The 115,343-nt window shown below is 68.9% G+C and carries 91 protein-coding genes (2 of these 91 cut by a window edge); 53 read left to right on the top strand and 38 right to left on the bottom strand.

From position 1 onward, the window contains the following. From panD to AW272_RS17845, 5 genes are all read left to right on the top strand, one after another. Positions 1-194 carry the final stretch of an aspartate 1-decarboxylase gene (gene panD / locus AW272_RS17865; RefSeq protein WP_066366284.1) on the top strand. The gene continues 226 nt to the left of window position 1, outside the view, so the window shows 194 of its 420 coding nt (coding positions 227-420); the start codon falls outside the window, past its left edge; its stop codon occupies positions 192-194. A gap of 48 nt (positions 195-242) precedes the next feature. Beyond that, positions 243-2,744, top strand: a complete 2,502-nt coding sequence (locus AW272_RS17860) for an L-aspartate oxidase (protein ID WP_066366283.1) — start codon at positions 243-245, stop codon at positions 2,742-2,744. A 7-nt stretch (positions 2,745-2,751) separates the two neighbouring features. Then, on the top strand, positions 2,752-3,534 hold the full coding sequence (locus tag AW272_RS17855) for a type III pantothenate kinase (protein WP_066366281.1): 783 nt from the start codon (positions 2,752-2,754) through the stop codon (positions 3,532-3,534). Between the two features lie 54 nt (positions 3,535-3,588). After that, entirely contained in the window at positions 3,589-5,046 is a 1,458-nt protein-coding gene (gene lysX / locus AW272_RS17850) for a bifunctional lysylphosphatidylglycerol synthetase/lysine--tRNA ligase LysX (protein ID WP_066366836.1), read from the top strand. 168 nt (positions 5,047-5,214) lie between these two features. Then, positions 5,215-5,430 carry a LuxR C-terminal-related transcriptional regulator gene (locus AW272_RS17845; RefSeq protein ID WP_030452964.1) on the top strand — a complete coding sequence of 72 codons (216 nt, stop codon included), beginning with the start codon at positions 5,215-5,217 and terminating at the stop codon, positions 5,428-5,430. Here the strand turns inward: AW272_RS17845 and AW272_RS17840 are convergent. Next, positions 5,427-6,398, bottom strand: a complete 972-nt coding sequence (locus AW272_RS17840) for a C40 family peptidase (RefSeq protein ID WP_245657609.1) — start codon at positions 6,396-6,398, stop codon at positions 5,427-5,429. The two genes, AW272_RS17845 and AW272_RS17840, sit on opposite strands and share 4 nt — an antisense overlap. Before the next feature lie 285 nt (positions 6,399-6,683). Here AW272_RS17840 and AW272_RS17835 point away from each other — a divergent pair, with 285 nt between their 5' ends. The 6 genes from AW272_RS17835 (at position 6,684) to AW272_RS17810 (ending at position 14,356) form a co-directional block, all read left to right on the top strand. After that, positions 6,684-7,193: an amino-acid N-acetyltransferase gene (locus AW272_RS17835; protein ID WP_066366279.1), complete on the top strand. Its 510-nt coding sequence runs from the start codon at positions 6,684-6,686 to the stop codon at positions 7,191-7,193. Positions 7,194-7,308: 115 nt separating this feature from the next. Continuing rightward, on the top strand, positions 7,309-8,556 hold the full coding sequence (locus tag AW272_RS17830; RefSeq protein WP_066366277.1) for an RDD family protein: 1,248 nt from the start codon (positions 7,309-7,311) through the stop codon (positions 8,554-8,556). A gap of 187 nt (positions 8,557-8,743) precedes the next feature. Continuing rightward, complete coding sequence (locus AW272_RS45610) at positions 8,744-9,475, top strand: RDD family protein (protein WP_083958418.1); 732 nt, start codon at positions 8,744-8,746, stop codon at positions 9,473-9,475. Positions 9,476-9,948: 473 nt separating this feature from the next. Beyond that, positions 9,949-10,290 (top strand): histone-like nucleoid-structuring protein Lsr2, encoded by a 342-nt coding sequence (locus tag AW272_RS17820; RefSeq protein WP_066366275.1) that lies wholly within the window; start codon positions 9,949-9,951, stop codon positions 10,288-10,290. Between the two features lie 349 nt (positions 10,291-10,639). Next, positions 10,640-13,147, top strand: coding sequence for an ATP-dependent Clp protease ATP-binding subunit (locus AW272_RS17815; RefSeq protein ID WP_066366272.1), 2,508 nt, complete (start codon positions 10,640-10,642; stop codon positions 13,145-13,147). Between the two features lie 291 nt (positions 13,148-13,438). After that, a complete protein-coding gene (locus AW272_RS17810; protein ID WP_066366270.1) occupies positions 13,439-14,356 on the top strand; it encodes a TIM barrel protein in 918 nt (305 codons plus the stop codon). 18 nt (positions 14,357-14,374) lie between these two features. Here AW272_RS17810 and AW272_RS17805 read toward each other — a convergent pair whose 3' ends face one another. Continuing rightward, positions 14,375-15,271, bottom strand: coding sequence for a HEAT repeat domain-containing protein (locus tag AW272_RS17805; protein WP_066366267.1), 897 nt, complete (start codon positions 15,269-15,271; stop codon positions 14,375-14,377). A 181-nt stretch (positions 15,272-15,452) separates the two neighbouring features. After that, positions 15,453-16,319, bottom strand: a complete 867-nt coding sequence (locus AW272_RS17800) for an iron-sulfur binding domain-containing protein (protein WP_066366257.1) — start codon at positions 16,317-16,319, stop codon at positions 15,453-15,455. Between the two features lie 77 nt (positions 16,320-16,396). Between AW272_RS17800 and AW272_RS17795 the strand changes: the two genes are divergently transcribed. Beyond that, a complete protein-coding gene (locus AW272_RS17795) occupies positions 16,397-17,071 on the top strand; it encodes a hypothetical protein (protein WP_066366256.1) in 675 nt (224 codons plus the stop codon). A 55-nt stretch (positions 17,072-17,126) separates the two neighbouring features. Here AW272_RS17795 and disA read toward each other — a convergent pair whose 3' ends face one another. Genes disA through AW272_RS17780 form a run of 3 tightly spaced genes read right to left on the bottom strand, consistent with a single transcriptional unit; the run spans position 17,127 to position 20,439 of the window. Beyond that, positions 17,127-18,212 (bottom strand): DNA integrity scanning diadenylate cyclase DisA, encoded by a 1,086-nt coding sequence (gene disA / locus AW272_RS17790; RefSeq protein WP_066366254.1) that lies wholly within the window; start codon positions 18,210-18,212, stop codon positions 17,127-17,129. Positions 18,213-18,271: 59 nt separating this feature from the next. Beyond that, positions 18,272-19,705 (bottom strand): DNA repair protein RadA, encoded by a 1,434-nt coding sequence (gene radA, locus AW272_RS17785; protein WP_066366835.1) that lies wholly within the window; start codon positions 19,703-19,705, stop codon positions 18,272-18,274. Between the two features lie 32 nt (positions 19,706-19,737). Continuing rightward, the gene (locus AW272_RS17780; RefSeq protein WP_066366252.1) at positions 19,738-20,439 is read right to left on the bottom strand and encodes a class I SAM-dependent methyltransferase; all 702 of its coding nucleotides are present in this window, start codon (positions 20,437-20,439) and stop codon (positions 19,738-19,740) included. Positions 20,440-20,492: 53 nt separating this feature from the next. Here AW272_RS17780 and AW272_RS17775 point away from each other — a divergent pair, with 53 nt between their 5' ends. The 6 genes from AW272_RS17775 (at position 20,493) to AW272_RS17750 (ending at position 26,853) form a co-directional block, all read left to right on the top strand. Next, positions 20,493-21,347 (top strand): sugar phosphate isomerase/epimerase family protein, encoded by an 855-nt coding sequence (locus AW272_RS17775; protein WP_245657607.1) that lies wholly within the window; start codon positions 20,493-20,495, stop codon positions 21,345-21,347. Between the two features lie 13 nt (positions 21,348-21,360). Then, positions 21,361-22,101, top strand: coding sequence for a class I SAM-dependent methyltransferase (locus AW272_RS17770; RefSeq protein WP_066366250.1), 741 nt, complete (start codon positions 21,361-21,363; stop codon positions 22,099-22,101). Continuing rightward, positions 22,098-22,682: a TetR/AcrR family transcriptional regulator gene (locus AW272_RS17765; RefSeq protein ID WP_066366248.1), complete on the top strand. Its 585-nt coding sequence runs from the start codon at positions 22,098-22,100 to the stop codon at positions 22,680-22,682. Before AW272_RS17770 ends, AW272_RS17765 begins: the two co-directional genes overlap by 4 nt. A 99-nt stretch (positions 22,683-22,781) precedes the next feature. Further along, on the top strand, positions 22,782-24,866 hold the full coding sequence (locus AW272_RS17760) for a (Fe-S)-binding protein (protein WP_083958448.1): 2,085 nt from the start codon (positions 22,782-22,784) through the stop codon (positions 24,864-24,866). Positions 24,867-24,991: 125 nt separating this feature from the next. Beyond that, on the top strand, positions 24,992-25,783 hold the full coding sequence (locus tag AW272_RS17755; protein ID WP_066366243.1) for a hypothetical protein: 792 nt from the start codon (positions 24,992-24,994) through the stop codon (positions 25,781-25,783). Then, entirely contained in the window at positions 25,780-26,853 is a 1,074-nt protein-coding gene (locus AW272_RS17750; RefSeq protein ID WP_066366240.1) for a glycosyltransferase, read from the top strand. The genes AW272_RS17755 and AW272_RS17750 overlap by 4 nt, the downstream gene beginning before the upstream one ends. A 446-nt stretch (positions 26,854-27,299) precedes the next feature. Here AW272_RS17750 and AW272_RS17740 read toward each other — a convergent pair whose 3' ends face one another. After that, positions 27,300-28,661, bottom strand: coding sequence for a hypothetical protein (locus tag AW272_RS17740; RefSeq protein WP_066366233.1), 1,362 nt, complete (start codon positions 28,659-28,661; stop codon positions 27,300-27,302). Positions 28,662-28,773: 112 nt separating this feature from the next. Here AW272_RS17740 and AW272_RS17735 point away from each other — a divergent pair, with 112 nt between their 5' ends. Together AW272_RS17735 and AW272_RS17730 are read left to right on the top strand one after the other, a co-directional pair. Next, a complete protein-coding gene (locus AW272_RS17735; RefSeq protein WP_169807562.1) occupies positions 28,774-29,934 on the top strand; it encodes a mannosyltransferase family protein in 1,161 nt (386 codons plus the stop codon). Continuing rightward, positions 29,897-30,448: a gamma carbonic anhydrase family protein gene (locus AW272_RS17730; RefSeq protein WP_066366226.1), complete on the top strand. Its 552-nt coding sequence runs from the start codon at positions 29,897-29,899 to the stop codon at positions 30,446-30,448. Before AW272_RS17735 ends, AW272_RS17730 begins: the two co-directional genes overlap by 38 nt. Before the next feature lie 15 nt (positions 30,449-30,463). Here AW272_RS17730 and AW272_RS17725 read toward each other — a convergent pair whose 3' ends face one another. Beyond that, positions 30,464-31,252 (bottom strand): alpha/beta fold hydrolase, encoded by a 789-nt coding sequence (locus AW272_RS17725; protein WP_066366224.1) that lies wholly within the window; start codon positions 31,250-31,252, stop codon positions 30,464-30,466. A gap of 65 nt (positions 31,253-31,317) precedes the next feature. Between AW272_RS17725 and AW272_RS17720 the strand changes: the two genes are divergently transcribed. From AW272_RS17720 to AW272_RS17710, 3 genes are all read left to right on the top strand, one after another. Continuing rightward, a complete protein-coding gene (locus AW272_RS17720) occupies positions 31,318-34,134 on the top strand; it encodes a helix-turn-helix transcriptional regulator (RefSeq protein ID WP_369408737.1) in 2,817 nt (938 codons plus the stop codon). 44 nt (positions 34,135-34,178) lie between these two features. Continuing rightward, positions 34,179-34,955 carry an oxidoreductase gene (locus tag AW272_RS17715; protein WP_066366219.1) on the top strand — a complete coding sequence of 259 codons (777 nt, stop codon included), beginning with the start codon at positions 34,179-34,181 and terminating at the stop codon, positions 34,953-34,955. A 266-nt stretch (positions 34,956-35,221) separates the two neighbouring features. Beyond that, entirely contained in the window at positions 35,222-36,277 is a 1,056-nt protein-coding gene (locus AW272_RS17710) for a coiled-coil domain-containing protein (RefSeq protein ID WP_066366217.1), read from the top strand. Positions 36,278-36,521: 244 nt separating this feature from the next. Here the strand turns inward: AW272_RS17710 and AW272_RS40675 are convergent, their stop codons facing one another. The 3 genes from AW272_RS40675 to AW272_RS17700 form a co-directional block, all read right to left on the bottom strand. Next, a complete protein-coding gene (locus AW272_RS40675; RefSeq protein ID WP_083958415.1) occupies positions 36,522-36,740 on the bottom strand; it encodes a hypothetical protein in 219 nt (72 codons plus the stop codon). Positions 36,741-36,881: 141 nt separating this feature from the next. Continuing rightward, entirely contained in the window at positions 36,882-37,634 is a 753-nt protein-coding gene (locus tag AW272_RS17705) for a GntR family transcriptional regulator (protein WP_066366216.1), read from the bottom strand. Positions 37,635-37,812: 178 nt separating this feature from the next. Further along, positions 37,813-38,337 (bottom strand): VanZ family protein, encoded by a 525-nt coding sequence (locus tag AW272_RS17700; protein ID WP_066366832.1) that lies wholly within the window; start codon positions 38,335-38,337, stop codon positions 37,813-37,815. A gap of 185 nt (positions 38,338-38,522) precedes the next feature. Between AW272_RS17700 and kynU the strand changes: the two genes are divergently transcribed. Then, a complete protein-coding gene (gene kynU, locus AW272_RS17695) occupies positions 38,523-39,740 on the top strand; it encodes a kynureninase (protein WP_066366215.1) in 1,218 nt (405 codons plus the stop codon). A gap of 8 nt (positions 39,741-39,748) precedes the next feature. Here kynU and AW272_RS43190 read toward each other — a convergent pair whose 3' ends face one another. Continuing rightward, the gene (locus AW272_RS43190; RefSeq protein WP_066366214.1) at positions 39,749-40,150 is read right to left on the bottom strand and encodes a ClpX C4-type zinc finger protein; all 402 of its coding nucleotides are present in this window, start codon (positions 40,148-40,150) and stop codon (positions 39,749-39,751) included. A 157-nt stretch (positions 40,151-40,307) separates the two neighbouring features. Here AW272_RS43190 and AW272_RS17685 point away from each other — a divergent pair, with 157 nt between their 5' ends. Next, complete coding sequence (locus tag AW272_RS17685) at positions 40,308-40,589, top strand: YiaA/YiaB family inner membrane protein (protein WP_066366211.1); 282 nt, start codon at positions 40,308-40,310, stop codon at positions 40,587-40,589. Here the strand turns inward: AW272_RS17685 and AW272_RS40670 are convergent. The 3 genes from AW272_RS40670 to AW272_RS17670 all read right to left on the bottom strand — a co-directional run bounded on the left by AW272_RS40670 (position 40,586) and on the right by AW272_RS17670 (position 44,150). Beyond that, on the bottom strand, positions 40,586-41,782 hold the full coding sequence (locus AW272_RS40670; protein ID WP_083958414.1) for a L,D-transpeptidase family protein: 1,197 nt from the start codon (positions 41,780-41,782) through the stop codon (positions 40,586-40,588). The genes AW272_RS17685 and AW272_RS40670 overlap by 4 nt on opposite strands. Before the next feature lie 69 nt (positions 41,783-41,851). Beyond that, entirely contained in the window at positions 41,852-42,871 is a 1,020-nt protein-coding gene (locus AW272_RS17675; RefSeq protein WP_066366209.1) for a polysaccharide deacetylase family protein, read from the bottom strand. 295 nt (positions 42,872-43,166) lie between these two features. Then, entirely contained in the window at positions 43,167-44,150 is a 984-nt protein-coding gene (locus AW272_RS17670; protein ID WP_066366207.1) for a 2-dehydropantoate 2-reductase, read from the bottom strand. A 158-nt stretch (positions 44,151-44,308) separates the two neighbouring features. On the opposite strand from AW272_RS17670, the gene AW272_RS45605 reads away from it, so the two are divergent. The 7 genes from AW272_RS45605 to AW272_RS17635 all read left to right on the top strand — a co-directional run bounded on the left by AW272_RS45605 (position 44,309) and on the right by AW272_RS17635 (position 53,012). Then, the gene (locus AW272_RS45605; RefSeq protein ID WP_066366204.1) at positions 44,309-44,608 is read left to right on the top strand and encodes a hypothetical protein; all 300 of its coding nucleotides are present in this window, start codon (positions 44,309-44,311) and stop codon (positions 44,606-44,608) included. A 145-nt stretch (positions 44,609-44,753) separates the two neighbouring features. After that, the gene (locus AW272_RS17660) at positions 44,754-46,436 is read left to right on the top strand and encodes a thiamine pyrophosphate-binding protein (protein WP_066366201.1); all 1,683 of its coding nucleotides are present in this window, start codon (positions 44,754-44,756) and stop codon (positions 46,434-46,436) included. An 8-nt stretch (positions 46,437-46,444) separates the two neighbouring features. Continuing rightward, a complete protein-coding gene (gene frc / locus AW272_RS17655; protein WP_066366198.1) occupies positions 46,445-47,671 on the top strand; it encodes a formyl-CoA transferase in 1,227 nt (408 codons plus the stop codon). Position 47,672: 1 nt separating this feature from the next. Next, entirely contained in the window at positions 47,673-49,799 is a 2,127-nt protein-coding gene (locus AW272_RS17650) for an acetate--CoA ligase family protein (protein ID WP_066366196.1), read from the top strand. Between the two features lie 237 nt (positions 49,800-50,036). Further along, positions 50,037-51,443 (top strand): Nramp family divalent metal transporter, encoded by a 1,407-nt coding sequence (locus AW272_RS17645; RefSeq protein WP_157518612.1) that lies wholly within the window; start codon positions 50,037-50,039, stop codon positions 51,441-51,443. A gap of 1 nt (position 51,444) precedes the next feature. Continuing rightward, positions 51,445-51,993: a hypothetical protein gene (locus AW272_RS17640; RefSeq protein ID WP_066366194.1), complete on the top strand. Its 549-nt coding sequence runs from the start codon at positions 51,445-51,447 to the stop codon at positions 51,991-51,993. Next, entirely contained in the window at positions 51,990-53,012 is a 1,023-nt protein-coding gene (locus AW272_RS17635; protein ID WP_066366193.1) for a TerC family protein, read from the top strand. Before AW272_RS17640 ends, AW272_RS17635 begins: the two co-directional genes overlap by 4 nt. Before the next feature lie 591 nt (positions 53,013-53,603). On the opposite strand, the gene AW272_RS42100 is transcribed toward AW272_RS17635, so the two are convergent. From AW272_RS42100 to AW272_RS17625, 3 genes are all read right to left on the bottom strand, one after another. Beyond that, a complete protein-coding gene (locus AW272_RS42100; RefSeq protein ID WP_157518611.1) occupies positions 53,604-53,780 on the bottom strand; it encodes a hypothetical protein in 177 nt (58 codons plus the stop codon). An 822-nt stretch (positions 53,781-54,602) separates the two neighbouring features. Continuing rightward, on the bottom strand, positions 54,603-55,331 hold the full coding sequence (locus AW272_RS17630; protein WP_066366192.1) for a GntR family transcriptional regulator: 729 nt from the start codon (positions 55,329-55,331) through the stop codon (positions 54,603-54,605). Between the two features lie 95 nt (positions 55,332-55,426). Further along, entirely contained in the window at positions 55,427-56,740 is a 1,314-nt protein-coding gene (locus AW272_RS17625) for an MFS transporter (RefSeq protein ID WP_157518610.1), read from the bottom strand. Positions 56,741-56,840: 100 nt separating this feature from the next. Here AW272_RS17625 and sucC point away from each other — a divergent pair, with 100 nt between their 5' ends. The 7 genes from sucC (at position 56,841) to AW272_RS17595 (ending at position 64,075) form a co-directional block, all read left to right on the top strand. Beyond that, positions 56,841-57,992, top strand: a complete 1,152-nt coding sequence (gene sucC, locus AW272_RS17620; protein ID WP_066366181.1) for an ADP-forming succinate--CoA ligase subunit beta — start codon at positions 56,841-56,843, stop codon at positions 57,990-57,992. 13 nt (positions 57,993-58,005) lie between these two features. Next, positions 58,006-58,875 (top strand): succinate--CoA ligase subunit alpha, encoded by an 870-nt coding sequence (gene sucD / locus AW272_RS17615; protein ID WP_066366179.1) that lies wholly within the window; start codon positions 58,006-58,008, stop codon positions 58,873-58,875. Further along, positions 58,872-59,666, top strand: a complete 795-nt coding sequence (locus AW272_RS17610; RefSeq protein WP_066366177.1) for a hydroxypyruvate isomerase family protein — start codon at positions 58,872-58,874, stop codon at positions 59,664-59,666. Before sucD ends, AW272_RS17610 begins: the two co-directional genes overlap by 4 nt. Beyond that, the gene (locus tag AW272_RS17605; protein WP_066366166.1) at positions 59,663-60,532 is read left to right on the top strand and encodes a 2-hydroxy-3-oxopropionate reductase; all 870 of its coding nucleotides are present in this window, start codon (positions 59,663-59,665) and stop codon (positions 60,530-60,532) included. The genes AW272_RS17610 and AW272_RS17605 overlap by 4 nt, the downstream gene beginning before the upstream one ends. Before the next feature lie 14 nt (positions 60,533-60,546). Continuing rightward, complete coding sequence (gene gcl, locus AW272_RS17600; RefSeq protein ID WP_066366828.1) at positions 60,547-62,253, top strand: glyoxylate carboligase; 1,707 nt, start codon at positions 60,547-60,549, stop codon at positions 62,251-62,253. A gap of 135 nt (positions 62,254-62,388) precedes the next feature. Further along, positions 62,389-62,523 carry a hypothetical protein gene (locus AW272_RS45600; RefSeq protein ID WP_275527301.1) on the top strand — a complete coding sequence of 45 codons (135 nt, stop codon included), beginning with the start codon at positions 62,389-62,391 and terminating at the stop codon, positions 62,521-62,523. 13 nt (positions 62,524-62,536) lie between these two features. Then, positions 62,537-64,075 carry an aldehyde dehydrogenase family protein gene (locus tag AW272_RS17595; protein ID WP_066366164.1) on the top strand — a complete coding sequence of 513 codons (1,539 nt, stop codon included), beginning with the start codon at positions 62,537-62,539 and terminating at the stop codon, positions 64,073-64,075. Between the two features lie 1,131 nt (positions 64,076-65,206). Here AW272_RS17595 and AW272_RS17590 read toward each other — a convergent pair. Continuing rightward, entirely contained in the window at positions 65,207-65,776 is a 570-nt protein-coding gene (locus AW272_RS17590) for a dihydrofolate reductase family protein (RefSeq protein ID WP_066366826.1), read from the bottom strand. 959 nt (positions 65,777-66,735) lie between these two features. On the opposite strand from AW272_RS17590, the gene AW272_RS17585 reads away from it, so the two are divergent. The 5 genes from AW272_RS17585 to AW272_RS17565 all read left to right on the top strand — a co-directional run bounded on the left by AW272_RS17585 (position 66,736) and on the right by AW272_RS17565 (position 71,662). Then, complete coding sequence (locus tag AW272_RS17585; protein WP_066366163.1) at positions 66,736-68,127, top strand: recombinase zinc ribbon domain-containing protein; 1,392 nt, start codon at positions 66,736-66,738, stop codon at positions 68,125-68,127. 86 nt (positions 68,128-68,213) lie between these two features. Beyond that, positions 68,214-68,468 carry a hypothetical protein gene (locus AW272_RS17580; protein WP_157518609.1) on the top strand — a complete coding sequence of 85 codons (255 nt, stop codon included), beginning with the start codon at positions 68,214-68,216 and terminating at the stop codon, positions 68,466-68,468. A 59-nt stretch (positions 68,469-68,527) separates the two neighbouring features. Continuing rightward, complete coding sequence (locus AW272_RS17575; RefSeq protein WP_066366159.1) at positions 68,528-69,595, top strand: glycosyltransferase; 1,068 nt, start codon at positions 68,528-68,530, stop codon at positions 69,593-69,595. After that, complete coding sequence (locus tag AW272_RS17570) at positions 69,592-70,731, top strand: glycosyltransferase family 4 protein (RefSeq protein WP_066366157.1); 1,140 nt, start codon at positions 69,592-69,594, stop codon at positions 70,729-70,731. The genes AW272_RS17575 and AW272_RS17570 overlap by 4 nt, the downstream gene beginning before the upstream one ends. Further along, positions 70,718-71,662, top strand: a complete 945-nt coding sequence (locus AW272_RS17565) for a DNA polymerase domain-containing protein (protein ID WP_066366154.1) — start codon at positions 70,718-70,720, stop codon at positions 71,660-71,662. Before AW272_RS17570 ends, AW272_RS17565 begins: the two co-directional genes overlap by 14 nt. Positions 71,663-71,824: 162 nt before the next feature. On the opposite strand, the gene AW272_RS17560 is transcribed toward AW272_RS17565, so the two are convergent. Next, complete coding sequence (locus AW272_RS17560; RefSeq protein ID WP_066366152.1) at positions 71,825-73,111, bottom strand: carotenoid oxygenase family protein; 1,287 nt, start codon at positions 73,109-73,111, stop codon at positions 71,825-71,827. Positions 73,112-73,200: 89 nt separating this feature from the next. On the opposite strand from AW272_RS17560, the gene AW272_RS17555 reads away from it, so the two are divergent. Further along, the gene (locus tag AW272_RS17555) at positions 73,201-73,755 is read left to right on the top strand and encodes a PadR family transcriptional regulator (protein WP_066366149.1); all 555 of its coding nucleotides are present in this window, start codon (positions 73,201-73,203) and stop codon (positions 73,753-73,755) included. A gap of 36 nt (positions 73,756-73,791) precedes the next feature. Here AW272_RS17555 and AW272_RS17550 read toward each other — a convergent pair whose 3' ends face one another. Together AW272_RS17550 and AW272_RS17545 are read right to left on the bottom strand one after the other, a co-directional pair. Beyond that, complete coding sequence (locus AW272_RS17550) at positions 73,792-74,925, bottom strand: hypothetical protein (RefSeq protein ID WP_066366148.1); 1,134 nt, start codon at positions 74,923-74,925, stop codon at positions 73,792-73,794. Between the two features lies 1 nt (position 74,926). Beyond that, the gene (locus AW272_RS17545; RefSeq protein ID WP_157518608.1) at positions 74,927-75,415 is read right to left on the bottom strand and encodes an NUDIX domain-containing protein; all 489 of its coding nucleotides are present in this window, start codon (positions 75,413-75,415) and stop codon (positions 74,927-74,929) included. Between the two features lie 37 nt (positions 75,416-75,452). Between AW272_RS17545 and AW272_RS17540 the strand changes: the two genes are divergently transcribed. After that, a complete protein-coding gene (locus AW272_RS17540) occupies positions 75,453-75,998 on the top strand; it encodes a cadmium resistance transporter (protein ID WP_066366146.1) in 546 nt (181 codons plus the stop codon). On the opposite strand, the gene AW272_RS17535 is transcribed toward AW272_RS17540, so the two are convergent. The 11 genes from AW272_RS17535 to AW272_RS17485 all read right to left on the bottom strand — a co-directional run bounded on the left by AW272_RS17535 (position 75,976) and on the right by AW272_RS17485 (position 88,415). Continuing rightward, positions 75,976-76,308, bottom strand: a complete 333-nt coding sequence (locus tag AW272_RS17535; RefSeq protein WP_066366144.1) for a YnfA family protein — start codon at positions 76,306-76,308, stop codon at positions 75,976-75,978. The two genes, AW272_RS17540 and AW272_RS17535, sit on opposite strands and share 23 nt — an antisense overlap. A gap of 62 nt (positions 76,309-76,370) precedes the next feature. Next, positions 76,371-77,531 carry an NAD-dependent formate dehydrogenase gene (locus AW272_RS17530; RefSeq protein ID WP_066366142.1) on the bottom strand — a complete coding sequence of 387 codons (1,161 nt, stop codon included), beginning with the start codon at positions 77,529-77,531 and terminating at the stop codon, positions 76,371-76,373. A gap of 100 nt (positions 77,532-77,631) precedes the next feature. Then, on the bottom strand, positions 77,632-78,552 hold the full coding sequence (locus AW272_RS17525) for a LysR family transcriptional regulator (protein ID WP_066366140.1): 921 nt from the start codon (positions 78,550-78,552) through the stop codon (positions 77,632-77,634). 225 nt (positions 78,553-78,777) lie between these two features. Further along, positions 78,778-80,253: an L-arabinose isomerase gene (araA, locus tag AW272_RS17520; protein ID WP_066366138.1), complete on the bottom strand. Its 1,476-nt coding sequence runs from the start codon at positions 80,251-80,253 to the stop codon at positions 78,778-78,780. Then, the gene (locus tag AW272_RS17515) at positions 80,250-80,897 is read right to left on the bottom strand and encodes an L-ribulose-5-phosphate 4-epimerase (protein WP_066366133.1); all 648 of its coding nucleotides are present in this window, start codon (positions 80,895-80,897) and stop codon (positions 80,250-80,252) included. Before AW272_RS17515 ends, araA begins: the two co-directional genes overlap by 4 nt. Beyond that, the gene (gene araB / locus AW272_RS17510; RefSeq protein WP_066366822.1) at positions 80,894-82,495 is read right to left on the bottom strand and encodes a ribulokinase; all 1,602 of its coding nucleotides are present in this window, start codon (positions 82,493-82,495) and stop codon (positions 80,894-80,896) included. Before araB ends, AW272_RS17515 begins: the two co-directional genes overlap by 4 nt. Before the next feature lie 7 nt (positions 82,496-82,502). Beyond that, positions 82,503-83,498 (bottom strand): galactofuranose ABC transporter, permease protein YjfF, encoded by a 996-nt coding sequence (gene yjfF / locus AW272_RS17505; RefSeq protein WP_083958413.1) that lies wholly within the window; start codon positions 83,496-83,498, stop codon positions 82,503-82,505. Beyond that, positions 83,495-84,526, bottom strand: coding sequence for an ABC transporter permease (locus AW272_RS17500; protein WP_066366131.1), 1,032 nt, complete (start codon positions 84,524-84,526; stop codon positions 83,495-83,497). The genes yjfF and AW272_RS17500 overlap by 4 nt, the downstream gene beginning before the upstream one ends. Then, on the bottom strand, positions 84,523-86,022 hold the full coding sequence (locus AW272_RS17495) for a sugar ABC transporter ATP-binding protein (protein WP_066366128.1): 1,500 nt from the start codon (positions 86,020-86,022) through the stop codon (positions 84,523-84,525). Before AW272_RS17495 ends, AW272_RS17500 begins: the two co-directional genes overlap by 4 nt. A gap of 75 nt (positions 86,023-86,097) precedes the next feature. After that, on the bottom strand, positions 86,098-87,093 hold the full coding sequence (locus tag AW272_RS17490) for an ABC transporter substrate-binding protein (protein ID WP_066366125.1): 996 nt from the start codon (positions 87,091-87,093) through the stop codon (positions 86,098-86,100). 128 nt (positions 87,094-87,221) lie between these two features. Continuing rightward, positions 87,222-88,415, bottom strand: a complete 1,194-nt coding sequence (locus AW272_RS17485) for an MFS transporter (RefSeq protein WP_066366123.1) — start codon at positions 88,413-88,415, stop codon at positions 87,222-87,224. 135 nt (positions 88,416-88,550) lie between these two features. Between AW272_RS17485 and AW272_RS17480 the strand changes: the two genes are divergently transcribed. Further along, complete coding sequence (locus tag AW272_RS17480) at positions 88,551-88,754, top strand: hypothetical protein (protein ID WP_157518607.1); 204 nt, start codon at positions 88,551-88,553, stop codon at positions 88,752-88,754. Positions 88,755-88,856: 102 nt separating this feature from the next. Here AW272_RS17480 and AW272_RS45595 read toward each other — a convergent pair whose 3' ends face one another. Continuing rightward, positions 88,857-90,983 carry a hypothetical protein gene (locus tag AW272_RS45595; protein WP_218010935.1) on the bottom strand — a complete coding sequence of 709 codons (2,127 nt, stop codon included), beginning with the start codon at positions 90,981-90,983 and terminating at the stop codon, positions 88,857-88,859. Between the two features lie 127 nt (positions 90,984-91,110). After that, positions 91,111-91,479, bottom strand: coding sequence for a hypothetical protein (locus AW272_RS17470; RefSeq protein WP_157518606.1), 369 nt, complete (start codon positions 91,477-91,479; stop codon positions 91,111-91,113). Positions 91,480-91,706: 227 nt separating this feature from the next. Here AW272_RS17470 and AW272_RS17465 point away from each other — a divergent pair, with 227 nt between their 5' ends. Next, entirely contained in the window at positions 91,707-92,693 is a 987-nt protein-coding gene (locus AW272_RS17465; RefSeq protein ID WP_066366118.1) for an aldo/keto reductase, read from the top strand. 13 nt (positions 92,694-92,706) lie between these two features. Continuing rightward, positions 92,707-93,276, top strand: a complete 570-nt coding sequence (locus AW272_RS17460; protein ID WP_066366116.1) for a dihydrofolate reductase family protein — start codon at positions 92,707-92,709, stop codon at positions 93,274-93,276. Here AW272_RS17460 and AW272_RS17455 read toward each other — a convergent pair. Both AW272_RS17455 and AW272_RS17450 read right to left on the bottom strand, forming a co-directional pair. Next, the gene (locus AW272_RS17455; RefSeq protein WP_066366114.1) at positions 93,249-94,640 is read right to left on the bottom strand and encodes an MFS transporter; all 1,392 of its coding nucleotides are present in this window, start codon (positions 94,638-94,640) and stop codon (positions 93,249-93,251) included. The genes AW272_RS17460 and AW272_RS17455 overlap by 28 nt on opposite strands. A gap of 28 nt (positions 94,641-94,668) precedes the next feature. Beyond that, positions 94,669-97,350 (bottom strand): aminotransferase, encoded by a 2,682-nt coding sequence (locus tag AW272_RS17450; RefSeq protein ID WP_066366109.1) that lies wholly within the window; start codon positions 97,348-97,350, stop codon positions 94,669-94,671. A gap of 154 nt (positions 97,351-97,504) precedes the next feature. Between AW272_RS17450 and AW272_RS17445 the strand changes: the two genes are divergently transcribed. Genes AW272_RS17445 through AW272_RS17430 form a run of 4 tightly spaced genes read left to right on the top strand, consistent with a single transcriptional unit; the run spans position 97,505 to position 114,536 of the window. After that, on the top strand, positions 97,505-110,296 hold the full coding sequence (locus tag AW272_RS17445) for a Tc toxin subunit A-related protein (protein ID WP_066366107.1): 12,792 nt from the start codon (positions 97,505-97,507) through the stop codon (positions 110,294-110,296). Between the two features lie 12 nt (positions 110,297-110,308). Further along, positions 110,309-112,006: a hypothetical protein gene (locus tag AW272_RS17440; RefSeq protein WP_066366105.1), complete on the top strand. Its 1,698-nt coding sequence runs from the start codon at positions 110,309-110,311 to the stop codon at positions 112,004-112,006. Continuing rightward, positions 112,003-113,226: a hypothetical protein gene (locus AW272_RS17435; RefSeq protein ID WP_066366102.1), complete on the top strand. Its 1,224-nt coding sequence runs from the start codon at positions 112,003-112,005 to the stop codon at positions 113,224-113,226. The genes AW272_RS17440 and AW272_RS17435 overlap by 4 nt, the downstream gene beginning before the upstream one ends. Before the next feature lie 17 nt (positions 113,227-113,243). Next, positions 113,244-114,536, top strand: coding sequence for a hypothetical protein (locus tag AW272_RS17430; protein WP_066366100.1), 1,293 nt, complete (start codon positions 113,244-113,246; stop codon positions 114,534-114,536). Here AW272_RS17430 and AW272_RS17425 read toward each other — a convergent pair. Next, positions 114,533-115,343, bottom strand: the 3' portion of a protein-coding gene (locus AW272_RS17425) for a hypothetical protein (protein ID WP_066366097.1). The gene runs 161 nt beyond the window's last position; 811 of the gene's 972 nt are visible here — the last part of the coding sequence; its start codon lies off the right edge, out of view — the gene reads right to left on this strand; it ends in the stop codon at positions 114,533-114,535. The two genes, AW272_RS17430 and AW272_RS17425, sit on opposite strands and share 4 nt — an antisense overlap.

Raw genomic sequence — 115,343 nt, 5'->3', positions numbered from 1 at the left:
CCCGCCTGGTCTCGCCGGGGGATCTGGTGATCGTCATCGCGTACGGCCAGCTCACCGACGCCGAGGCGCGCACCTTCCGGCCGAAGGTCGTCCACGTCGACCGCGACAACCGGATCGTCGATCTCGGGTCGGATCCGGCCGCGGCCCTGCTTTCGGACCTCGAAAGGGGCGACGAAGTAGCCACCCGGGGATGAGCCCCGTCGTCGCGGGCGTTATCGTCATATTGACGAAAGGGGCTCGCGATGACCGACACCACCCTCCCCCGCAGACTGACCGCGCCACCTCCCGGCTGGACGACGTCCGCCGACGTGGTCGTGGTCGGCTCCGGGATCGCGGGTCTGACCCTGGCGTTGCGCTACACCGAGCTCACCACCGCCGGCCGTGTGCTGGTCGTCACCAAAGACGTGCTGTCGGCCGGGTCGACCCAGTGGGCCCAGGGCGGCATCGCCGCCGTGCTGGCCCCTGGCGACACCCCTGACGAGCACCTGAGCGACACCCTGCTGGCCGGCGCCGGGCTCTGCGACGAGGAGGCCGTGCGGGTCCTGGTCACCGAGGGCCCCGACGCGCTCAAGCGCCTGATGGAGCACGGCGCCCGCTTCGACCGCGACGCGCGCGGCGAACTGCAGCTGACCCGCGAGGGCGGCCACCGGCGTAACCGGATCGTGCACGCGGGCGGCGACGCCACCGGGGCCGAGGTCCAGCGGGCCCTGATCGAGGCGGCCACCCACGAGCCGCGCATCGAGATCATCGAGCACGCCCTCGTCCTCGACCTGCTCACCGACGCCCAGGGCCGGGCCTGCGGTATCACCCTCCACGTGATGGGCGAGGGCGCCCGTGACGGCGTGGGAGCGGTTCGCGCCGCGGCGGTGGTCCTGGCCAGCGGCGGCATGGGCCAGGTGTACGCCTCCACGACCAACCCCCTGGTCTCCACCGGCGACGGGGTGGCGCTGGCGCTGCGCGCCGGTGCGGTGGTCCGCGACCTGGAGTTCGTGCAGTTCCACCCGACGGTCCTGTGGCTCGGAGAGGGCTCGACCGGGCAGCAGCCCCTGGTCTCCGAGGCGGTCAGGGGCGAGGGCGCCTTCCTGATCGACGCCAAGGGTGAACGGTTCATGGCCGGCGTCCACGAACTCAAGGACCTGGCCCCCCGCGACGTCGTGGCCAAGGCGATCATGCGGCGGATGGCCGAGACCGGCGACGACCACGTCTACCTCGACGCGCGGGCCTTCGGCGAGGAGAAGTGGCAGGCCCGGTTCCCCACGATCCTCGCGGTCTGCCGGGAGCACGGCATCGACCCGGTGACCGAGCCGATCCCGGTCGCCCCGGCCGCCCACTACGCCAGCGGCGGAGTGCGGACCGACCTGTTCGGGCGGACCAGCGTGCCGGGCCTCTACGCCTGCGGCGAGACCGCCTGCACCGGCGTGCACGGGGCCAACCGCCTGGCGTCCAACTCCCTGCTCGAAGGTCTCGTGTACGCCGAACGCATCGCCTCCGACCTGATCACCCCTCGCGCGGTTCCGGGGGAGGCCGTCCCCGCGGAACCGAGCGAACTCGTCGACCCCCGCACCCGTCCCCGCGTCCAGGCGTTCATGAGCCGGGGCGCCGGGGTACTGCGCAGCAGGGAGAGCCTGGCCGGGGTCGCCAAGGCGCTGAACGACGCCACATGGACCCCTGTCACGGTCGAGCCCTGCCTGGAGGCGTGGGAGGCGACCAACCTGCACACCGTCGCCTCGGCCCTGACACGGGCCGCGGCGGTCCGGCAGGAGACCCGGGGCTCCCACTGGCGGGAGGACTTCCCCGACCGCCGCGACGACACGTGGCTCGGCCACCTCGACATCACGCTCACCGAGAAGGGCGAACTCGTCATGGAGCACGCACCGCACGTCAGCGCCGACGCCGACCTGCTGGCCGCCGGGCTCGACCCGGCGGAGATCCACACACTGATCGAGACCGCGTTCCGCGAAGACCTGTCGACCGGGGAAGACGTCACTTCGGCCGCCACGATCCCGGCCGGCCAGAAGGCCGTCGGCGACATCGTGGCCCGCCGCTCCGGCGTGGTCGCCGGGTTGGCCGTGGCCGCCGCCGCGTTCCGCTACGCCGGTCTGGAGGTCGAACACCGCGCCAAGGACGGCGACCGGGTCTCCTACGGCGACGTCCTGATGACCATCAAGGGCGAGACCAGGGAACTCCTCACCGTGGAGCGCACCGCGCTCAACCTGCTCACCCACCTGTCGGGTATCGCCACCGCGACCGCCCAGTGGGTCAAGGCCATCGAGGGCACCGGCGCCCGCGTCCGGGACACCAGGAAGACCCACCCGGGCCTGCGCGCGCTGGAGAAGTACGCCGTCCGCTGCGGCGGCGGCGTCAACCACCGCATCGGCCTCTACGACGCCGCCCTGATCAAGGACAACCACGTCGTGGCCGCCGGCGGGGTCACGGAGGCGTTCCGGGCGGTCCGCAAGGCCTACCCGGAGATCCTGATCGAGGTCGAGGTCGACCGCATCGACCAGATCGAGCCGGTGCTGGCCGAGGGAGCCGAGGAGATCCTGCTCGACAACTTCACGGTGCCGCAGCTCAAGGAGGCCGTGGAGCTGGTCGCCGGGCGCGCTCGCCTCGAGTCGAGCGGCGGGCTCACCCTCGCCGGCGCACGGGCCGTGGCCGAGACCGGAGTCGACTACCTGGCCGTCGGGGCACTGACCCATTCGTCCCCCGCGCTCGATATTGCCCTAGATCTTCGTGGTGCATAATCGGGGCATGCTCCTCACCATCGATGTCAGCAACACCCACACGGTGCTTGGTTTGTTCGAGGGTGAAGAGGTCATTGAGCACTGGCGCATCGCCACCGACGCCCGCCGGACCGCCGACGAACTCGCGGTGGTCCTGCAGGGCCTGCTGGCCCAGTCGGCCATCCTGAAGAACACCGACATCTCGGGCATCTCCATCTGCTCGACGGTGCCCTCCGTGCTGAACGAGATGCGGGAGATGTCGCGCCGCTACTACGGCGACGTGACCTCGGTGGTGGTCGAGCCGGGTGTCCGCACCGGCGTCCCGGTCAGGATGGACAACCCCAAAGAGGTCGGCAGCGACCGCATCGTCAACGCGCTGGCCGCGATCAGCCTGTTCGGCGGTCCCTGCGTGGTCGTCGACTTCGGCACCGCGACCTCCTTCGACGCCGTCTCCGCGCGGGGTGAGTACATCGGCGCCGTCACCGCTCCGGGCCTGGAGATCTCCGTCGACGCGCTGGCCGAGGCGGGCGCCCAGCTCCACAAGGTCGAGCTGATCCGGCCTCGGTCGGTGATCGCCAAGAACACCGTCGAGGCCCTGCAGTCGGGCATCATCTACGGCTTCGCCGGCCTGGTCGACGGCATCGTCGACCGGATGACCGCCGAGCTGGCCGCCGACCCCGACGAGGTGACCGTCGTGGCGACCGGACCCGGGGCGCCGCTGGTGGTCAGCGAGGCGCGGACGATCGACGTACACGAACCCTGGCTGACTCTTATCGGGCTCCGGCTGGTCTACGCCCGAAACACCGCTTAAACGCCGCTAATCTGTAGTGCCGTGAGCGAAGAGCTGAGCGAGCTTCCGGAGCAGATGCGCGTCCGCCGTGAAAAGCTGGACCGTCTGATCTCCGAAGGCGTCGACCCCTATCCGGTGAACTACCCGCGGACCGCGACCAACGCGGAAGTCCGTGAGAAATACACCGACCTCGAGGCGGGCGCCGCGACCGGCGACACCGTCGGCGTGACCGGCCGCGTCATGCTCTCCCGAATCGGCGGCAAACTCTGCTTCGCGACCATCCGCGACGGCTCCGGCGACCTCCAGATCATGCTGTCGCTCGACCGGCTCGGCGAAGACGCGCTGGCGGCCTGGAAGCGCGACGTCGACCTCGGCGACCACGTCGGCATCACCGGCGAGGTCATCACCTCCCGGCGCGGCGAGCTGTCGATCATGGCCGACTCGTGGGCGATCACCGCGAAGTGCCTGCGCCCGCTGCCCGAGAAGCACGCCGGGCTCAGCGACCCCGAGGCCCGCGTGCGGCTGCGCTACGTCGACCTGATCGTCAACGACGAGGCCCGCAAGATGGCCCACATCCGCAGCGCCACCGTGCGGGCGGTCCGTGACTTCTGGCACGAAGAGGGCTACCTCGAGGTCGAGACCCCGATGCTGCAGCCGATCCACGGCGGCGCGGCGGCCCGGCCGTTCAAGACCCACATCAACGCCTACGACATGGAGCTCTACCTTCGCATCGCGATCGAGCTCTACCTCAAGCGGCTGGTCGTCGGCGGCATCGAGAAGGTCTTCGAGATCAACCGCAACTTCCGCAACGAGGGCGCCGACTCCACCCACAACCCCGAGTTCACCATGCTCGAGGCCTACGGCACCTACCTCGACTACCACGACATGGCCGACCTGACCCAGCGCATGTACCAGAAGGCCGTCGTGGCCGCGCTCGACACCACGGTCGTCCGCCACGGCGACCAGGAGATCGACCTGGGCCTGGCCGAGTGGCCGAGGATCACCCTGTACGGCTCGGTCTCGCAGGCCCTCGGTGAGGAGATCACCACCGAGACCCCGCTGGAGGCGCTGCGCAAGCTGGCCGACCAGCGCGAGATCCACTGGGACCCGAAATGGGGCCAGGGCAAGCTCGTGCAGGAGGTCTTCGAGGCGCTCGTCGAGCACACGCTCATCCAGCCCACGTTCGTCATGGACTACCCGCTGGAGACCTCGCCGCTGACCCGTCAGCACCGCGACAATCCGCTGCTGACCGAGAAGTGGGACCTGATCGGCTTCGGCACCGAGCTCGGCACCGCCTATTCGGAGCTGGTCGACCCGATCGAGCAGCGCCGCCGCCTCACCGAGCAGTCGATCCTGGCCGCCGGCGGCGACGCCGAGGCGATGCAGCTCGACGAGGACTTCCTGCAGGCGCTGGAATACGCGATGCCCCCCACCGGGGGCATGGGTGCGGGCATCGATCGCATGATCATGGCCTTCACAGGAAAAAACATTCGCGAAACAATTCTGTTTCCGCTGGTCCGGCCGACCCAATGATTTTCGCTTAGCAGCAGGTGAGGCCCCCACAGAACGTGGGGGCCTTACGTTACGGCGCGTTCACATAGGGTCAGACACGTCAATACCCCTGCTTGACGACCTTTCTCCCCGCCGTTTACCTTCCCTGAGGGGTGGCGAGAATCATTCGTCGTGGGAGAGGGGCTCACGATGTCAGTTTCCGAGACCGAGCGCGTCGGCCTGACCGACGATGAGTTGCTGCTGCTGGCCGAACTGGCCAAGGGCGTGACCGTCGACCGCGTCGGGCGGAGCCTTGATGTCAGCGGCCGGACGGTTCGCCGTCGGCTGCGTGGCATCTGCGACCGCATCGGCGTCGCCACCGCCATCGAGGCCGTCGCATGGGCGGCCCGACGGCGTTTGATTTAGTCGGCGATCCGAACGGCTCCGGCGAACGGCCTGTTGCCGATCGCCGCGACCCGCACGACGTCACCCGTGCGGGGAGCGTGCACCATGTAGCCCCCTCCGATGTAGAGGCCCACGTGGTGCAGGTCGCTGTAGAAGAACACCAGGTCGCCCGGTCGCATGTCCTCGCGTGACACGTGCGTGCCCGACGTCCACTGGCTGCCGGTGTAGTGGGGGATGCTGATGCCGACCGTGGCGTAGGCCGCCATGATCAGGCCGGAGCAGTCGAAGGAGTTGGGTCCTTCGGCGCCCCACACATAGGGCTTGAGCTGCTGGGAGAGCGCCCATCTGACCGCCTCGGCCGCCTTGCCGTCGCCGACGACCGGCATGCTGAGCCGCTTCGCCACCGAGACCTGGCCGGCGACCTTCGCGTAGAGCTGGCTCTCGGTCTTCTTGATCAGGCCGCGGATCTCGCCCTCGCGCTTGTCGAGACTCTTGATGAGCTTGCTCACCTCGTCCTGGCGGGCCTTGGCGCTGGCCCGCGCCCGCTCGGCGGCCTCGCGGGCCTTGGTGAGCTGGACGACCTCCTCGCCGCTCTGCAACTGCAGCGCGTACGTGGTCGAGGCGATGTCCATGTAGGCGTCGGGGTCGGCCGCGTTCATCAACGCGATCCCGCTGGCGCCACCCGTCATGTAGGCGTTCGTGGCGAACACCATCGCGCGCTTGCGGCGGGTCTCGAGGTCGGACTCGCTCGTGTCGAGCGTCTTCTTGGCCGTGGCGGCCGAGCGCTTGGACTCCTCGAGCCGGATCTTCTCACCGTTGTACTGCTCGGTGAGCGACTCGATCTCCTCGTGCAGCTTCTCGACCTCGGAGGTGAGCTCTTTTAACGTGGGCTCGGGGTCGGCGGTGGCGGAGATCACCGGGGCGCCGATGCTGATGAGAGCCAGCGCCGAGCCCACGAACACGACCCTGCGGACGGTTCGACGAATCAACCATGCTCCTTCCAGAGGGCCTGCCGGGTCAGCTGACGGGCTCGGTCTTGCGCGGATTCACCCCATCGGCTCCCCGCCTCAGGCGGAGGACTCGGCCGCCTGGACAGTAGTGCACGTCATGTTCGTGCTCAACCGGAACTGCGATTTCTGTCTAAGTTCGACAACCGAACAATAACGGACAGATCACGCATGAGCCCACTGTAACCCAGGTGACCACTGAGGTTTCGGTCGTCACGTGTGATCTGGTGCTTCGTCGATTTGTGCGGGGCCGTTAAGGTGCTCGCCATGGTCAAGGTCCGCCGGGCTCGTACCCCCGACGTCCGGGCGATCCGCCGGTTCGTCGACTCCTACTCCGGGTCGGGTCCCCGGTTGCTGAAGAAGAGCACCGTCACCCTCTATGAAGACGTCCAGGAGTTCTGGGTGGCCGAGGTCGAGGGCGCGGTCGTGGGGTGCGGGGCGCTGCACGTGCTGTGGGAGGACCTGGCCGAGATCCGGACCGTCGCGGTCGACCCGGCCGCCCGGGGGATGGGCGTCGGCCACGAGATCGTCGCGGCCCTCATCGCCACCGCGCGCGAACTCGGCGTGCGCCGCGTTTTCTGCCTCACCTTCGAGGTCGCGTTCTTCGAACGCCACGGTTTCCGCGAGATCAACGGCACCCCCGTCTCTCCCGAGGTGTACGCCGAACTGCTCGCCTCCTATGACGAAGGTGTCGCGGAATTCCTCGATCTTGAGCATGTGAAGCCCAACACTTTGGGCAATACACGCATGATCCTGCACTTGGAACCGCGCGCTTGACTGCGGTCGTAACGAGCCGGGGAGGTGACTGTAGATCCGGCTATCGATACTTTTGGCTAAGTCAAGCGTGCGTGTCTCACGTGTACCGCATGCGTACTCGAAGTGAGGTGACACGGTGAGCGCCCAGCCGCCATACCGTCCGGACGACCGTGACGGGCCCCAAGGCCAGGACAAACCCGCGCAGGACTACGACCCCGACATGACGATCGTGAGCCGCAACCCCGCCGCGGGCACCGGCCAGCAGCCCGTCTACGGCCAGCAGCAGGGCTACGACCCTTACGCGGCCCAGCAGCCCCAGCAGGGTTACGGCCAGCAGCCCCAGCAGCCGCAGCAGGGCCACCCCCAGCAGCCGTACGGCCAGCAGCAAGGCCAGCAGGGCTACGGCCAGCAGCCCGGTTACGGCCAGCAGCCCCAGCAGTCGCAGCCGCAGCCGGGCTACGGTCAGCAGCAGCCCGGCTACGGCCAGCAGCAGACGGGCCCGCAGGGGGGCTACGGCCAGCAGCCTCAGCAGGGCTACGGGCAGCAGCAGGGCTACGGTCAGCAACCCCAGCAGGGCTACGGTCAGCAGCAGCCCGGCTACCCCGGCCAGCAGCAGACGGGCCCGCAGGGCTACGGTCAGCAGCCGCAGCAGGGGTACGGGCAGCAGCAGGGCTACGGTCAGCAGCCCGGTTACGGGCAGCAGCAGCCCCAGCAGGGCTACGGCCAGCAGCAGCCCCCCGGCTACCAGCAGCAGCCCGGCTACCCCGGCCAGCCCCAGGGCACCTACGGCCAGCAGCAGTACGCCGCCCCCGCCTACAACCCCGGCTACCCGGCCCACGCCCTTCCCCCGGGCGTGCCGGCTCCGCTCGCGGAGTGGTGGCAGCGGCTCGTGGCCCGAATCGTCGACTCGCTCATCATCGGCGTCGTGTTCTTCATCCTGTCGTTCGCCATCACCGCGCTGGTGGTCACCCAGCCGTCGATCGACTTCGACAATCTGACCGCCACCGAGGGCAGCGGGTTCGTCCTCGCCACCATCCTCATCACGCTGGTGAGCGCCACGGCCTGGTTCGCGTACGAGTTCTTCATGCTGAAGTCGCGCGGGCAGACCCTCGGAAAGATCGTCATGGGAATCCGCGTCATTCCGGTGGGCGGCAACCTCGCGACCCCCGGACTTTCCGTCGAGACCGCAGGAAAGCGCGCGGGAGTCCTGTATGGCCCGCAGTTCATCCGCGCGTTGGCACTTGTTCCCGTGGTGGGCACGATCGTCAGCCTCGTCGCGGGTGTGTTCATGCTCATCAACGTTCTGTGGCTGCTGTGGGACAAGCCTCTTCAGCAGGCGCTGCACGACAAGGTGGCCAATACGATCGTCGTCAAGGTCAAGTAGTGACATAGAGCATCCGGAAAACAGCTCCCGGGGCCGATGGATCGCACCATCGGCCCCGTTTCATGTACACAGCGTGTTCGGGTCGTTCTATCCGAAATAACTCCCTAAAGCGGTAAGCGCTAGGTGCTAGCGTGCCTTGGGACCATGAACACACATGTCCCCACTTAGAAGTGACGAGAGGTAACCAATGCACCCGGAACCGCCCCCCGGCCAGAACCCATATGGTTCCGTCCCGCCGCCGCAGCAAGGTGGTTACCCGCCGCCTCAGGGTTACCCGCCGCAGGGCGGTTACCCGCCCCCGCAGCAGCCCCCGCAGGGTGGTTACCCGCCCCAGGGCGGTTATGGAGCTCCTCAGGGTTATGGTGCCGCTCCTGCTTATGGCACGCCGCAGGGTGCACCTCTTCCCCCTGGTGTTCCGGCTCCTCTTGCCGAGTGGTGGCAGCGTTTGGTCGCCCGTATCATCGACGGGCTAATCCTCGGCCTCGTGGTCACCCTGCTTATCGGCAGCCTGATCTCCAACGCGTTCTCGACGACCGTGACCCAGACCGCCTTCGGTGTCGAGGTCCAGGTCCCGTCGGTTTCGTTCCTCGGCCTTCTGATCCAGGCCGTGATCAGCTTCGTGCTCTACGCCGCGTACGAGTTCTTCCAGATCTCGCGCGACGGCCAGACAATCGGCAAGAAGGTTATGAAGATCCGGGTCGTTAAGCTGGGCCACCCGGCTCAGGGCGGCATCGACCCGGAGACGGCGATCAAGCGCATTGGCGTCATGTTCGGCCCCCAGCTCCTTTCGTTCATCCCGGTGCTCGGCTGGGTCGCCAACGTCTTCCTGCTGGTCGACGGCCTGTGGCCCCTGTGGGACAAGCCGCTGCAGCAGGCGATTCACGACAAGGTCGCCGGAACTGTGGTGGTCAAGGTCTGAGGCCTCCAGAAGCGTTCCAAACAGAGGGGCGGTCGCTCGGCGACCGCCCCTCTCCCTTTTCCTCGGTACGATTGATATGCATCGGGTAAGGCGTCTGACCACCTGACCACCCCGCGCGACCCACCGGTCCCGGGCTCCGCTATCGTCAGGTACGCCTCCGTGGACCATCTGACACGAAAGCCCCTATTTCGCAGGGGTTCCCGCTGTTTTCCCAGGGAAGGAGTGAGGTCGAATGTCAGAGGTATTGTCGGCTCTCATACCACCTCTCGTAGTCGGCGCCGCCGTCGTCTACGGCGTCGTAAAGTTGCTCCGTTCTGACGCCGCCGGGCTCCGGGGAAGGCACGAACCGGACGAGAAGTCTTCCGACAACACCGGAAGCTGAACGCCACCTGGGAATCGTGAATTGTCAGCGACGGAAACCGGGTATATGTTTGGCTGACGAATCAAACTATGCTCTGCGAAAGGATTGCCGGATGGCCAAGCACACGCAGGTGATTCTCATCGACGATCTCGATGGCGGCGAGGCCAATGAGACTGTCACCTTCGCGCTTGACGGCACGTCATATGAGATTGACCTCAGCGACTCGAACGCCAAGAAGCTCCGCGAAGCGGTCCTGCCTTTCAGCAACGTCGCGCGTCGTGCGGAATCAGCTCCCTCACGTGGACGTCGTCGTGGCAGCGGTGGCTCGCCTCGTGCGATGACCCGCGAGAAGAGCGCGGAGATCCGCGCCTGGGCGAAGGCGAACAGTCACCCCGTGAGCGAGCGCGGTCGCATTGCCGCCTCGATCGTGGAGGCCTACGAAGCGGCTCACTAAGTGCCGCGAAGCGAGACGCGGACGGCCGAAGGCCGACCGTGGCTCGCGCTGGGAATCTACCCAAAGAAGCGATCGTGCGGTTATACCGGTCGCCGGATGTCCCGAACTCGTGGGGATGTCACGGCCATCGGCATGATCGCACGATCGTGTTTTGTGCCCACATAAACGTCGTTCGCTTGCGGCGTATCGGGAACACCGCGCCCTCCAGCAGTAGTTGGATGGAGGGTGAACGCCCTGCGCCCGGGGAACGTCTGCTCCAATTGACATGACTGTTCTCCGTCCCGGGGCTGGCATGCGGAACGACGGAGCCGGACTCCCGGTCCGCCCGACCGCTCGTGAGGAGTGACGAATGTTCGAGAGGTTCACCGACCGTGCGCGGCGGGTGGTCGTCCTGGCCCAAGAAGAGGCCCGGATGCTCAACCACAACTACATCGGTACGGAGCACATTCTTCTTGGTCTGATCCATGAGGGTGAAGGTGTGGCGGCCAAGGCTCTCGAGAGCCTGGGGATCAGCCTTGAGGGGGTGCGCCAGCAGGTCGAGGAGATCATCGGCCAGGGTCAGTCGGCGCCTTCCGGGCACATTCCGTTCACGCCCCGTGCCAAGAAGGTCCTTGAGCTGTCGTTGCGTGAGGCGTTGCAGCTCGGTCACAACTACATCGGGACTGAGCACATCCTGCTGGGCCTGATCCGTGAGGGCGAGGGTGTCGCCGCTCAGGTTCTGGTGAAGCTGGGCGCCGACCTGAACCGGGTCCGCCAGCAGGTGATCCAGTTGCTGCACGGCTACCAGGGCAAGGAGCCGGCGGCGGCGGGCGGTCCCCAGGAGGCGGCGCCGTCCACTTCTCTTGTGCTCGACCAGTTCGGCCGCAACCTCACGCAGGCCGCTCGCGAGGGCAAGCTCGACCCGGTGATCGGGCGGGAGAAGGAGATCGAGCGGGTCATGCAGGTGCTGTCCCGCCGCACCAAGAACAACCCCGTCCTGGTGGGTGAGCCCGGCGTCGGCAAGACGGCCGTGGTCGAGGGCCTGTCCCAGAAGATCGTCAAGGGCGAGGTGCCCGAGACCCTGAAGGACAAGCAGCTCTACACCCTTGACCTGGGCGCGCTGGTCGCGGGTTCGCGTTACCGCGGTGATTTCGAGGAGCGCCTGAAGAAGGTCCTCAAGGAGATCCGCACCCGCGGCGACATCATCCTGTTCATCGACGAGCTCCACACCCTGGTGGGTGCGGGCGCGGCCGAGGGCGCCATCGACGCCGCCAGCATCCTGAAGCCGATGCTGGCCCGAGGCGAGCTGCAGACCATCGGCGCGACCACTCTCGACGAATACCGCAAGCACCTGGAGAAGGACGCCGCTCTGGAGCGTCGTTTCCAGCCGATCCAGGTCGCCGAGCCGTCGCTCAGCCACACGATCGAGATCCTCAAGGGTCTGCGCGACCGCTACGAGGCCCACCACCGCGTCTCCATCACCGACGGCGCCCTGGTGGCCGCCGCGACGCTGGCCGACCGCTACATCTCCGACCGCTTCCTGCCCGACAAGGCGATCGACCTGATCGACGAGGCCGGCTCGCGGATGCGCATCCGCCGCATGACCGCGCCCCCGGACCTCCGGGAGTACGACGAGAAGATCGCCGTCGTCCGTCGCGACAAGGAATCGGCGATCGACGCGCAGGACTTCGAGAAGGCCGCCGCCCTCCGCGACTCCGAGAAGCAGCTCATGCTCAAGCGTGAGCGGCGCGAGAAGGAGTGGAAGGCCGGCGACATGGATGTCGTGGCCGAGGTCACCGAGGAGCTCATCGCCGAGGTGCTCGCGACCGCCACCGGCATCCCGGTCTTCAAGCTGACCGAGGAGGAGTCCCAGCGACTGCTCCGCATGGAAGACGAGCTGCACAAGCGGATCATCGGTCAGGACGACGCCATCAAGGGCCTGTCCCGGGCGATCCGCCGCACGCGCGCCGGTCTGAAGGACCCGCGCCGTCCCGGTGGTTCGTTCATCTTCGCCGGCCCCTCGGGTGTCGGTAAGACCGAGCTGTCCAAGGCTCTCGCCGAGTTCCTGTTCGGGGACGAAGACGCGCTGATCATGCTGGACATGTCGGAGTTCATGGAGAAGCACACCGTCTCCCGGCTCTTCGGCTCGCCCCCCGGCTACGTCGGTTACGAAGAGGGCGGCCAGCTGACCGAGAAGGTGCGGCGCAAGCCGTTCTCGGTGGTGCTGTTCGACGAGATCGAGAAGGCCCACCCCGACATCTTCAACAGCCTCCTGCAGATCCTGGAGGACGGCCGGCTGACCGACGCCCAGGGCCGGGTGGTCGACTTCAAGAACACGGTCATCATCATGACCACCAACCTCGGCACCCGAGACATCAGCAAGGGCATCGGGGTCGGGTTCGCGAAGAACAACGACGTCGAGGGCAACTACGACCGGATGAAGTCCAAGGTCCAGGAAGAGCTCAAGCAGCACTTCCGGCCCGAGTTCCTCAACCGTGTCGATGACACCGTCGTCTTCCACCAGCTGACGATGAACGAGATCATCCGCATCGTCGACCTCATGCTGGCCCAGGTCGACTCGCGGCTGAAGGACCGGGACATGGGCCTCGACCTCACCCCGGCCGCCAAGCAGGTCCTCGCCGACCGCGGTTACGACCCGGTCCTCGGCGCCCGGCCGCTGCGCCGGACGATCCAGCGTGAGCTGGAGGACTCGCTGTCGGAGAAGATCCTCTACGGCGAACTGCGCCCCGGCCAGATCGTCAAGATCGACGTCGAGGGTGAGGGCGAAGCCGCCAAGTTCACCTTCGTCGGCGAGAACAAGGCCGAGGTCGTTCCCGACAGCGCCGCCGCGATCGTCGACGCGATCACGAAGAGCTAGCCGTACCGTTTGACAGCGGGTCGTCCCTTCGGGGGCGGCCCGCTGTTTTACGTTCACGTCACAACTGGGTGAAGTAACGTCGCCGCACCACCAGAGGTAGTACTACACTCCGTAGAGCGAAACAGGCGCCGAGACGTCCCCCTGCAGGCGTACCTCCGAATCAACTGCGGGGTGGACGCACCGGAGTGCCGTACGACGGCATGCTCTGGAATCCCGGCGTCCCGGGACTCGAGCCCCATGCGATCAGGACAGATGGCGTGGGTGGATTTGGGTCGGACCTTTGGAGGCATCATGCGGCTGCGCCACGACGACGGAACCGTCGTCCACTTGGCCTACAACGCGGGCGTTCACCCAGCGGAAGATCTGGAGAACCTGATCGCCCACCTGACCCGCTACGCCGTGCCGGTCCGGCGCAAGCTCAACGTCGACCGCCTGGGCATCGGCCTCTGGCTGTCCCCCTCGGTGGCCGACAACCTCATCTCCGACCGCATCGAACTGGTCCGCCTCCGGCGTTCGCTGGAGGAGCGGGGCCTGGAGGTCGTGAGCCTCAACGGCACCGGCGGCCGCCACCAGGAGACGCCCGGCCCCGACTGGGCCAAGCCGGAGCGCTACCGCTACACGATGTCGCTGGCCAAGATCCTGGCGTTCCTGCTGCCCGAGGACGTCCAGTTCGGCTCGATCTCGACCATCCCGATCGGCTGGCGCCGCGACTGGCCCGCCGACCTGCACTCCATCGCCTCGCGACGGCTCGAGCGCCTCTCGCGTGAACTGCGCGGGATCTACAGCGTCACCGGGAAGCACATCCGGGTCGGCTTCGAGCCGTGGCCGGGCTGCGTCCTCGAAACCACCGAGCAGGCCCTCGAGCGGGTGTGCGGCATCGACTCCGACCATCTGGGAGTGTGCCTGGACGCCTGCCATTTGACCTGTGGCGGGGTGGAGGAAGCCGGCAAGGCTCTCCGTGGCCTGGCCAAGGCGGGAGCGCCTGTCGTCAAACTGGGGCACGTCCACAACAACATGGACGAAATCCCCAACACGCTGAACGCCCTGCTGTCGGGCGCGGTGCACGGCAGCGCCCACATCGAGGTCGAGGCCCACGAGTGGTTCGCCCCGAAGACCAAGGGCCCGGCCGCCCTGGTGGCCCGCCTCGCCGACGACCTCGACTACACCCGCCGCAGCCTGACGGCCCTGGGCCTCAAGCTCGCGGCCTGACGGTCATTCGGTTGTTGCCTAGCGGTGTTTGGGTGGATTGATGCGGCAGCGCCTCGGGGAATGGGATCGGGGCCGCTTCTCCCCTCTCGTGTAGATGACGCCCGGGGGTGGCGGTGCGGGCGGGGCGCAGGCTTCGATGGCCGCCGCGAGGTCCTCGTGGCTCCAGCCCTCGCTGGAAAGCCGCCGGAGCAGTGGCAGCAGGCGTGGGTCGCCCATCTCCTCCGCGGCGTCGACATAGAGGCTGCCGACGTCCGGGTCGGCGAGTTCCCGCATCAGGACGGGCATGACCCGGACATCCCGCCGCTTGGCCAGGCCGAAGGCGGCCTCGGCCGCGGTGTCGCCTTCGGGGTCGTCAAGGCGCTCCAGGAAGGCGTCGCGGATCTCCGGTGAGTCGGTCCCGCCGCTGTAGGCGAGCGAGAAGGTGGCCCAGTCGCGGACGCCTCCGTCGGGGTCGCGCATGAGTCTCAGCAGTACCTGCACGGCGTTCTCGGGATACACGTCGAAGTAGGGCACTCCGCGTGCCACCTGCCAGCGGATGTCCCGGTGGAAGTCGTCGGCGAAGCGCAGGAGCGGGTCGAGCGCCTGCGGGCTGGCGTTGAGCGCGCTGAGCGCGTGGGCGGCGCACCAGCGCAGTTCGTAGGGGTCGGTGACCAGGCCGACGGCGTCGGCCGCCTCGATGAGGGCGGGGACGAGATGGTCGCCGTCCTGATCATGGATGGCCAGCAGGTCGAAGCCGAGCGTCTGAACCCGCCAGTCCGGATCGGCCCACCAGAATCGGGCCTGCGCCAGGACCTCCTCCGGGGTCGAGAGCGCCGCGGTGAGTTGTCGGAGCTTGTCGAAGTGCGCGTCGAAGGTGTGCTCGTCCCAGTCGGTCAGGTCGGCGAGCTGACCGGGAGAGAGCTGAATGATCGACATGCCTTCGAGTATGCGTAGACGATTCCGGCGAAGTCGATCCCATTTCCCGTCAAGACCATCAGCTTTCTCGCACAGAGGAAAGGCCGCGCCCGGCCCGCCCAAGGGTGGTGAGGCAGTGGCCTGCGGGGATCGACTCTGGCGGGGTGACCCGTCACCGTCGGTGGCCATGTGGGCTGCCCAGTCAGCTGGGCAGGGCGTAGAGGTCGTCGTCTACCAGTTCGGCGAGGCCGTCGGTCAGCAGGCCGTCGAGGGCGCGTTCCCGCTGGACGGCGTCCGCCCAGACCGCGTCCAGCAGGGCCTTCTCCACCGGGCCCGGGGCGTCGCGGAGGACCGCCAGGAGGCGGCCTCGGCACTGGCGGTCGGTTCCCGCGTAGGTCTGGCCTTTGCGTTCCGGGCCGTCGTGGGCGGGCTTGCCGGCCAGGAGCCAGGCGCAGCGGGCCGAGACCGGGCAGTCGGCGCAGCGCGGGGAGCGGGCCGTGCAGACCAGGGCGCCCAGTTCCATGACGGCCACCGCCCATCGAGGGGCGCCGATCGGCGGGATCAGCGACTCGGCCAGGCGCTTCTCCGGGGTGGTCGTGGCTTTGGGGGGATATTCCTCGCCCTGGATCGTCCGGGCCAGGACGCGGCGGACGTTGGTGTCCAGGACCGCGTGGCTCTTTCCGTAGGCGAAGCTGGCGACCGCCGCGGCCGTGTAGTCGCCGATGCCGGGGAGGGTGCGGAGCTCGTCGTAGGTCGCGGGGACCGTACCGGAGAAATCGGTGGTGATCGCTTTGGCGCAGGCGTGCAGTCTCAGCGCCCGACGGGGGTAGCCCAGGCGGCCCCAGTGGCGGACGGCTTCACCGGGAGCCTCTTTGGCCAGGGCCTCGGGGGTGGGCCAGCGGGTCATCCACTCGTCCCAGATCGGGAGGACGCGCACCACCGGGGTCTGCTGGAGCATGATCTCGCTGACCAGGATGCCCCACGGCGTCGCGTCGGGGCGGCGCCAGGGGAGGTCGCGGTTGTGCTCGGCGTACCAGTCGAGAATGGGAGTGTGAAGCGGATGTGCCACGTTTCCGCACTGTAGTTGACCTGGCTCCCCGGCGAGGCGCGTCCGCCGAGACCATCGGGTCTATTAATACTGGGAGTATGGATCCGGACACCTTCCGTGGTGAGGTCGTCGAGGGCCCGGACGTCTACTGGCGGCGCCGAGTGCTGGTGCTGACCGGCATGCTCGTCGTGGGGGCCGTGGTCGCCTGGGCGTGCACGAGCGGGCCCGACACGCCGCTGACCGGCGCGGCGCCCGCCAAGGGCGCGTCCGACGCGCTGATCGTCTCGCTGCCCTCGCCACCCGCCCCAAGCCCTTCTGCTTCCGGTACGCCCACGCCTTCGGCCTCCCCGTCGCCCTCCCCCAAACCGGGGGAGAAACGCGAGGGTGACACGTGCAGCCCGAAGAACCTGGTCGTCAGCCTGACCGCCGGCCGCGAGATCTACACGGGCGCCGACCGGCCCGGCTTCATGCTGACCGTGGTGAACACGGCGAAGAGCCCGTGCAAGGTCGACGTGGGCCCCCGGGCGCTGGAGATGCGCATCACCTCGGGCCCGGCCCGCATCTGGTCGACCGCCGACTGCGTGGCCGGCTCGGGCATCGACCGGCAGACCCTGAAGCGCGGCATCCCTTACGTCCGCCCGATCGAATGGGACCGCAACCGCTCGGGCGACTCCTGCGCCGCCAAGACGAGCGTGGCGGGCAAGGGCACCTACGTGGCCATCGCCCGCGCGGGCAACCTCCGCAGCCAGAAGAACGTCTTCCACTTGAGATAACTGCCCCGCCTCCGGCGGGGCGGCTCGGGTGCCTTCAGTCCGCACCCTCGCGTTTCTACACGTAACGTTCGAGAATCGACGATTCGGCCAGGCGGGACAGGCCCTCGCGGACGCTGCGAGCCCTCGTCTCGCCTACGCCGCCGACCATCTGCAGGTCGACGATGCTGGCCGCGAGGAGTTTCTGCAGACCGCCGAAGTGATCGACCAGGCGGTCGATGATCGACGCCGGGAGGCGGGGCACCCGGGCCAGCAGGCGGAAGCCGCGTGGGCTCACGGGGGATTCGAGCGCCTCGGGGCCGGTGCTCCCGAGGATGCCCGCGACCCGGGACAGGTCGAGCAGGTCGGTCGAGTTGAGGTCGTCGAGTTCGCGCAGCGCGTCGCTGAAGCCCCGCTGCTTGGGACCCAGGGAGTCGGGCAGGTAGTCGCGGACGATGAACGAGCGGTCTTCCTCGACCCCGGCCAGCAGTTCGTCGAGTTGCAGGGAGACCAGGCGGCCGTCGGTGCCGAGTTCGACGACGTAGCCCTCGATCTCGCGGGCGATGCGGCGGACCATCTCCATGCGCTGCACGGCGGCGGCCATGTCACGCACGGTCACCAGGTCTTCGATCTCCAGGGCCGAGAGGGTGCCGGCGACCTCGTCGAGGCGCATCTTGTAGCGCTCGAGGGTGGCCAGGGCCTGGTTGGCCTTGGACAGGATCGCGGCCGACTCTTCGACCACGTGTCTGACACCGTCGAGGTAGACGGCGATGATGCGCATGGATTTGCTGATCGCGATGACCGGGAAGCCGGTCTGGCGGGCGACCCGCTGGGCGGTGCGGTGGCGGGTGCCCGACTCGTCGGTGGGGACCCCGGGGTCGGGGACCAGATGGACGGCCGCCCGCACGATCCGGTGATCACCCTCGTCGAGCACGATCGCGCCGTCCATTTTGGCGAGTTCCCGCAGGCCGGTGGCGGTGAACTCGACGTTGAGCTGGAACCCTCCGGTGCACAGCTCCTCGACGGTCGGGTCGTATCCCAGCACGATCAGACCGCCGGTGTGGCCCCGGAGGATGCGCTCGAGCCCGTCGCGCAACCCCGTTCCCGGAGCGAGTATGGCCAGGACGGCGCGCCTTCGCTCGTCGGCCTGTTTGTCGTTTTGCACGTAAGTGACCCCCGCTGGTTCACACGGCTACTACGCAGTTTACCGACGTGACGGCATCCTCACCGGATGTGTGTCAGAGCGTCCCAGACGTTCTCGGCTTCGGTCACGACGAATCCGGGGGCGAAGTCGGTGGTCTTCAGCGATTCGCGGACGGGTACGACCTCGCCCCGCCGGTTTCGCGACGGCGGGTCGAGGCGGGGTGGCGTGGCCGCCTCCATCGATCCGGCTGGGACAAGCGCGCGGGTGAAGCCCAGGCGGGCGGCCTCGGCGAGGCGGCGGCGGACGTCGCGGACGGGCCGGAGCTCGCCGGCCAGGCCGACCTCGCCCAGGGCGATCAGACCCTGGGGGAGCGGGTTGTCTCCGGCGGCGCTGACGACCGAGAGCATCAGGGCCAGGTCGACGGCCGGGTCGGTGAGGCGGATGCCGCCGACGGTGGCGGTGAAGACGTCGCAGCGGCCGATCTTGGCGTTGAGGCGGCGTTCCATGACGGCCAGGACCATCGCGACGCGGTAGGAGTCGAGGCCGCTTGAGGTGCGGCGGGGCTGGGGGGCCTCGGTGGGGCCGACGAGGGCCTGGAGTTCGGCGGGGATCGGGCGGGTGCCCTCGATCGTGACGGTGACGCAGGTGCCGGGGACCGGCTCGGGGTGGCGGGAGATGAACAGGCCGCTGGGGTCGGTGATGCCGGTGATGCCCTTGTCGTGGAGGTCGAAGCAGCCGACCTCTTCGATCGGGCCGAACCTGTTCTTGATCGCGCGGACCATGCGCAGCCGCGAGTTGCGGTCGCCCTCGAAGTGGAGGACGACGTCGACGAGGTGTTCGAGGGTCCGGGGGCCCGCGATCGAGCCGTCTTTGGTCACGTGGCCGACCAGCACGGTCGCCATGCCGCGCTCCTTGGCCAGCCGCACCAGGTTCCCGGCGACCTCGCGGACCTGGGTCACGCCGCCGGGGACGCCGGTGGCGTCGGCCGAGCCGATGGTCTGCACCGAGTCGACGATCAGCAACTGGGGGTTGACCTTCTCGACGTGGGTGACCAGGGCACCGAGATCGGTCTCGGCAGCCAGGTAGAGGTTGTCGACGACGGCGCCGATGCGGTCGGCCCGCATGCGCACCTGGGCGGCCGACTCCTCGCCGGTGACGTAGAGCACGGTCTCGCGGCGGCCCACGTGGCCGGCGGCCTCCAGCAGCAGGGTGGACTTGCCGATGCCCGGCTCGCCCGCCAGCAGCACCACCGCTCCCGGCACCAGGCCCCCGCCCAGCACCCGGTCGAGCTCGCCCACCCCCGTGGGCCTGGCGTGCGCGACCTCGCCCTTGACCTGGCCGATCGGCACCGCGGGCGCGCTGACCGCGCCGCCCTTGACCTCGGTGACCCCGGCCCTGATGCCGCCTTCTTCGACGGTGCCCCACGCCTGGCACTCACCGCATCGGCCGACCCACTTGAGGGTCACCCAGCCGCATTCGCCGCACCGATAGGACACCTTGGTCGCTTTAGCCACGAGCCGCAGGCTACCCGCGTAGTGCGACAGATTCAGAAAAGCCGCCACCGCAGGATGTTCGGGTAGGGGATCTCCAGCCCTTTCGTCTCCGCGATGGCCGCCCGCGCCACTGTGGGGGCGAACTCGATCTTCAGGACCGCCTCCAGGTCGGCTCGGCGTTCGAAGACCATGCGCAGGTCGAGCTCCTGGCGCGACCACCCCTGCCGGGCCCAGAACGCCTCGACCGCCTCCGGTGAATACGTCGGCGGCACGGTCGCGGAGAACCATCGTCCGAACGAACCCCGGGTCGCGTCGAGGTCGACGACGAAGGCCGCGCCGCCCTTCCCCAGCACCCGGGACAGTTCGGCCAGGCCGGGTTCGCAGCCGGGGCCGAAGAAATAGGCCCAGCGGGCCATCGCCACGTCGACCGAATGATCGGGCAGGGGGATCGCCTGCGCGGTGGCTGTGTGAACGGTCACATTGGCCGAACCGGAGCATCGCCGCCGGGCCACGTCGGCCAGGTCGCCGTGGGGTTCGACGCCGATCACGTTCGCGGCCTCCGCGGCCAGCGCGGGCAGGTGGTAGCCGGTGCCGCAGCCGATGTCGAGGACGGTTCGCCCAGCCCAGGGGCGCAGTGCCCGCATGGCCGATTCGACGCGCCGGTCGGGGTCGACCGCGTGGTTCTCCAGCTCGTAGACCTGCGGGGTGTTCCAGATGTTGGGGCTGGGCACGGCGCCCTTCACGATGCTGGCCATGACGCAACCCTAGGTTCGCCTCGACCGGACACACGCCCGCTTAGGCTGGCAGGGTGAGCAAGAGTCGTGGCGAGCGTACATATATCGGAAGGAGCGAGGTCGTCCGGGTGCCGAATGCGAAGATCGCATTGTCGACCGCATCGGTCTATCCCGAGCGAACCCCCGACGCCTTCGAGCTCGCGGCACGCCTGGGATACGACGGCGTCGAGATCATGGTCGGGCAGGATCCGATCAGTCAGGACGTCGAAGTTCTCGAGCGTCTCCGCGACCACTACGAGCTGCCCATCCTCGCGATCCACGCGCCCTGTCTGCTGGTCACCCAGCGCGTGTGGGGCAAGGACCCGTGGCTCAAGCTGCGCAAGGCCCAAGACGCCGCCGAGCGGCTGGGCGCCGAGACCGTCGTGGTCCATCCCCCTTTCCGCTGGCAGCGCGACTACGCCCGCGACTTCGAGATCGGGCTGGCCCGCATGCGCGACGAGACCGACGTGACCTTCGCGGTCGAGAACATGTTCCCCCTCCGGGCCCGGGGCAACGAGGTCGTGCCCTACTCGCCCGACTGGAACCCGATCGACTTCGACTTCCCCCACGTCACCCTCGACCTGTCCCACACGGCGGTGTCCGGGTCCGACGCGATGGAGATGGCCACCAAGCTGGGCGATCGTCTCGCGCACCTCCACCTGGCCGACGGCGTGGGCACCACCAACAAGGACGAGCACCTGGTGCCGGGCCGGGGCAACCAGCCGTGCGCTCCGATGCTGGAGCGGCTGGCGAACGCGGGCTATGGTGGGCTGATCGTGCTGGAGATCAACACGCGGAGGGCGGCGACCCGCAGCGAGCGGATCGACGACCTGGCCGAGGCGCTGGCCTTCGCCCGGCTCAACTTCGCCGCCTCGTCCGCGAGGAAATGAGCGCTACAACCCCATGAGTCACCTGGTCTTCGACGCGCCCAGGGTGGCCGAGGCGTATGACGCGGCCCGTCCGGAATACCCCGCTGCGCTGTATGACGCTTTGTCTGAACTGTCCGGAACAGCGCTCGACGGCGCCCTTGTGGTGGACGTCGGGGCCGGGACCGGCATCTCCTCCCGGGGCCTCATGGAACGGGGCGCCCGGGTGGTGGCCGCCGACCTGGCCGGCCACATGCTGGCCTACTTCTCCGGCGCCTCGGTGCTGGCCGACGGGAACGTGCTGCCCTTCCGGGACGGCTCGGCCGATCTGGTGACCTACGCCCAGGCGTGGCACTGGCTCGATCCGAAGAGCTCCATCGACGAGGCCATGAGAGTCGCCAGACACGCCGTCGCCGGGTGGTGGAACTCAGTCGACACCGCGAAGGCCGACTGGCTGGCGGAGTGTCAGGTGCGGCTGTCGGGGGTGCCGGGCTACACCGGGCCCGAGGGGCGCGACCTGCCGGCCATCGCGCGGGCCATGGCCGAGGCCGGTCTCGACGTCCACGACCGGTGGGTCCACTGGACCCGCCACGTCGCGATCGAGACCTTCCTGACGAACCTGCGCTCCCACTCCTACATGGCCAGACTCGACCCGGCGCGGGCCGACGAGCTGATCGAGCGTGAGCGCACCGAGGTCCTGCGCGTGTTCCCCGGTGGTGATCTTGTCGTGCCGATGCGCGTTTACCTCGCGGTCGGCCGGAAAGGGCCCGCCGAATGACGGAACAGCGGCGCAGACCAGGGAGACGTCCCGGATCGCTCGACACCCGGGGTGAGATTCTCACCGCGGCGCGGGGGATCTTCGCGGCGAAGGGGTTCGACAAGGCGACCGTCCGGGGCATCGCCCGGGAGGCGAACGTCGACCCGGCCCTGGTCCACCACTACTTCGACACGAAGGAAGGCCTGTTCGTCGCGGCTCTGCAGTTGCCGATAGAGCCGAGCGTGGCGGTGCCGATGCTGCTGGCCGGGCCGAGAGAGGAACTGGGGGAGCGGATCGTCAGGTTCATCCTGTCGGTCGCCTCCGACGACGACCGGCGGGCGCCGATCGTCGCGATGATCCGGTCGGCCATGTCGAACGAGCAGGCGGCCACGATGGTCCGCGAGTTCATCGGAGAGGCCCTGCTCAAGCGGCTGGCCCAGGGGCTGGACATCGATCCGATCCGCGTCGACGCCGCCTTCGGGCAACTGATCGGCGTGATGATGATGCGCTACATCTTCCGGATCGAGCCGATCGCGTCGGCGCCGGTCGATGATGTGGTCGCCCTGCTCGCGCCCACGTTGCAACGTTATGTGGACCCCTGACGGAGAGCCTTCTAGAGGTTTGTTCTAGGGTCTCATATGGTGGTCACTACGGCGATTTGGGAGGGCCCTGTGTTGCTGGTCTGCATAATCGGGCTGCTGATGACGGCTCTGACGGTCGCGGTGGTGGCCAGGCGGGTGGGTTTCCTTTATCGGCTCGCCACGGTCGGCCAGCCGGCGCCGGAGCGCATCGAATACGCCCGCGCGAACATCGGGACCGAGATAAAGGTCCAGTTGGTCGAGGTGTTCGGGCAGAAGAAGCTGCTCAAGTGGACGCCGTCTGGTGTCGCCCACTTCTTTGTCATGTGGGCGTTTTTCATTCTTTTGACCGTTTACGTTGAGGCCTACGGCGCGATGATCCAGGGGGCCATCACCGGCCGGCCTGACTTCCACATCCCGCTGATCGGCCGCTGGCCGGTCCTGGGCTTCCTCCAGGACTTCATCGCGCTGGCCGCGCTGCTCGGGCTGGTCGCGTTCGCGGTGATCCGCATCAGGAACGCGCCCTCGCGGCTCGGCCGGGAGTCCCGGTTCTCCGGGTCGCACCTGGGCGGCGCGTGGGTGATCCTGTTCATGATCTTCAACATCATCTGGTCGCTGCTGCTGTTCCGGGGCGCCGCGATCAACACGGGCAACTTCCCCTATGAGTCCGGGGCGTTCCTCTCGGAACTGGTGGCGAAGATCCTGCCCACCTCCTCGCTGCTGGAGGAGATCACGCTGCTGCTGCACATCGGCCTGATGCTGGTGTTCGCGGTGATCGTGGTCAACTCCAAGCACCTGCACATCTTCACCGCCCCGCTGAACGTGCTGTTCTCGCGGCGGCCCGACGGCCTGGGCGCGGCCCAGGAGATGCGCAGCGGCGGCAAGATCCTCGACTTCGAGGAGGCCGACCCCGAGACCGACGTCTTCGGCCGGGGCAAGGTCGAGGAGACCACGTGGAAGGGCTTCCTCGACTTTTACACGTGCACCGAGTGCGGCCGCTGCCAGTCGCAGTGCCCGGCGTGGAACACCGACAAGCCGCTGTCGCCCAAGATGCTCATCCTCGACCAGCGCGACCACGCCTTCGCCATCGCGCCCTACCTGCTGATGAGCGAGGAAGAACGCTCTCACCAGGGACAAGACGTGCTGGCCCTGCTGGACAAGCCGCTGGTCGGCGTCGACGGGGTGATCCACCCCGACGTGCTCTGGTCGTGTACGAACTGCGGCGCGTGCGTGGAGCAGTGCCCGGTCGACATCGAGCACATCGACCACATCCTCGACATGCGCCGTTACCAGGTCATGATCGAGTCGGCCTTCCCGTCCGAGGCCGGCGTGATGCTGAAGAACCTGGAGAACAAGGGCAACCCGTGGGGCATGCCCGAGATGAAGCGCGCCGAGTGGATCGAGGAGCTCGACTTCGAGGTCCAGCTGATCGACGAGAAGATGCCCGAAGATACCGAATACCTCTTCTGGGTCGGCTGCGCGGGCGCTCTGGAGGATCGGGCGAAGAAGACCACCAAGGCGGTCGCCGAACTGCTGCACATCGCGGGGGTGAAGTTCGCGGTGCTCGGCCCGATGGAGGCCTGCACCGGCGACCCGGCCCGCCGCCTGGGCATGGAGTTCCTTTTCAACATGCTGGCCCAGCAGAACATCGAGACGCTGAACGAGGCCGGGGTCAAGAAGATCGTGGCCACCTGCCCCCACTGTTTCAACACCCTGGCCAATGAGTATCCGCAGCTCGGGGGGCATTTCGAGGTCGTACACCACACCCAGCTGCTGAGTCACCTCGTGGACACCGGGAAGCTGACCCCGATCACGCCGATCGAGGAGAAGATCACTTACCACGACCCGTGCTTCCTCGGGCGGCACAACAAGGTCTATTCGCAGCCGCGCGACATCATGGCCAAGGTGCCGGGCGTGGTGACGCAGGAGATGCACCGCCACAAGGACCGCGGCTTCTGCTGCGGCGCCGGCGGCGCGCGCATGTGGATGGAGGAGCGGATCGGCAAGCGCATCAACACCGAACGGGTGGACGAGGCGCTCACGACCGATCCTGACACGGTCTCGACCGCATGCCCCTTCTGCATGGTGATGCTCGGCGACGCGATCAACGCGAAGAAGACCACCGGCGAGGCCAAGGAGACGCTGGAAGTCGTCGACGTGGCCCAATTGTTGATCAAGTCGGTGAAGGGACAGGCCGTTCCGGGCTGACTCGGTCGTTGATCGGTTGTCGAATCCGCTGGTCATGGCCACATGCGCGTCATCCCGTTCTCCACATAACGGGAGAATCACGGTAACCTCAACGTTGGCTCAATCAACGGGGAGGGGGCTGAACGGTGGGTGTGGTCGTCACCGACGCGGAAGTGACTCTTGCCGACGTGCTCTCCCTGCGGATGGCGATCGACCATCCGCTGGGGACGGGCACGGATCTGGTGCTCCGGCACCGCGGCACCGGCTCGGAACGGAAGGTGCGGCTCGGAACTCCGGGCCCCCCGACCACGGACGCCGCCGTCGCCGTCTCGCTGGCGGGGTTGAAGCTGACCCCCGGCCGCTGGGACGCCTATCTTCAGCAGAGCGGCCCCCGCACCCGCATGCAGAGCGTCGACCCGGGCTTCTCGCTCGACCGCCTCGACGCCTACGCGCTCGACCGCCGCACCATGTCCTACCGCGCCTACCGCACCCGCAACGGCTTCCTGGCCATCAAGATCGCCGAAGCCGAGCCGGTCGCCGACGTGCGGGCGGTCTGGTTCCGCGAGGGGCGGTTCGAGGTGACGGGGCTGCTGGCGTACACGGGGCTGGAAGACGACGACCAGCACCACCGCGCCCGGCTCTCTCTCAAGCACAGTGACGCCACCGTCACCGCGACGGCCACCGTTCAGGGTGTACGGTTCCACGCCGCCCTGTCCCTGTGCGACGTCCTGGCGGCCACGCCCGACTCCGAAGGAGTGTGGGAGCCCTCCCTCGAAGTCGACGGGGTCGAGGGGCCGATGGCCCTCGGCGCGCTCCTCGACGACGTGGAGGGCAAGCGCCGCCGCGTCCACTATCCGGCGACGAAGATCGACGGCGTGCCGATCAAGCCGAGCTTCTCGCCCGCCGACCACCTCCGTCTTGAGGTGGGCGCGGCGTGAGGATCACGTTCCTGGTGCCGTCCGCATATGGGATGCGCGGCGACATTCGGGCGACGCTCAACCTGGCCGCCGCGTTGGCGAGCGGTCACCACGTGGAGATCGTCAGCGTCAAGCGCACCAGGGACGTCCCGTTCTTCCCCATCGATCCCGCGATCAGGCTGCGCTGGCTGGTCGACGCCCGTCCGGGCCGTCATCTGCTGCCGCGCGGTCAGGTCAGGACCGAGGTGGCCCTCTGGCGGATGCTGCGCGCGCTCCGCTCCGAGGTGCTGATCACCGCCCGGCCGGCGCTGAGCGTGCAGTCGGCCCGCTATGCCCCCCGCGAGGTCGTCAAGATCGCCCGCGAGTGGACCCGCCCGGCCGTGCCCACCCCCGTCCAGCGCTACTACCCGCGCCTGGACGCCGTGGTGACCAGCACCGAGACCGGCCGCGACGAATGGACCAGGCTGCTCGACGACGACCTCAGCGTGCACACCATCCCCGACCCGCTGCCGAAGGGCCCGTGGCCGAGGTCGCGGATGGACAACCGGATCGTCAGCGCCGGCGGCCGGTGGGTGCCCGACAAGGCGTTCGACCGGTTGGTGCGGGCGTTCGCGATGGTCGCCGACAAGCGTCCCGACTGGCGGCTGCGCCTCTACGGTGGTGGTTCCGAGGAGAAGCGGCTGCGCGCCCTGGTCGCCGAGCTGAGCCTGCACAACCACGTCTACTTCATGGGCACCACCCCCGACCTGCCGGGCGAGTTCGCCAAGGCGTCGATCGTGGCGGTCTCCTCGCGCCGTGAGGTGCTCGGCATGGCCGTGAACGAGGCGCTGAGCTGCGGGGTGCCCATCGTGGGCTACGACGGCGCCAAGGGGGTGGCCCAGTTCGTCCGGCCCGGGATCGACAGCGTGCTGGTCGACGAGGGCGCCGGGGAGATCGAGGCCTACGCGGAGGCGCTGCTCTCGCTGGTCGACGACGAGCGCAAACGGATGACGCTGGCCGCCGGGGCGCTCGAATCGGCCAATCAGCGCACCGCCCCGGCCATCGCCGCGCGATGGCAGGATCTCATGTACGGCTTGCGCTCCCGCCCCTGAACCCCGTGGAATAACAGATCCCGAGCCCCCCGTAATCGGAAGCCCGGGACCGTGATCTTCAATCTTCAGCGACTCGCCGAAGTCCGCAACCCGAGCGCGTTGTCGAGCTCCTCCAAGGTCAGTCGGTCATCCGTGAAGTTGACGGCCTCCAGAACCTCGGCGTAGAGCTCGATTTCGTCCAACGCGACACGGTCATGGACTCGCAAGTCCAAGTAGTCGTGCCCCACCGCGTCGTCCTTCCTTCCGCAGCCCACACCCTCTTCGAGGTTACGTCCGCGTCGGTTTCGGCGACATGGCCCATCGGGACCATTCCCGCCGCCGGACCCCCCTCGACTAACCATTTCCCGCAAAGACCCATCACAATTCGGCCAATTTCGCAGGCTAGGTGGGGTCTGATTGCTAAAGGATGATTTATCGGTCTTTGCGGGGTAACCGGGATGTGGCGGTCAGGAGTGGTACAACCACTCTGAGGTGATCTCCGAGACGGGCCTTCCGGGCATCCGCAACGGCGAAGGAACAGTGTCATCACGTTCGTGAATCAACTTCCCAGAGACGGCCGAAGCCGACGGGAATCCTCTTTCGGGCACCGCCCTGCCGATCATGGCAGACCATGCCAGACCTGTGGCGTAGGCCGCACCCAGCAGGGTTGAGGCGGCCTCCCGCCCCGGCGGTGTCAGCGCGTCGGGAAGGGCGCCGTCGACGGGCCAGAGGGTTCGCAGCCGGTGGGCCGAATCGTCAAGGGCTTGACGTAGGGCCCGGCGCACCTCGTCGTCGAGCAGGGGGAAGACATCTGTCACCTCAACGTCAGCCACCGTTGACAGGTCATAGGCGAGGAGGCTCGCGGCGGCCAGGCGCGGCTCGATCTTTCTGTCGGCCAGATAGCCCAGTGCCTCGGTCAGGTCGTAGAAGGTGTGCTGGAAGTGGTCCTTCGGGGCGGTCTCGTGGATGGTCGTACTGGTCAGATGGGGTGGCAACCGGTGCAGCCAATGTCTGGCCAGGTCGTGCTGGTCATGGTCGAGCCAGGGCTGCCTGAGCAGGGGCTCGATCATCACCGTGAGGGCCTGGGCACGCGGGCGGAAGCGCGGGTCGTCGCTCAGCACGGTCGCGACCTCCGCGGCCAGCCCGGCCAGGCGCAGCGCCGTCTCGTGGGCTCCGGCGGCCAATCTCTCTCTGTACGGCTCCAGCAGCGTCGTAAGGCGCACGCCCGGCAGCCACCTGACCCAGTCGTCGCCCGGCAGCGGCTTGCCCAGGAACTCGCCGAACATGGTCAGCAGGTGCTCGTTGCCGTCGAAGGCCGGCGCGTAGGCGCACCACATGATGACAGCCCACACCATCGCGACCGGCGAGGTGACTTCGGGGGCGAACAGGTCTTTCAGCGGGCCCTCGGTGAGGGGGAAGTCGTCTTGCTTCAGCCCCCGGTGGGCGCCCAGGATCGCCCGGATGCGCTCGGTCACCTCCGGGAGCACGTCGGGCCCCACGAAGCCCTGCGTCGACCCCCGGTCGGCCGCGAAGTCGGGCCCCTGTGGCACCAGCCACCAGGGGATGGCGGGATTCACCCGTACACACGTCTCGCGCATCCCGGGGTCGGCGGGGGGCGGAGACAGCACCCAGTCGCCGTCGGCGTCGCGGCGGTACCAGCGCGCGCCCAGCCCGAAGATCCAGCACGAGCCGTCGTGGGCCGCCAGGCCGCGGCGGGCCAGCGCCTCCGCGCGCGCCTCCATCGGGGCGAGCGACCACTGCGGGTCGGCCACCATGGCCCGGACTTTCTGCTCCACGGCGCTGAAACCGTCAAACTGCACGAGGGCCATGGTAGAACACGTGAAACTTTCACCCCGGTGAGCAGGATAAATGGCGCTGAACTGGGGGACTCGCGGCACAACCTCTTGGCATGTCCGCTGTTGTTCCACTTCGATGGTCTTCGTGACGGAGACCCAGCAGGCCAAAAGCGATGCGGACCAGCCGGACGACGCTCCCCCGACCCGGCGCGGGTGGCTCACGCAACCCGGTGACCGCACGGCCCTGGGCATCTGGTTCTTCTGGCACGTGGCGACCTACATCTACATGGTCCTGGCCGCCCCCGGCCGGACCGAGGCGCCGCTGCTCGACCGGCTGACGCCGTGGGACGCGGAGAACTTCATCACGATCGCCCAATACGGCTACGCGGGCGCCCCCGGGATGACCGACGCGCCCAAGCTGGTGGCGTTCTTCCCCGGGCTGCCGCTGCTGCTGCGCGACCTCAACTGGCTGATCCCGAACTACGACCTGCTGATCGTGCTGGTGTCGGTCGTGGGGAGCGCGGTCGTCGCCGTGTCGCTGTCGCGGCTGAGCAACTCGTACAAGGAGGGAACCGGCACCTGGACGACGCTGGCGTTCTTCCTGTCGCCGTGGGCGGTGTTCATGTGGGCGGGCTACTCGGAGGCGCCGTTCCTGGCGCTGGCGATCCCGGCCTGGCTGCTGGCCCGCAAGGGGCGCTGGGAGTGGGCGGCCGTCTGCGCGGCGTTCGCGTCGTCGATCCGCATCTCCGGGCTGTTCCTCGCGCTGGGCCTCGCGGTGATGTTCCTGGTCGCCGAGAACGGGTGGCGGGCGGACTGGAAGAAAGCCCTGTGGCTGGTGGTGCCTGGGCTGCCGGTGGTGGCCTACATGATCTTCCTGAAGGTCACCGTCGGCGAGTGGATGGCCTGGAACTCCGCCCAGTCCCAGTACTGGGGACGCTATCCCGAGCAGCCCTGGCAGGTGCTGGTCAACACGTGGAACCGCTCCCTGGAGGAGAGCGTGCTCCAGACCTCCTACCGTGAGGAGATCATCGCCGCGTTCGTCCTGGTGGCCGTCATCCTCTGGCAGCTGTTCCGCCGGCAGTGGGCCGACTTCGCCTATCTGTTGCCGCAAGCTGTCGCGTTGCTGGCCATGTCGTCGTTCTACATGTCGGTCGGTCGGGCATCGTTGCTGTGGTGGCCGCTCTACATCGGCATCGGCATCGCCGCCGCCCGCAACAGGTGGGCGTTCATGGCGTATGTCGCGGTGGCGGCGCCGGTCATGGCGATCAATGTCGGAAACTTCACCACGGGGGCCTGGGTTGGCTGAGGTGTTCGCTCTGGACGACGACCTGCCGTCGATCGATCCGACGGCCTGGATCGCGCCGGGCGCGGTCGTGGCCGGCCGGGTCCGCGTCGGCACGCAGGCCAATGTCTGGTACGGGAGCGTGCTGCGCGGAGACGACGAGTCGATCGAGGTCGGCGCGCAGTGCAACGTACAGGACCTGTGCTGTCTGCACGCCGACCCGGGCTTCCCCACGGTCCTGGAGCCCCGCGTGAGCGTCGGGCACCGGGCGGTGGTGCACGGCGCCTACGTCGAGACGGGCGCGCTGGTGGGCATCGGCGCGATCCTGATGAACGGCGCGCACATCGGCGCGGGCGCGCTGGTCGCCGCTGGTTCCCTGGTCACGCCGGGGAAGCGCTTCCCCGGCGGCGTGCTGCTCGCGGGCGCGCCCGCGAAGATCGTCCGGGATCTCGACGAAGACGACATCGCCGTGTTCGCCGAGACCCCCGACCGCTACATGGACAAGGCCCGCCGCCACGCCCGCGCGAGGCGCTGGTGACGGCGGGCCCCTGCGTCAGCGGGTGGCGCGGGCGGCCGCGGAGATGACGTCGGCGGCGTCCTCCGCGTGCGAGACCAGGGCCAGGTGCGAGGCGCCCTTGACCTCGGTGGTGTGCGCTCCGGCGCGCTTGGCCATGAACTTCTGGGCCGCGGTCGGGATGGCCTGGTCGGCCCCCGACACGAGGTACCAGGAGGGGATCTTCTTCCACGCCGCCACCGTGGCCTTGGCGTCGAGCGCGGCGTAGGAGACCGGACGCTGGGTCGCGGCGATCACGGCGACGTCGCGGGCGGGCAGGTCGGCGGCCACGGCGGCCCGGAACTTGGCGGGGTTGACGTAGACGTCGGTGCCGCCCGGGTAGTCGCGGGTGAGGAGGCTGGTGGGCAGCTGGCTGCCCGGGAACTTGCCGGTGAGGTCGAGGGCCGACTCGCCCACCTCGGGGACGTACCCGGCGACGTACACCAGCGCCTTGACGTTGGTGTGGCCGCTGGCGGCGGCGCTGATGACCGAGCCGCCGTAGGAGTGGCCGACCAGGATGACCGGCCCCGGGACGGTGGAGATGACGCTCGACACGTAGTCGGAGTCACCCTTGAGGTCGCGGAGGGGGTTGGCGGGCGCGATCACCGGATAGCCGGCCCCCTGAAGCTTCGCGACGACCTTGGTCCAGCTCGACGCGTCGGCGAACGCGCCGTGGACCAGGATGACGGTGGGCTTGGCCTGAGTGTGGCCGGTCGTGGCGAACGCGGGCGTGGACATGGCGGGGACCAGCGCGGTGAGCACGACGGCCAGCAGAAGCCTTTTGGGCATGGCGTTCTCCAAGAGGAAGAAGACGGGTTCAGCGGCCTAAGCTAGGAGCGGCCGGTCGGGGGCGCATGCGTCACCTGACTGCGGCGCGACTCAGTCACCGACTGAGGTTGGACAGGACCCCCCATCCGAGGCGAAAATACTCATATATGCCACCAGAACTGACGCAAGAGGCACTTTTCGGGCGTGAGTTTGAGCTGGGACGTCTCGCTGATCTTGTGGAAGGTGTCCGCGAAGGCGGCGCGGCGATCCTGATTCGAGGCGACGCCGGGATCGGGAAGTCGGCCCTCCTGCTGAACACGGCCGGGACGGCCGCCGCGCGGGGCATGCGGATCCTGCGGACGGCCGGGGCGCAGGCGGAGACGAACATGCCCTACGCCGGTCTGCACCAGCTGCTGCGGCCGCTCCGGACCGAGATCGGGGAACTGCCCGCTCCGCAGCGCGACGCCCTGGGAGCGGCGTTCGGGCTGATCGACGCCCCGGCGCCCGACCTCTTCCTCGTCGCCCTGGGAACGCTGAACCTCCTGAGTGAGGCGGCCGTGCGGACGCCCGTGCTCCTGCTGGCCGAGGACGTGCACTGGCTGGACCGGTCGAGCGCCGAGGTGCTCACGTTCGTCGCGCGGCGGCTGGAATCCGAGCCGATCCTGCTGGTGGCCGCGCTCCGCGACGGGTCGAAGAGCCCTCTGGAGGTCGCGGGGCTGCCGGAGCTGGTCCTCGACCGGCTCGACGACGCCGCCGCCACCGCCCTGCTCGACGCCCGCAGCCCCACCCTGACGCCGGAGTCGCGGGCGCGGGTGCTCCGGGAGGCGGCGGGCAACCCGCTGGCCCTCGTCGAACTGCCGATCGCCGTGGAGACGCTGCGGCCGCAGCCTGGGCGCCTTCCGCTGACGACCCGGCTGGAACAGACCTTCACCGCCCGCATGTCGGGGCTGCCGCCCGCCACCCGGACCCTGCTGCTGGTGGTCGCGATCAACGACGGGACCGCGCTGTGCGAGGCGCTGGACGCCACCGCGCTGATCCTCGGCACCGATGTGACGGCCGACGACCTCGCGCCGGCGGTGGCCGTCCGGCTGGTCGACCTCCACGAGACCGTGGTCTGGTTCCGCCACCCGCTCATGCGCTCGGCGATCCAGCAGGAGGTGAGCCGGTCCCGGCGGCACGCGGCGCACGCCGCCCTGGCCGACGTCCTGGCCAACCAGCCCGACCGCAGCCGCTGGCACCGGGCGGCCTCGACCAACCGTCCCGACGAGGAGATGGCGGCCGAACTGGAGACGGCGGCCCGCCGGGCCAGGCGGCGGGGAGACCTGCTGTCGGGCGTCGAGGGCCTCGAACGCGCCGCCCGGCTCAGCGAGGACCCCGGCCGGCGGCGGGAACGCCTGGTCCGTGCGGCCGAATGGGGGGCGGAGGCGGGCCGCCGCGACCTCACCGACCGGCTGGTGACCGAGGCCGAGCCCCTGACACTGTCGCCCCGGCAGCACGCCCGCGTCGTGTGGATACGCGAAAGCTTCGAAGAGGACATCCGCGACGACAGCGCGGCGGTGCGCTCCCTGGTCGACCTCGCCGAGACCGTGGCGAAGGAGGGCGAACTCGACCTGGCGTTGAAGCTGCTGTCGAGCGCGTCCCTGCGGTGCTTCTGGGCCCACACCGACGAGGAGTCACGAGATCTCGTCGTCGCCGCGGCCGAGAGCCTGCCCGTCGACGAGCACGACGGGTGGCTGCTGTCGATCCTGGCGTACGCGGCCCCGATCGAGCGCGGCCGGGTGGTGATCGAGCGGCTCCGCCGGTTGGCCGCCGACCGTCCCGGCGGCTGGGGGGCGGCCCGGCTGCTCGGCAGTTCGGCGCTGATGGTGGGGGCCTTCGACCTGTCGGAGGAGTTCTGCGCCCTGTCGCTGCCGCGGCTCCGCGTGCAGGGCCGGCTCAGCCACCTGTGCCGCGACCTCGGGGCGCAGGCCTGGAGCGCCGCCCGGCTGGCCGATCTCGGCGTGGCGATGTCCGCCGCCGAGGAGGCCGCCCGGCTGGCCCAGGAGACGTCCCTGCCGCTGATGCACGCCATGGCCCACGCCTCGGGCGCCGTGGTCGCCTCGTTGCGAGGGAACCAGGACCGGATGGAGGGCCTCGCCTCGGTGGCCGAGCAGGCCGCCCTGCCCATCGGGGCGCGTCCGGTGCTGGCCACCGTGCAGCACGCGCGCGGGCTCGCCGCCCTCGGCGAGGGGCGCTACACCGACGCGTACGACCACCTGCGCCGCATGCACGACCCCGCCGATCCCGCCTTCCACCCGGCCCTGCGCTGCTTCAGCCTGGCCGAGCTCGCGGACGCCGCGACCCACTGCGGCAAGGGCCACGCGATCGCCGGCATCGTGGCGGAGATGGAGGAGGTGGCCCGCCTCACCCCGTCACCCGCCCTGCACGCCGACCTGCGCTACACCAGGGCCGTGCTGGCGGACGAGGCCGCCGCCGAGTCCCTCTACATCGCCGCGCTCGACGCCGACCTGCGCCGGCTGCCCTTCGTCCGGGCGCGGGTGCAGCTGGCCTACGGCGAGTGGCTGCGCCGCCAGCGGCGCACGGCCGAGTCGCGCGCGCCGCTGCGGACGGCCAGGGAGACCTTCGACGCGCTCGGCGTCATCCCGTGGAGCGAGCGGGCCTGGCAGGAACTGCGCGCCTCCGGGGAGAACAGCCGCCGCCGCACCGGCGACGCCCGTGACGTCCTCACCGCCCAGGAGCTCCAGATCGCCCAGATGGCGGCCGACGGCATGACCAACCGGGAGATCGGCGAGAAGCTCTTCATGTCCCACCGGACCGTCGGCTCACATCTCTACCGGATCTTCCCCAAGCTGGAGATCACCTCGCGATCGGCGCTGGCCACGGCCCTGCGCGGGTCAGACTGACCTCGCGGCCCGGCCTGCGGACAAGAGCCTGTAGACAGGACGACATGGACCTGAATCTGAAGGACAAGGTCGCCGTGGTGACCGGCGCGAGCAAGGGCATCGGCCTGGCCATCACCCGGGCACTGGTCGAAGAGGGTGCACGTGTGGTCGCCGGCTCCCGGCGGAGCACCCCCGAGCTGGCGGAACTCGACGGGGTGCGGGTGGTCCAGGTGGACCTGTCCACTGCGGAGGGCCCGGCCGACCTCGTCGCCGCCGCGCTGGAACTCGGCCGCCTCGACATCCTGGTCAACAACGTCGGCGCGGTCTCGCCCAGGCTGGGGGGATTCCTGGAGGTCACCGACGACCAGTGGCTCCAGTCGCTGACACTCAACCTGATGGCGGCGATCCGCACCACCCGCGCCGCCCTGCCCACCATGCTCGCGGCCGGGCACGGCACCATCGTCACCACGAGCTCGGTCAACGCCTTCCTGCCCGACCCATTGGTGATCGACTACAGCGCTGCCAAGGCCGCCCTGACGAACTTCTCCAAAGCCCTGTCGAAAGAGGTCGGGGCGCACGGCATCCGCGTCAACACCGTCAGCCCCGGCCCGGTGACCACCGACCTGTGGCTCGGCGACCAGGGCATGGCCGCGACCGTCGGCGCAGCCAAGGACACCGACCCCGGGGGAGTGGCCGCCCAGGTCGCGTCCCAGGCGGAGACGGGCCGCTTCACCCATCCGGAAGAGGTGGCCGACCTGGTGGTGTTCCTGGCGAGCGACCGGGCCGGAAACGTCACCGGCACCGACTTCGTCATCGACGGGGGCTTGAATCAGTCGTTGTAGGGGTGCCTAACCAGCGGCATTGATCTTGGGTGCCCAACTGTCACACATTTGTCCCTTGATGTTTGCGCGAGCGCGTCCGTGTCTGGACTGAGGAACGCAGGAGAGCGAAGCGAACCGTAGTGACGAGGGAAGACGCGGACTGAAGGCGCTCGCGCCCGCCGAGCCGGAGGCTCGGCCGAATAACGGGGTTCGGGTTGCGGGTTCGCGCTGATAGCAGGAAAGTCGTGTCTTGATACGTCTTCCCGCCATCTCCCCCAAGGCTCTTCATGACGAACCAGACTGACAGTTTCCCCGACCTCATGAGCGACGACTCGTTCGAAGTCGTCATGCGTGGATACAGCCGCCGTCAGGTGCACGACTACATGATCCGTACCCGGAACCAGATTCGTGATCTTGAGGAGCGCCTGGCACGTACCATTGACCAAGCCGAGCAGAGCCGGCTGGAGCTCGCCGAGGCCCGCCGGAAACTGACCGAGTCTCCGCAGAGCCCCGATGAGCTGGGAGAGCGGCTGAGCCAGATCCTCAAGCTCGCCCACGAAGAGGCGCGGGCCAACAAGGAGGCCTCGGAGAGCGCGGCGTCGCAGACGCGTGACCTTGCGGCCAACGAGGCCGACCGCGTGGTGACCACGGCCCGGGAGCAGGCCGACTCGATCAGGGCCGCGGCGCAGGAGGAGGCCGAGCGGCGCATCCACGACGCGACCTCGTCGGCCGAGCGCCTGCTGGCGCAGGCCGGGGCCGAGGCGGAGGAGAAGGTGGCCACCGCCAACGCCGAGGCCGAGGAGACGGTGCGGGACGCGCGGGCCGAGGCCGACCGGCGGATCACCGCCGCGACGCTGGAGTCGGAGAAGCTGGTGACCGACGCGAACTCGGCGTCCGACCAGACCTTGACTTCGGCCAAGCAGCGTGCGGGACTCCTTGACGAGCACACCGGACGGCGTGTGGTCTATTTGACCGACACCCACACCGAGGTGATGCGCCGCCTCAACGAGATCGGCGCCGTGCTGGGCGATCTGCTGCACCGCGAGCAGGCCGCCGGCACGCTGATCGACGAGGCCTCGGTGCTGCCGCCGGCCCCGTCCATCGACGAGGAGATCCCGGCACTTCGGGCCGAGGAGGAAGAGGAAGAGGTTCCGGCGGCGACCGCGCAGCCGGCAGCCACGCCTTCCCCGGACGCCGCCGGTTCCGATGAGCAGGTTGATCAGGCCGCCGAGGAGGATGACTCCGATGACGAGCACGTGATCGTCGACCGTGATCCCGCCGTCGCTGCCGCGCCGGTGGACCTGCGACGCGGGCTGCCTCCGATGGATGCCCGCGGCGCGTAGTTGGAGGAGATGGGCCCGCCAATGGGGTGGCGGCGGGCCCACCGCCGTTCGGTGAGCGGGGACGGCTGCCGGTCGTACCCGCTGCTGCGCTCCGGCCGACGTCGTCGGCGGCCGGTGTGGTGCCCCGTGAGAGCGCCCTTTTTTGGCTGGCACCAGTGGAAAGCGCCCCCACGGGGGTCTGTGTATGTGAAAGCGGAAGCCTCCGCCCCCGATAGGGTCGGAGGCTTCCGCGCTTCGGTGGGCATCAGGGATCCGCCGAATTGGCACGTTCCTCTTGGTCGCGTAACAACTGGCGTAATCCCTCCGGCTCGTCCGCGTCGATGGTCATCGCGCAGCCGGCCTCGCGCTGTGCGGATGTCAGCGGATGGTGCCGGGTAGCCCACCACCGTCCCGCATCACTCCGCCAGATAGTCCATTCCGGATACTCGCGGGCAATCTCGGCAAGATGCCGGTCAAAGGACATCTGCCCACCTTTCCCCTCGCCGAGCCGCCCCGGGTGTACCCCGATCTCCTTGACGTCTCTCTCTCAAGGTGCGGGACATCTCTAGAGAAGACAAGATCCTGGGAGGACAGGTCCACCTATCGTCTGATTTTTCAACTTGAACTACGCATCGAAGTCGTACTGGAGTACATACGAAGCCGCGTCGAGTGTCATCTCGTTCAGCTCAACCGGTATGCCTCCCGAGGTGTACGCCGTGCGCACCACGACGATGATCGGGTTGCCCGGCGGCAGATGGAGGAGCTCGGCCTCCTGGGGCTGTGGCATCCGTGCGCGTAATTCCTCGGTGAAATGGGCCGGAAGGTAGCCGAGGTCGCCCAGGCGGGCGTAGACGCCGCCAGGGCCCGTGTCGGGCAGGGTGATGGCGGTTCCTTCCACCAGGTCGGCGGGGAAGTGGGAGACGGCCAGCTGGACGGGCCTGCCGTCCACGTTGTAGCGCCTTCTTCGGATCCAGACCTCGTCGGCGTCGAGGACGCGCCCGATGTCCTCGCTCGCCGGCAGCCGTTCGATGTGGACCTCGTCGACGGTGTAAGCCCTGCCCCGGGTATCGGAGTCCCAGATCGCACGTCCTTGCCCCCACTGTTCGCGGGACAGTCGTCGTGACCCATGCCGTCTGATGGGTCGAAACAGCCTCACATAGACCCCCGAGCCTCGACGTGGAACTGCCAGGCCCTCATTGATCAAGACAGCCAGCGCCTGCCGTGCGGTGGCACGCGCTATGCCGTACTCGGTCATGAGGGCGTTTTCGCCCGGTAGCCGCTCCCCATCGCGGAGTTCGCCGGACAGGATCTGCGTGCGCAGCCGGTCGGCGATACGCCGGTAGATGGGGGGCTCGTGATGCACCGGGGACTCAGTCACGTTTGATCACCCTCTGTCACCAACGGGGGGTTAGCGTCTCCAGAGAACTTGCCCCGTCTTGTCCACGATCGCACAGCGAGAAAGGTTGGTCCCGAGCCCAATTTGAGCGAATCGGGCCCCTGTGGCGATCTTCAGCGGTTTGTGCAGCCCGTTACCATGGAACGGTGCAAGCCGGTATTCACCCGGGCCACCAACGCTGAGTCATGACCGCAGCCAGGACGGCACCCGTCGTGTTCAGCAGGATGTCATCGACTGACGACACACGGTGGAGCTCCAGGCCGTATTGAAGTAACTCGACGGTAAGAGATCCGGCCGCCGCGACGGCTGCGACGATCTTCAAACGAGCCAACTTTTGAGACCTGAGGGGCAAAAGCGCCCCCAGTGCGGCGAACACCAGAAGGTTGCCTCCGACCTGCACGAACGCCGTCGAGGCCGGGCCCGTCACAACCTGTGCAAGATCGTGAAAGGGAAGCAGACCGACCGCCCGGCCAGGAGTCGAGGGGTCACCGGGAGTGAGAATCATCCAGATCCACGGCGCCGTGCCGATCACGATGAAGACGTCCGCGTACGCCGTCCGCGCAGGTTCGGGATGTTTGGAACGCTCCCGGAGCCGAGTCAGCAGGTGGGCGACACCCCATCCGGCCGGAATGGTCAAGAGGGTGGCGATGACGACATGTCCCCATAGGTCCCATGCCAGCAACATGACTGTGTCCTTTTTGGCATCCATTGGGCCGGTCGTTCCGGACACCCCATGGCACTTGCGGTCAGGGTTTAAAGGGTTGCAGAACTCAGCCGTAAATGGTCACCAGAAGGTGGCCCAATGGGAAGCCAGCCATTGGTGACGCATTGGGCTGCCGAGTCAGGATATTTCTGGAGATGATGTCTCGCATGAGCATCACCCGCGCCGGCTGCGCCGCCCTCGACTCCGCCGATCCCCTTCGTGGTTTCCGTGCGGAGTTCGTCCTGCCGGAGAACGTGGTCTACATGCTCGGCAACTCGCTCGGCGCGCTGCCGCGGCGCACGGCCGAGGCCGTCGCCCACACGGTGACCACCGAGTGGGGGCGTGACCTGGGGCAGAGCTGGAACACCGCCGGATGGTGGAATCTGCCCGAGGTGATCGGCGACCGGCTGGCCCAATTGATCGGCGCGGCCCCCGGCACGGTGCTCTGCGGCGAGTCCACTTCGGTCTCGATCTTCAAAGTGATGTCGGCCGCCGTCCGGCTGCGTCCGGGCCGGCGGACTGTTGTGGTGGAGTCCGAGGGCTTTCCGACCGATCGGTACGCGGTCCAGGGTCTTGCGGCGGGCTTCGACCTGAACGTGCGTGATTTCGGTCCCGACGGTTCGCTTTCCGAGAACCTGGATGAAGACGTCGCGGTGGTCCTGCTGTCGCAGGTCGACTACCGGACCGGCGCGCTGCGGGACATGGCCGCCGACACGGCGCTCGTGCACGCCGCCGGGGCGCTGGCGGTCTGGGACCTGTGCCACAGCGCGGGGGCGCTGCCCGTCGAGGTGGGCGCGATCGACTTCGCGGTCGGATGCACGTACAAATATCTGAACGGCGGGCCCGGAGCGCCGGCCTATCTCTACTGCGCGCCCGGGCACCTGTCGGAGGCCGAGCCGGTGCTGCGGGGCTGGCACGGCCATGTCTCGCCGTTCGCGTTCGAGCCGGACTACCGGCCCGCGAACGGGATCCGCCGGTTCGCCGTCGGCACCCCGCCGATCCTGTCGCTGACCGCGCTGGGCGCCTCGCTGGAACTGTGGCAGAAGGTCGACATCCGCTCGGTGCGGGCCAAGAGCGTCGGGCTGACCGAGATGTTCATCGAGCTGACCGAGCACCTCGGGCTCGAACTCGCCACCCCGCGCGACCCGGCCGGGCGCGGCAGCCAGATCAGCTTCCGCCACGAGAACGGCTATCCGATCATGCGGGCCATGATCGACCACGGGGTGCACGGCGACTTCCGCGCCCCCGACATCATGCGGTTCGGTTTCACCCCGCTCTACCTGCGCTACGTCGATGTGTACGACGCCGCGGACGCCCTCGCCGAGATCATCGGCAAGGGCATCTGGCGGGACGAGCGGTATCAGCGTCAGGTGACGGTGACGTAGTTCTCCGCTTACTTGGTCTTCGCCTTGTCGGCGACGATCTCGGCGGCCAGCGCGACGCACTCGGCGCAGATCCGGCCACCCTCGCCGTAGACCATGTGCAGGTGTGGGTTGGGTGGCTTGCGGCAGAACGAGCAGGCCGCCGCGCGCCGGACCTTGCGGGCCGTGAACGGGTGGGTGAAATTGCGGGTGAAACGCTTGCGTGCGGCCTGCTTCGACACGCCGAGGCGGTCACCGATGGCCGTCCAGGAGGTGCCCGCGGCGCGGGCGTCGCGGACCGCCAGATCGATCAAGGCGTCGGCGTCGCGGGTCAGCTCCTGGCTCAGCTCGTTGGCTGCGGCCAGGGTTTCCAGCGGGTCAGAGGGGTTGGCCGCGCGTTTGCGTGCGCGGGCGAGTAACTCTGATGGCTCCATGTTGACAACTTTAGGTTGTCGTCTGAGTCAGGGCAACTCGCCGGGTCGTTTCCGCGCCGCTCTTCCTCGGGGAGGCCGGCTACTCATGCGCTACTCACCGGTAACTTGGGATGCGGAACTCAGGTCCGCCCTCTGGCCGGACCGCCAGCATTGGCCTATGAGCAAGCCCGTCCGAAATAAGACCACGTCCGCCTATTTCGCCCAGTCCGTCATCTCGTTCGGACTGGCGCTCGGCGCCCTCACGCTCGGGGTCGCCTACCTGCCCGTGGACCCTTGGATCAGGTCGTTCTTCGCCGTCGGCGTCTTCTACCTGGTGACCGCGTCGTTCACGCTGGCCAAGGTGATCCGCGACCGGCAGGAGGAGACGGCCGTGGTGGCCCGGGTCGACCAGGCCAGACTCGACCGGCTCCTCGCGGAGCATGATCCCTATCAGAACTAGACATACTTGCTTTGCGCGCCGTGAACATGGACGGGTTCGCCTGACTTGACCATGGCGTACACGATCTTCGAAGTGTGAATCGGAATCCGGATGCATCCGTGTGAGGCCGGATATTTCGGTACCTGCGATGATCCGTGCATGGCGATGCCGCCGTTGAAGTAGATCGAGTTGAACATCGTGCCGAGCGGGCTCGTCGTCCAGCCCGGTGCGCGCGTCCCCGCTGAGAAGGTGCCGGCGGGGGTGCGCGCGAAGCCGCAGTGGCCGTTGTCGCAGTACGACCGGTTGGCGCCGGTCGAGATGTGCGTCGTGAGGTCGGCCCTGCCGTTGCGCCAGATGGTCAGCAGCTGACGTCGGACGTCGATCTCCACCCGGTTGGTGAGCTTGGGGCGGACCAGCGGTCTGACCCGGCGCGGGTGGCGGAGCGCCCGCATCGTGTCCTGGTCGATGCGGTTGGTCATGCGCAGCCCGTTGACCTTCTGGAAGGCCCAGACGGCGTACCGCGTGGTCTCGCCGTAGCGGCCGTCGTCGACGCCGGAGTCGAAGCCCAGCATCCGCAGGCGCTGCTTCATCGCCCGGATCTGGTGGCTCTTCTCACCGAACTTCATGACTTCGGGACGCCGGTGCTCGCGGCGCCGGGACTCCTCGTGGCGCTGGTGGCTCGCGGGCTGAGCGTTCCCGTGATGGGCGTTCGCGTGGTGGCCGTTCGCGTGGTGCGCGTGCCCGTGATGGGCGTTCGCGTGGTGGGCGTTCGCGTGTTGGCTGTTCGCGTGGTGCGCGTGCCCTTGATGGGCGTTCGCGTGATGGTTGTTGCCGTGCTGAGCGTGCCCGGGATGGGCGTCGTGGTGCCGTGCGGGCGTGTTCGGGTGCGCGTGACGTGGTTCCTCGTGGCGGTGCTGCGCGGTCGGATGATCGTTGCGCGTGTTGGCGAACCGATAGCGCACGTTCGGGCGCCCCTGGCCGGCGCGGTTGTTCGCCGCGACGTGGGTGCGGGTCGCAGCCGGGCGCCGGTCCCGTGTGTTGTGGTCACGGTTCACGGTCGGGCGCCCGTGCTGCCTGTTCTCCTGTACGTGCTTGTGGTGCCGGTCCTTCACGGCGTGGCGGCCGTGCTCTCTATCCGCCGAGTCGGCGAAGGCAGCCGATCCGGTGATCAACGCCAGCCCGAATCCGAGGCTGACGACCATATATGTCCGCATGGGGGCGAAATTCCCAGGATGATCACCGAACAGACCGGACTTAGCCGATCTTGGCGGAAAGATGATCCTTTAGTAGGCGAGTGCCTTTGTCTTCGCGCCCGGCGCCAGCATCGTCTCCTGGAACTTCGGGAACGCGACCGTGCGCGCGTCGCCGTCGCTGGTGTAGCGCTCGCCCGGGTTGTCCTTCAGCCAGTCGAGCCAGCCCGTCGAGCAGAACTTCGCGCAGTCGCCCTTCTTGTCCATCGACCGGATGCGCGGGATGCCCAGCGCGTCGAACGCGCTGCTGAACGGCGACTGGGCCGGCATGTAGCCCGCCAGGAACACGCCGGAGTAGTTGTACTTCACTCCCTTCTCATTGCCCTTGAGCGCCCACTCCTTCGTCTTCGGCTGGTTGCCGTAGGGGAGCGCCAGGGTGACCACCGGGCCGCCGTTGAGGTCGGTGATCAGCTTGTGGCCGTTGGTGACCTCGTCGATCACGACCTGCTTCGGCTTGCCCATCAGGTTGGTGTGGTCTTTCGTGTGGTTGCCGAGCTCGAAGCCGTGCTGCTTGAGCCAGGCGATGATCTGCGCCTGCTCGGACTGGCTGCTCTTGCCGAACATGTCCCGCGTCACATAGAAGGTCGCCACGGGGCGGAAGCCCGGATGCTTCGCCCCCGCCTCCAGCAGGATCGCCACCGCCGTGTCCTTCGCCGGGGTGCCGGTCCCGTCGAGGGTGACCTGCGACGGCGACGAGTCGTCGAAGGTCAGCACGACCGGGTGCTTCCCGGCCGGAATGTCGATCTTCCCGGTCACATATTCGGCCGCCGTGACCGGCACGTAGCCTTCCTTGGCCAGCCGCTCGAGCTCGGTGCGGAACTGCTTGGGTGTGCGGTCGTCCTGGGTGGCCGGGTTCTCGATGATGCGGTGATACATCAGGACCGGGATCTGGCCCAGTTCGTTGGCCTTGACAGCCTTGGCGTTGGCCGCGCTCACGGGCTTGATCGCCGCCGGTTTGACCTGCACCGTCGTCGCGGGCTTCTGGTCCTGGTTGGCGCCACATGCCACACACCCGGCCAGCACGATCAATCCGACAGTCGCCGCGACTCGCATCTGTTAGCCCCTCCGGTTCGTCACGTCATTGACACGGAGAGTGATCCCCTAATCAGTGACCGAAGACGGCTAAGAGATTCTAAAGTTCACGTAAGGGACGAAATACGCATCCGGGATGCCGGTGACGAGGGGGCGAACGTCGCCATCCGGCATCCCGTCGCCATCGTGAAAGGGGTCCGCGAGTCATGCCCCTGACCCAATGGGACCATTCACGACGACGCGTTGGTCCGCTCCCTCGCTGAGGCGGACGTCAAAGGTTCTCCCAAGGTGATCGCCGGAATCGGTTGATCCCGTTTCATGCGGTTCTCATGAGTCGTGTCTGAGTGTCAAGGAGGTCGGTGACGGCATGGATCGCACGCAGGGTCGGCACCGGTGTCTTGGTCAGGTCGGCCAGTTCGACCACGGCGGCGAGTAGCACGTCGAGTTCGAGCGGCTTGCCCTTCTCCAGGTCCTGGAGGGTGGACGTCTTGTGCTCGCCGGCCTTCTCGGCCCCGGCAAGACGCCGGTCGATCGAGATGTGAGGGTCGCAGCCGACCGCCTTGGCCACCGCGACCGTCTCTTCCATCATGGTTCTGACCAGGCCCCGGGCGCCGTCGTGGCGGCAGATGCCCGCCATCGTGGCCCGCGCGAGCGCGCTGATCGGGTTGAACGCGACGTTGCCCATCAGCTTGACCCAGATGTCGTTGCGGAGGTCGGCCTCGACCGGGCACTTGAGGTCGCCGGCGACCATGGCGTTGCTGAACTCGACGCACCTGGCGGTCAGTTCGCCGCTGGGTTCGCCGATGGAGAAGCGGGTTCCCTCAAGGTGGCGGATCACGCCGGGGGCCTCGATCTCGGTGGCGGCGTAGACGACGCACCCGATCGCGCGGTCAAGGGAGAGGGCCTCGGTCACCGAGCCGCCGGGGTCGACGCTCTCGATGCGGTAGCCGTCGTAGGAGCCGCCGAGTCGGTGGAAATACCACCACGGGATGCCGTTCTGGGCGGCGATGACGCTGGTGGAGTCGTGGAGCATCGGCGCGATCATCTGACCGGCCGCAGCGTAGGAGTTGGCTTTCAGGCCGAGGAAGACGTGGTCGACCGGGCCGACCTCGCGGGGATCGTCGGTGACGTGCGGGTGGGCGGTGAAGTCACCGCGTGGGCTGAGCACGCGCACGCCTGACTCACGCATGGCCGCGAGATGTTCCCCGCGGGCGATGAGATGGACCTCGACGCCGGCGCGATGCAGGGCGGCCCCCACATACGCGCCGATGGCGCCGGCGCCAAGAACAGCGACCTTCACACTAGCTCCGTTCTCGCGTCGACAGTGCATTCGGTATACGGTATGGCAGCAGCGTCGTCAAGGAGGCCAACCCATGACCGTGCTCTCGCATCCACCTTCCGCGCAGGTCAGTGACCTGCCGCTCGACCCGGGTGAGGCCGTGGAGACAGCTGTCGGGGTTGGTGATCCCAGGCGGGGTCACCTTCGTGGTGCCGTACACGGCCGAGAAGGCGCTCCTGCTGATCGGCGGATCCGGTGAGCCGGGCGCGCACACCAGGCGGCGGGGGACGACGTGCCTGACCGCGCGTCATTCCCGCGACACTCGGCCGGCGCCGGTCCGGAGATCGGCGCGCGGGGTCATCCCCGTGGGCGCTGACCGGCCCCGATGCCTGCGTGACGTGGCGATGGCCGATGCCCTGGCCGTCGTTCCCCCGGGTTGGGCGGGCGGGCCGGTGGAGTCACTGGCCGTCCCGGCCTAGTAACCAGTTCGAAATCTTGTAACCCGCCGGAAAGGTATGGACATCCTCAGATCTCGGGGGTAACCATAATCCTCATACGGTATGCAGTATGGCGTAGACGCAATTCAGAACGTTCTGACAGAACGTCTTTGAGAGGACGGCCCTGATGACGGAACCAGCCCCGGACCAGATCTCCGGAGGTCACCTGGTCGCGAAGGCGCTCAAGGCGGAGGGGATCGACGTGATCTTCACCCTCTGCGGCGGCCACATCATCGACATCTACGACGGCTGTGTCGACGAGGGCATCGACGTGATCGACGTGCGCCACGAGCAGGTCGCCGCCCACGCGGCCGACGGCTACGCACGCATCACCGGCAAGCCCGGCTGCGCCGTGGTCACCGCGGGCCCCGGCACCACCGACGCGGTGACGGGCGTGGCCAACGCCTTCCGCGCCGAGAGCCCGATGTTGCTGATCGGCGGCCAGGGCGCCCTGAGCCAGCACAAGATGGGCTCGCTGCAGGACCTGCCCCACGTCGACATGATGACGCCGATCACCAAGTTCGCCGCGACCGTCCCGTCGACCGAGCGGGTCGCCGACATCGTGTCGATGGCCTTCCGTGAGTGCTACAACGGCGCGCCCGGCCCGTCGTTCCTGGAGATCCCGCGCGACGTGCTCGACGCCAGCGTGCCGCTGGAGAAGGCCCGCATCCCCCAGGCCGGTCGCTACCGCGCCTCCACCCGCCAGGCCGGCGACCCCGACGCGATCGAGCGCCTGGCCGACCTGCTCGTCCACTCCGAGAAGCCCTGCGTGCTCCTCGGCAGCCAGGTCTGGACGACCCGCGGCACCGACGCCGCGATCGATTTCGTCCGCGCCCTCAACGTCCCCGCCTACATGAACGGCAGCGGCCGGGGCACCCTCCCGCCCGGCGACCCCCACCACTTCCAGCTGTCGCGGCGCTACGCGTTCAACGAGGCCGACCTGATCATCATCGTCGGCACTCCGTTCGACTTCCGCATGGGCTACGGCAAGCGGCTGTCCCCCTCGGCGTCGGTCGTGCAGATCGACCTCGACTACCGCACGGTCGGCAAGAACCGCGACATCGACCTGGGCATCGTCGGCGACGCGGGGCTGATCCTGGCCGCCGCCGCGCAGGCCGCCTCCGGCCGGGTCGACACCGGCGCCGCCAAGCGCAAGGTGTGGCTCGAGGAGCTGCGCACGGTCGAGAACCAGGCCTTCCAGAAGCGCCTGCCGCGCCAGCTGTCGTCCGCCCAGCCCATCGACCCCTACCGGCTGGTCCACGAGATCAACGAGTTCCTGACCGAAGACACCATCTACATCGGCGACGGCGGCGACATCGTCACCTTCTCCGGCCAGGTCGTGCAGCCCAAGTCGCCAGGCCACTGGATGGACCCGGGCCCCCTCGGCACCCTCGGCGTCGGCGTCGCCTTCGCGATGGCCGCCAAATACGCCGAGCCCGACAAGGAGGTGCTGTGCCTGTTCGGCGACGGCGCCTTCTCCCTCACCGGGTGGGACTTCGAGACGATGGTCCGGTTCAACCTGCCGTTCATCGGCGTCATCGGCAACAACTCGTCGATGAACCAGATCCGCTACGGCCAGGCCGCCAAATACGGCGAGAACCGCGGCCGCGTCGGCAACACCCTCGGCGACGTCCGCTACGACGAGTTCGCCCGCATGCTCGGCGGCCACGGCGAAGAGGTCCGCGACCCCGCCGACATCCGCCCCGCGCTCGAGCGCGCCCGCGAGTCGGGCAAGCCCGCGCTGATCAACGTGTGGGTCGACCCGGAGGTCTACGCCCCCGGGACCATGAACCAGACGATGTACAAGTAGGGAGCGGAATGCCCAAGGCCTTGGAGGGCGTCCGCGTCCTCGACATGACCCATGTGCAGTCGGGCCCGTCCGCCACGCAGCTGCTCGCGTGGCTCGGCGCCGACGTCGTCAAGCTGGAGGCTCCCACCGGCGACATCACCCGCAGCCAGCTGCGTGACCTGCCGGGCGTCGACAGCCTCTACTTCACGATGCTCAACTGCAACAAGCGCAGCATCACGCTGAACATGAAGAGCCAGCGCGGCAAGGAGCTGTTCGTCAAGCTCGTCCAGGAGTCCGACATCCTGGTGGAGAACTTCGGCCCCGGCGCGGTCGACCGCATGGGCTTCCCGTGGGAGCGCCTGCGCGAGCTCAACCCCCGCTTGATCTACGCCTCGATCAAGGGCTTCGGCGCCGGCCGCTACGCCGACTTCAAGGCCTACGAGGTGATCGCCCAGGCGATGGGCGGCTCGATGGCCACGACCGGGTTCGAAGAGGGCCCGCCGCTGGCGACGGGCGCGCAGATCGGCGACTCGGGCACCGGCGTCCACGCCGTGGCCGGCATCCTGGCCGCGCTCTACCAGCGCGAGTCCAGCGGCCAGGGGCAGCGGGTGCAGGTCGCCATGCAGCACGCCGTGCTCAACCTGTGCCGGGTCAAGCTGCGCGACCAGCAGCGGCTGGCCCACGGCGCGCTGAAGGAGTATCCGAACCGCACCTTCGGCTCCGAGGTGCCGCGTTCGGGCAACGCCTCCGGCGGCGGCCAGCCCGGCTGGGCGGTCAGGTGCGCGCCCGGCGGCCCCAACGACTACATCTACGTCATCGTCCAGCCCGTCGGCTGGAGGCCCGTCTCCGAGATCATCGGCCGGCCCGAGCTGGCCGACGACCCCGAGTGGGCCACCCCCGAGGCGCGGCTCACCAAGCTCGACAAGATGTTCCAGCTCATCGAAGAGTGGTCGAGCCAGCACGACAAATGGACCGTCCTCGACCGGCTCAACGCGGCCAACGTGCCGTGCGGGCCGATCCTGTCCACCGCCGAACTCATCGACGACGAGTCGCTGCGCGCGGAGGGCGCGGTCGTCACCGTCGCCCACCCCGCACGCGGGGAGTTCACGACGGTCGGCAGCCCCCTCCAGCTCTCCGACTCCCCGGTCGACATCACCACTCCGCCGCTGCTCGGAGAGCACAACCACGAGATTTTCACGCGGCTCGGGGTCACGGCCGATGAGCTGGCCGAGCTGAAGACGAACGGAGTGATCTGACATGTCGGCAGAGGTTCGCGAGATCCTCGACAAGGCGCGCGCCGAAGGGCGCACCGCGCTGACCGCCCCCGAGGGCAAGCGCGTCTGCGACGCCTATGGCATCGCGACCCCAGGTGAGGGTCTGGCCACCTCGGCCGACGATGCCGTCGCGCTGGCCGCCTCGATCGGGTTCCCGGTGGTGCTGAAGATCGTCTCCCCGGACATCCTGCACAAGACCGAGGCCGGCGGCGTCCTGGTGGGCGTGAGTTCGGCCGAGGCCGTCCGCGCCGGCTACGAGCAGATCCTGGCCAACGCCCACGCCTACAACGCCGGAGCCGTCATCGACGGCGTCCAGGTGCAGCAGATGGTCGGCGGCGGGCACGAAGTGATCATCGGTGCGGTGACCGACCCGACGTTCGGCAAGGTGGTCGCCTTCGGCCTGGGCGGAACGTTGGTCGAAGTGTTAAAGGACGTGACCTTCCGGCTCGCCCCCCTAACAGTGCATGATTCCCTGGCGATGCTGGATGACATCAAGGCGGCCGAAGTGCTGCGTGGGGTTCGCGGAGCCGCACCGGCCGACCGGGCGGCCCTGTCGACCATGATCGAACGCGTCGGCGCGCTGGTCGCCGACTTCCCCGAGATCGCCGAGGCCGACCTCAACCCCGTCTTCGCGTCCGCGAACGGCGCAGTGGCCGCTGACGTGCGCATCATCCTGTCGGCCGAGGCTCCCGTGGAGACCCCGCGCATCCCGCGCGAGGAGATCCTGGCCAAGATGAACCGCATCTTCCATCCCCGGGCCGTCGCCGTCATCGGCGCCTCCGGCGAAGACGGCAAGATCGGCAACTCGGTCATGCGCAACCTGATCAACGGTGGCTATCGGGGCAACATCTACCCGATCAACCCGAAGTCCACGGAAATCCTCGGGTTACCCGCCTACCGGAGCATCACCGACGTGCCCGGTGAGATCGACGTCGCGGTCTTCGCCATTCCGGCCGCGTTCGTGCCGGCCGCCCTGGAGGCCGCCGGGGAGAAGGGCGTCGCGGGGGCGATCATGATCCCCTCGGGCTTCGCCGAGACCGGCAACGTCGAGGGCCAGCAGGAGATCGTCGAGATCGCCCGCAAACACGGCGTGCGCATGCTCGGGCCCAACATCTACGGCTACTACTACACGCCCGAGAACCTCTGCGCGACCTTCTGCACCCCCTACGACGTGCGCGGCAGCGTCGCGCTGACCTCGCAGAGCGGCGGCATCGGGATGGCGATCCTGGGCTTCAGCCGCACCACCCGAATGGGGGTCTCCGCCATCGTCGGGGTCGGCAACAAGGCCGACGTCGACGAAGACGACCTCCTCACCTTCTTCGAGCAGGACGACAACACCAAATGTGTCGCCATGCATCTCGAAGACCTCAAAGACGGGCGCGGCTTCGTCGACGCCGTCCGGCGGATCGTCAAGACGAAGCCGGTGATCGTGCTCAAGGCGGGCCGGACCGCCATGGGCGCACGCGCCGCCGGATCCCACACCGGCGCCCTGGCCGGTGACGACAAGGTCTACGACGACATCCTCCGGCAGGCCGGTGTCGTCCGCGCCCCGGGCCTCAACGACATGCTGGAATACGCCCGATCCCTGCCGATCATGCCGACCCCGCAGGGGGAGAACGTCGTGATCATCACCGGAGCGGGCGGCTCCGGCGTGCTCCTCTCCGACGCCTGCGTCGACAACGGCCTGACTCTCATGGAGATCCCGCCCGACCTCGACGAGGCGTTCCGCGCCTACATCCCGCCCTTCGGAGCGGCGGGCAACCCGATCGACATCACGGGCGGCGAACCGCCCCTGACCTACGAGAACACCCTCAGGCTGGGCCTCGCCGACCCCCGGATCCACGCGCTCGTGCTCGGTTACTGGCACACCATCGTCACCCCCCCGATGGTCTTCGCCGAACTGGTCGCCCGAGTCGTGGCCGAGGAAAGGGCGAAGGGCAACCACAAGCCGGTCGTAGCCTCACTGGCCGGTGACACCGAAGTCGAAGAGGCCTGCGATTACCTCTTCGACCACGGCGTGGTCGCCTACCCCTACACCACGGAGAAGCCCGTGGCCGTGCTCGGCGCGAAATACCGCTGGGCCAGGGCGGCCGGACTCATGCCCGGCTGACGCACCACCCGCACCAACACTGCGGCGGCCCGCCGAACCTGAGCACGGCGGGCCGGCGCGCGACGCTCCGGTGACCAGGGCCGGAGACCCAAGAGGGGGGCGAATCGGGGACAGGCGGGACCAATCAACTCCCGAGGAGGTCCATACGTGGACACGTCAAGTACACCGGCGACCGAACCCACGGCTGCCAACGCAGGACAAGAAGAACGAGTGTGGCGGGCGGGCAAGCTTGAGCCGATGCCCATCCGCACCCTGCCCGACGCGCCCCCGTCGGTGCACATCCTCGGGCCCACCGTGTTCCTCGTGGCGCTCGGCGTGGGCATGGGCGAGTCGTACATGTGGCCCCGGCTGGTGCTGCTGTTCGGGCCGGAGATCCGGTGGCTGTTCCTCGTCGGCGTCACCCTGCAGGCCGTCGTCATGCTCGAGATGGCCCGCTACGCCATGGCGACCGGAGAGAGCATCTTCTTCGGCGCGGCCCGTGTCTTCAAGCCGCTGATGTGGTTCTTCTTCGTCGTCGCCATAGCCGTCTACATCTGGCCAGGCCACCTGTCGGCGGGTGCGGCGGCCTTGGAGGAGATCACCGGCATTCCATGGACGGTGACCGCGGTAAGCGGACTGATCCTGGTCGGGGTGGTGTTCAGCCTCGCCAAGGTCATCTACAGCCTGCTGGAGACCTTGCTGTCGATCCTGATCGGCGCCCTGGTCATCGGCACCGCCATCGTCGCCGCGATGGTCGGCACCTGGGACGACGTCGTCAGCACCGTCGCCGGCATGTTCGCCATCGGCTACATCCCCGACGGGGCCATGACGGCCGCGTGGTTCCCGGTGATCGTGGGTTCGATCGCGTTCGCCGGTCCGTCCGGAATGCAGCAGATGTGGTACACCCTGCACCTGCGTGACTCCGGCGCCGGCATGGGCGCGCACATCCCGCAGATCCGTGGCCTGCGTCACGCCGGCGAAGAAGAAGCCATGCCGGCGCGGGGCTTCATGTTCGACACCGACAACCCCGAGGAGATGAAGAAGTGGCGCGGCTGGCGCCGCTGGGTCACCTTCGACGCGCTCCTGCTCTTCTGGGGCATCACCATGCTGGTCACCATCTCGTTCACGGTGATCGCGCAGGCGGCGGCCCGGCAGACACCGGGCGTCAGGGAGATCATCGCGAGTGGTGAGCGCGAGGCCGCCCTGTCGGCCATGGCCGACTCGTTCGCCTCGGCGGGCAGTTCGGTCCTGGGCGTCATCTTCCTCGGCTTCATCTCGCTCATCGGTCTCAACGCGACCCTCGGCCTGTTCGACTCGTTCTCGCGCGGCCAGGCCGACATGACCTACCACTTCGTGAAGGGCGCCAAGAAGTGGCGCATGTCGCATCTCTACGCGGCCTTCCTGTGGGGCGTCATCGCGTTCGGCATCGGCATCCTGCTGTTCGGGCCGGCCGACGGGCCGAGCGGCATCCTCGACACGCTGGCGTTCCTGTCGACATTCGCCATGGGCGCCTACTGCGTGACATTGCTGCTGGTGAACAACCGCATGCTGCCGAAACCGATCCGCCCCAAGTGGTGGACGAACCTGATCATCGGCTTCGGGGCGGTCTTCTACCTCGGCATGCTGCTCTACAGCCTGTTCGCCTACGGCGTCGTGGTCGGCTGACATGGCGCCCGACGGACACTCCATCCGGCAGGCCGGGGAGCTCGCCCTCCCCGGCGTCGCGATCGGGGCCGTCGGCGGCGCCATGGCCGGCGGGCTGACCCTCTTATCGGGTCAGCCCGCTGGCTGGGCAGCCGTCGCGGCGCTCACGCTCGCCCTCCCGCTCGCCCTGCTCGGCGGCCTCTACAGCTCGCTGATGGGCCTGCCCGGACCGTTCCGGCCGGGCCTGTTCGCCCCCGCCGGTCTGTTCTGGCTGATCGGCTTCCCCCTGGCCCGGTTGACCCAGCAGGTGAGCACGGGCCTTATCCTCGACGGCCGGGTGCTACTGGCGGGCGGGGTGGCCGGCTTCCTGGCGTATCAGGCGCTGGTCAGCCTCGGATTCGCGATCGGATTCGTCTGGCTGCACGAACGGCTGATGCCACACTGGCTCGTCCAACTGGCTCCCCGCAACGCGGTGGCGCGCACTGTGCTGCAGCGCTACATCGAGCACGCCGAGGCCCTCAGCCGTGGCCGAAGAGCCCACGGCAAAGGCCAGACGAAAGGAGTCCGATGAACCTTCCCGCCTGGGTCTGGCTGGCCACGGTCGCGGGATTCGCCCTGGTGCTGGCGTTCGACTTCTGGCTGGTCGCACGCAACCCCCATGAACCCTCTTTCCGCGAATGCGTGGGCTGGGTCGTCTTCTACGTGGGCCTGGCCGCCGCGTTCGGAGTCGGCCTCTGGATCCTGTGGGGCGGTGACCACGGCGGAGAGTTCTTCGCCGGATGGATCACCGAATACTCCCTGAGCGTCGACAACCTGTTCGTCTTCTTGATCATCATGAGCCGCTTCCAGGTGCCGCGGCAGTATCGCCAGAAGGTCCTGCTGATCGGCATCGTCATCGCCCTGGTCATGCGCGGCGCCTTCATCGCCGCCGGCGCCGGCGCGATCTCCCGGTTCGACTGGCTCTTCTATATCTTCGGCGCCTTCCTGATCTACACGGCCTGGAAACTCGTCGGCCACGAGGAAGACGAGGCCGAATTCTCCGAGAACATCGCCCTGCGCACGGTCCGCCGCATCCTGCCCTCGACGGACAAATACCAGGGCGCCCAGATGACCGCCCGCATCAACGGCCGCCGCGTGGTGACCCCGATGCTGATCGTCATGGTCGCCATCGGCACCACCGACCTGCTGTTCGCCCTCGACTCGATCCCCGCCATCTTCGGCCTGACCCGTGAGCCCTACATCGTGTTCACCGCCAACGCGTTCGCGCTGATGGGCCTGCGGCAACTGTTCTTCCTGATCGGCGGCCTGCTCGACCGGCTCGTCTACCTGAGCAAGGGCCTGTCGGTCGTGCTCGCCTTCATCGGCGTGAAACTGATCATGGAGGCGCTGCACCACGACGGCGTCTCGTGGGCGCCCGAGATCCCGATCTCGGTCAGCCTCGGCGTGATCCTCGGCACCCTGGTCATCACCACCATCGCGAGCCTGATCAAGACCCGCATGGACGACCGCCGCGCCGCCGCCACGCCTCCTCCCGCCCCCAAAGACGACGCGGGCGAGGAAGACCGCCGGAAGGCCGACATCGACAGCTGACCCCGTTCACCGGCCTCCGTGGGCTCCGCCTCACGGGGGCCGTCGTGGTCCGTTCCCGGGCGCGTGAAGGCCAGCGGCATGTTCCGGCCTGATGGCGTCCGGCTTGGCCGGGAGCCGCTCACCGGCCGGCTCTGCCGGTGCATACGGGAGCAGGCTGGGCCCGACCGATGTCGAGTGCGGTCAGATCGAAACGACGTTTGGTTTCGAGTCCGCCGAACGGGCCTTTCTCGCTGTTGGCACTGCCGATCAACTCGGCTCAGATCGAAGAAGGCGCGACGTGGAAGCGACCCTGACGCGACTGGTGGAGCTTCGCGTTCACCGGGCCTGGCTGGTTGCGGGGAAGGTCTCGACGCGGCCGTCATGGGGCTCTTGCACCGTCGGCTCCGGCCTTCTGGGGCCGGGTTTGTGTTCGCCTGATCGACACGTGTTGGTTGTCGCCGCCACGATGTCGCCAGGCGCCGGCTCCGATTTGCGCCGCCACGATGTCGGCACGTGGTGCCGGCCCCGATTCGTCGCCTCGATGCCGCCACGATGACGTCGGACTCCGTGCTGGAGTGCACGCTGAGTCCGACGCCGGGTGGCATGCGGCGGTCAGCGCTGTTCGGCCTTGACGGGCTCGGTGGCCCACTGGCTGACGTGGCTCTCGACGCCTTCGGCGGAACGCGCCTTCCGGAGTGCGGTGGCGAGGCCCAGCCCGATCGGACGGCCGTCGGCCGAGGCGCCCAGCGGGCCCTCGAAAGCGCGCAACTTCTTGAGGAACGACTTCATTGCGAATACACCTCCTTCGCGAACTACCTCAACTACCCGGGAAGGTCCCGGGAAATCCAGGGCGCCGGCCATGGGGTGGCCGGCGGGTCAGAGACGATCGGCGGGGCCATTCGCGGCGTGGGCCGCCAGTGGTGCTGGAACCGATGATCGACGACGTCGTGCTTGGCGATGTCGTGTGTTCGTGTGGAAATCTGTCGGGGCTTTCCGTTTGGATAAGCCTCTTCCGAGTTTTCCAGTCGGTTATTAGGTCAGGGTTTCGGGCGTGGAAACACCAGGGGGCTCGGTGATATTTCCGCGGCGGCTTCGTTCGAGCTGCTCGTGTTCAGGCATGCAGAAATGACACATCTGAATTAGACGGCTAGATCGATATCACGATGGGGTGACCGGCCGGAGGAGGCCGATATCCATCGCCCCTCGCTGCCAGGCCTCCGGCGTCGATCGCATCGAGCCTTGAGGCCTTCGGCCGAGCGGCACGCCGTTTCGCCAGAAGGGTTCGCTGGGCATTGTTCCGCGGTGCTCATGCCCAGTGGTCCGTATTTCGGTGATGAACGACCCGGAGTGAACGGCTGCGCTAGTGGGCGACCATTCCTTCCTGGCGCTGAGCGTCGGTTCAGCTGGATTCATGCGCGGTGTGCGGCGAGGTGGGTGGGGGCGCTGAGCGTCGGTTCAGCTGATACATGAGCGGCGATGGCGCTGGTGTGATGAGCGTCGGTTCACCTGGACACATGCGCGGCGTGTGGCGATGGGGTCGGCGCGCTGGGCGTCGGTTCAACCGGCCGGCGTGTGGGCGATGGCCCAGGGGCCTGGCTCGCCGACGCCGGTTCAGCTGGATACGGCGCGTGGTCGGCGACGGCGGATGGGGGCCGGGGGCTCCTCCTCCGGGTGCTGGGCGCGGGACTCCAGGTAGGACTGACGCGTGTGTTCGGTGTGGCGGCGCATGATGTCGGCGGCGACGTCTTCTTCGCCCGACTCGATCGCGTCGATCAGGGCCGCGTGCTCCTCCCACGACGCCTTGCCCCGGTGGCGGGCCACGGGGGTGTGGTACCAGCGCACCCGGCGGGCCACCTGGGAGGTCAGATCGGCCAGGACGCGGTTGCCCGACATGTTCACCACCGCGGTGTGCAGCTCGCTGTTGGCGACGACGGCGGCGTCGACGTCGTCGGCCAGGCAGGCGGCCAAGCCGCGCATGCAGATGTCGCGCAGCGCTGAGATGTCCCTCTTATCGGTGTTGCGGGCGGCCAGGCGGGCCGACTCGGCTTCCAAGAGTGTGCGGACGGCGAGGAGTTGATCGGCCTCCTCGACCGTGGGGGCGTGGACATAGGCGCCGTGGCCGGGACGCAGGTCGACCCAGCCTTCGCCGCTCAGCAGCTGGAGGGCCTCCCTGACCGGCTGGCGGGAGACGCCGAGGTTGTCGGCGAGTTCATTCTCGACAAGGTGCTGACCCGGCTTCAGGCTGCCGATGATGATGAGCTCGAGGATCCTCTCCAACACGCTCTCCCGCAGGGTTGTGGGACGAACGATCTTCGCGGTGGAGCCCTGGTTGGCCAGCATCGGGTTTTCTCAACTCCTGGAAACGACCACTAAAATGTTTGTCGTCGACTGCCTACAGCATACATTCCTGACATTATCGCTGGCCGTGACATCGCTCACATCAGCCTGCCCACTTTGACGGCACCCGGCGGCGGCGCGGGAAGAGTGGCGGGAACTCCCGGGCGGCGCAGGGTGGCGCAGAGCAGCGCGGTGGCGGCGGCGAGGATCATGGCCGCCACGAAGACGGGCGCCCCGGTGTTGGTCGCCAGGGCGGGCAAGGCCAGGATCGCCAGGCCTACTCCGGCGGGGCCCGCGACGGCCTTGGCCGTGTAGACCAGGCCGTGGATTCCGTGGACACGATCTTCGCCGAAATACTCCCGCACCAGCGCGGCGATGAGCGGATAGATGGCTCCGCCGCCCAGCCCGGCCGGGATCGCGGCCGCCAGTGCGACCGTGTCGGCCGCGGCCACTGCGGCGGCCCCCGCCAGCATGCCCTGCGCGATCGTCAGCAGGGCCAGGGCCAGGGCGAGGACCTTCACCCGGCCGAAGCGCTCCGCCAGAGGGACGGCCGCCGAGCGGCTCGCGCCGGTGAGGGCCAGGAGGACGGCCAGTGCGGCCCACGGGGGCTCGGGGCCCAGGAAGGCCAGGGCGATGACGTCGAAGATCGCGACGGCGCCGGCGCCGATGAGGATCACGGTCAGGACGACCAGCGTCGGGGTGCGGGCGGCCTCACCCAGGGAGAACTGACGGGCGGCGCGGGGCTGGCGGTGCAGGACCCGCCGGTCGAGGGCCCACTCGCGCGGGTCGATCTCCGGCGGCCACCAGTTCGCCGGCGGTGTGCGCAGGACCGCCGCGGCCCAGGCGATCGCGGCCAGGCCGAAGCCGGCCATGACGGGCCATAAGCGCAGGTCGAGCATCAACGGCAGGGCGCTGCACGAGTATGCGCCGGTCACGAAGGCAACCCGCACACCTGGTCGTTCGGGATACCAGCGGGCGAGGGTCTCGGTGCAGGCGGCGTACACGAGGCCTGCGCCGGTGCCGCCCAGCAGGCCGTAACCCACCAGCAGAGGCACGCCGGGAGCGGCCAGCGAGGGGATGGCGAGGGCGCAGAGCAGGGCGCCGAGCCAGAGGGCGACGCGGACGCCGACGACCCCGCGCGAGAGCAGGCGGGTGGCGGGCAGCGCGACGGCGGCCTGACAGGTCAGCCAGACCGCCAGGGGGAGCAGGACCTCGGCGGCCGAGGTGCCGTGGGCGCGGGCGATGGACGGGGCGAGGGCGGCGTAGCCGTATTGCATCGGGCCGACCGCCGCCATGGCGGCCATGGCGGGCCAGAGCATCGCCGACCTGGGGCGGCCGATGAGTTGTGGGGCCGCCGGGCCCACCTGGTAGAGACGCCCGCGCCAGTCTCTGACTTCCAATGTATCCTGCATACCGTATGGGATATCCCGAAACCCCACCTCCTGTCGAGAGGACTTTACGACGCTCGTTCCATACGGTATACCGTCTACAAGATGCGTTGAAGGAGGCCCTGTGGACCTGTTCGAGCACCAGGCGAAGGAGCTGTTCGCGCGCTACGGCGTCCCCGTCCCCGAGGGGGCGGTGGCGGCGACGCCTGAGGAGGCGCGCGCCATAGCCGCCGAGCTGGCCGGGCCGGTCGTGGTCAAGGCCCAGGTGAAGACGGGCGGTCGCGGCAAAGCCGGCGGCATCAAGCCCGCTCCCGGCCCGGCCGCGGCGGAAGACGCCGCCCGCGCGATCCTCGGGATGGACATCAAGGGTCACGTGACCCGGAGTGTTCTGGTCGAGGTGGCGAACGTACCGGTCGAGGAGTATTACGCGGCCTTCCTGGTCGATCGCGCCGCCGGGGCCTTCCTGGCGATGTGCTCGGCCTCGGGCGGCATGGAGATCGAGGAGCTGGCCGTCACCGACCCGGGTGCGCTGCTCAAGGTGCCGATCGATCCGCTGCGCGGGGTCGACCACGAGACGGCGGCGTTCATCGTCACCGAGGCCGGGCTGCCGTCCGACATCGCCGAAGAGGCCGTCGACATCCTCGTCGGCTTATGGAAGGTCATGGCCGGCGAAGACGCCGTGCTCGTCGAGGTCAACCCGCTCGCCCGCACCGCCGACGGCCGGGTGCTCGCCCTCGACGGGAAGGTGACGCTCGACGAGAACGCCGACTACCGGCATGAACGGCCCGCCGACGTCGCCCAGGGCGGCGACGACCTCGAGAGCCGGGCCAAGGCCAAAGGGCTCAACTACGTCAAGCTCGACGGTTCCGTCGGCGTGATCGGCAACGGCGCGGGGCTCGTCATGAGCACCCTCGACGTCGTCGCGCAGGCCGGCGCCCGGCCCGCCAACTTCCTCGACATCGGCGGCGGCGCCTCCGCCCAGGTCATGGCCGACGGCCTCGGCGTCATCCTGTCCGACCCCGACGTGAAATCGGTGCTGGTCAACGTGTTCGGCGGCATCACCGCCTGCGACGCGGTGGCCGACGGCATCGTGGCCGCCCTCGCCACGCTCGGCGAGCAGGGTGCGACCCACCCGATCGTGGTGCGGCTCGACGGCAACAACGCCGAGGCGGGCCGCCGGATCCTCGATCAGGCAGCGCACCCCGCCGTCCGGCAGGTCCCGACCATGGACGGCGCCGCCGAAGAGGCGGCCAGGCTGGCCAACGCGGCCGCGTGAGGAGACCCCCAGAATGTCGATCTTCCTGAACAAGGACAGCCGCGTCGTCGTGCAGGGCATGACCGGCTCCGAAGGTGGCAGACACACCGCCCGCATGATCGCCGCGGGCACCAACGTCGTGGCCGGGGTGACCCCGGGCAAGGGCGGCCTGGTTCACCAGGGCATCCCCGTGTTCTCGTCGGTCGCCGAGGCGATGGACACCACCCACGCCGACGTCTCCGTGGTGTTCGTGCCGCCCCGGTTCACCAAGGGCGCCGTCCTGGAGGCGGTCGACGCCGGGATCGGGCTGTGCGTGGTGATCACCGAAGGCGTGCCCGTCCACGACAGTCTCGAGTTCCTGTCCCTGGCCAAGGAGAGCGCGACCCGGATCGTCGGGCCCAACTGCCCCGGGCTGATCACACCCGGCGCCTCCAACGCGGGGATCATCCCGGCAGACATCACCGCTCCCGGGCGCATCGGCCTGGTGTCCAAATCGGGCACCCTGACCTATCAGTTGATGTACGAGCTGCGGGACATCGGGTTCTCCACAGCTGTGGGAATCGGCGGCGATCCCGTCATCGGCACCACCCACATCGACTGCCTCCAGGCGTTCCAAGATGACCCCGACACCGACGCGATCGTCATGATCGGCGAGATCGGCGGCGACGCCGAGGAACGGGCCGCCGCCTACATCGAGAAACACGTCACCAAGCCGGTCGTCGCCTACGTCGCCGGGTTCACCGCGCCCGAGGGCAAGACGATGGGCCACGCGGGCGCGATCATCTCCGGCTCGGCCGGCACCGCCCAGGCCAAGAAAGAGGCCCTGGAGAAGGTCGGCGTCAGCGTCGGCCGCACCCCCAGCGAGACGGCCCGGCTCATGCGGGCTCTTCTGGAGGCGGCATGAGCGAGCTTCGGTTCGACGTCAACCTGTCGATTCTGTTCACCGAGCTGCCGCTGCTGGAGCGGTTCGAGGCGGCCGCGAAGGCCGGGTTCGACGCCGTCGAGTTGTGGTGGCCCTTCGACGGTCCGCAGCCGTCCGAGCTGGAGCTCGACCGGCTGCGGACGGCCATCGATGACGCCGGGGTGCGGCTCGTCGGGCTCAACTTCGACGCCGGGAACATGGCCGGGGGCGACCGGGGGCTGGTCTCGTCGCCGAGCGGGTCGGCGCGGTTCCGGGCCAACGTGGGGGTCGCGGCCGGGCTAGCCGAGTCGCTCGGGTGCCGGCGTCTGAACGCGCTCTACGGCAACGCCGAGCCCGAGGTGTCGCCGGAGGCTCACTGGGCGATCGCGGTGGAGAACCTGCTCTACGCCGCCGAGGTCGCCGACCAGGCGGGGGCGGTGGTGCTGGTGGAGGCGCTCAACTCCTATGAGAGCCCGGCCTATCCGATCGTCTCCTCTGAGGAGGCGTTCCGGCTGCTCGACCAGGTCGGCGTGGCCAACATCGGGTTCCTTGCCGACCTCTACCACCTGCACCGCATGGGAGAAGACGTCCTCGAACTGATCGGCCGTCACTGGGAGCGGTTCGGTCACGTGCAGATCGCCGACGATCCGGGGCGGGGCCAGCCGGGCACCGGCGCCATGCCCTACGACCGGATCTTCGAGCGGCTGGCCGCCACCGGCTACGACGGCCACGTGGGCCTGGAATACCGTCCGGTCGGCCCGAGCGCCGACAGCTTCGCCTGGAGGAACGGATGAACATCGGCTTCATCGGGCTCGGCATCATGGGCACGCCCATGGCCGCGAACCTCGTCCGGGCCGGGCACACGGTGGTCGGCTACGACGTCAGCACCACCCGGCTCGACGAACTGGCCGAGCTCGGCGGCAAGGCCGCGGCGAGCCTCGGCGAGGCGGTCGCGCAGGCCCATGTAGTGATCACCATGCTGCCCGACTCACCACAGGTCGAAGAGGTCGTCTTCGGCGAAGGCGGCATCCTCGAATACGCCCCCGCCGGGCTGCTCCTGATCGACATGAGCACCATCAAGCCCGAGACGTCCCGGCGGGTGGCGCAGGCGGCGGCGGTGAAGGGCGTCCACGCCATCGACGCGCCGGTCAGCGGCGGGGAGAAGGGCGCCGTCGACGGCACCCTGTCGATCATGATCGGCGGGCGGGCCGAAGACGTCGAGTCGGCCCGGGAGATCCTCCGGGTGCTCGGCACCACGATCGTCCACGTCGGGCCTCCCGGGGCCGGGCAGACCGTGAAGGCCGCCAACCAGCTCGTCGTCGGCGGCATCTACGCCCTGGTCGCCGAGGCGATCGTGCTGCTGGAGGCGTCCGGCGTCGACCCCAAGGGCGGCCTCGACGTCCTCGCCGGAGGCCTCGCCGGGTCGCGGATCCTGGAGCTCAAGCGCCACTCCATGGTCGAGCGCAGCTTCCAGCCGGGCTTCCGCATCGACCTGCACCACAAAGACATGGGCATCGCCACCGCCGCCGCCCGCGAGGCCGGGATCGCGCTGCCCGTCACCGCACTGGTCGCCCAGCTCATCGCGGCGGCCAAGGCCCAGGGCCACGGCTCGCTCGACCACTCCGCCCTGCTGAAAGTGATCGAAAGGATCAATTCGTGAAGCGGATCCCCTGCATGGAGGCGGCCGTCGCGGTGCTGGAGAGCGAAGGCGTCGACACCGTCTTCGGCATCCCGGGCGCGGCGATCCTGCCGCTCTACGCGGCCCTGCAGCACAGCTCGATCAAGCACATCACCGTCCGCCACGAGGAGGGCGGAACCCACGCCGCCGACGGCTGGGCCCGCGTCACCGGAAACGTCGGCGTCTGCATCGGTACCTCGGGGCCGGCCGGCACCAACATGATCACCGGGCTCTACACGGCGCTGGCCGACTCGATCCCGATGATCTGCATCACCGGTCAGGCGGCGCGGAGCAAGCTCCACCAGGAGTCGTTCCAGGCGGTCGACATCGTCGAGATCGCCAAGCCGGTGACCAAGTGGGCGGTGCAGCTCAAGGAGCCCGCGCAGGCGGCCTGGGTGTTCCGTGAGGCCTTCCGCGTCGCCCGGTCGGGGCGGCCGGGGCCGGTGCTCATCGACCTGCCCATCGACGTCCAGCGCGGGACCTGTCTTTATGACCCAGAGCTCGACGCGCCGCTGCCGGTCGACGTGCCGCAGCCCTTACCGAGAGCCGTCCAGGCGGCGGTCGACATGCTGTCTGCCGCCGAGCGCCCGCTGATCCTCGCGGGCGGCGGCGTCGTCATCGCCGACGCCTCGACCGAACTGCGGGCGCTGGCCGAGCACCTGCAGGTGCCGGTCCAGGTGACGCTGATGGGCAAGGGCGCCTTCCCCGAAGACCATCCGCTGTTCGCCGGCATGGCCGGCATCCAGACCCAGACCCGGTGGGGCAACGCGGCGTTCCTCGAGAGCGACCTAATCCTGGCCGTCGGCGCCCGCTTCGGCGACCGGCACACCGGTGACCTCGACGTCTACCGCAAGGGCCGCCAGTTCATCCACGTCGACATCGAGCCGACGCAGCTCGGCCGGGTCTTCGAGCCCGACCTCGGGGTTGTCGGGCACGCCCGGCCGACGCTGGCGGCGATGGCCGGCGAGGCGCAGAAGCGCGGCAACCCCAGGCGCGAGTCCGCGTGGTCCCACCGGGTCGGCGAGCTGCGGCGCACCCTGCCGCGCCGCGACGACTTCGACGACGTGCCGATCAAGCCGCCGCGCGTCTACCGGGAGCTCAACGACTTCTACGGCCCCGACACGACGTTCGTGACCGCCATCGGGCTCTACCAGATCTGGTCGGGCCAGTTCCAGAAGACCTACCTGCCACGCCGCTACCTCGTCTGCGGCCAGGCCGGGCCGCTGGGCTGGGAGGTCCCGGCGGCGATGGGGGTCAAGGCGGCCTATCCCGACCGCGAGGTCGTGGTGGTCGTCGGTGACTACTCCTTCCAGTTCCTGATGGAGGAGGTCGCGGTCGCGGCCCAGTACCAGATCCCGTTCGTCATCGTCATGGTCAACAACGAATACCTGGGGCTGATCCGGCAGGCCGAGATCCCCTACGACATGAACTTCGCCGTCGACCTCCACTACGGCGAGGGCGGCATCGACCACGTGAAGGCCATGGAGGCCTTCGGCTGCCCGGCCCGCCGGATCGAGGAACCCGGCGACATCCGGGGCGCCCTCGAATGGGCCACCGCCGAAGCCCACGAGAAGCGGGTTCCGGTCCTGGTCGAGATCATGGTCGAACGCGAGGCCAACGCCGCCATGGGCCCGTCACTCGACGCCATCAAGGAGTTCGAGCCCTTGCCCGTGCTGGCCGAAGACATCGACTGGTCCGACTGAGAGGCGCTGAGACATGCCACTCTCGCTCGCATCGCGACCCGCCGGTCGGTCTGAGGCGATGACGGTGCTGCCGTTCAGGCTCGCGCCGCGACTCGCTGGTCTGGCTGGGGGTCGACAGTCATGACGCTTCCCTTCATGCCTGCAGCCATCGGCTCGAACGACGGGACGACCGGCGTTCCCCGCGTCCTCGCGTCGGCACGTGCCGGTTCCACTGACGGGGTCGCGGTCATGGCCCTCATCTGCAAGCCCGGCGCCTGCCGGTCCGACTGAGAGGACGACAGACATGCCGCTCATACTCAAGCCGGGCACGGCCTGGTCCGACGCCTACGGCCGTTGTGTCAACCTCGCTCCCGAGGCCTTCAACGACGACCGGGTGCTCAACCACTGGGGAGGCATCTGGCACCGTGACGGCCGCACCACTCCCGCCGTCACCCCCATTGACGGCACGTCCATCGCCGGGCCGCCCCGCCTCGACCGATCGGCGGCGGCGCGGGCCGTCCACGGGGCGGTCGACGAACACCGTCGCTGGCGGCACACCCCCGTGGCCGAACGTGCCGCACGGGTCAGTGCCGCCCTCGACGCGATGGAGGCCCACCGCGATCTGCTGTCGCTCCTGCTGGTCTGGGAGATCGGTAAGCCGTGGAAACTCGCGACCGCCGACGTGGATCGCTGCATCGAGGGCGTGCGCTGGTACGTCGGCGAAATCGCCCGGATGACCGATGGCCGTGTTCCGCTGGCTGGTCCGGTGTCCAACATCGCCAGCTGGAACTATCCGATGAGCGTGCTCATGCACGCCATGTTGGTACAGGTCCTGGCGGGTAACGGGGCCATCGCCAAGACCCCCACCGACGGCGGTCTGTCCTGCCTGACCCTGGCGACCGCCCTCGCGGTCCGCGAGGGACTGCCGCTGACTCTCGTCTCGGGGAGCGGGTCGGAGCTGTCGCGGGTGCTGGTGCGCGGTCAGGAGATCGGCTGTGTGTCCTTCGTCGGTGGGCGCGACACCGGCGGCCAGGTGGCCACGTCGCTGGCCGATCTCGGGCGGCGGCACATCCTCGAACAGGAGGGCCTCAACGCCTGGGGGGTCTGGGAGTACAGCGACTGGACCACGTTGACCGGTCAGATCCGCAAGACCTACGACTACGGCAAGCAGCGTTGCACGGCCTATCCGCGGTTCGTGGTGCAGCGGTCGGCGTTCAGCGAGTTCCTGGCCGCCTACCTGCCGGCGGTGCAGGGGGTGCGGTTCGGGCATCCGCTCGCCGTGGAGTCGGCCGACGATCCGCTGCCGGAACTCGACTTCGGGCCACTGATCAACAACGCCAAGGTGAAAGACCTGACCGACCAGGTCGACGAGGCCGTCTCGAAGGGCGGAGTACCACTGTTCCGGGGGGCGTTGGATGACGGGCGGTTCCTGCCAGGGCAGGACATCTCGGCCTACTTGGCGCCGGTGGCGATCCTCGCGCCGCCCCGCTCGTCGCCGTTGTTCCACGCGGAGCCGTTCGGGCCCGTCGACACAGTGGTGCTCGTCGACACCGAGGCCGAACTGCTGGCGGCGATGAACGCCAGCAACGGGGCCCTGGTGGCGACCATCTCGTGCGACGACACCCGCACCGCTTCGCGGCTCGCCTCCGAGGTCCGGGCCTTCAAGGTCGGGCACAACGTGCCTCGGTCTCGGGGAGACCGGGAGGAGCTGTTCGGCGGGTTCGGGCAGTCGTGGCGGGGGGCGTTCGTGGGAGGTGAGCTGCTGGTCCGCGCGGTGACGCAGGGGCCGGCCGACGAACGGCTGCCGGGCAACTTCGGCAACCAGACGCTCTTACCGGCGTAGGAGACGTGGCCTGGCAGCGGTGTCCTTGGCTCGGGGCCGGTGCCGCCGCCAGGTCGCTTCCATAGAGGTATTCGGTGAGTTCCGGCCGGAAGGCCACGCCGGGGAGGTCGAGCAGCGGTGGCGCGGCACGCCGGCGTGGGCGGACTCACGTCGCTCTTCAGATCCGCGCCTGACCCATGGCCTCGCAGGCCGCAGTCGGTGAAGTTTGGGCCGGGCTGCGTCCGGGTCGCTTCTGGACTCAGGTTGTGCTTCAGATCCGCTGGGGGCATCGCAAGCGCCCTCGGGTGAGGTACCGCCATGGTCTGGGCAGGAACGTTGAACCTTACGGAATCCCCATTTGAGGAGAAATCGCCAGGCTGGCACGGTCGTTGGTTCTCGGCATCCCTAAACGGCTTGTCGCGAGAGGAAGGGCGCCCGTCGTCTGTGGGCCGACGTTGAGGGTACGCAGGTCCACGCGCACGATCCGGTCGCCGTTGTCCGGCGGGATCTGCTCCGGCGGGGTGGACGTTTGTCAGCGCCGACTCCAGGGTGCCGTGTCTGGCGCGTTCACGCCCTGGGCACGGATGCCGCCATAGGTCGTGAGGATCGTGGCTATCGCTTGCCCATCCTGGTGCACGACGACTGTCGGTCGCCTGCGCGGTCAGGTGTTACCCCTCGGACAGTACCGACGTCAGAGATTCCGGGGTGCCGGGGAAGTGGCCGAGTCTTTCGGTGGCCGCGTTCACAGTGTTCACGGCGGTGCCGAAGCGCAGCGGCAGGCGGTGAGGGAGGTCCAGGTCAGGCCATGTGAGGCCGCACCCCATTCGCGCTTGGCGAGCACCTTGGTGAATTGGTGGGGTGCCCGTCGCGCGGCCAATCGGTCATCACCGCGAACAACCGCTCCGCCGGCACCTCGGCCTCCGCCGACACCGTCAACCGCACCGCCACCTGCTTCTTCGGCTGGTCGTGGGTCCATGGGGGCATGGCATGAAGGCGCGGGTGACTGTTCGACACGCTGATCAGCCGGGGTGTAATCGCCTCGACCTTCGATGCGGAGTCGCGTCTGCGATGGTCGGGCCCGGAGACCGTGGGCTGGTTATCGCATGATGATCCAGCCCAAGTCTCGGCAGGGCCTCGTGACGGCGGACCCTCTCAGAACGTGATCGTGCTCTCCGGGATGTCGGCCTTGGCGTAGATCTGGTGGGTCACGCCGTTCTTGAAGACCTTCAGGTCGACCAGTTCCAGGCCCAGTCGCTCCTCGTCGTCCCACAGGCGCTGCTTTCCCTCGCCGACGATGATCGGGTGGACCAGTAGGCGCAACTCGTCGAGCAGGCCCTGTCGCAGCAGCCACATCACCAGGGTTCCGCTGCCGGTGATCGAGATGTCGTTCCCCTCGGACGACTTCAGGTCGCGGATCTGGGCGGCCACGTCGCCGGAGATGATCGAGGAGTCTGCCCAGGTCGTCTCGGTCAGGGTCGTGGAGACGACGTACTTCTTGACGTTGTTGATGAAGCTGGAGAACGGCACCTCCGGGCCCTGGCTGGGCCAGTAGCTCTGGAAGTCGGTGAACGTCTTGCGCCCGAAGAGCACCGCGTCGGCGTTCGCCACCGTGCTGCCCACGGCCTCGCCCATCTCGTCGTTGAAGTAGGGGAAGTGCCACTGGTCGGGGGCCTCGACGACGCCGTCCAGAGAGATGAAGAGGCCCGAGATGATCTTCCGCATTTTCTGCTCCTTGAAGTCGGTTCTCCCGAAGCCTCTCACCGACAACTTTTCCTGTCAAGGCAAATAATTTGTTCGGCGGTGGAGGTGCTGGCGTTCGCCGTGAACCCCTGTGAGGAGGCGCTGATGATGGCCGTCACCTGGACCGGGCCGGACACCCGGGCCGCCGTCTTCTCGGCCAGACGGATGCGGCGGGTGAACTCGCCGCGGAGCGGTGTTGAATCCAGCTCGCGCAGGTCGCGATGCCGGGGGCGCCGGCGGTGGTCATACCGCAGACAGGTCTGGTGGGGAGGAAGGGTGAGACGGCTCTAGCGCGGCGGCGCGCAACCAAGTAGAAACGAGTCATCACTTTGTCCAAGGCTTGAGATAAGTGCTCGCAAGCAAGGGAGCGCTCTCTTGGTTTTCGGGCATGTCAAGCCTCTAGTCAATCGATAGGCAGGTTGATGAGCGCGACCCGAGGCATGACCGTGAGAGAGAGCTCTCACCCTCATCCCGTCGGTTCGCTCTGGTGGTTTCCGGGCCGGCCGTCCCGATGCCGGGCAACGGTCACAACGACGGCCATCCCGACTTCGGCCCGCATGTGTTCGTGCACGACCAGAACACTCCGCCGCCCGGAACCTGGACGGAAGCGGTGGCAGCGATCGCACCATCAACGACGCCGGAACCCCGGCTGTCGGAAGCTTCGGCACCAGCGCGGTCGTCAACTACCCGTGATGTCAACGGCCTGGACGGGCAGGGCAATGCCCGTCGCGGCCTGACGGGATGCTGGTGCCGGACCCGGGAGGCGCCTTGGGCATGGGGCGCCTTCCGGGGAGGTGCCTCTCGCCGTTGATTCCTGGGGATTCCGGAAATGCGTAACTCTCGCGTCTCGGCCCGCGCTGAAATACCGGCGATTCTCGAATCGTGGCCGTTCTTCCAGAAGTACGTTGGAGGACCGTATCCGTCGAGAGGCATGTCCCCCGATGAGCGAGAGTGCCGTCAGCGTTCTGCTTTCCCCGCTTCTGAACTCTGACGAGCTCGGATCCTTAGCGGAGGTCCTCATCACCTTCGAGGTCAATCGGAGTGGCCGCGCGCATAGTCCGACCTGTCGGCGGCGAGGCAAATCCGCGGGCGGCGGAACGGTCGGTATCGGCGAGTTCCGGCTTCAGGGTCACCACATTCGTGCCTGCCGCATGTGTGGCGGGGGCGATCTGGTCGAGCCGACTCCCGATCAGGCCGCGGTCGCACAACGGCTGGCCACGCTTCTGCCCGGGCGTGAGGAGGAGGCGCGGCGGCAGCGGGAATCCGAGCGTGCGGCCGCCGCCCGAAGGCGTTCCGCCGATGCTGTGGACAAGCGGGCGGGGAATGTCCTCGATGAATGGTCCTGGCGGGTCGACGAAGAACGCCTGCGGCTGAGGGACGAGCCGGCGCGTGAGCTGACCGTCACGACGACGTGCGCCGGGCGCGATGAGTGCGGCGCCGACGCCGATCTCCTCATCGATACCCGGACGCTGAAAATGCGTTTCCGCTGCCATGCGGATTCTGCCCACGGTCGGAGGGAGATCGGCGGTGAGTTGGAGGACATATGGATGTACGGCGAGCCGACTCGATATGACGCGCTCGCTCTGATCGTCACGGTGATCGCCGGGGATGACGATGCGTGGAAAGAGGTGTACGGCACCCGCGCGCAGGACTACCGATCGACCGTCGCCGCGCTTCGGTCATTCGACGAGGCGAATCCACCGCCGCTGGACCTCGGCGTGAACGTTCGGTGCGGAATCTGCGATCGCCGTATGTCATTTCACGAGGCGATACCCGATTCGAAGATCAAGGCGGCCTACTATTGCGATGTCCGGCATTCCGACGGCCGTTATCACCGGGTCTACAAAGAAGAGATCGACGTCGCCGTCGGACGACACCTCCGCCTCGAGTTGAGGGGGCGGAGCCACTGGGTCGTGGCTCCCGAGTTGGCGCCTGAGCCCGAGTCGGTGGCGGCGTACGCCGACCGCCTGGCAGCGAAGATCCAGGTCTTCGACCGTCATATCGGCGCGGCCGGTTCGGACGAATCACTGGGGCGCGAAAGGGCGCTGCTCGTGTCGCGGCTGGCTCAGGCCCGTGACATTCAGGAACGCGGTGTGTTCGCGGCGGCGGGCCTGGATAGCTACTGGCATGGCGACCAGACGACCGAGTTGGGGCGTGCTCTGCTGATCGATCGAGTCGGGTGCGACCGGGCCGGGATCGACGTCGTCAGCCATTTCGAGGAGGGTACCGACCTCTATCGCCGGTTACGGACCGAGGAGCTCACCGGTGAGATCAACGGGCTTCGTGCCCATCTTTCCGCGCTGGAGGAAGAACTCGACGAGCTGAGCGCCTGAAGTACGAACGGGCCACCCACCTCTGAAAAGCGGCTCGCAAGCCTCCCGGCGTTCACCGATCCTTTTCCCCGGGCACAAATCGGATCATGGCCATGGTTGAGCCCCATCACATACGTGCCCTGCTCGAGTCGCAGATCCCCGGCGCCACGCTGGTGCTGGACGAAGGGCGCATTCTCGTCGTCGCCGACGCTCACGTTCATCACGCCACGGTCGTGATCGCCAAGGAGACGCTCACCGACAAGCTGGAGGCGGGCGGCATGTCCCTTGACCAGCTCACCGATGATCACATCAGGCATCTGGCCATGGCGCTGAACAACATGGTGCAGAAACCCAACGTTTAGCCTCGCTGCCGTCATTCGCCCTTTTCGGGTGATTTACTCGCGGTTGCCACACTCCAGCAGTGAAGATCGTGCGGCTCGCCAACTTCGTCACGGCAACCTCTGGTGGGCTGCGTACCGCACTGGCCGAGCTCGGGGCGGGGTACGCCGCCGCGGGTCACGAGCCGTTCCTCATCGTGCCCGGGGCGATCGCTTCCGTCCGGGAGTCGGATTCGGGGCTGGTCATCACCCTTCCCGGGCGGATCGTGCCGGGGACCGGCGGCTATCACGTCATCACCGCGCGCGGGGCCGTCCGGCGTGTGCTCGAACAGATCAAGCCCGATCAGATCGAGGTCTCCGACCGGTCGACGTTGCGCTGGACCGGGCGCTGGGCGCGTGAGCGCGGGGTCGGGTCGGTCATGGTCTCGCACGAGAGTCTGGCCGCGCTGCTGCCGCCGCTCGCCGATCCGCTGAACAGGGCCTCCTCCCGGTCGTACGACACCGTCGTCTGCACGACCAACTGGGCGGCTGCCGAGTTTCGCCGGATCGGGGCGCCGAACGTCACCCATGTCCCCCTTGGGGTGGACCTCGATCGGTTCACCCCCGACAACTTCGACCAGGCCACGCGCGACCGGCTGGCACGCCGCGACGAGGTGCTGCTGGTCATCTGCTCGCGGCTGTCGATCGAGAAGAAGCCCCACCGGGCCGTCGACGCCCTCGCGGAGCTGCGGCGCCGCGGGGTGAACGCGGTGCTCGCGGTGGCGGGCGAGGGACCATTGCGGGTCCGGCTGGAACGCCGGGCGGAAGGTCTGCCGGTCCGGTTCCTCGGCCACCTCACCGATCGGGCCGGTCTTGCCGCTCTGCTGGCGACCGCCGACATCGCCATCGCCCCGGGCCCCGCCGAGACGTTCGGCCTGGCCGCCCTGGAGGCGCTCGCCTCCGGGACCCCGGTGGTGGCGGATCGGCGCAGCGCCCTCGGGGAGGTCATCGGTCCCGCGGGGAGATCTGTCTTCGGTCATCCCGGGGCGTACGCCGACGCGGTGCAGGATCTGCTCCGCCGCGACGGTCGCCGGGAACAGGCGCGCCGACGCGCCGAACGATTCAGCTGGGCCGCTGCGGTGGCCGGATTCCTGAAGGTGCACTCGACATGAGGGTCGCCGTCATCTCCGAATCGTTCCTGCCCCAGGTCAACGGGGTAACGAACTCAGTCTGCCGACTCCTCGACCACCTCGCCGCCAACGGCCACGAGGCGATCGTCATGGCTCCCGACCCTGGGCCGGCCAGCTACGCGGGGTTCCCCGTCGTGGCGACCCCGGCACTCGCCCTGCCCTTCTACCGTGACTTCCGCGCCGGTCTGCCGAGCCGGTTGGTGCTGCGCACGCTGCAGCGGTTCCGGCCGGACATCATCCATCTGGCGTCCCCTGCGGTCCTCGGCGCGTCCGGGATCCGGGCCGCGAGCCGCTTGGGGATCCCCGTCGTCGCGGTGTTCCAGACCGACCTGGTCGGGTTCGCCCGCCAATACGGGCTGCGCGTCGCCGGTCCCTTCATCTGGCGCCGCCTGCGCGCCATCCACGAGAAGGCGGCCCGCACCCTGGCCCCTTCCAGCGCGACGCTGAACGAGCTGCGCGCCAACGGCATCCCACGCCTGGCCCGCTGGGGTCGCGGCGTCGACCTGACCGGCTTCCACCCGGGCCGCCGCTCCGACGCCCTGCGCCGGGAACTGGCGCCGGACGGCGAGGTCATCGTCGGCTACGTCGGCCGGGTCGCCGCCGACAAGCGGGTCCACCTCCTGGCCGGCGTTGCCGACATCCCGGGCGTGAAACTCGTGGTCGTCGGCGAAGGCCCGGCGAAGGAGGCCCTGGGCAAACTCATCCCCCGAGCCGTTTTCACCGGTCTCAAGACCGGCTCCGAGCTGCACGAACTGGTCGCCTCGTTCGACGTCTTCGTGCACCCGGGCGGCAACGAGACGTTCTCCCAAGCGGTCCAGGAGGCCCTCGCCTCCGGAGTCCCGGTGGTCGCGGCGGCCGCGGGCGGGCCGCTCGATCTGGTCGGCGACGGTCGTACCGGACTGCTCTATCCGGCCAACGATCGCGCCGCGATGCGCGGCGCGGTCGAGGAACTGGCCGCCGACCCCGAGAGGCGGCGGCAGATGGGCGAGGCGGCCCGCGCGTCGGTCGAGGACCGCACCTGGAACACCGTGTGCGGGGAACTGATGACCCACTATCGGGAGGTGCTGCTCGAAACGGGCGCACGCAAAGACCTAGTGTTGACGGATGGCCAAGGGTGAAGAACGTGACGGCGTCGAGCTGACCAACCTCGACGCTCAGCTCTTCGACGGCGCTGACGCGACGAAGCGCGACCTGATCGACTACCTCGACGCCGTGGCGGCGCGGATGCTGCCGGGCCTGCGTGACCGGCCGCTGTCGGTCATGCGGGTCAGGCCCGGCCAGCCGCCCTTCATGCAGAAGAACCTGCCCAAATACGCCCCCGACTGGATCAGGACCGAGGAGATCTGGGCGGAGGCGTCCAAGCGCGAGGTGCACTACCCCGTCGCCGACGACAAGCGCACCTTGCTGTGGTTCGGCAACCAGCGCGCCGTCGAATACCACGCCCAGCTCTACCGGTCGTCGGGCGAGATCCACCAGACCCACCTGGTCCTGGACCTCGACCCGCCGGAGGGCTCGGGTTTCGACGTGGTGATAAAGGCCGCTTTCCTGGTACGTCAGGCGCTCACCGAAACGGGCCTCGAAGCAGCGGTGAAGACGAGCGGATCGAAGGGCGTCCACATCCTGGTGCCCCTGGCCGACAAGCTCCCCTTCGAGGACGTCGCCGCCGCGACCCGGGCGCTGGCGGTCCGGGCCGAGAAGCTGGGGCCCGAGATCGCGACGACGGCGTTCATCCGGGAAGACCGGGAGGGGAAGGTCTTCCTCGACTCGACCCGCGCGGGCGGCGCGACCATCGTGGCGGCCTACTCGCCCCGGATCAGGCCGGGGGTGCCGATCTCCAACCCCGTGGCCTGGGACGACCTGGAGTCGATCACGCCTGCGGACTTCACCATCAAGACCCCGCTCCCCGACGAGGACCTGTGGGCGGCCCTGATGCCCGCGCCCCAGACCTTGCCCGTCGAACTGATCGAACACGGCCACACGATCCCGGTGGCCCGAGTGCAGGCCATGCACGAGGGCAAACGCCGCGCGAAGGCCCGCCGGGAGAGTTAGCCGACACTCGCGCACGCTTCTCTCCGCCGAGAGCCGCGTCTTCCAACCTTTTTCTCTTTACGGCTCCCGCCCACTCTCCAACGCCATCACCGGCCGGAGCCGTTTCGGCTGTTCCGGGCCACTGCCGCACCAGTGTCCGCCGGATCACGGGGGGCCGGGCCGTCAGTCGGCCAGCCAGTGGCCGTGGAAGCCGCGCGGTACCCGTCGGGGCAGGTGCACGGAGGCCACGTGGCCGAGGTCGTGGGCGTCGAGGACCAGCAGGTCAGAACCCTTTTCGGTCGCGACGACGGAGACCAGCCAGCCGTCGTCCTCCGCCGTCCCCCGGGGGACGAACACCGCTTCGCCCGGGGCGGCTACCTCGTGGTCCTGCACGGCGCCGGAGGTGAGGTCGTATTTGACGATCTCGCCGCTGGTCACCGCGTAGACGTAGCGGCCCGGGAGGCCCGTGTGGCCGTCGTTGATCGTCGGGAACTCGATGAGGCGGTCGTCGAGTTGCTCCTCCTTGGCGGTGGTGCCCGAGATCGTCCAGCGGTGGAGGGACGAGCCGAGCGCATCGTTCGCGGGGATGGGCGAGCTGCTGATGTGGCCCCACATGCCGGTGAAGGAGCCCGGTGAGTAGCGGACGGCGTCGAGCACGATGTTTCCGGCCTCGTCCTCGCGGGCGTTGCCGACGTGGAAGACGTAGCAGGGGTCGACGTCGACCCAGGTCACCGGGCCGCCCGACTTGCGCATGTAGCCGATGCGGGCGCCGTAGTGGTCGTCCCAGCGGTAGGGCATGCCCTGGCCCGTGAAGGCCAGGTCGAGGTCGAACACGACCGGGAGGTCGAGCCAGACGACGTAGTTCTCGGTGATCGCGAAGTCGTGCATCATGGTCGGCCCCTTGACCGGGATCTCCCGGCTTTCGATCAGGATGCCGTCCTTCGAGAACCGGTGGTAGGTCAGGAAGGGCGCGAAGAAGCCGTAGCCGAAGGAGAACAGCTCACCGGTGACCGGGTCTTCCTTCGGGTGGGCCGTCATCGCCGACGTCAGCTTGCCGCCGAAGTCGGCCGGGCCGATCGTGTCGAGTTCGGGGCTCATCTCGTAGGGCAGGCCGGCCTCGACCAGGGCGAAGATCCGGTCGGCGTGGCGGATGACGCTGGTGTTCGCCGGGACGGCGGACAGGTCGATCTTCCCGGTCTCGTCGACGAGCTGGGCGCCTTCGGTGAGCTGGGTGGTCTTCACCCAGCGGTTGCGGTACCACTCCGCGCGCCCGTCGCGGAGCCGGATGCCGTGGATCATGCCGGCCCCGAGGAACCAGTGGCCGGGGTCCTGCCCCGGCAGCGGGTTGGGCCCGTTGCGGAAGTATCGGCCGGTCAGTTCGGGCGGCAGGGCGCCCGTGACGGGGAGGTCGAATGCCTCGATCTCGTCGGGGACCGGTGCGAGGTGCCCTTGCAGGTAGCTCTGCGCCATGGCGCGCTCCTCTGACGTTCCATCAGTGACATGTCGAAAGTAGAACGTCCACTCGTGACATGTCAATGCTTATAGGTAGAGTGCCGCCCATGAGCCTGCGCCACGCCCTGCTCGGGCTCCTCTCCGAGGGGCCGGCAAGCGGCTATGACCTGCTGAAACTCTTCGACGAGTCACTGGCCAACGTGTGGCCCGCGACCCAGAGCCAGCTCTACGGCGAACTGGGCCGCCTGGCGGATGCCGGACTGATCGTCGTCCTGTCGGAGGGCGCGCGCGGCCGGAAGGAGTACGCGGTCACCGACACCGGCCGCGCCGAACTCCGCCACTGGCTGCTCGAGGTGAAACCGGTGCCGGTCCGGCGCTACGACATGCTGCTGCGGGTCTTCTTCTTCGGCCAGATCTCCGAGGACGACGCCATCGCCTACCTGGGCGAACAGCGACAGGAGGCGGCGGAGGAAGCAGACCGTCTCGCGGAGCTGAACGAGACGATCGCGCCCTACGCGGACAACTTCGCGGTCTACGGCCGCCTGGCCCTGGAATGGGGGCTCCGGTCGAGCCGCATGTACCAGGAATGGGCCGAATGGGCCATCAACGAGGTCAAGGCCCACGACCGCACGGCCAACCCCGACTCCTGCAAACCCGACTGACCGGGCATCGCCCAGACGCGGGATGACCCACGTCTTTCAGATGAGCATCGTCCGCAGGCGGTCGCGGGCCGGGCCGCGCAGCCGTTTCAGCCACCTGGTCAGCACGGTCTTGCCGAAGCCCTCGACGAGCACCCGCTCCTCGTGAGGGGTCAGGTCGCCCTCCAGCCGCTCCCGCACGGCCGGGAGCAGGTCGTCGGCGAACGGCGCCGCCGTGCGCAGCACCAGGTCGCGGCTGACGTTCTGCTCCATCCAGTCGGGCGGCGCGTTGACGAAGCCGCCGAGCGGGCCGGCGATCATCCGCCGCAGCGCCGGCACACAGCGCGGGTCGCCCTGCTTGACCAGGACGCACATCGCGATCTCGCCCAGGTCCGGGTCGTCGGCCAGTTCGGCCACCCGATCGATGTAGCCGGGCTCGTCGATCCAGGCCACGATGTTCCGCAGCGCCGCCTGCCGCACGCTGAAATCCGGGTGGTCGGTCAGCGCCAGCACGAGCGGCCCGAGTTGCCGGCCGTGGTCGCTCTGCGCGGCCAGCCCGGCCGCCTCCCAGCAGCAGGCCGCCGGTGGGCGTTTCCGGCTGAGGAGGATGGCCAGCAGCCGTCCCAGCGCCTCCGGCTGGAAGCGCAGGCGCTCGCACACCACGCCGGTCACCGTGTCCCATTCGGGGTCCATCCACGGCACCCGCTCGGCGCAGTCGGCCACGCCGTTGTCGGCGCACAGCGCCAGCGATCCCACGACCTCGTCGTCGGCCACTCCGGCCCGGATCAGCAGCCCGAACGCCGCCCCGAACCGCAGCTCCGGGTGCTCGGAGCGCAGATATCCCCGTACGAAAGGGACCTGGGCCGGATGCCGGGACAGCGCGACCAGGGTCGCTATGCCGGCGGCCATGTCGGGTTCGAGCTCCATGTGGTCGCGCAGCACCGGGCCCAGGGCGGGCTCGGGCACGTACGAGAGCGCGAAGCCCACCATCCGCCGAAGGCCCGGCGACGGGTGGTCGAGCAGGTCGAGCAGCCGGGGGACGTCGCACGTCACGGCGGCCAGATGCGCCGACCACGGGCCGGACGGGGACGCGTCGACCTCGTCGGCTAGCCAGCGCAGGCCGGCCGCGCTCGCGGTGCCAGGTTCGTCGCCCGAGGTGCCGAAGTCACGGGCGACGTCGTCGGCGGCGAACACGTCACGTCTTGGCGAAGTAGGCGGCCATGACCTGCGTGTGCAGGGGGAACGCCAACTCTTGTGGTTCCTTCACGATCAGCCACTCCGAGGTCTCCGGGGTGGGGGTGAAAACCGGGAGGTCGGTGCTCGCGACGGCCGGGGCGCGGCCGAAGATCAGAACCGTCCCGTCGGGGGCGCTGAGCACGTCGAACAGGGTCACGTCGGCGGCGGAGACCTTGATGCCGGTCTCCTCGAAGAGTTCGCGGGCCGCGGCGTGCTGCCAGGACTCGCCGATGTCGATGAAGCCACCGGGGAGGGCGAGTCGCCCCAGCCGGGGTTCGATCGCCCGTCTGATGACGAGGAGGCCCTCGTCGACCGGGAGGACCATCACGGCCACCGGCAGCGGGTTGAGGTATGAGGTGTTGCCGCAGGCGGCGCAGAGGCGGGGCCAGGGCTGGTCGAGCGCATAAGAGGCGCCGCAGAAGGTGCAGTGTGAATTCCGGATCGCCACCTGCTGAGAGTATCCGGAAAAGGTGCAGGATAGCCGGGTGAACGCGGGCACCATCGGGCAGGCCATCGGCCTTTTCCTTATTACGAACGTGGACGATCTCGTGCTGATCGCCCTCTTTTTCACCCAGACCACAGCTCTCCGGATCGTTCTGGGGCAATACCTCGGATTCGCCGCGATCCTCGCCGTCTCCATCGTGATCGCCCTCGGCGCGGCGGCGCTGCCCGACGGGGTGATCAGGTGGCTCGGGCTGATCCCGCTCGCGCTCGGCCTGCGCGCCCTGTGGGGCCTCAGGAACAAGGACGACGACGAAGCCGCCGCCGCGCCGACCGGCATCCTCGCCGTCGCCGGGATCACCTTCGCGAACGGCGGTGACAACATCGGTGTGTACGTCCCCGTCTTCGCCACCCAGGGCATCGTCGTCTACGTGATCGTCTTCCTGATCATGGTGGGCGTGCTCTGCCTCGTCGGCCGGTTCCTCGCGACGCGGCCCGTGGTCGCGAAGGCGCTGGCCAGATGGGGGCACATCGTCTTCCCCATCGTTCTGATCGGGATCGGCGCATTCATCCTCGCGGGGCATACATGATGACCGCCACGCCGAGCAGGCAGATGCCCGCCCCGATCAGGTCCCACCGATCGGGGCGGAAGCCGTCGAACACGATTCCCCAGGCCAGCGACCCCGCCACGAACACCCCGCCGTAGGCGGCCAGGATGCGGCCGAACTCGGCCTGGGGCTGGAGCGTCGCGACGAATCCGTAGATCCCCAGCGCGATCACCCCGGCCCCGGCCCAGATGAGGCCGCGGTGTTCGCGGACCCCTTGCCAGACGAGCCAGGCGCCGCCGATCTCTGCGATGGCGGCGACGGCGAACAGCACCAGCGAGCGAATGATCGTCACTCGGGGACTGAACCCTTTCAACCGCCGTCTGGCAAGCGGATCGCCGTGGCTACTTACCGTGGCTACTTATTGGTGCTGTACGAGTGGGCGCCCGTCCCGGCCAGGCCGCCGCCGTCGACGATCAGGTACTCGTCGCGGATGGGGGTGCCGGCGAAGAACGACTCCAGGATCTCCCGGGTGCCGGCCGCGTAGCGGGCCTGGGCCGAGAGGGAGGAGCCGGACATGTGCGGGGTCATGCCGTGGTGCGGCATGGTCCGCCACGGGTGGTCGGCCGGGGCCGGCTGCGGGTACCACACGTCGCCCGCGTAGCCGGCGAGCTGGCCGCTCTCCAGGGCGCGGACGATCGCGTCGCGGTCGGCGATCTTGGCGCGGGCGGTGTTGATCAGGTACGCGCCGCGCTTCATCGTGCTGATCAGCTTGTCGTCGAACATGCCCTCGGTCTCCGGGTGGAGCGGGGCGTTGATCGTGATGACGTCGCACACCGGGGCCATGTCGGCGGTGCTGTCGTGCCAGGTGAGGTTGAGGCTCTCCTCGATCTCCTTGGGCAGACGGTGCCGGTCGGTGTAGTGGAGGTGGACGTCGAACGGCGCCAGCCGCCGCAGCACCGCCAGGCCGATGCGGCCGGCCGCCACGGTGCCGACGTGCATGCCTTCGAGGTCGTAGGAGCGTTTGACCACGTCGGCGATGTTCCAGCCGCCCTTCTTGACCCACTCGTAGGCCGGGATGTAGTCGCGGACCAGGCCCAGGATCATCATCACCACGTGCTCGGCGACGCTGATGCTGTTGCAGTAGGTCACCTCGGCGACCGTGACGCCGCGCTCGATGGCGGAGTCGAGGTCGACGTGGTCGGAGCCGATGCCGGCGGTGATCGCGATCTTGAGCTTCTCGGCCTTAGCGAACCGCTCCGGCGTCAGGTACGCCGGCCAGAACGGCTGCGAGATGACGATGTCGGCGTCGACGAGCTCACGGTCGAACTCGGAGTTCTCGCCCTCCTTGTCGGACGTCACGACCAGCGTGTGGCCGCGCTCCTCCAGGTATTTACGCAGGCCGAGCTCGCCCGACACGCTGCCGAGCAGGTGGCCCGGGGTGAAGTCGGTTCCCGCCGGCGTCGGCAGCGTCTGCCCGCCCGGGTAGCCGTCCAGGTGGGGAAGGTCGTCACGGGCATACGTCTTGGGGTAGCCGTCGACCGGGTCGTCATACAGAACACACAGGACCTTGGCCATGGGAATCGCCTTTCGTCCGCCAGGAAGGTGGTCTATGTCCACCCTTCAAGACGCTCCATAGCAGGTCAAAGCGTATGTTCCTATTGATGATAGACGTTGCCTATCGTGCCAGGTGGGTGCGCAGGGTGGCGTCGAGGGCGTCGCGAAGATCGAGGCCGCGGGCGACGTCGAGGAGCGCTCGCACGACCACGGGCTCCGGCGAACGCTCGGCCGTGACCAGGCCGATCTGCGGGGCGCGGGTCGGGGTCTCCATCGGGACGATCTTCATGCCCTCGGGGACACCGATCATGTGCAGCCACGCGTGCGCGATCACGCTCGACCAGCGGTGGGTGGCGACGTGGGCGAACAGCGCCGAGACGCTGTCGGTCTCGATCGCGGGGATCACCGCCGCGCCGGCGTCGTGGAACAGGTCGTCGAGGATGCGGCGGTTGCGCATCTCCTGGCCGAGCAGGCAGAGCGGCAGCGCGGCGACCTCGGTCCAGCGGGCCCTCGCCCGGTCGGCGAGTTCGCCGTCGTCGGGGGTGAGCAGCAGGTAGCGCTCCTCGTAGAGGGGGATGGCGCGCTCGCCGTCCTCACCGTCGAGGTAGGTCAGCGCGGCGTCGATCTCGAAGTCGTTCAGCCGCCGGTGGATCTCGCGCGAGGACAGGCTGCCGAGGGAGATGCGGGCGTGCGGGTGACGTACACAGAAAGGGGTGGTGAGCAGTGACGTCGCGGCGAGGGCGGTGGGAATCGCGCCGAGCCGGAGTGTGCCGGAGATGCCGGCCCGCATCTGGTTGAGGTCGTCGCGCAGGCCGTCGCGGTCGGCGAGGATCCGGTGGGCCCACAGGAGGACCCGCTCGCCCTCCTCGGTCAGGCCGGTGAACCTTCTCCCGCGACGCACCAGCGTCACGTCGAGATCGGTTTCCAGGCGGCGGATGCCCGCTGACAGCGACGGCTGGGAGACGTGGCACGCCTCGGCGGCTCGGGCGAAGTGGCGCTCGCGGGCCAGCGCGACGAGGTATTCCAGCTCGCGGAGCAGCATGATCCCAACCTAGGGCCTGCCCCCGGAGGAAAGCGTGGATGCGACCGCCAGGTCTCTCCGGCGCACGGGGTAGACCTGGCGGCTGCCGCTCATGGGTTTTCCACAGGCGTGATCGTCGCCGGGGAGAACGTCGGTCGCGGCGGCGACGATGGCTCGACCCCAGGGTGGGTGGGGCGGCCGGGAGGATGGCACTCCTCGCAGCCGTCTCACCTCATTCGGCAGGTCCTAGAAGCCCTGGGCCAGGCGGTAGTAGGCCTGGTTCCAGCGCAGTTCCTGGGTGAACCGGCGCGTCGTGGTGTCCGCGTCGATCAGCAGGAGTTCCACGCCGAGCATGTCGGAGAAGTCGTGCAGTTCCTCCGCGCCGACGGCGGCCGAGAGCACGGTGTGGTGCGGCGCTCCGGCGGTCAGCCACGACTCCGAGGAGGTGCGCAGGTCGGGGCGGGGCTTCCAGACGGCGCGGGCCACCGGGAGGTTGGGCAGGGCCTCCGGCGGGGCCACCACGTCGATCTCGTTGGCGACCAGGCGGAAGCGCTCGCCCATGTCGGCCAGGCCGATGACGACCGCCGGGCCGGGAGCCGCGTTGAAGACCAGGCGGACCGGGTCTTCGCGGCCGCCGATGCCGAGCGGGTGGACCTCCAGCGACGGCTTCCCGGCGGCGATGCTGGGGCAGACCTCCAGCATGTGGGCGCCGAGGATCAGCTCTTCACCGGGCGTCAGGTGATAGGTGTAGTCCTCCATGAACGAGGTGCCGCCCCCGGGCACCATCGCCTTCAGAGTCCTGAGCAGGACCGACGTCTTCCAGTCGCCCTCGCCGCCGAAGCCGTAGCCGTCGGCCATCAGACGCTGGACCGCCAGGCCGGGGAGCTGGCGCAGGCCGCCGAGGTCCTCGAAGTTGGTGGTGAACGCCTTGAAGCCGCCTTCGGTGAGGAAGGTGCGCAGGCCGAGCTCGATCCGGGCGCCGTAGCGCAGCGACTCGTGCCGGGAACCGTCACTACGAAGGTCCGCGGCGACGTCGTAGAGGTCCTCGTACTCCTTCACCAGGGCGGTGACGTCGGCGTCGGACTGCGCGTCGACGACCGCGACCAGGTCGTTGACGCCGTAGGTGTTCACCGAGACGCCGAAGCGCAGCTGGGCCTCGACCTTGTCGCCCTCGGTCACCGCGACGTCGCGCATGTTGTCGCCGAACCGCGCCAGTTTCAGGGAGCCGACCTCGGCCCGGCCGGCCGCGGCCCGTGCCCATGCCGAGATTCGGGACGCCACGGCCGGGTCGGAGACGTGGCCGGTGACGGTCTTGCGGGCCACGCCGAGGCGCGACTGGACGTAGCCGAACTCGCGGTCGCCGTGGGCGGCCTGGTTCAGGTTCATGAAGTCCATGTCGATGGTCGCCCACGGCAGGTCGCGGTTGGCCTGGGTGTGCAGGTGCAGCAGCGGCTTGCGCAGGGCGTCGAGACCGGCGATCCACATCTTCGCCGGGGAGAAGGTGTGCATCCACGCGATGATGCCGCCGCACTCGTCGTCGGCGTTGGCGGCGAGCATCACGTTGCGGATGGACGTCGCGTCGAGCAGGACCGGCTTCCACTCCAGATCGAACGGCAGGGCGTGGCCCAACTCCGTCGCGATCGCCCGCGACTGGTCGGCGACCTGGGCCAGCGTCTCGTCTCCGTAGAGAGACTGGCTGCCGGTCAGAAACCACAGTTTCACTTGGTGCTCCTCTGTCCGTAGACGTTCTGGTAGCGGTCGTACAGCGCGTCGATGTGCTTTTCTTCGATGGGGATGACGTCGCCGAGCTGGCGGGCGATGTGCACGGTCCGGGCGACGTCCTCACACATCACGGCGGCCTTGACGGCGGCCTTGGGGGTGGCGCCGATGGTGAAGACGCCGTGGTTGCGCATGAGGACCGCGGGGGAGCGGTGGCCCTTCAGCGTGTCGACCAGGCCCCGGCCGATGTCGTCACCGCCGATGAGGGCGAACGGGCCGATGGGGATCTCGCCGCCGAACTCGTCGGCCATCGCGGTCAGCACGCACGGGATCGACTCGCCGCGGGCCGCCCAGGCGGAGGCGTAGGTCGAGTGGGTGTGCACGACGCCGCCGACCTCGGGCAGGTGGCGGTAGATGTAGGCGTGCGCGGCGGTGTCACTCGAAGGTTCGAAAGAGCCTTCGACCAGGTTGCCGTCGAGGTCGCAGACGACCATCGACTCGGGGGTCAGTTCGTCGTAGGACAGGCCGCTGGGCTTGATGACGAACAGGTCCTCGCCCGGGATCCGGCCCGAGACGTTGCCGGCGGTCCAGGCGACCAGGCCGTAGCGGACGAGTTCCGAGTGCAGGGCGCTGACGGTCTTTCTCACTGGGAGGCCTCGTTCCGGATCGCGCGCAGCCGGTGCAGCAGGCCGCGGCCGGCGAAGTGGTCGTGCAGGATGCGGTATTCGGCGTAGAGCCGGTCGTAGGCCGCGGCCCGCTCGGGGTCGGGCGTGTACGCCTTCGCCTTCCGCTTGCCCATCGCCGCCGCCGCCGAGGGGATGTCGTCGTACGCCCCGGCCGCCACCGCGGCGTGGATGGCCGAACCCAGCGCGGGACCCTGATCGGACTCGATGGTCGCCAGCGGCTTGCGCAGCACGTCGGCGTAGGTCTGCATGAGGAACGCGTTCTTCAGCAGCCCGCCCGCGACGACGAACTCCTCGACCGGGACCCCGGAGGCCTCGAAGGTCTCCACGATGACCCGGCAGCCGAACGCGGTCGACTCGAGCAGCGCGCGGTAGACGTCCTCCGGCTTGGTCGACAGCGTCTGGCCGACGACGACACCCGAGAGGTCGTGGTCGACCAGCACCGACCGGTTGCCGCCGAACCAATCGAGCGCGACCAGCCCGTGGGCGCCGATCGCCTGGCCCTCGGCCAGCGAGGTCAGGTATTGGTGCACCGAGACGCCCAGCTCGGCGGCCTTCTCGACGTAGGAGGCGGGCACGTAGTTGTCGACGAACCAGGCGAAGATGTCGCCGACGGCCGACTGCCCGGCCTCGTAGCCCCAGAGCCCGGGAACGATCCCGTCCTGGACCACGCCGCACATGCCCGGCACCTCGGCGAGGTTCTCACCGTTCATGACCAGGCACGTCGAGGTGCCCATGATCGCGACCATCTGGCCGGGCCGCACCGCGTCGGCGGCGGCGGCCGTCACGTGCGCGTCGACGTTGCCGACCGCGACCGCGATGCCCTCGGGCAGGCCGGTCCACTCGGCGCCCTTCGCCGACAACGAGCCGGCGCGGCCGCCCAGGGGCGACAGCTCGCTACCGAGCTTCGCGGTGAAACCGGCGAACCCGGGGTTGAGCGCGGCCAGGAACTCCTCGGACGGGTAGGAGCCGTCCTGGTAGATCCCCTTGTAACCGGCGGTGCAGACGTTGCGCGTCTCGACGCCGCTCAGTTCCCAGATGATCCAGTCGGCCGCCTCGATCCACCTGTCGGCCAGCGCGTAGAGCTCCGGGTCCTCCTCCAGCAGCTGCAGACCCTTGGCGAACGCCCACTCCGACGAGATCTTGCCTCCGTACCTCGGCAGCCACGCTTCCCCCCTGGAAGCGGCCAGCTCGTTGATCCGGTCGGCATGGGCCTGCGCGGCGTGGTGCTTCCACAGCTTGGGCCACGCGTGCGGCCGGTCGGGGAACCGCTCGTTCAAAGGGGTTCCGTCGGCCAGGGCGGGCAGGATGGTGCAGGCCGTGAAGTCGGTCGCGATGCCGATAACTTCCTCAGGAGCGACCCCGGCCGATTCCACCGCCTTCGGCACCGCGATCCGCAGCACCTCACGCCAGTCTTCGGGCGACTGCAGCGCCCAGTCGGGGGTGGGGCCGGAGATCACCCCCTGCGCGTATTCATGAACGGCGGAGCCGAGTTCGGCCCCGTCCCGGACCCGGACCACGACGGCCCGTCCCGAGAGGGTGCCGTAGTCGACTCCCACCACATATCTGTCATCGGTCACGTGTCGCTCCTGTCGTCACAATGAGTCGCTGGAGAAGGATGAAGATCAGGAGGAGCAGCCCGATCACGATCTTGGTCCACCATGAACTGAGGGTGCCCTCGAAGCTGATGACCGTCTGGATCAGCCCGAGCACGAGCACACCGAGAACCGTGCCGAGCAGGTAGCCGGAGCCGCCGGTCAGCAGGGTGCCGCCGATGACGACCGCCGCGATGGCGTCGAGTTCCATGCCGACGGCGTGCAGGCCGTAGCCCGACAGCATGTAGAACGACAGCAGCAGGCCGCCGAGCGCCGAGCACAGACCGGAGATCGTGTAGACGACGATCTTGGTCCGGGCCACCGGCAGACCCATGAGCAGCGCCGACTGCTCGTTGCCGCCGACCGCGTAGACGTTTCTGCCCGTGCGCGTGTAGTGCAGTGTGTACGTCGCCAGCACCACCACCGCCACCGCGATCAGCACGCTGGGGGAGATCCAGAGGTCGGGCCCCAGAACGATGTGGGTCTGCGCGATCGAGGTGAAGGTCGGGTCGGTGATCGGGATCGAGTCGGTGCCGATCGTGTAGCACAGGCCCCGGGCCAGGAACATCCCGGCGAGCGTCACGATGAACGGCTGGATCTCGAAGTAGTGGATGATCGCGCCCATCGCCGCGCCCAGGGTTCCGCCGATCGCCAGGACCAGAAGGATCACCAGGAACGAGGGGGTGGACGGCAGCAGCGAGGCCGAGATCATCGTGGTCAGCGCCACCACCGAGCCGACCGACAGGTCGATGCCCCCGGTGAGGATGACGAACGTCATGCCGACCGCCACGACCAGCAGGAAGGCGTTGTCGATGAAGACGTTCAGGATGATCTGGCCGGTCGCGAAGCCCTCGTACCGGATGCCGCCGGCCACGAACATCGCCAGGAACAGCGCGCCGGTCACCAGCACCGGCAGGTAGTTGCGGGGCAGCGTCCGCGGCAGCTGTCGGGGGAGCGCCAGTGTCTTCACGTGGCCACCGTCACTTTCTCCTCGGCGGACACCGCCGGCGGCGCCGGTTTTCTACGGTTGCGGAAGACCTTGGCCCGGAACGCCGGCGACTGGAGCAGGCAGACGATCGTCACGACGAGCGCCTTGAACAGCAGCGTCGTCTCCGGGGGCACGCCGATGGAGTAGATCGTCGTGGTCAGGGTCTGGATGATGAGGGCGCCCAGCACGGTGCCGCTGAGGGAGAAGCGGCCGCCGGCCAGGGAGGTGCCGCCGATGACGACGGCGAGGATGGCGTCCAGCTCGATCCACAGGCCGGCGTTGTTGCCGTCGGCGCTGGAGACGTTGGAGCTGATCATCAGTCCGGCGATGCCCGCGCACAGCGCGCAGAAGGCGTAGACGACGATCAGGATGCCGCGCGAGCGGATGCCGGACAGGCGGCTCGCCTCGGCGTTGCCGCCGACCGACTCGATCAGCAGGCCGAGCGCCAGCCGCCGGGTGAAGAACGCGGTCAGCGCCAGCACGACCGCGACGATGATGATGCCGAACGGCAGGGTCAGCCAGTAGCCGCCGCCGATCAGCTTGTAGGGCGCGCTGTTGACGGTGATGATCTGGCCGTCGCTGATGAGCTGGGCCAGACCTCGCCCGGCGACCATCAGGATCAGCGTCGCGATGATCGGCTGAATGCCGATGACCGCGACCAGGAAGCCGTTGCCGACGCCCAGCGCGACGGCCAGCCCGAGGGCGATCCCCGCCGCGCCCAGGACGCCGCCGATCGAGTCCTGGGAGGAGAGTGAGGTGATCTGCAGGCAGGCCATCGCTCCGGAGATCGCCACCACCGAGCCGACCGACAGGTCGATGCCGCTGGTCGCGATGACCAGCGTCATTCCGAGCGCGACCAGGATGAGGGGGGCGCCGAAGCGGAAGATGTCGATCAGGCTGCCGTAGAGGTGGCCGTCTTTGATCTCGATCTGGAAGAAGTGGTCGGTGAAGATCAGGTTGACCAGCAGCAGGGCGGCCAGCATTCCCAACGGCCAGGCGAGACGTTTCATTTGGCCGCTCCGCTGGCGATCGTCTCCATCAGCACGTCCGTGGTCAGATTGTCGTCATTGGGGAGTTCGGCGACCACGCGCCGGTCGCGCAGGACGGCGACCTTGTGGCTGAGCCGCAGCACCTCGTCCAGTTCGGCGGAGATGAACAGGACCGCCATCCCGCCGTCGGACAGTTCGACGACGAGTTTCTGGATCTCGGCCTTGGCGCCGACGTCGATGCCCCGGGTGGGTTCGTCGAGGATGAGCAGCTTGGGTTCGAGGATGAGCCAGCGGGCCAGCAGCACCTTCTGCTGGTTGCCGCCTGACAGGTTCCGGATGAGCATCTCGGGGTTGTCCGGGCGGATGTTCAGCGCCTTGATGTACTTGGCGACCAGTTCGTCCTGCTTCTTGCGCGGCACCGGGCGGCTCCAGCCTCGGTCGGCCTGCAACGCCAGGATGAGGTTCTCGCGGACGGTCAGCTCCGGGACCAGGCCCTCTTCGCGCCGGTTCTCCGAGCAGAACGCCACGCCCTTGGACATCGCGATGCGGGGGGTGCGCAGGGAGACCTGCTCACCGCCGATGCGCACGGTGCCGGTCGCGGCGTGGTCGGCGCCGAACAGCAGGCGGGCGATCTCGGTGCGGCCCGAGCCGAGCAGCCCGGCCAGTCCCACCACCTCGCCCTCCTGGATGGTCAGCGAGAACGGCGCCACCTTGCCGCCCAGCTCGACGGCTTCCACGAGGGTGTCGGAGGTGCGGGCCGGCGGCCGGTCGTCCAGGCGCTCCAGCTCGGCCAGTTCGCGGCCGATCATCTTGGCCACCAGTTCGACCTGGGGGAGTTCGGCGGTGGCGTACTCGCCGACGAGACGGCCGTTGCGCAGGATCGTCATGCGGTCGGCGATCTCGTAGATCTGGTCGAGGAAGTGCGACACGAACAGGATCGCGATGCCCTGGTCCTTCAGGCGCCGCATCACCCGGAACAGCTGGGCGACCTCGCCGGCGTCGAGGGAGGACGTCGGCTCGTCGAGGATAAGCACCCGGGCGTCGATGTCGATCGCGCGCGCGATGGCGACCATCTGCTGGATCGCCAGTGAATAGTGGCTCAGCGGCTTCGAGACGTCGATCGCCAGGTCGAGCTGCCGCAGCAGCTCCGCCGTCCGGCGGCGCATCTCACGCCAGTTGATGCGGCCGAACTTCCGCGGTTCGCGGCCGATGAAGACGTTCTCGGCGACCGACAGGTTCCGGCAGAGGTTGACCTCTTGGTAGACCGTGCTGATCCCGGCCTTCTGGGCTTCCAGCGGGCCGGTGAAGGCCACCTTCGTCCCGGCCAGTTCGATCTCACCGGCGTCGATGGAGTAGACCCCGGTCAGGACCTTGATCAAGGTCGACTTCCCGGCTCCGTTCTCGCCCATGAGCGCGTGCACCTCGCCGGGGAGCAACCGGAAGTCCACGCCGTCCAGGGCCCGGACGCCGGGGAACTCCTTGCCGATCCCGGTCATCCGCAGGATGGCTTCAGCCATGCGCCTTCCTCATTTTCTTGCCTTCGTCTGGGAGGGGAGCCGCCCCGATCTCAGGGCGGGACGGCTCCCCGGCTCCTAGTACTGGCGGGTGGGCAGGGCCGTCTTGGCCTGCTCCTGGGTGAAGGTGGTCTCCTCGGTGACGACCCGGGTCTCGACCGTCTCCCCCGCGAGGACCTTCTTGGCCAGGTCCATCAGTTGCGGGCCGAGCAGCGGGGAGCACTCGACGATGTAGTTGATCTTTCCGTCGGCCAGGGCCTGCATGCCGTCCTTGACCGCGTCGACGGTGATGATCTTGATGTCCTTGCCGGGCACCTTGCCCGCGCCCTCGATCGCCTCGATGGCGCCCAGGCCCATGTCGTCGTTGTGCGCGTAGAGCACGTCGATGTCAGGGTTGGCCTTCAGGAAGGCGTCCATGACCTCCTTGCCCTTGGCGCGGGTGAAGTCGCCGCTCTGGGAGGCGATCACCTTGAACTTGGGATCGGCGCCGATGACCTCGGCGAAGCCCGACTTGCGGTCGTTGGCCGGAGCCGAACCGGTGGTGCCCTGAAGCTCGACGATGTTGACGTCGCCGGTCTCGGAGGCGTACTGCTCCACCAGCCACTGGCCGGCCTTCTTGCCCTCTTCGACGAAGTCGGAGCCCAGGAAGGTCTTGTACAGCGAGGTGTCGGCCGAGTCGACCGCGCGGTCGGTCAGGATCACCGGGATGTTTGCGGTCTTGGCCTCCATCAGGACGGTGTCCCAACCCGACTCCACCACCGGCGAGAAGGCGATGACGTCGACCTTCTGCTGGATGTAGGACCGGATCGCCTTGATCTGGTTCTCCTGCTTCTGCTGAGCGTCGGAGAACTTCAGGTCGATCCCGGCGGCCTTGGCCGCCTCCTGCACCGACTTGGTGTTGGCGGTCCGCCAGCCACTCTCGGCGCCCACCTGGGCGAAGCCCATCGTGATCGTCGAGTCGCCGCCGCTGCTACTGCTGGCGCTGCTCGAGGCACCGGTCTCGGCGTCGCCGCCGCAGGCAGTCGCCAGTACACCGACCGCGACCAGTGCAATGATCTTCTTTAACAAGGTCAAGTCCCTTCCTTGTCTTTGTTAGCGCTCACACCACTGGCCCGGCTGGGAATCAGAGTGAAGCTTGTTGCCGTGTCGACTGTGAGCGTTAACATATACGAGCGTCAAGTGCCCGCCTTGTCACGGATCGGTCACTTGCTCGAAACGTGATTACGGCCCATCGCGCCGTACACGAGTGAGCCGACGACGACGGTGACGGGGAAGACGATCCCGGCGAGCAGTCCGGTGCTCAGCCCGCCGCCGGTCGAGTCCGCCACCGCGCCCGCGGTCCACGGGCCGACCGCGGCGCCGAGGTCGCCGAAGACGGCCAGCACGCCGAACATCGCGGCGCCGCCGAGCGGGAACCGCGCGGAGGCGAGGCTGAACGTGCCCGGCCACAGCAGGCTCACCGCGAACCCGCACAGAGCGCAGCCCGCGAAGGCCAGCACGGGGTTGGCCGACAGGCACGCGACCAGGTAGCAGACCGTCGCGAGCACGCCGGAGCCGACCATCGCCGGGACCAGCGGAATGCGCTCCCCGAACAGCCCGTAGACGATCCGCCCGACCCCCATCAGCACCGCGAACAGGCACGGCCCGGCGAGGTCGCCCCAGACCTTGGACGCCCCGAGCCCCTCCTCGGCGAACAGCGACGACCACTGCGACATGGTCAGCTCCGAGGCCCCGGCCGCCAGCATCAGCACCATGGCCGTCACGAACGCGGGCGTCTTGAACAGCGACATCAGGGAGGTCCGGTGCTCGTCCGGCACGGTCTCCGGCATCGGCACCCGCAGGAACGCCACCAGGTTGGCCAGCGGCACGACCGCCCAGACCAGCGGCAGCACATACCAGGACTCGCGCCCGATCCCGGCCAGAAGCAGCGTCGACCCGGCGACCACCGCGACCTGGCCCCAGCAGTAGAACGAGTGCAGCAGGCTCATCGCCGCCGCCTTGCCCTCCTGCGGGGTCGGCAGCGCGTCCACGACGGGGCTGACCAGTACTTCGAGCAGTCCGCCGCCGATGGCGTAGACGACCACCGCGATGCATAGCCCGAGGTAGGGGGTCGGCGCGAGGAAGGGCGCCACCGCGAGCAGGATCAGCCCGGCGGCCGCCATCACGTGGGCCAGCACGAGCGGTCCCCGGTAGCCGATCCGGTCGACGTAGCGCACCGCGATGATGTCGGTGATGAGCTGGGCGCCGAAGTTGAGCAGCACCAGACGTCCGAGCATTTCCAGCGGGAGGTCGTAGGCGGTCTGGAACACGATGAACAGCAGCGGCGCCAGATTGTTGACAATGGCTTGTGTGGCATAGCCGGTGTAGCAGGCCCAGCGCGTGGCTGTGTAAGACACCCAAACCCCCCGAGACGACAGAAATCACCCGATGTTAGTGAATCTTTCATCGCCAGTGGAAGGCCGAGGCAGGTCACCGGGGTGGCCGGGATCGGGAAGCTGGTTCGCGGGGTGGTGCGGTGCGACGCTCGCGCCATGCGCAAACTGATGGTCTCCGCCGTTCTCGCCTTCGGCTTCGTGCTGTCTGTGGGCGCCGCGCCCGCGCAGGCGGCCACACTCCGCAACGTCTACTACTACAACTGGGACTGCAACCGCGTCGGCAACCTCGGCATCACCGAGGGCTGGTGGACCTCCTACCAGTGCGTGCCGGAACACGGCTTCTGGTTCCTGTACGCCTGACCCCCGCCCAGCCCCCGTGAAAAGACAGAAAGGGCCGCGCACCCGGAGGTACGCGGCCCTACTGCCTTCAGCCGTCAGTCCTTATGGGACCCGAGTCGGAACTCAGGTGGCCATGCGGAGCGGAGGCGTCTGGTTGAACCAGGCGGTGCAGTTCGCCGGGTAAGCCGGCGGGCCGAGCGGAGCACCGGGGGCGAAGAAGCCACCGATGATCGGGATGGGCAGACCGATGGTGCAGATCGTGCGGTGGATGTCACCGGTGTCGGTCTGAACCGAGATGTGCAGGAGCGGGATCAGGGCCTCGATGATGACCTCGGTCGATACCGCGCGCACACCGGTCGGGTAGCCGGGCAGCGTGGACAGGTTGTGCCAGAACGGCGTGGTCCGCGGGTCGCGGATCCACGTCTGTCCGTCGGGACGGACCGACACCTGCAGCGTGTCCAGCAGCAGCGGGGACAGCGACACAGCCGCCGGCGCCGCTTCCGGTCCTGCCGGACCAGTCGCGCCGGTCGGACCCGCCGGACCCGCCGGACCTGCCGGGCCGGTGGCGCCGGTCGCGCCGGTGGCACCGGTGGCGCCGGTCGTGCCCGCCGGACCCGCCGGGCCACCCGGACCTGCCGGACCCTGCGCGCCGGCCGGACCTGCCGGGCCGGTGGCGCCGGGCGTGCCAGGCGTGCCAGGCGTGCCCGCCGGGCCTGCCGGACCCGTAGGTCCAGCCGGGCCGACCCCACCCACGGGGCCTGCCGGACCGGTCGTGCCCGCCGGGCCTGCCGGACCCGTAGGTCCAGCCGGGCCGACCCCACCCACGGGGCCTGCCGGACCGGTCGTGCCCGCCGGGCCTGCCGGACCCTGAGGTCCGGTCGAGCCGGGCCCACCCACGGGGCCTGCCGGACCCTGAGGTCCGGCCGGGCCGGTGGCGCCGGGCGTACCCGCCGGGCCGGCCGGACCGCCGGGGCCTACCGGACCCGCCGGGCCGACTCCGCCGACCGGGCCGGCAGGGCCTGCCGGACCGGCCGGGCCGGTCAGGCCGTTGTTACCGATCGGGCCCTGGGGGCCGATCGGTCCCTGCGGGCCAGGCCCGCCCTGGGGGCCCGCCGGGCCCTGGACACCGTTGGTTCCGGCCGGACCCTGAGGCCCGATCGGTCCCTGGAGACCCTGCGGTCCCTGGGGTCCCTGCGGTCCGACAGGACCGCCCGAGGGGCCCTGCGGACCCTGGGGTCCCTGCGGTCCCCGAGGACCCATGGGGCCACGCGGGCCACGGATGTAGACCTTCTTCTTCCAGTGGTAGCGAGGGTCGTCGTGCTTGACCATCGCGACGTTCTGGATCCCCGCCACGCTCTCGACCCGCATAGGGGCCGCTGAGCGGACGGGCACGCTAGGGTTTTGGGCCCCCTGCGGCTGGACGTTCGGAACCTGCGGACCCTGCGGACCCTGGGGACCCTGCGGGCCCTGCGGGTTGCCAGGCTGCTGCGGCTGCTGGCCGTTGTTGTCCCAGCCACCGCCCTGGTTGTTGTCCCAGCCGCCCTGCTGGTCGTTGTTGTCCCAACCGCCGCCCTGCTGGTCGTTGTTGTCCCAACCGCCGCCCTGCTGGTCGTTGTTGTCCCAGCCGCGGTCGTTGTTGTCGTCCCAGCCGCCACCCTGCTCGTGGCCGTGGTGGCCCTCGTGCTCGTGGTGCTTCTCGTGCTTCTCGTGCTCGTCGTGGTCCTTGTGGTGGTGCTTCTTGTGCTCGTGGTGCTCTTCGAAGTGGTGGTGCTTCTTGTGGTGGTGGTGGCGCTCGTGACGGTGGTGGTGGTGGTGGCACCGGCCGTCGTGGTGGCCGCCGCCCCACTCGCCGCCCTCGCCGCCGTCCCAGCCGCCCTCGCCGCCTTCCCAGCCGCCGTCTTCGCCGTCCCAGCCGCCGTCGTGGTGGTGGCCGTGCTCACAGTGGTGATGGTGACGGTGGTGGAAGCTGTGACGGTGGTGACGGTGGTGGAAGCGGTGGTGGCGGTGGTGGTGGTGGCGGTACCGCTTGATCACCTTGATCCGCTTCAGCGGACGCTTCTCGTTGTACTTCCAGTCGATCCAGCCGACGCTGTCGCTCAGCATGCTCGAAGCGGCGTTGGTCGAGGTCGACGCGGTGGCGCCGGTGGCCCCGGTGAGGACCATGCTGCTCGCCGCTACGGCGACGGCGAGTGCCTTGGCGCCACGGACGGCGCGACGCCCGAACTCGCGCCCTTTATCCTGAAAAGTCATATCAGTCCATGCTCTTTGTGCGTGCATCCGAATTACGGCCTCAGAATTGATTCCGTAATGTTCAGTAGGGTGCCCGCCGTATCAAAAAGCGAAAAGCTGGACATAGCTAACGAATGTAAACGAGTTCCTATTGCGCAGGAAAAGCGTCGACGTTCTGACATGAAACGACGTTGGCCATCGTCTCCCGGATCTCGCTGGACGAGTCGCTCAGATCCTCGGGCGTGACCCCGCGCAGCGCCGAGCGCAGGCGCGTCAGATCGGCGGTGAGCACGGGGTTCGCGCGTCCGGAGACGCCGTCGAGCCGCCCCGCTACCAGGCCGTCGATGACGGGGAACGTGGCGGCGAGATTCGGACTTTTCGGACCAATCTCCTGTATCTGAGCGACGACTTCGACAGCCGCTTCGCAGGGTGTTCGGTTATCGGCCCAAAATAGGATGAATATCCCTAGGCCCGACATGAGCAAGATGACGGAAACGGCGACTGCGACGCGTGGCATTTGGCACTCCGGATGGCGAGGGAACACGCCACAGGATGCCGTGAATAGGGGAAAGGTTGTCTTCCGATGACGAATACGTTGGAGTTCCCGGAATTGACCGTCATGATATTTCCGGATTTGTCCGAACGAAGTGGCCCGGTCTTCCCCGCTTGACCTGGACTGCGCTCCAGCACCCAGACTCGCGCTGTGAATCTGCCTGAACGAAGGCGCGACGACGGGAGGAACACATGAGATACCGCACGATCGGCACCACGCCGCAGACCCGGCGCGAGGTGAGCGTGCTGTCGCTGGGGGCGATGCTGTTGGGCTCGGTGACCGACGAGGCGACCAGCTTCGCGATCCTCGACCGGTTCGTGGAGGCGGGCGGCACCTTCATCGACACCTCGGGCAACTACGCCTTCTGGACCGACGGCGGCCAGGGCGGCCACAGCGAGGAGCTGCTCGGCCGGTGGCGGAAGTCGCGGGGCGCCGGCGACGAGATCGTGATCGCCACCAAGGTCGGCGGCCGGCCGCGCACGCCCGGCAGGAGCTACGTCGACGACGCCGAGGGCCTGTCCGCGAAGGTCATCCGTGAGTCGGCCGAGCGCAGCATGGAGCGCATGGGCCTCGACCGGATCGACGTCATGTACTCGCACATCGAAGACCGGCACACCCCGGCCGAGGAGACCGTCGAGGGCTTCGCCGCCCTGGTCGCCGAGGGCCTGGTCGGGATGCTCGGGGTCAGCAACCACGCGGCCTGGCGGGTCGAGCGGGCCCGCGCGACGGCGAAGCGGCTGGGCCTGCCCGGCTACGAGATCCTCCAGTACCACCACAGTTACCTGCGCCCCCGGTTCGACCTGCCCGACGCGCTGTTCCCCGACGGCAACCTCGGGGCGGCGGGGGCCGACCTGGTGACGTACATGCGGGAAGAGGAGGACCTCACCCTGGTGGCCTATTCGCCGCTGCTGTCGGGCCGCTACACGCGGACCGACAAGGAGTTCCCGCCCGACTACCGCCATCCGGGCGTGGACGCGCGGCTGGCGAAGGTCCGTGAGATCGCCGCCGAGGCCGGGGCGACGGTCAACCAGGTCGTGCTGGCCTGGCAGATGGGCCACGACCTGCCGATCATCCCGCTGGCGGGGGCCTCGTCGCTCGCCCAGCTGGAGGAGAACCTGGCGGCCGTGGACCTGGAGCTGACCGCCGACCAGAGGGCCCGGCTCGACGCGACCCACTAGTTAGCCTGGGGGAATGCGGAAGATCCTGATCACCTCGGCGGTGTCGCTCGACGGCTACATGGAGGGACCTGACCGGGACATCTCCTGGCACCGGGTGGACGCCGAGCTGCACCGGCACCTCAACGAGTTGCTCGCCCCGGTGAGCGCCTTCATCGACGGGCGGGTCACCCACCAGTTGATGGCCGGCTACTGGCCGACCGCCGACCAGGACCCGGCGGCCACCCGGGAGATCGTCGACTTCGCCGAAATCTGGCGCTCCAAGAAGAAGTACGTCTTCTCCCGCACCCTGGAGGATGCCGGTCCGGGCACCGAGATCGTGCGGGAGTTCGACCCTGGGTGGGTCAGGGAGCTGAAGGCCGCTTCCGGGGCCGACATGGCGCTCGGCGGGGCGAACCTGATGGCGCAGTTCATGCGGCACGGGCTGATCGACGAATACCGGCTCTACCTCAACCCGGTCGTCATCGGCGGCGGCACCCCGCTGTTCCCGCCCGACCTCACGCTGGACCTGCGGCTGATCGAGACCCGGCCGTTCAACGACGGCGTGGTCGAGCTGACCTACCGGCCCGGCCCGAACAGGTCGTAGAGGGCGACCAGCAGGGCGGCCACCACGAAGGCGGCCGAGGTCAGCATCGCGACCTGGAAACTGGCCGCCCAGTCGCCGTGGGAGACGTCCAGGTGCGAGAAGTAGACCGCGCCGACGGCCGCGATCCCGGCCGCCGACCCGATCCGCTGCCAGGTCTGCAGGACGCCCCCGGCGCTCCCCGCCCGCCGCACCGGCACGCTGCTGAGCGTGAGGGTCTGGTTGGGCGAGATGACGAGCCCGCTGCCGATGCCCGACAGCAGCAGCGGCCCGGCCGCCGCCCACCCGGCGTGGCGGCCGGGCACCTGATGGACGGCCAGCATCGTGGCGAGGAACCCCACGGCCACGATGAACAGACCCCAGGCGACCATGGCCCGGCCCCAGCGGCCGACCAGCCGTCCGCCGAACCCGGAGGCGATGCCCGAGCCGATCGCGAACGGGACCGAGGCGAGCCCGGCCGCCAGCGCCGAGTAGTGCAGGCCGTTCTGCAGGAACAGCGTGAACACGAAGAAGATCGCGGTGAACCCGGCGAAGTAGAGCACCCCGATCAGCCCGCCGAGGGTGAACGACCGTGACCGGAACAGGTCCATGTGCACGAGCGGCTCGATCCGCCGCACCGCCCGCAGCTCCCACCACACGAAGCCGGCCAGCACGACCATCCCGGCCGGGATGAGCAGCCACTTCTCCGGCCCCGGCCACAGCTGGTCCTGGAGGAACGGCAGCAGGACCAGCATCAGCCCGGCCGCCAGCAGCAGGATCCCGACGGGGTCGAACCCGGGCTTCAGGGTGCGGGCCCGGTTCCCCGCGGGCAGCAGCCGCAGCGCGAACGGCAGCGAGAGCAGGCCGATCGGCAGGTTGACGTAGAAGACCCAGCGCCAGCCGTTCTGCTCGCCGAAGATCTGGATCAGGACGCCGCCGAGCAGCGGTCCGACGGCGGTGGACAGGCCGATCACCGCGCCCAGGTAGCCGAAGGCCCGGCCGCGCTCCGAACCCTGGAACATCTCCTGGATGTAGCCGCTGACCTGCGGCATCATCAGGGCTCCCGCCATCCCCTGCACCAGCCGGGCGGTGATCAGCCACCACTCGCTCTGGGCCGCGCCGCAGGCCGCGCTGGCGATCGTGAACAGCACGATGCCCCACATGAACACCGCCCGGCGGCTGCGCGCGTCGCCCAGCCGCCCGCCCGGGATGAGGGCCAGGCCGAAGGTGAGGGCGTAGCCGGACACCACCCACTGGAGGCCGCTGTCGCTGGCGCCGATCCCCGCCTGGATGTCGGGGAGCGCGACGTTGACGATCGAGACGTCCAGCAGCGTCATGAACGCCGGGACGAGGCAGACGGCCAGGGCGCGCCAGCGACGGGGAATCATACCCGGAGCAGTGCCCCCACCTGGGGTTTCACCAACCCTCGGACAACGTGCGCGCGAGTGCGGCGGCGAAGAACCCGGCGCTCTCCTCGGTCAGCACCATCGGCGGCTTGATCTTCAGGATGTTGAGGTCGTCGCCGGTCGGCTGCACGATCACGCCCAGTTCCAGCATCCGGTCGCAGATCGCCCGGGTCTCCTCGGTGGCCGGGGCGCCGTCGGGGCGGTTCAGCTCCACGCCCATGTAGAGGCCGAGGCCGTGGACGGCGCCGATGATCGGGTGCTTGTCGGCCAGTGTCTCCATGAGGTCGCGCAGACGGTCGCCGACGGTCAGCGCGTTGGCCTGGAGGCGTTCCTGCTCGATGACGTCGAGCACGGTCATGCCGGTGACACAGCTGACCGGGCCGCCTCCGGCGCTGGAGAAGAAGTAGCCGACTTCTCTGTAGGCCTCGGCGATCTCCCTCGTCGTGATGACCGCGCCCAGCGGATGGCCGTTGCCCATGGCCTTGGCGACCGTGATGACGTCGGGGACGACGCCCTGCTGCTCGAAGCCCCAGAAGTGGCGGCCGAGGCGGCCGTAGCCGACCTGGACCTCGTCGGCGATGCACAGCCCCTGACGGGCGCGGACCTTCGCGTAGATCGCGGACAGGTAGCCGTCGGGGAGCGGGATCCCGCCGGCGTTGCCGTAGAAGGCCTCGGCGATGAAGCCCGCCGGTTCGTCGATCATGCTCAGGGCCTTGCCGAGCGCTTCCGGGTCGCGGTGCGGGGCCGGGACCGGGCGGACCCAGCCGGGGCGGGTGTCCATGGCGTTCGGGTTGTCGGCGGTGGAGGTGCTGACGGCGTCGGAGGCCATCGTCCAGCCGTGGTAGGCCTCGGCGACGCAGAGCATCTCCTGGCGGCCGGTGGCGACCTGGACCAGGCGCAGCGCCAGGTCGACCGCCTCGGAACCGCTGTTGACCAGGAACACCGTGTCGAGCGGGTCGGGCGCCAGGTCCGCGAGGCGCTGGGAGAACTCGGCGATGGCGCGGTAGTTGAACCGCGAGTTGGTGTTCAGCAGCGCGAGTTGCCGGGACACGGCCTCGGTCAGGCGCGGGTGGGCGTGGCCGATCGCGGCGACGTTGTTCACCATGTCGAGGTAGGTGCGGGCGCCGGTGTCGGTGAGGTGCTGCCGCCAGCCGCGCTCGATCTGGGGCGGGTCGGCGTAGTAGTGCTCCTGGACCTCGGCGAGGGCCTTGCGCGAGAAGGCGGTCCGGGCGACCGGGCGGATGCCGAAGAGGGGGCCAGGGTCGGGGCAGATCGCCTGCCAGGCGCCGTGCTCCTCGGGGGTGACGAAGGCCGGGGGTTCGAGGTCGCGTACCGAACAGAGGGTCGCGTAGACCACGTCGGCCACGGTGCCGATCCGGTCACCGGCGCGGATCATCCCCTCCCACAGGTCCACACCGGACAGCCGCAGATCGAACGAGGGACCCTCGATGACGCCGTCGCGCACCTCCCCGTCGAAGGGGGCGTTGATCCCGGTTCCCAGCGGCAGATGCGCCTCCACGCCGAGCGGGACCGTCGCGGGCGCGTCGAAGGAGTGGGTCCGGGTGAGGGTCAGGCGCGGTTCGCCGGCCCGGTGGACGACGCCCTTTTCCGGCGTGTACGTCTCCCACACCCCACCCGGCAGATCGCTCGTCACCGACAGGTCCCGCACCGGCAGCACCGGCACGATGGGCCTGCTGACGAACGTGGCCGGGGGAGTCTCGCGGACCGCCGCCTCGGCCACCTCGAACGGCAGGCGGAGCGCGGTCTCGAAGGCGCGGAACTCGGCGTCCTGCCGCTCGGTCGCGTAGTCGTTGTCGGGCTCCAGCAGCGCCTGGTGCACCCCGCAGGCCACCAGCACCGCCGTACGGGCCACGATCGCCGGCCACAGCGCGGCGAGTTCGTCGCCGGTCAGCGGCACGACCTGCTGGAAGGCCCGCACCGCCGGGAGGATGGCGAGCGGCCGGTCGGGCGCGTGGTGCAGCAAGGAGGCGCAGGTCACCGCGAGTTCGCCGACGATCCAGCCGTGCCCGAGGTCACCGAAGTCGATGACGCCGTCGGGCACCGGCCGCCCGTCCTTCGCGACGGAACAGACCACGTTGTCGTCGGTCAGGTCGCCGTGGATCGCCTGCACCCGCAGGTTCCCGGAGAGGGCGTCGAGCCGGTCGCACGCCTGGTCGGCGGCCCTTCTGACCAGGTCACGGCCGGTCGACAGCGAGCCGATCACCTGGTCGATCTCGGTCCGGGCCCGGCGCAGGTCCCACTGCGACTCCCGGTCGAGCCCCGGGTGGTCGAGATCGGCGAGGTTCCTGACGACCCGTCCCGCGAGGTCGCCGAGCCGGCCGACCACGACCGGCGCCAGATAGGACGACTCGATCAGCGGCGTCCCCGGCACGAACGTCAGCAGCCGCGCCCGCAGCCCTTCGCCGAACCGGGCCACGTAACCGCCGCCGACGGCGGGCTGCGGCTCCGGCGCCCGGACCTTGCCCCGCAGGTGCAGCAGCGCGGCGTCCTGGGCGTCGAGTTCGGCGTCGGTGTAGCCCGCGTTGGCCACTTTGAGGAGGTAGCGGCCGTCGACGACGTAATTGCGGTCCTGATTGCTGCCGACCTCGGTCACCTCACCGGAAACACCGAAGAGGGTGGCGGCGACTTCGCGAGCCTGGTCGACGGTGACTTGGGGCCGAACGACGTTCATAGGCCGATATTTCCGGTCATGTCGCTCAGTCTGTCATTGGAGTAGAAACCAATGTGATCTAAGTTGTCACCGTTTAGGTAGATAGCTCTTCTTTGCCCAATCAGCGAGCATGAGGCGGCCGATCCGGGGGCCGTCGATGGAGGGGACTTTCCGCGTGCGCAGCGATGCTTCGATCCCGAGTTACGAACGACTCTTCGGAGAACTCGATCTGCGGTCGGGAGATGAGGCGCGCTCTGTTTATTCGCCCGCGGCCTATCTGACCGACCTGCTCACCTTCCTGCAGGAGACCTTCCATGACGTCTCTCTGCTGGACCGCCGCTCCGACATCGGCAAGATCAAGCTCGACGACGAGAACACCACCACGACGGTGCCCTATCTCGACATCGTCAACGAGGTCCTCGAAGCGCTGGTCGGCGCCGATCCCTACCGGCAGCTCAAGGAAGACCTCAAGCACCCGCTCGCGCTGCCGTTCTCGCTCGACGCGGCCCGCTTCACCACCTACCTGCGCCACCTCGGCGTCGACCCCGTCGAGTTCTACCGGCTGTTCGCCGCCAAGGTCGACCGCGACCGGGTCACCCGCGACTATCTCGGGCTGACCGAGGATGACGTCAAGGTCATCACCACCGAGCGCATCGACGAGGCCGGGCTGGCCTTGGCCTACGGGCTGCGCGAAGGCGAGCGGACCTCGGCGCTGCACGACGTCGAACGCTTCCTCGCGGCCACCTCGCTCACCGGCGAGGAACTGACCGAGTTGATCTACGGCGACCCTGACCTGGAACGTTCCTTGTCGGGCACCTTCGTGCACCAGGGCGCCGTGGTCGAGGTCGGCCCCGACGGCCGCACGCTGGTGCTGAGCGACGACCGCGGCGCGGTGCCCGACATCTGGCTCGACCGGGCCCACCGCTTCATCCGGCTGGCGAAGAAGACCGGCCTGTCGTTCATCGACCTCGACCGCGTGGTCGGCGCGTTCACCTCGACACTGGACGTCGAGACGCTGCGCGCGGTCGCCGCCGCGGTGCACCTGAACCGCACCCACGACGTGCCGTTCGACCTGGTCGAGACGCTGACCACCCGCACCCTTCCCGAGGCGGTCGACGACGAACTGCCGCGCCCGGCCGGTGACATCCTCGCGCCGCAGAACCGGCCCTTCCGCCGCGAGTTGGCACGTTCCATGGATATGGCCGAGCCGGAACTGGTCGAGACGGTCACGCGATTCCGGGCGTTGTACGCCGGCCCCCTGGAGGAGAGCCCGTTCGACCGGGAGATCAGCCGCGCGTCGGTCGTCGTCCTCTACCGGGTCGCCCGATTAACCGGGCACCTCGGGCTGTCGGTCGCCGAGCTGTTCGCGGTGCTGACCGCGCTGGAGAACGACCCCGCCATCGAGCGCCACTCGACCTTCCCGGTGCTGCCGGTGCTCGCGCCGACGTCGGCCGACGTCTACCGGATGCTCGAACGCGACGACGACCCGGTCTCCTCGCTCTGGCTGGCCCAGACCGTGGTCGAGGTCGTCGTCTGGATGCGGACGTGGGGGTTCGCGGGTGAGGACCTGACCGGGATCCTCGGGGAACCGGCCACGCCGGAGTCGGAGGAGGAGCAGGCCGAGGTCATCGCCACGATCGCCGATCAGTTCGCCGGTGTGGCGCTGACCCCGGCGACGTTCGTCTCCGACCGGTTCGACGAGCGGGCCGCCCACGTCGTCCACGAGATCCTGGCCGCCTATCCCGACGGCGTGGTCTCCCCGCACGACCCGCGCCTGCTGCGGCTCGACCCGGCGACGGTCGCCACCGCCGCCTACGACGCGGTCGACGACCTCGGGGTGCTGGCCAAGGGCGACTTCGAAGGGCTCGGCCTGGCCGACCGGCTGACCGCCAAGATCTTCGCCAACCTGGTGATCCGGGGCGTCATCCAGCCCGACGGGCTGCTCGTCACCGAAGACCTGCCCGGCGCGCTGACCCTCGCCGGTGACTTCGCCGCCGACCGCGACGGGCTGTTCGCCGTGATCGCCGGGCTGCCGGGCACGTTCTACCCGTCCGACCTGGCGGGCGCGCTGCCGGACCTGACCGAGGCCGAGCGGGCCGAGCTCTACGACAACCTGATCCACAACGGCTACCTGAGCGACGAGGGCGACGTCACCGACGCCGACTTCTTCGCCGAGCCGGTCAACGTGAGCGAGTTCCGGGTGAACGCGACGCTCGACGACGTCGCCCCGGCCGTGCTGGCCCATCTCAAGAGCAGGGTCCTGGCCTTCGCCGAGGCCGAGATCGAGCTCGACCCCGCCGCGTTCGGCGAGCTCAAGCTGACCGCCGAGCAGCTCGACGCGCTCACCCAGAGCCTGCGCTTCAACGGGTTCCTCGACGCCGGCGGCCGCTTCGCCGACAAGGCGGCGTTCGCGGTCCTCGACGTCGCCGACTTCGGGGTCGCGCTGGAGTTCTATCCGCTCCGCCGGGTCATCCTCGACGCGATGAAGGCGCAGCTCGCCGCCGTCAAGGCCGAGATGCACCTCATCCAGCCCGACGACTTCGCCGCGCTCGCCGACGACGCCATGGCCACTCGCGTCGTGCTGCGCCTGGAGGGGCCGATCACCCGTGACGGGCGGGTCCTCGAAGAGCTGCGGCACGAACTCGACGACGCCGAGGGCACCGTCGACCTGGGCGAGGGCTTCACCGCCGGAGACGGGGAGCTCGTCTTCGAGCGGGTCGCGGCGCTGACGCGGGCGCAGGCGCCCTACCGGATCGACCTGGACGCCCTCAGCGAGCTCGGCTTCGACGACGACGAGCTGCCCCGGCTGGTCGAGATGCTGATCGAGGCCGGGCACCTGACCCCGTCGCTGGCCGTCCCGGAGGAGCGGCTCGGCTACTTCCGCCAGGTCACCAGCGCGCTCGACTTCACCCTGCCGGGCGTCGACGACTACGCCAAAGACGTCTTCTTCGTGCTGCACGCCACCGCCAAGGAGCAGCTCGCCGCGATCGTGGAGATCGCCGCCACCCTCGGCGCGCTGGCCGAACGCCAGCACCGCACGCTGCTGAACGTGCTCCAGGACGTCTTCGGGGTGTCCACCACGGTCGTCGAGGCCATCGGGGCGGCGGTCGCGCCCGGCGCGCTCGACGTGCTGGTGGCCCCCGCGGTCAAGGGTCCCGTCGGCCCCGACTTCCGGCGGGTCTACCGGCGGCTGCGCCGGTTCGCCCGGCTGGCGGGCAAGCTCGGGCTCGACGTCGACGAGGTCACCGTCGCCTTCCGCGACCAGGACCTGGCCGGGAAGTTCCCCGAGCCGCTCGCCCTGCCGCGCGGCGTCGACCGCTTCGACGCCCTGCTGACCGGCCTCGACGGACTGATCCACGTGTTCCGGGGGCGTGCCTACTGGACCTACTCCGCGACCTCTCACGAGCTGGCCGACCAGCGGTCCAAGCCGCTCACCGAGCTGTCGCCGAGGTTCGCCGCACTGGCCGCGATCGACGCCGCCTTCACCCGCGACGGCGTCGACTGGCTGGTCGGCCGGGGTGACGACGGCAGGTCGCACACGTTCACCCGGGCGAAGGGCGAGACCCGCTGGGCCCCGAAGACCCAGATCTGGGGTTCGGTACGGAACAACTTCACCGCCCCCAAGAAGATCGACGGCGCCTACGTCGACGTCGAGGGCCGCACCCACCTGTTCACCGGCGACCAGTACCTGCGCTACTCCGGTTCCTTCGACGCGGCCGACGAGGGCTTCCCGAGGGCGATCGCCGAGTGGTGGCAGGGCGAGACCCCGCTCCCCGAGCGGTTCCGCGACGCCGTGGACGCCGTCTTCCACGGCCACGACGGCCGCACCCACGTCTTCTCCGGCGACCGGGCCTTCGACGGCTTCAAGGAACAGCCGATCACCGAACGCTGGGGCCGGGTCCGCAACACCTTCGACGGCGCCGCCCGGATCGACGCGGCGTACGCCGACGACGAGGGCTATCTGCTGTTCGCCGGCAACCAGGTGATCCGCTACACCGACAGCCCGGAGAACGACGGGGTCCGGGTCGCCGACGGCTACCCGCAGCGCATCGAGGCCTGGTGGCCGGGTGTGCCGGTCGAGTTCGAGGGCTCGGTGGAGGCCGCGTTCGCGCACGGTGACACCGTCCACCTGTTCAAGGACGGCAAGACCGTCGCGCTGCCCGGCGGCTCCATGACGCGGACCGCCGACGTCTGGGGCGTGCCGAACGAGGCGCTGACCGGCGGCCGGGTCGACGCCGCGTTCGTCGGCCTCGACGGGAAGACCTACCTGTTCAGCGGCGATCGTTACATCCGCTACTCCTCGGCCGACTACTCGGCCGTCGACCTCGGCTACCCGCGCGCGATCGGCGGCGACTGGGGCGGCCTCGACCGGGTGGACGCCGCGTTCGTGATGGACGGCTCCGCCCACCTGTTCGGCCCGGTCGGGCTGATCCTCGACCTGCCCGCCGACTACGAGGCCGACCTGGCCGACGGCCTCTGCTCACCCGCGCTGCGCCGCCGCCTCCAGGACCACGGCGTCACCGTCGGCGTCAACGCGCCCGTGACCGGGGCCTCCCCCGGAGGAGTCACACAGTGGGAGGTGGTGGCCGAGGGGAACATCCGGCTGACCATCCGCCGGTCGGGCGACCGGATCAAGGTGTACGGCGACGACACCCCCTTCTACGTGCGCTACTCCACCCGTGACTACACCAAGCCCGACGCGGGCTACCCGAAGCCGCTGGCCGAGAACTGGCTGAACCTGCCCGAGTCGTTCGGCCCGATCGACGCCGTCTTCACCGGCCGCGACAACCAGACCTGCCTGTTCAGCGGCGGCCGGTTCACCGTCTTCGACAGCCGCCACCGCTGGTGGTCGGAGGCGAGGCCGCTGCGCGAGCGCTGGGACAGCATCCCGTTCGACCACGTGGACGCCGCGTTCGTCGGCAAGGACGGCAAGACCTACGTCTTCTCCGATACCGACTACGTGCGTTACTCGACCGGCGACTACACCGAGGTCGACGACCGCTACCCGGCCACGACGGCCAACTTCTGGGGCAACGTCGTCAACACGATCCAGCGCACCGGCCGGGTCGACGCGACCCTGGTCATGGACGTCACCGAGAAGGTCGACGGGGTCGAGTCGGTCCACACGCACACCTACCTGTTCTCAGGCTCGCAGTACGTCCGCTACCGCGACCACGACTACTCGCACATCGAGTTCGGCTATCCCAAGGCGCTGGGAAGCCTGAACAAGGAGCCGCGGCTCCAGGCGCTGAAGGTCCAGCTCGACGGGGTCGACGCCGCGTTCGCCGACGGGCGGACCGCCTACCTGTTCAGGGGCGACCAGTGGCACGCCGTCTCCGACTCGCTGACGCGGTCCTACCCGGTCACCGGCATCACCGCGGCCTACGTCGACCACGGCTCGGTCATGGTGCAGACCACGACCGGCTGGCGGCGGCAGCACGCCCTCGAAGGGCCTGTCCACAGCGAGGAGGTCCGGCCGCTGGCGCTGCGGACCGTCCCGGCCGACTACCAGCGCGGTCTGGACGCCGTCCTGACCGGGGCCGACGGGAACGTCTACCTGTTCAAGGGCGCGACCTGCTTCAACACGGCCATCGGCAAGGACTACCCGCTCGACGAGGAGTGGGGCCGCCCGCGCAACACGATCTACCAGGACAACGCGGTCGACGCCGCGTTCGTCGGCCGGGACGGCCGCACCTACCTCTTCTCCGGTGACCAGTTCGTCGTCTACGGCGACGCGGCCGACGTGATCGACGGCGAGCCGAAGCTGATCGCCGACCACTGGGGCGGGCTGACCAGCGTCACGCTGGCCTACTTCCGCGACAACAAGACCTACGTGTTCGAGAAGCCGGACGCCTCCGGCATGATGCGGCACCTCGTCTACACCGGCGAGGACGGTGCGTACACCACCCCCGATCCCGGCTACCCGTCGTTGACCGACGAGCAGTTCTGGAAGGCGCCCGACGGGTTCCCGATGCCCGACGCGGTCCTGTTCGAGGGCGACACGATGGTGCTGCTCAGCGGCGAACGCTGCGTGCAGTTCAGCGAGCCGACCGGCCTGTGGTCCTACCCCCGGCCGATCGAGCGCATCTGGCGGGGCTTCTCCGTCGCCGCCGGCGACCGGCTGACGTCGGCGTTCACCGGGGCCGACGGGGCGACGTACTTCTTCTTCACCGAGACCTTCACCCGCTACGCCGACCGGGCCTTCGCGGCGCCGGCCGAGATCAGGTCGCGGTGGGGCCGTTCGGAGAACCCGTTCGGCTCCCGGGTGGACGCCGCGGTGGTCTTCGGCGGGCACACGTTCGTGTTCGGGGGTTCTCAGTACGTCCGCTACACCGGCACCGGCTACCGTTACACCGACCCCGGCTACCCGAAGCCGATCTCGGTCGAGCTGCGCCGGGAGACCGCGTTCGCCGGGCTGCCCGAGGCGTTCGACGACGCGGTCCTGGACAAGAAGGTCACCGCGGCCGTGGCCAACGGGCGGACCGCCCACCTGGTCGTCGGAGACACCGTGTTCGCGGTGTCGGCGTCGCTGACCGCGACGTATCCGATCGGGCTGCTCGGCAGGGTCCGCAACACGGTCGCCGACCGGCAGAAGGTCGACGCGGCCCTGGTCCGCGACCAGTACACCTTCCTGTTCTCCGGCGACCAGTACGTCCGCTACACCGGCGCCGACTACCTCTACGTCGACGAGGGCTACCCGCGCACGATCGAAGACGACTGGGGCGCGATCCCGGTCGAGTTCGAAGACGGGGTGGACGCCGCGTTCCTGCGGGAGAACAAGGTCTACTTCTTCAAGGGCGCCAAGTTCACCGCCGACGGCGTGCTGGGCGACGTGAGCGCGACGTTCGGCCGCATCCGCAACGACTTCGCCGACGGCACGACCATCGACGCCGCGTTCGTCTCGGCCAAGGGCGAGCTCTACGCCTTCCGGGGCGGCCAGTACGCCCGCTACTCGGCCACCGACCTCAAGTATGTGGAAGAGGGCTACCCGAGGACGATCCGCGACGACTTCGGCGACCTGCACCGCGATTTCGAGAACGCCGTCACGGGCGCCTTCACGCTGGGCGAGGCGACCTATCTCGTCAAGGACAACCTGTACGTGCGCTACACCGGCCGCCTCGACGTGGTCGACCGCACCTTCCCGCAGCTCTTCCGCCACCGCTGGTCGGACGCCGCCGACTACCGCCTCTCGGACGTCTACACGATCACCGAGTTCGCCGACCTGACCCGCCGCCACAGCGGCCTGGCGGAACTGCTGGCCAAGGGCGCGCAGGAGCCGTACGAGAAACTGACCGAGATCTTCCCCTGGGACGTCGAGGAACTGCGCTGGGCCAAGCGCAACGCGGGTCTGATCACCGAGTTCCCGGTCGAAGACGAGCGGTTCGAGATCGAGTTCCTGCTCAAGCTGGTCCGCCTGTTCAAGGCGGCAGGGAAGATGGGCGCCGGGCCGTCGAAGCTGCACGGCGCCACCGCCGACACCCTTGAGGCGCTGCTGCCCGAGGCACTCGTGCCGCTCGCGCACAATGACCTCAACGTGCTGAAGCGCAACGCGCTGGTCCCGGCCGTGCTCCACCTGCACCCCGAGCTGGCCGACGCCGCCGAGATCTACGAGCACGCTCTCATCGACGTCGAGATGGGCAAGGAGGGCGTCACCTCCCGGGTGCGGGAGGCCATCGCGGCCACCCAGCTCTACCTGCACCGCTACCTGCTCGACCTCGAAGAGCTCGATTCCGATGAGGACGTCAAGCCGAAGCTGCGCACCTGGTGGGCGTGGCTGAAGAACTACCGGATCTGGGAGGCCAACCGGAAGGTCTTCCTCTACCCCGAGAACTACATCCGGCCCGAGCTGCGCGACACCAAGACCCCGGCGTTCAAGGAACTGGAGGACGACCTCCTCCAGGGCGAGATCACCGCCGAGTCGGTGCAGCGCGCCTACAAGCGCTACCTCGACGAGTACACCGAGGTCAGCCGCCTGACCATCGCCGGGGCCTACGTCTACCGGGCCGACGACGACCCCGAGGGCACCCGCCAGCTCGTGCTGTTCGGCCGCACCCGCACCGAACCGCGCCGGTGGTACTTCCGCGAGGCGGAGTTCCGCGACGGCGAGCGCCTGTCGGCGAGCTGGGAGCCGTGGGCCCGCGTCGACGTGCAGATCGACGCCACACTGGTGCACCCCGTGCACGCCTTCGGCCGGGTCTTCGTCTTCTGGACGGTCGTCGAGTCGGTCGCCCCGGAAGACACCGGCAAGACCGTGATCACCGCGCAGACCGACGGCGACAAGCAGAACGTCTCGGCGCCGCCGCCCAAGAAACGGGTCCGGGTCTTCTACTCCTTCCAGAACCTCAACCGTGAGTGGGTCGCGCCGCAGACGCTCCCGCCGGGCGGGCTGCACGACGGCACGATCTTCATCGAGTCGCTCTCGGTCCAGGCCTCGGCGACCGTCCCGGGCGCGGGCGTGCACGACTCGATCGTGGTCGCCGCGACCTACCTGGCGGCGGGCGGCCGGTTCACCACCGCCCACGCGCTCACTCCCGAGCTGTACGCCATCCCGATCGCCGCCCCCGCCGCCCAGCCCCGCCTGATCGACGTCGGCAAGGTGTTCGCCGAGCCGGTCGGCGGCGTGGTGCGGTTCAACATGCCGGCCGAGTCGACCGACGGGCCCTGGTTCAGCGTCGACCACAAGGGCGGCAGCTTCCTGGTCCGCCCGATCATCGCCGACCCGGGCGAGGACGCACCGGTCCTGCCGCTGAAGGAGAACACCCACCGGCTGCCCGGCCAGGGCGGCGACCGGACCGGCGCCGCGCAGTGGGCGAAGATCGACGCAGGCTTCCAGCGCAACGACTCCCGCTACTACTTCAACGACGCCGACTTCGTCGTCATCAAGCCCACCGGCCCGATCCGCACCACCACCGAGCCGATCGCGAGCAAGTGGGGCAACGTCGCCGACTCCGAACTGGCCCGCACCGGCCGGGTCGACGCGGTCCTGGTGCGCGGCGACCAGACGTTCGTGTTCACCGGCGGCGAGTACTACCGCTTCACCGGCAACCCGAACCGGATGGATCTCGGCTATCCGAAGGCGATCCGCACCAACCCCGACGACCTGCCCAAGTGGCAGTCGGTCAACGCGGCATTCACGATCGGGCGGACCGAGTACTTCATCAACGGCTCCGACCTGATCACGCGCGACCTCGACTCGGGCGCGCTGTCCGGGACCGCCAAGGTGGCCAACCGGTGGGGCACCAAGTCGCGGGTGCAGGCCACCCTCACGCGGGGCACGACCCTGTTCCTGATCTTCGACGGCACCTACTCGAAGTACTCCGACGCAGGCCAGACCGCGCCCGACAAGGACTATCCGCGCGATCTCAAGGACAACCCCGACCACCTGCCCGCGGGCAAGCTCCGGTCGGCGATCGACATGCGCGGCACGCCCTGGTACTTCGGCGACGACACCTACACCGTCGGCACTGAGGCCACCCCCCGGCAGACCCGGGCGCTCGGCCGCGTCTCGACCGGCCTCAACCTGGGCGCGCCGGTCGACGCCGCCTACGTCGACGGTGACCTGCTCTACCTGGTCAGCGGCCTGGACCTGTTCCGCTACACGATGAGCGGCAACGACATCCCGGCCGCCGCCGACGCCGGTTACCCGAAGACGCTGCCGCAGCGGATCGACGCCACCTTCCGGCGCGGCACCCAGCGCTACGTCTTCGCCGGGGAGACGTACACGGTGATCCCGGCCACCCAGGAGCTCACCACGATCAAGGACTTCATCCCGATCGAGGGCAACTGGCGCTCGCTGCCGCCCGACTTCACCAACACCTACAACGGCGCGATGGACGCCGACGCCGAACTCGTCTTCTTCCTCGGCCCGAACTTCCAGAGCAACTCGAAGACGGGTGTGCTCCAGCGGCCCATCGAGTGGGCCTCGCTGAAGCACGAGATCGTCCGGCTCACCTCCAGCACCGCGTTCGAGCTGAACCGGCGGCTGCTGGTCGGCGGGGTGCCCGCGCTGCTCGCGCCGGAGACCCAGGAGATCGACGAACTGCCCGCCTTCAGCACGACGACCTCCGGCACCACCACCATCAGGGTGAAGGACCAGGTCGGGGGCGTGCCGGTGAGCAGCCACGTCGACTTCCAGAGCGCCAACGGCCGCTACTACTGGGAGATCTTCTTCCACGCGCCGATGCTGATCGCCCAGGCGCTCAACGCGGCGCAGCGGTTCGACGACGCCAAGCGCTGGTACGAGTACGTCTTCGACCCCACCGAGCCGGAGCGCTACTGGCGGTTCCTGCCGTTCCTCGCGATCGACCTGCGGGCGCTCGTCGAGGGCTGCCGGATCGACCTGCGCAACCTGCCCTCCCAGGTCGGGGTCGACATGGCGCCGCTGCTGGCCGACCTGGAGACGCTCGCCCCGGTCTTCGACCACGTCCGCGCCTGCACCACCGACGACCTGACTCTCCTCGACGGCCTGGCCGTCCGGGCGCAGCCGTTCGAGCAGTACGGCCGGCTCCGCGAGAAGGTCGGCATGATCGCCCGCCTGCGCCGCCAGTACGACCTCATGGGCGACCGGGGCGCCCTGCTGAAGACCTACCTCGACGACCCGTTCGACCCGCACGCCATCGCCGAACTGCGGCCCACCGCCTATCGGCGGGCGGTCGTGATGGCCTACGTCGACAACCTGCTCGACTGGGGCGACCTGCTGTTCCGGCAGTACACGATGGAGTCGGTCGACGAGTCGCGGATGCTCTACATCCTCGCGTACGACATCCTCGGCGACCGGCCGCAGGGCGTCGGGCGTCGCCACCTGCCGCCGGTGAAGACGTACAAGGAACTCGACCCGGCGGAGGAGGGCGACCCCTACGCCGAGCGCGTCACGGCGGGCGGCAGCCTGCTCGACGGCATGGGGGCGGTGCACCGGAGCATCGGCGACGGCTACTTCTACATCCCCGGCAACGCCGTGCTCGGGGAGTACTGGGACCGGGTCGAAGACCGGCTGCGCAAGATCAGGGCCTCGCTCGACATCCTGGGCGTCAGCCGCCCGCTGCCGCTGTTCGAGCCGCCCGCCGACGTGATGGCGCTGGTCAGGGGGGCCGCCGCCGGGCTCACCCCCGACCAGGTCGGCGCCGGGCTCGCCGGGCCCGTGCCGAACTACCGGTTCGGGTTCCTGCACCGCAAGGCGCAGGACCTCGTCGACCGGCTGCGCGGCTTCGGCGGCGAACTGCTCGGCGTGCTGGAGCGCCGCGACTCCGAGGAACTGTCGGTCCTGCAGACCCGGCAGGAGGCCGGCATCCGGCAGATGACCCGGGCCGTGCGCGAGGCCCAGGTCGAGGTGGCCACCGAGTACCTCGCCCAGATCGAGGCCTCCCGCGAGGCGACCGAGGCGCGGCAGAAGTACTACGAGAAGCAGATCGCCGACGGCCTGACCTCGCTCCAGCAGTCGCAGCTCGACATCATGACGGCCGCCGCCGCTGCGCACCTCACCGGCGCGGGCCTCAAGGTGGGCGCGGCCATCGCGTTCGCCCTGCCGCAGGTGCTGGCCGGTCCGTTCATCTTCGGCACGATGATCGGCGGCGAGCAGGTCGGCAAGGCCATGGAGAGCGGCGCCGAGATGGCCGAGGCCCTCGGCGAGGGCCTCAGCGTCCTGGGCGAGCTGTACGGCACCCGCGTCGAACACGAACGCACGCTGGACGAGTGGAAATACCAGGTCATGCTGGCCAAGGCCGACTACCGCGAACTGGGTCACCAGGTCGCCTCGGCCAAGGCCCAGCTCGGCCAGGCCCAGCGCGAACTGGAGATCATCGACCAGGAGATCTCCGACCTGGAGGCGGTCGCCACCTTCCTCACCGGCAAGTTCACCAACGCCGAGCTCTACCAGTGGAAGGCCGGCCGCCTGGCCCAGATGTACTTCGCCAGCTACGGCCTCGCGCACGACATCGCCAAGGCGGCCGAACGCGCCTACCAGTACGAACAGGGCGTGAGCGACTCGTTCGTCCAGCCGGTCTACTGGGAGAGCCGCCGCTCGGGCCTGCTCGCCGGCGAGGCCCTCGGCGTCGACCTCGAACGCCTCGGCCACGCGTACGTGTCCAACGACGGCCGGGGCTTCGAGATCACCAAGCGGATCTCGCTGCTCCAGGTCGACCCGCTGGCCGTGCTCAACCTGAAGAACGACGGCCGCTGCGAGTTCGCCCTCACCGAGGCGCTGTTCGACCGGGACTTCCCCGGCCACTACAAGCGCCGGATCAAGACCGTCTCCATCGTCTTCGACGGCCCCGAAGGGCCGCTGGAGGTGAACGCCGTGCTCACCCAGACCGGGCACAAGACGGTGCTCACCCCCGACCCGAAGGCCGTCCGCTACCTGATGGACGGCAAGGGCGACCTGCCCGCCTCGATCCGCTCCGACTGGCGGCCGTCCCAGCAGATCGCCCTGTCGGACACCGAGCAGCACCGTGACAACAACGGCCTGTTCGAGCTCCGCTTCGACGACGAGCGCTACCTCCCCTTCGAGGGCACCGGCGCGGTCTCGACGTGGAGGATGGAGGTCACCGGGCGCCGCCCGTGGGACCTGTTCGACGTGACGCTGCTGGTCAAGTACACCGCCGAGCAGGGCGGCGACGTCTTCGCCAACGCGGTCAGGGGCATGCGCAAGCCGTATGCCGCCGCCCGCTACGTCGACGTCGCCGGGGAGTTCGTGACCGAGTGGGAGGCCTTCGCCGGTGGCGGTGACCTGGTGCTGCCGCTGTCGCCGGAGATGTTCCCCGACATCGTCGGCGTCCAGCTCACCGGCCTGTACGCCCGCTACGAACTGGCCGACTGGGGTTCGGCCCGGCTCCTGCGTGGCGGCCAGGTCGTCAACGACGGGACCATGCTCCGCATCCCCGGCCTGCGGGCCGAGGAACTGACCTTCACCGCCGACGGCGACCGCGAAGCCCTGATCAACGTGGGGCTCATCCTGACGTACCGCGCGATCTGATCGAGGCCGGACGTGAAGAAGAGGACGAAGAAGCAGCAGAAGACGAGCTCGGTCCAGAATGTCCAGCCGAGCTCGTCGACGACGTCGACGACATCCCCGCCGCCGCAGCGGAAGTCCACCCCTCCCACGGCGGCCCCCGGCAAGTCCACCGCCACGAAGACCACACCCGCCCGCCTCTCCACCGGGACCGGCACGAAGACGGCTCCACCCAAGAAGCCGCTCACGGGAACGAAACGAAAAGAGGCCGACAACACCGAGACGGAGGTGGCCCGCAAGAAACAGGCGACCGAACCCACCGACACCACGGTCGATCCTCCCGACCCGGTCACGGAAGGGCTGACCTTCACCTACCCCGGCCTGGGCACGGTCAGGAAGGGCGGTGAAGGCGCCTTCATCGATGCGCGGCTCAAGCTGCTGAGCGACACCGACGCCGACAGCGGCACCGCCTTCGTGGCGCAGCACGGCAAGAGCGATCCCGGTGCCGTCACCTGGCTCATGCGCGCGGTGTGCGTCTTCTCGGAGAACGCCGAGGCCATGACCGAATCGGGCATGCAACTCGGCCCGGTCATCCCGCGTCTCCTCAAGGAGGCCACGAAGCCGGGCCGGAAGTCCTTCGACGTCCCGAGCAGGCAGCTGGAGAAGCAGGCGCTCCAGGTCAGCGGATGGACCAGGGGGGTCCTCCTCGCGACTCTGAAGCAACCCTCACCGGAATCACTGCAGAAGCTGCAGAGCATCTACTTCTCGAAACCTCGCGCCACGACCACGACCACGACCACCACTCCCGAGGTGCCCGACATCGGACCTCTCGACAAGGACGTGCTCCGCGAGCAGCTGTGGGACAGTCTCGACAAGCTCCTCGACGATCACAACGGGGCCTGGGTGCACGTCGAAGAACGCTCCATCCAGGCCATCGGGCGGGTCGCGGACGTCATCCAGGACGTCGTGGAAATGGGCTTCGGCAAGTTCGTCCTGGCGCACCACGAAAGCCCCTACCACTCCGGGTTCAAATACTCCGACAAGATCGCCAGCACCACGAGCCGGGCTGTGGGCCCGGCGGCGCTGAAGAACTTCCTGAAGAACCGCTCGGACGTCGTCGGCAACGACAAGACCCTGGCCGTGTACCAAAAGGCGAGCTATGACCCCGGACGCCCCGAAGACGTCGAGGCCCGGGACGCGATCCTGGACGAGATGGTCAAAGCCGGTGCGATCAAGAAGAAGGTGGTCAGGGCGGTCCGGACGAACGGGGCGCACAGTCCCGGCGAGGGCACCATCTACGTCCAGCCCTTCATCTCGACGCAGGCGAAGAAGACCGACGAGTACTGGAAGCAGTCCCGCACCCTCCTGCACGAGTTCATGCACTTCCTCACGCACCCGCAGTTCAGGAAGGTGGCGAGGAGCATCGACCAGCGGCAGGTCATGATCGAGGGCGTCACCGACATGCTCACCGCCATGATGTTCCGCAGGTTCGTCGACGTCGTGCGCAGGGTTCCGAACCTCACCCGTATCGTCCTGGGCGGCCAGCCCTACGCGGCGCCGCCCGAGGGTCTGTTCGATGTGGGCTACCGCAGCGCGGGAACCAAGGCGATGCAGATCCTCGAAGAGGTCGGGTGGGACAACGTCGAGGCGGCCTACTTCCTCGGGGCCACGAGGTACATCGGCGTGGAGAAGAAGAAGAAGGAGAAGAAGACCGAGGAGATGGAGGTCCTGTGAGCCTCAGGAAGACCAAGCGCGACGCGTTCGCGGAGGGCCCCACGCTCGACGACCGGCTCGCCACCGGGGACGTCGAGCAGCTGTTCCGCGACCTGGAGTCGCTGGTCCGCGGGGACGACGACCCCGGCTACCCGTCCCGCTGGGGCGACGTGGCGGACGCCGACCCGGCGCAGCAGCGGTGGGTCGTGCACGGCCTCGACCTGCTGGCCCGCAACGCCGACAACGCCGGTCCCGGCTTCTCCGGCCCCCGTGCGGCCTCCCTGATCGTCGACCGGGCCCGGTGGCGGCGCTTCGAACCGGGCGCGCCGCGCTTCGAGGAGGAGGTCATGTCGGTCAGCGGCTGGCTGGAGGCGGCCCTCCCGTCCTCCCTCGCCCTGCCCGGCCCCGCCGCGCTGACCCGGCTGGCGGAGATCCACGGCCGATCCACGGCCGGTGGGGCGTTCGACGCGACCGCGCTGACCACGTCGGTGCTGCCGGGGCTGAAGGCCGAACTGGCCGGGGAGGCGCTCTGGTGGGGCGCCTCGTCCGAACCGGAGGACCTGTCGTGGATGGAGTCGGTCGCCGCGTCCATCCAGGGGTTCGTCCGCGACCAGGGGCCGTCGTTCCCCTCGGCCCACGTCGCGGGCCCGCTGTACGACGGCTTCGACTACGCCGCGAGCGTCCTCGACGCCCGGGCGGCCGACGACGACGAGGACACCCGGCTGGCCTTCCTGCGGCGGCGCGTCCACCTGGCCGACGCTCTCTATGCGGCCGGATACGACCACGCCCGGCCTGATCACCGGGAGATCCTCGACGACCTGCTCGACGAATGGCTCGCCGACGACCCCGAACTCGACGACCTGGCCGGCCTCCTGCTCGGGCACTCGCCGTCCCATGAGGCGGGGGAGCGCACCTACGTCCACTTGCCGGCCCACGTGCCCACCGAAGCGTGGGGGCCGAGGGAGTCGTGGCGGCCCCACCTCCACGCGGTGATGGTGCACGAGTTCGTCCACGTCCTGGCCCACCCCGCCTTCACCGAGGCGATCGAAACCGCGGCCGACGGCCCGCTCCTGGCGGAGGGGATCGCCGACCTGCTCACCGCCGACCTCCTGGGCGTCCTCGTGCCCGATCACGTGTGGACCGTTCACGGGTCCGCCGCCGAGATCCGCGACCTGGCCGGGGCCGACCAGGTGAAGGCGGCCTACTACCTCGGCCGCGTCGAGTTCGTCGGTCTCGACTAGAAGAAAGCTGGACCTGCGTGTTCAACAAGAAGAAGTCGAAGAAGAAGCAGAAGGCCCCGACCCCCACGCAGACGACGACCCCGACGCGTCCCACCCAGGGCCCGCCGGTCCAGGCTCCGGCCAACCAAGTCGCGTGGAACCGCATCGTTCCGGCCCCCGCCGTCGACGGCCCCGCCCGTGACTTCTTCCAGCGTCGCCCGGCGCCCAGAATCCCCGTGGACATCCCCACGGACATCGAGTTCGACATCGACCCCGATCTCGAAAGGGACCTCTCCTCCGACGCCGACGGCGGCCCGATCGACGAGTTCACCCTCGGCCTCGACGTCGATTTCGACATCGGCTTCGACACCGACGTCGCCCCCATCGAGACGGTGCCCCAGATCACGACGACCACGACCCGCCCCACGCTGACCTCGGCACGGGCGCGCTCCCCTCGCGGTTCGCTCGACGACGAGATGCGGGTGAAGCTCAACTACCTGCGCGACCTCGACTTCTTCAACACCCTGTGGGAGTACTTCTACGACTCGCAGACCGGAACGCTCCGGCCGGACCGCGACCCCCAGCGGGTCTACGGCCTGATGAGCGCCGACCTGACCGACCAGACCTATCTGGCCACGCCCATCGACCCCGCCGAGGTCGTGGAGTTCGTCGACCTCGGCGTCCAGAGCACCATCTACTTCTGCGCGCCCCAGGAGTACGAGGGCGACCTGAAGACCGCGCTCATTCTGGGCGACTACCTCCATGTGATGAACACCGTCGTCTTCTTCAAAGACGCCGACCTCCACCGGCGGATGCGGCGTCTGGTCGTCAACGTGCGGTCACAGCAGACCGCCCTGCTCCTGGCCAGGAAGTTGTCCCTGGTCTTCGCCGACGAGGAGATCGGCGCCAGTTTCGTCAAGTTCAAGGTGCTCCTCCAGTCCACCAAGACCGACGACCCGCCCAAATACGACAAGCTGGTGCTCTACTACCTCGTCGGCGACGACCCCGGCGACCGCTCCGATATCGTCGGAAGCAGGCTCCTGGCCAAGGTCAGGGACGGCGTCCCGACCGGCGAGGGCGAGATGAACATGAGCCCCTTCTACTCCCGGGTGGCCTACTTCGTGGGGTGGGCGGAGGAGCCCAAGCACAACATGCCCGGCGCCCCGACGGACGACAGCTTCACCCAGAGCCGCGCCAGGATCGTCCGGTCGGTGATCGAGAACACGCCGGTGGCGGGCACTCCGAAGGAACTGGCGGCGAAGGTGTACGTGGCCATCGAGGACGCCGGACTCCCGTGGAAATCCCCACACCGCCACGAGGATCCCAGCTAGAGGCCGAGGTATTCGGTCCGGCCGAAGAAGAACGCGACCTTCAGCCGGTCGGACCCGAGTTCCTCCGCCAGCGCCACCGCCGGACCTTCGGCGGGCGCCTCGCCCGCGCCGTATTCGGCGGTGAACAGGGCGACCAGATCCTCCTCCAGTCGGCCCGCGCGTTCGCGGAATTCCGGGTGGGCGAGCAGGTGCAGGAAGGCGTGGGTCAGCAAGCTCTTCTCCGCCGCCGGTACGAACACCTCCCGCCCCGGGCCGTGGGAGGCGTCGCGGGAGATCAGTGTCTTCACGCGTCCGGCCAGGTCACGGTCGGTTTGGAGGATGGCGGGGTCACCGCCGAGCATCGTCACGTAGGCCGCCTGGGCCGCGTCGTCGTCGGGCAGCCCGACGGAGTCGCGGACGCGGGAGGACAGGTCGTAGCCGTCGTAGAGCGGGCCCTCGTAACGGGCGCCGGGGAACCGCGCCCGGAGTTCGGCCTGGATCGCCGTGCCCAGGTCGGCGGCGTCGACCGGATCGAGGAACGTGCCGGGGGCCGCGGCGAGACGCCGGTCGACCTCCTCCGACACCCACGCGTCGTCGGCCGGTTCGACGGACATCTCGACGGGCTCGGGCAGGGTGAGCGTGGCGGGGAAGACCGCCTCGGTCCAGCCGCTGACGGCCAGCACCTCGCGTTCGAACGCGCCGTCACCAGGCTCGGCGGTGTGGCGGCCGGCGTGGCCGATGAGCCGGGCCACCGCGGGCAGCCGCTGGTAGTCGGCCGGGTTCTGGGTGAGCAGGTGGAGCGCGTGGAGCAGCCAGGCCTGCTCGGGC

The organism is Herbidospora mongoliensis, assembly GCF_001570545.1.
Classification (GTDB): Bacteria; Actinomycetota; Actinomycetes; order Streptosporangiales; family Streptosporangiaceae; genus Herbidospora; species Herbidospora mongoliensis.
The sequence above is the reverse complement of the archived record's forward strand: the minus strand, read 5'-3'. Positions and strand labels throughout refer to the sequence as shown.

Excerpts from the sequence above, each read along its gene's own strand:
- AW272_RS17810 (WP_066366270.1), top strand. The coding sequence starts at position 13,439 with ATGCGGCTGCGCCACGACGACGGAACCGTCGTCCACTTGGCCTACAAC.
- gcl (WP_066366828.1), top strand. The coding sequence starts at position 60,547 with ATGGAGGCGGCCGTCGCGGTGCTGGAGAGCGAAGGCGTCGACACCGTC.
- AW272_RS17530 (WP_066366142.1), bottom strand. The coding sequence starts at position 77,531 with ATGGCCAAGGTCCTGTGTGTTCTGTATGACGACCCGGTCGACGGCTAC.
- AW272_RS17845 (WP_030452964.1), top strand. The coding sequence starts at position 5,215 with ATGTCAGTTTCCGAGACCGAGCGCGTCGGCCTGACCGACGATGAGTTG.
- AW272_RS17500 (WP_066366131.1), bottom strand. The coding sequence starts at position 84,526 with ATGAAACGTCTCGCCTGGCCGTTGGGAATGCTGGCCGCCCTGCTGCTG.
- AW272_RS17450 (WP_066366109.1), bottom strand. The coding sequence starts at position 97,350 with ATGAACGTCGTTCGGCCCCAAGTCACCGTCGACCAGGCTCGCGAAGTC.
- AW272_RS17760 (WP_083958448.1), top strand. The coding sequence starts at position 22,782 with ATGACGGCTCTGACGGTCGCGGTGGTGGCCAGGCGGGTGGGTTTCCTT.
- AW272_RS17780 (WP_066366252.1), bottom strand. The coding sequence starts at position 20,439 with ATGGCCAGCATCGTGAAGGGCGCCGTGCCCAGCCCCAACATCTGGAAC.
- AW272_RS17580 (WP_157518609.1), top strand. The coding sequence starts at position 68,214 with ATGGCCATGGTTGAGCCCCATCACATACGTGCCCTGCTCGAGTCGCAG.
- AW272_RS17605 (WP_066366166.1), top strand. The coding sequence starts at position 59,663 with ATGAACATCGGCTTCATCGGGCTCGGCATCATGGGCACGCCCATGGCC.
- AW272_RS17480 (WP_157518607.1), top strand. The coding sequence starts at position 88,551 with ATGCGCAAACTGATGGTCTCCGCCGTTCTCGCCTTCGGCTTCGTGCTG.
- AW272_RS17700 (WP_066366832.1), bottom strand. The coding sequence starts at position 38,337 with ATGTTGCTGGCATGGGACCTATGGGGACATGTCGTCATCGCCACCCTC.
- AW272_RS17635 (WP_066366193.1), top strand. The coding sequence starts at position 51,990 with ATGAACCTTCCCGCCTGGGTCTGGCTGGCCACGGTCGCGGGATTCGCC.
- AW272_RS17685 (WP_066366211.1), top strand. The coding sequence starts at position 40,308 with ATGAGCAAGCCCGTCCGAAATAAGACCACGTCCGCCTATTTCGCCCAG.
- AW272_RS17455 (WP_066366114.1), bottom strand. The coding sequence starts at position 94,640 with ATGATTCCCCGTCGCTGGCGCGCCCTGGCCGTCTGCCTCGTCCCGGCG.
- AW272_RS17595 (WP_066366164.1), top strand. The coding sequence starts at position 62,537 with ATGCCGCTCATACTCAAGCCGGGCACGGCCTGGTCCGACGCCTACGGC.
- AW272_RS17770 (WP_066366250.1), top strand. The coding sequence starts at position 21,361 with ATGAGTCACCTGGTCTTCGACGCGCCCAGGGTGGCCGAGGCGTATGAC.
- AW272_RS17465 (WP_066366118.1), top strand. The coding sequence starts at position 91,707 with ATGAGATACCGCACGATCGGCACCACGCCGCAGACCCGGCGCGAGGTG.
- AW272_RS17585 (WP_066366163.1), top strand. The coding sequence starts at position 66,736 with ATGAGCGAGAGTGCCGTCAGCGTTCTGCTTTCCCCGCTTCTGAACTCT.
- AW272_RS17640 (WP_066366194.1), top strand. The coding sequence starts at position 51,445 with ATGGCGCCCGACGGACACTCCATCCGGCAGGCCGGGGAGCTCGCCCTC.
- AW272_RS17820 (WP_066366275.1), top strand. The coding sequence starts at position 9,949 with ATGGCCAAGCACACGCAGGTGATTCTCATCGACGATCTCGATGGCGGC.
- AW272_RS45595 (WP_218010935.1), bottom strand. The coding sequence starts at position 90,983 with ATGACTTTTCAGGATAAAGGGCGCGAGTTCGGGCGTCGCGCCGTCCGT.
- lysX (WP_066366836.1), top strand. The coding sequence starts at position 3,589 with ATGCGCGTCCGCCGTGAAAAGCTGGACCGTCTGATCTCCGAAGGCGTC.
- AW272_RS17650 (WP_066366196.1), top strand. The coding sequence starts at position 47,673 with ATGTCGGCAGAGGTTCGCGAGATCCTCGACAAGGCGCGCGCCGAAGGG.
- AW272_RS17765 (WP_066366248.1), top strand. The coding sequence starts at position 22,098 with ATGACGGAACAGCGGCGCAGACCAGGGAGACGTCCCGGATCGCTCGAC.
- AW272_RS17630 (WP_066366192.1), bottom strand. The coding sequence starts at position 55,331 with ATGCTGGCCAACCAGGGCTCCACCGCGAAGATCGTTCGTCCCACAACC.
- AW272_RS17570 (WP_066366157.1), top strand. The coding sequence starts at position 69,592 with ATGAGGGTCGCCGTCATCTCCGAATCGTTCCTGCCCCAGGTCAACGGG.
- sucD (WP_066366179.1), top strand. The coding sequence starts at position 58,006 with ATGTCGATCTTCCTGAACAAGGACAGCCGCGTCGTCGTGCAGGGCATG.
- AW272_RS17470 (WP_157518606.1), bottom strand. The coding sequence starts at position 91,479 with ATGCCACGCGTCGCAGTCGCCGTTTCCGTCATCTTGCTCATGTCGGGC.
- AW272_RS17560 (WP_066366152.1), bottom strand. The coding sequence starts at position 73,111 with ATGGCGCAGAGCTACCTGCAAGGGCACCTCGCACCGGTCCCCGACGAG.
- AW272_RS17645 (WP_157518612.1), top strand. The coding sequence starts at position 50,037 with ATGCCCATCCGCACCCTGCCCGACGCGCCCCCGTCGGTGCACATCCTC.
- AW272_RS17525 (WP_066366140.1), bottom strand. The coding sequence starts at position 78,552 with ATGCTGCTCCGCGAGCTGGAATACCTCGTCGCGCTGGCCCGCGAGCGC.
- AW272_RS17610 (WP_066366177.1), top strand. The coding sequence starts at position 58,872 with ATGAGCGAGCTTCGGTTCGACGTCAACCTGTCGATTCTGTTCACCGAG.
- AW272_RS17460 (WP_066366116.1), top strand. The coding sequence starts at position 92,707 with ATGCGGAAGATCCTGATCACCTCGGCGGTGTCGCTCGACGGCTACATG.
- AW272_RS17660 (WP_066366201.1), top strand. The coding sequence starts at position 44,754 with ATGACGGAACCAGCCCCGGACCAGATCTCCGGAGGTCACCTGGTCGCG.
- AW272_RS17805 (WP_066366267.1), bottom strand. The coding sequence starts at position 15,271 with ATGTCGATCATTCAGCTCTCTCCCGGTCAGCTCGCCGACCTGACCGAC.
- AW272_RS17730 (WP_066366226.1), top strand. The coding sequence starts at position 29,897 with ATGTCGGAAACTTCACCACGGGGGCCTGGGTTGGCTGAGGTGTTCGCT.
- AW272_RS17675 (WP_066366209.1), bottom strand. The coding sequence starts at position 42,871 with ATGCGAGTCGCGGCGACTGTCGGATTGATCGTGCTGGCCGGGTGTGTG.
- AW272_RS17625 (WP_157518610.1), bottom strand. The coding sequence starts at position 56,740 with ATGCAGGATACATTGGAAGTCAGAGACTGGCGCGGGCGTCTCTACCAG.
- AW272_RS17815 (WP_066366272.1), top strand. The coding sequence starts at position 10,640 with ATGTTCGAGAGGTTCACCGACCGTGCGCGGCGGGTGGTCGTCCTGGCC.
- AW272_RS17835 (WP_066366279.1), top strand. The coding sequence starts at position 6,684 with ATGGTCAAGGTCCGCCGGGCTCGTACCCCCGACGTCCGGGCGATCCGC.
- frc (WP_066366198.1), top strand. The coding sequence starts at position 46,445 with ATGCCCAAGGCCTTGGAGGGCGTCCGCGTCCTCGACATGACCCATGTG.
- AW272_RS42100 (WP_157518611.1), bottom strand. The coding sequence starts at position 53,780 with ATGAAGTCGTTCCTCAAGAAGTTGCGCGCTTTCGAGGGCCCGCTGGGC.
- AW272_RS45600 (WP_275527301.1), top strand. The coding sequence starts at position 62,389 with ATGCCTGCAGCCATCGGCTCGAACGACGGGACGACCGGCGTTCCCCGC.
- AW272_RS17860 (WP_066366283.1), top strand. The coding sequence starts at position 243 with ATGACCGACACCACCCTCCCCCGCAGACTGACCGCGCCACCTCCCGGC.
- AW272_RS17725 (WP_066366224.1), bottom strand. The coding sequence starts at position 31,252 with ATGCCCAAAAGGCTTCTGCTGGCCGTCGTGCTCACCGCGCTGGTCCCC.
- kynU (WP_066366215.1), top strand. The coding sequence starts at position 38,523 with ATGAGCATCACCCGCGCCGGCTGCGCCGCCCTCGACTCCGCCGATCCC.
- AW272_RS40670 (WP_083958414.1), bottom strand. The coding sequence starts at position 41,782 with ATGCGGACATATATGGTCGTCAGCCTCGGATTCGGGCTGGCGTTGATC.
- AW272_RS17590 (WP_066366826.1), bottom strand. The coding sequence starts at position 65,776 with ATGCGGAAGATCATCTCGGGCCTCTTCATCTCTCTGGACGGCGTCGTC.
- AW272_RS43190 (WP_066366214.1), bottom strand. The coding sequence starts at position 40,150 with ATGGAGCCATCAGAGTTACTCGCCCGCGCACGCAAACGCGCGGCCAAC.
- AW272_RS17710 (WP_066366217.1), top strand. The coding sequence starts at position 35,222 with ATGACGAACCAGACTGACAGTTTCCCCGACCTCATGAGCGACGACTCG.
- AW272_RS17795 (WP_066366256.1), top strand. The coding sequence starts at position 16,397 with ATGGATCCGGACACCTTCCGTGGTGAGGTCGTCGAGGGCCCGGACGTC.
- AW272_RS17720 (WP_369408737.1), top strand. The coding sequence starts at position 31,318 with ATGCGTCACCTGACTGCGGCGCGACTCAGTCACCGACTGAGGTTGGAC.
- AW272_RS45610 (WP_083958418.1), top strand. The coding sequence starts at position 8,744 with ATGCACCCGGAACCGCCCCCCGGCCAGAACCCATATGGTTCCGTCCCG.
- AW272_RS40675 (WP_083958415.1), bottom strand. The coding sequence starts at position 36,740 with ATGTCCTTTGACCGGCATCTTGCCGAGATTGCCCGCGAGTATCCGGAA.
- AW272_RS17855 (WP_066366281.1), top strand. The coding sequence starts at position 2,752 with ATGCTCCTCACCATCGATGTCAGCAACACCCACACGGTGCTTGGTTTG.
- AW272_RS17555 (WP_066366149.1), top strand. The coding sequence starts at position 73,201 with ATGAGCCTGCGCCACGCCCTGCTCGGGCTCCTCTCCGAGGGGCCGGCA.
- AW272_RS17740 (WP_066366233.1), bottom strand. The coding sequence starts at position 28,661 with ATGGCCCTCGTGCAGTTTGACGGTTTCAGCGCCGTGGAGCAGAAAGTC.
- AW272_RS17565 (WP_066366154.1), top strand. The coding sequence starts at position 70,718 with ATGGCCAAGGGTGAAGAACGTGACGGCGTCGAGCTGACCAACCTCGAC.
- AW272_RS17495 (WP_066366128.1), bottom strand. The coding sequence starts at position 86,022 with ATGGCTGAAGCCATCCTGCGGATGACCGGGATCGGCAAGGAGTTCCCC.
- AW272_RS17715 (WP_066366219.1), top strand. The coding sequence starts at position 34,179 with ATGGACCTGAATCTGAAGGACAAGGTCGCCGTGGTGACCGGCGCGAGC.